The sequence below is a fragment of the Paenibacillus sp. J53TS2 genome, assembly GCF_018403305.1.
In the GTDB taxonomy this organism is placed as follows: Bacteria; Bacillota; Bacilli; order Paenibacillales; family Paenibacillaceae; genus Fontibacillus; species Fontibacillus rhizolycopersici.
In genome coordinates, this window is sequence record NZ_BOSK01000006.1 from 1 (window position 1) to 115343 (window position 115343).

Annotated in this window: 105 protein-coding genes, 16 tRNA genes, 1 rRNA gene, 1 riboswitch and 1 other annotated feature (1 of these 124 running past the window's edge); of the genes, 91 read left to right on the forward strand and 31 right to left on the reverse strand. The window is 52.6% G+C overall.

All coding sequences use genetic code 11. The features are described from left to right. The 17 genes from KJS42_RS14045 to KJS42_RS14125 all read left to right on the forward strand — a co-directional run. Positions 1 to 126: ribosomal RNA gene (locus KJS42_RS14045) — 23S ribosomal RNA — on the forward strand; the annotation flags it as partial. Between the two features lie 118 nt (positions 127 to 244). After that, a tRNA-Asn gene (locus KJS42_RS14050) sits at positions 245 to 320 on the forward strand. Between the two features lie 6 nt (positions 321 to 326). Further along, a tRNA-Ser gene (locus tag KJS42_RS14055) sits at positions 327 to 418 on the forward strand. Positions 419 to 440: 22 nt separating this feature from the next. After that, positions 441 to 512, forward strand: a tRNA-Glu gene (locus KJS42_RS14060). 83 nt (positions 513 to 595) lie between these two features. Further along, positions 596 to 671: transfer RNA gene (locus KJS42_RS14065), tRNA-Val, on the forward strand. Between the two features lie 19 nt (positions 672 to 690). Further along, positions 691 to 764 (forward strand) — tRNA-Met (locus tag KJS42_RS14070). Positions 765 to 798: 34 nt separating this feature from the next. After that, a tRNA-Asp gene (locus KJS42_RS14075) sits at positions 799 to 875 on the forward strand. Positions 876 to 892: 17 nt separating this feature from the next. Then, a tRNA-Phe gene (locus KJS42_RS14080) sits at positions 893 to 968 on the forward strand. Between the two features lie 19 nt (positions 969 to 987). Next, positions 988 to 1063, forward strand: a tRNA-Thr gene (locus KJS42_RS14085). A gap of 3 nt (positions 1064 to 1066) precedes the next feature. Continuing rightward, positions 1067 to 1152, forward strand: a tRNA-Tyr gene (locus KJS42_RS14090). Between the two features lie 7 nt (positions 1153 to 1159). Next, positions 1160 to 1233, forward strand: a tRNA-Trp gene (locus tag KJS42_RS14095). A gap of 32 nt (positions 1234 to 1265) precedes the next feature. Beyond that, positions 1266 to 1341, forward strand: a tRNA-His gene (locus tag KJS42_RS14100). 23 nt (positions 1342 to 1364) lie between these two features. After that, positions 1365 to 1436, forward strand: a tRNA-Gln gene (locus tag KJS42_RS14105). A 5-nt stretch (positions 1437 to 1441) separates the two neighbouring features. Next, positions 1442 to 1516 (forward strand) — tRNA-Gly (locus KJS42_RS14110). A gap of 11 nt (positions 1517 to 1527) precedes the next feature. Continuing rightward, positions 1528 to 1601 (forward strand) — tRNA-Cys (locus KJS42_RS14115). 10 nt (positions 1602 to 1611) lie between these two features. After that, positions 1612 to 1697: transfer RNA gene (locus KJS42_RS14120), tRNA-Leu, on the forward strand. A 21-nt stretch (positions 1698 to 1718) separates the two neighbouring features. Then, positions 1719 to 1798, forward strand: a tRNA-Leu gene (locus tag KJS42_RS14125). Positions 1799 to 1895: 97 nt separating this feature from the next. Here KJS42_RS14125 and KJS42_RS14130 read toward each other — a convergent pair. Then, the gene (locus KJS42_RS14130; RefSeq protein WP_244868489.1) at positions 1896 to 3845 is read right to left on the reverse strand and encodes a GxGYxYP domain-containing protein; all 1950 of its coding nucleotides are present in this window, start codon (positions 3843 to 3845) and stop codon (positions 1896 to 1898) included. 399 nt (positions 3846 to 4244) lie between these two features. On the opposite strand from KJS42_RS14130, the gene KJS42_RS14135 reads away from it, so the two are divergent. From KJS42_RS14135 to KJS42_RS14175, 9 genes are all read left to right on the forward strand, one after another. Beyond that, the gene (locus KJS42_RS14135; protein WP_193417322.1) at positions 4245 to 5498 is read left to right on the forward strand and encodes a GntR family transcriptional regulator; all 1254 of its coding nucleotides are present in this window, start codon (positions 4245 to 4247) and stop codon (positions 5496 to 5498) included. 194 nt (positions 5499 to 5692) lie between these two features. Next, positions 5693 to 6691, forward strand: a complete 999-nt coding sequence (locus KJS42_RS14140; RefSeq protein ID WP_213623235.1) for a carbohydrate ABC transporter permease — start codon at positions 5693 to 5695, stop codon at positions 6689 to 6691. After that, the gene (locus KJS42_RS14145; protein ID WP_213623236.1) at positions 6663 to 7586 is read left to right on the forward strand and encodes a carbohydrate ABC transporter permease; all 924 of its coding nucleotides are present in this window, start codon (positions 6663 to 6665) and stop codon (positions 7584 to 7586) included. The genes KJS42_RS14140 and KJS42_RS14145 overlap by 29 nt, the downstream gene beginning before the upstream one ends. Before the next feature lie 140 nt (positions 7587 to 7726). Then, positions 7727 to 9196 (forward strand): extracellular solute-binding protein, encoded by a 1470-nt coding sequence (locus tag KJS42_RS14150; protein ID WP_213623237.1) that lies wholly within the window; start codon positions 7727 to 7729, stop codon positions 9194 to 9196. Positions 9197 to 9220: 24 nt separating this feature from the next. Beyond that, positions 9221 to 12253 (forward strand): alpha-mannosidase, encoded by a 3033-nt coding sequence (locus tag KJS42_RS14155; RefSeq protein WP_213623238.1) that lies wholly within the window; start codon positions 9221 to 9223, stop codon positions 12251 to 12253. A gap of 54 nt (positions 12254 to 12307) precedes the next feature. Continuing rightward, positions 12308 to 14617, forward strand: a complete 2310-nt coding sequence (locus tag KJS42_RS14160; RefSeq protein WP_213623239.1) for a hypothetical protein — start codon at positions 12308 to 12310, stop codon at positions 14615 to 14617. Positions 14618 to 14671: 54 nt separating this feature from the next. Continuing rightward, positions 14672 to 16708, forward strand: coding sequence for a glutaminase family protein (locus KJS42_RS14165; protein ID WP_213623240.1), 2037 nt, complete (start codon positions 14672 to 14674; stop codon positions 16706 to 16708). A gap of 294 nt (positions 16709 to 17002) precedes the next feature. Further along, on the forward strand, positions 17003 to 17845 hold the full coding sequence (locus tag KJS42_RS14170; protein WP_213623241.1) for an aldo/keto reductase: 843 nt from the start codon (positions 17003 to 17005) through the stop codon (positions 17843 to 17845). After that, positions 17832 to 18032: a LysR substrate-binding domain-containing protein gene (locus KJS42_RS14175; RefSeq protein ID WP_193417330.1), complete on the forward strand. Its 201-nt coding sequence runs from the start codon at positions 17832 to 17834 to the stop codon at positions 18030 to 18032. The genes KJS42_RS14170 and KJS42_RS14175 overlap by 14 nt, the downstream gene beginning before the upstream one ends. Positions 18033 to 18100: 68 nt before the next feature. On the opposite strand, the gene KJS42_RS14180 is transcribed toward KJS42_RS14175, so the two are convergent. The 5 genes from KJS42_RS14180 to KJS42_RS14200 form a co-directional block, all read right to left on the reverse strand. After that, positions 18101 to 18958 carry a YitT family protein gene (locus tag KJS42_RS14180; protein ID WP_213623242.1) on the reverse strand — a complete coding sequence of 286 codons (858 nt, stop codon included), beginning with the start codon at positions 18956 to 18958 and terminating at the stop codon, positions 18101 to 18103. A gap of 74 nt (positions 18959 to 19032) precedes the next feature. Next, positions 19033 to 20280 (reverse strand): cation:proton antiporter, encoded by a 1248-nt coding sequence (locus KJS42_RS14185; RefSeq protein ID WP_193417332.1) that lies wholly within the window; start codon positions 20278 to 20280, stop codon positions 19033 to 19035. Position 20281: 1 nt separating this feature from the next. Next, positions 20282 to 20776, reverse strand: a complete 495-nt coding sequence (locus KJS42_RS14190; protein WP_155606119.1) for a cation:proton antiporter regulatory subunit — start codon at positions 20774 to 20776, stop codon at positions 20282 to 20284. 132 nt (positions 20777 to 20908) lie between these two features. After that, positions 20909 to 21262, reverse strand: a complete 354-nt coding sequence (locus tag KJS42_RS14195; RefSeq protein WP_193417333.1) for a hypothetical protein — start codon at positions 21260 to 21262, stop codon at positions 20909 to 20911. Between the two features lie 65 nt (positions 21263 to 21327). Further along, positions 21328 to 22608, reverse strand: a complete 1281-nt coding sequence (locus KJS42_RS14200; RefSeq protein WP_193417334.1) for an ArsB/NhaD family transporter — start codon at positions 22606 to 22608, stop codon at positions 21328 to 21330. A gap of 354 nt (positions 22609 to 22962) precedes the next feature. Between KJS42_RS14200 and KJS42_RS14205 the strand changes: the two genes are divergently transcribed. From KJS42_RS14205 to KJS42_RS14235, 7 genes are all read left to right on the forward strand, one after another. Continuing rightward, the gene (locus KJS42_RS14205) at positions 22963 to 23259 is read left to right on the forward strand and encodes a hypothetical protein (RefSeq protein WP_059041158.1); all 297 of its coding nucleotides are present in this window, start codon (positions 22963 to 22965) and stop codon (positions 23257 to 23259) included. 64 nt (positions 23260 to 23323) lie between these two features. After that, positions 23324 to 23998 (forward strand): PspA/IM30 family protein, encoded by a 675-nt coding sequence (locus KJS42_RS14210; RefSeq protein WP_155606122.1) that lies wholly within the window; start codon positions 23324 to 23326, stop codon positions 23996 to 23998. 5 nt (positions 23999 to 24003) lie between these two features. Beyond that, on the forward strand, positions 24004 to 24504 hold the full coding sequence (locus KJS42_RS14215) for a PspC domain-containing protein (protein ID WP_155606123.1): 501 nt from the start codon (positions 24004 to 24006) through the stop codon (positions 24502 to 24504). Between the two features lie 3 nt (positions 24505 to 24507). Continuing rightward, on the forward strand, positions 24508 to 25209 hold the full coding sequence (locus KJS42_RS14220) for a PspA/IM30 family protein (RefSeq protein ID WP_155606124.1): 702 nt from the start codon (positions 24508 to 24510) through the stop codon (positions 25207 to 25209). 114 nt (positions 25210 to 25323) lie between these two features. Beyond that, positions 25324 to 25974 (forward strand): cell wall-active antibiotics response protein LiaF, encoded by a 651-nt coding sequence (gene liaF / locus KJS42_RS14225; protein ID WP_213623243.1) that lies wholly within the window; start codon positions 25324 to 25326, stop codon positions 25972 to 25974. Positions 25975 to 25993: 19 nt separating this feature from the next. Further along, a complete protein-coding gene (locus tag KJS42_RS14230; RefSeq protein WP_193417335.1) occupies positions 25994 to 27076 on the forward strand; it encodes a sensor histidine kinase in 1083 nt (360 codons plus the stop codon). Beyond that, positions 27051 to 27704 carry a response regulator gene (locus tag KJS42_RS14235; protein WP_155606127.1) on the forward strand — a complete coding sequence of 218 codons (654 nt, stop codon included), beginning with the start codon at positions 27051 to 27053 and terminating at the stop codon, positions 27702 to 27704. Before KJS42_RS14230 ends, KJS42_RS14235 begins: the two co-directional genes overlap by 26 nt. A 22-nt stretch (positions 27705 to 27726) precedes the next feature. Here the strand turns inward: KJS42_RS14235 and KJS42_RS14240 are convergent, their stop codons facing one another. The 3 genes from KJS42_RS14240 to KJS42_RS14250 are packed head-to-tail and all read right to left on the reverse strand — an operon-like array spanning position 27727 to position 31447. Next, on the reverse strand, positions 27727 to 28872 hold the full coding sequence (locus tag KJS42_RS14240; protein ID WP_213623244.1) for a Ger(x)C family spore germination protein: 1146 nt from the start codon (positions 28870 to 28872) through the stop codon (positions 27727 to 27729). Then, complete coding sequence (locus KJS42_RS14245; protein ID WP_213623245.1) at positions 28869 to 30359, reverse strand: spore germination protein; 1491 nt, start codon at positions 30357 to 30359, stop codon at positions 28869 to 28871. Before KJS42_RS14245 ends, KJS42_RS14240 begins: the two co-directional genes overlap by 4 nt. Then, positions 30356 to 31447, reverse strand: coding sequence for a GerAB/ArcD/ProY family transporter (locus KJS42_RS14250; protein ID WP_213623246.1), 1092 nt, complete (start codon positions 31445 to 31447; stop codon positions 30356 to 30358). The genes KJS42_RS14245 and KJS42_RS14250 overlap by 4 nt, the downstream gene beginning before the upstream one ends. Positions 31448 to 31516: 69 nt before the next feature. On the opposite strand from KJS42_RS14250, the gene KJS42_RS14255 reads away from it, so the two are divergent. The 4 genes from KJS42_RS14255 to KJS42_RS14270 all read left to right on the forward strand — a co-directional run bounded on the left by KJS42_RS14255 (position 31517) and on the right by KJS42_RS14270 (position 36571). Then, a complete protein-coding gene (locus KJS42_RS14255; RefSeq protein WP_213623247.1) occupies positions 31517 to 32329 on the forward strand; it encodes a YwmB family TATA-box binding protein in 813 nt (270 codons plus the stop codon). Positions 32330 to 32354: 25 nt separating this feature from the next. Beyond that, positions 32355 to 33104 (forward strand): spermidine synthase, encoded by a 750-nt coding sequence (locus KJS42_RS14260; protein WP_213623248.1) that lies wholly within the window; start codon positions 32355 to 32357, stop codon positions 33102 to 33104. Positions 33105 to 33276: 172 nt separating this feature from the next. Then, positions 33277 to 34827, forward strand: coding sequence for a glucose-6-phosphate dehydrogenase (zwf, locus tag KJS42_RS14265; protein ID WP_213623249.1), 1551 nt, complete (start codon positions 33277 to 33279; stop codon positions 34825 to 34827). Between the two features lie 160 nt (positions 34828 to 34987). After that, a complete protein-coding gene (locus tag KJS42_RS14270; RefSeq protein ID WP_155606133.1) occupies positions 34988 to 36571 on the forward strand; it encodes a peptide chain release factor 3 in 1584 nt (527 codons plus the stop codon). A gap of 68 nt (positions 36572 to 36639) precedes the next feature. On the opposite strand, the gene sspI is transcribed toward KJS42_RS14270, so the two are convergent. Then, positions 36640 to 36876 (reverse strand): small acid-soluble spore protein SspI, encoded by a 237-nt coding sequence (gene sspI / locus KJS42_RS14275; protein ID WP_193417338.1) that lies wholly within the window; start codon positions 36874 to 36876, stop codon positions 36640 to 36642. 145 nt (positions 36877 to 37021) lie between these two features. Between sspI and KJS42_RS14280 the strand changes: the two genes are divergently transcribed. The 6 genes from KJS42_RS14280 to KJS42_RS14305 all read left to right on the forward strand — a co-directional run bounded on the left by KJS42_RS14280 (position 37022) and on the right by KJS42_RS14305 (position 41158). Next, positions 37022 to 37696, forward strand: coding sequence for a potassium channel family protein (locus KJS42_RS14280; protein WP_155606134.1), 675 nt, complete (start codon positions 37022 to 37024; stop codon positions 37694 to 37696). 41 nt (positions 37697 to 37737) lie between these two features. Beyond that, on the forward strand, positions 37738 to 38529 hold the full coding sequence (locus KJS42_RS14285) for a TrmH family RNA methyltransferase (RefSeq protein WP_213623250.1): 792 nt from the start codon (positions 37738 to 37740) through the stop codon (positions 38527 to 38529). A 48-nt stretch (positions 38530 to 38577) separates the two neighbouring features. Continuing rightward, complete coding sequence (locus tag KJS42_RS14290) at positions 38578 to 39204, forward strand: CGNR zinc finger domain-containing protein (RefSeq protein WP_193417339.1); 627 nt, start codon at positions 38578 to 38580, stop codon at positions 39202 to 39204. Between the two features lie 118 nt (positions 39205 to 39322). Further along, the gene (locus KJS42_RS14295) at positions 39323 to 40231 is read left to right on the forward strand and encodes a pyridoxamine 5'-phosphate oxidase family protein (RefSeq protein WP_213623251.1); all 909 of its coding nucleotides are present in this window, start codon (positions 39323 to 39325) and stop codon (positions 40229 to 40231) included. A gap of 31 nt (positions 40232 to 40262) precedes the next feature. Next, positions 40263 to 40631, forward strand: coding sequence for a hypothetical protein (locus tag KJS42_RS14300; RefSeq protein WP_213623252.1), 369 nt, complete (start codon positions 40263 to 40265; stop codon positions 40629 to 40631). A gap of 14 nt (positions 40632 to 40645) precedes the next feature. After that, positions 40646 to 41158: an HPP family protein gene (locus KJS42_RS14305; protein ID WP_193417342.1), complete on the forward strand. Its 513-nt coding sequence runs from the start codon at positions 40646 to 40648 to the stop codon at positions 41156 to 41158. 73 nt (positions 41159 to 41231) lie between these two features. Here the strand turns inward: KJS42_RS14305 and KJS42_RS14310 are convergent, their stop codons facing one another. Further along, entirely contained in the window at positions 41232 to 42755 is a 1524-nt protein-coding gene (locus tag KJS42_RS14310; RefSeq protein WP_213623253.1) for a response regulator, read from the reverse strand. Further along, positions 42752 to 44491 (reverse strand): sensor histidine kinase, encoded by a 1740-nt coding sequence (locus KJS42_RS14315; protein WP_213623254.1) that lies wholly within the window; start codon positions 44489 to 44491, stop codon positions 42752 to 42754. Before KJS42_RS14315 ends, KJS42_RS14310 begins: the two co-directional genes overlap by 4 nt. 172 nt (positions 44492 to 44663) lie before the next feature. Between KJS42_RS14315 and KJS42_RS14320 the strand changes: the two genes are divergently transcribed. The 4 genes from KJS42_RS14320 (at position 44664) to KJS42_RS14335 (ending at position 50042) form a co-directional block, all read left to right on the forward strand. Then, positions 44664 to 45968 carry an ABC transporter substrate-binding protein gene (locus tag KJS42_RS14320; protein WP_193417345.1) on the forward strand — a complete coding sequence of 435 codons (1305 nt, stop codon included), beginning with the start codon at positions 44664 to 44666 and terminating at the stop codon, positions 45966 to 45968. Between the two features lie 213 nt (positions 45969 to 46181). Beyond that, a complete protein-coding gene (locus KJS42_RS14325; protein WP_213623382.1) occupies positions 46182 to 47021 on the forward strand; it encodes a carbohydrate ABC transporter permease in 840 nt (279 codons plus the stop codon). Then, positions 47021 to 47827, forward strand: a complete 807-nt coding sequence (locus KJS42_RS14330) for a carbohydrate ABC transporter permease (RefSeq protein ID WP_193417346.1) — start codon at positions 47021 to 47023, stop codon at positions 47825 to 47827. The genes KJS42_RS14325 and KJS42_RS14330 overlap by 1 nt, the downstream gene beginning before the upstream one ends. Positions 47828 to 47882: 55 nt before the next feature. Continuing rightward, positions 47883 to 50042: an alpha-galactosidase gene (locus KJS42_RS14335; RefSeq protein WP_213623255.1), complete on the forward strand. Its 2160-nt coding sequence runs from the start codon at positions 47883 to 47885 to the stop codon at positions 50040 to 50042. A 60-nt stretch (positions 50043 to 50102) separates the two neighbouring features. On the opposite strand, the gene KJS42_RS14340 is transcribed toward KJS42_RS14335, so the two are convergent. Next, entirely contained in the window at positions 50103 to 50459 is a 357-nt protein-coding gene (locus KJS42_RS14340) for a hypothetical protein (RefSeq protein ID WP_213623256.1), read from the reverse strand. A 269-nt stretch (positions 50460 to 50728) separates the two neighbouring features. On the opposite strand from KJS42_RS14340, the gene yunB reads away from it, so the two are divergent. Then, entirely contained in the window at positions 50729 to 51604 is an 876-nt protein-coding gene (gene yunB / locus KJS42_RS14345; RefSeq protein WP_155606137.1) for a sporulation protein YunB, read from the forward strand. A gap of 10 nt (positions 51605 to 51614) precedes the next feature. Here the strand turns inward: yunB and KJS42_RS14350 are convergent, their stop codons facing one another. Beyond that, positions 51615 to 52673: a M23 family metallopeptidase gene (locus tag KJS42_RS14350; RefSeq protein ID WP_193417349.1), complete on the reverse strand. Its 1059-nt coding sequence runs from the start codon at positions 52671 to 52673 to the stop codon at positions 51615 to 51617. A gap of 167 nt (positions 52674 to 52840) precedes the next feature. Here KJS42_RS14350 and lipA point away from each other — a divergent pair, with 167 nt between their 5' ends. Continuing rightward, positions 52841 to 53737 (forward strand): lipoyl synthase, encoded by an 897-nt coding sequence (gene lipA / locus KJS42_RS14355; protein WP_213623257.1) that lies wholly within the window; start codon positions 52841 to 52843, stop codon positions 53735 to 53737. A gap of 12 nt (positions 53738 to 53749) precedes the next feature. Continuing rightward, on the forward strand, positions 53750 to 54121 hold the full coding sequence (locus KJS42_RS14360) for a YutD family protein (RefSeq protein WP_244868490.1): 372 nt from the start codon (positions 53750 to 53752) through the stop codon (positions 54119 to 54121). Positions 54122 to 54151: 30 nt separating this feature from the next. On the opposite strand, the gene KJS42_RS14365 is transcribed toward KJS42_RS14360, so the two are convergent. From KJS42_RS14365 to ylbJ, 3 genes are all read right to left on the reverse strand, one after another. Next, a complete protein-coding gene (locus tag KJS42_RS14365) occupies positions 54152 to 55645 on the reverse strand; it encodes a S41 family peptidase (RefSeq protein WP_213623258.1) in 1494 nt (497 codons plus the stop codon). 57 nt (positions 55646 to 55702) lie between these two features. Beyond that, entirely contained in the window at positions 55703 to 56506 is an 804-nt protein-coding gene (locus KJS42_RS14370) for an NAD kinase (protein ID WP_155606140.1), read from the reverse strand. A 109-nt stretch (positions 56507 to 56615) separates the two neighbouring features. After that, complete coding sequence (gene ylbJ, locus KJS42_RS14375; protein ID WP_213623259.1) at positions 56616 to 57839, reverse strand: sporulation integral membrane protein YlbJ; 1224 nt, start codon at positions 57837 to 57839, stop codon at positions 56616 to 56618. A gap of 397 nt (positions 57840 to 58236) precedes the next feature. Here ylbJ and KJS42_RS14380 point away from each other — a divergent pair, with 397 nt between their 5' ends. Together KJS42_RS14380 and KJS42_RS14385 are read left to right on the forward strand one after the other, a co-directional pair. Then, positions 58237 to 58614 carry a globin domain-containing protein gene (locus KJS42_RS14380; RefSeq protein ID WP_193417353.1) on the forward strand — a complete coding sequence of 126 codons (378 nt, stop codon included), beginning with the start codon at positions 58237 to 58239 and terminating at the stop codon, positions 58612 to 58614. Positions 58615 to 58664: 50 nt separating this feature from the next. Beyond that, positions 58665 to 59363, forward strand: a complete 699-nt coding sequence (locus tag KJS42_RS14385) for a DUF2225 domain-containing protein (RefSeq protein WP_155606143.1) — start codon at positions 58665 to 58667, stop codon at positions 59361 to 59363. Between the two features lie 107 nt (positions 59364 to 59470). Here KJS42_RS14385 and KJS42_RS14390 read toward each other — a convergent pair whose 3' ends face one another. Further along, entirely contained in the window at positions 59471 to 59701 is a 231-nt protein-coding gene (locus tag KJS42_RS14390; protein ID WP_059041126.1) for a hypothetical protein, read from the reverse strand. Continuing rightward, positions 59698 to 59859 (reverse strand): YycC family protein, encoded by a 162-nt coding sequence (locus tag KJS42_RS14395; protein ID WP_155606144.1) that lies wholly within the window; start codon positions 59857 to 59859, stop codon positions 59698 to 59700. The genes KJS42_RS14390 and KJS42_RS14395 overlap by 4 nt, the downstream gene beginning before the upstream one ends. Positions 59860 to 59968: 109 nt before the next feature. On the opposite strand from KJS42_RS14395, the gene KJS42_RS14400 reads away from it, so the two are divergent. Continuing rightward, positions 59969 to 61771, forward strand: a complete 1803-nt coding sequence (locus KJS42_RS14400; protein ID WP_213623260.1) for a M3 family oligoendopeptidase — start codon at positions 59969 to 59971, stop codon at positions 61769 to 61771. A 203-nt stretch (positions 61772 to 61974) separates the two neighbouring features. Further along, on the forward strand, positions 61975 to 62391 hold the full coding sequence (locus KJS42_RS14405) for an O-methyltransferase (protein WP_155606146.1): 417 nt from the start codon (positions 61975 to 61977) through the stop codon (positions 62389 to 62391). Positions 62392 to 62471: 80 nt separating this feature from the next. Here the strand turns inward: KJS42_RS14405 and KJS42_RS14410 are convergent, their stop codons facing one another. Continuing rightward, positions 62472 to 62699, reverse strand: a complete 228-nt coding sequence (locus KJS42_RS14410; RefSeq protein WP_155606147.1) for an alpha/beta-type small acid-soluble spore protein — start codon at positions 62697 to 62699, stop codon at positions 62472 to 62474. Positions 62700 to 62870: 171 nt separating this feature from the next. Next, positions 62871 to 63845 carry an aldose 1-epimerase gene (locus KJS42_RS14415; RefSeq protein ID WP_213623261.1) on the reverse strand — a complete coding sequence of 325 codons (975 nt, stop codon included), beginning with the start codon at positions 63843 to 63845 and terminating at the stop codon, positions 62871 to 62873. 123 nt (positions 63846 to 63968) lie between these two features. Then, positions 63969 to 64234: a binding site (T-box leader), on the forward strand. Between the two features lie 87 nt (positions 64235 to 64321). Here KJS42_RS14415 and trpS point away from each other — a divergent pair. From trpS to KJS42_RS14470, 11 genes are all read left to right on the forward strand, one after another. Next, the gene (gene trpS / locus KJS42_RS14420) at positions 64322 to 65305 is read left to right on the forward strand and encodes a tryptophan--tRNA ligase (RefSeq protein ID WP_193417356.1); all 984 of its coding nucleotides are present in this window, start codon (positions 64322 to 64324) and stop codon (positions 65303 to 65305) included. A 233-nt stretch (positions 65306 to 65538) separates the two neighbouring features. Then, positions 65539 to 67281 carry a sensor histidine kinase gene (locus tag KJS42_RS14425; RefSeq protein WP_213623262.1) on the forward strand — a complete coding sequence of 581 codons (1743 nt, stop codon included), beginning with the start codon at positions 65539 to 65541 and terminating at the stop codon, positions 67279 to 67281. Beyond that, complete coding sequence (locus KJS42_RS14430) at positions 67268 to 68920, forward strand: response regulator (RefSeq protein WP_213623263.1); 1653 nt, start codon at positions 67268 to 67270, stop codon at positions 68918 to 68920. The genes KJS42_RS14425 and KJS42_RS14430 overlap by 14 nt, the downstream gene beginning before the upstream one ends. Positions 68921 to 69025: 105 nt before the next feature. Further along, entirely contained in the window at positions 69026 to 70420 is a 1395-nt protein-coding gene (locus tag KJS42_RS14435; RefSeq protein ID WP_213623264.1) for an ABC transporter substrate-binding protein, read from the forward strand. Between the two features lie 88 nt (positions 70421 to 70508). Next, the gene (locus tag KJS42_RS14440; protein ID WP_155606153.1) at positions 70509 to 71405 is read left to right on the forward strand and encodes a carbohydrate ABC transporter permease; all 897 of its coding nucleotides are present in this window, start codon (positions 70509 to 70511) and stop codon (positions 71403 to 71405) included. A gap of 15 nt (positions 71406 to 71420) precedes the next feature. Continuing rightward, positions 71421 to 72293 carry a carbohydrate ABC transporter permease gene (locus KJS42_RS14445; RefSeq protein ID WP_155606154.1) on the forward strand — a complete coding sequence of 291 codons (873 nt, stop codon included), beginning with the start codon at positions 71421 to 71423 and terminating at the stop codon, positions 72291 to 72293. A 26-nt stretch (positions 72294 to 72319) separates the two neighbouring features. Continuing rightward, positions 72320 to 73684, forward strand: a complete 1365-nt coding sequence (locus KJS42_RS14450; protein ID WP_213623265.1) for an FAD-dependent oxidoreductase — start codon at positions 72320 to 72322, stop codon at positions 73682 to 73684. Then, complete coding sequence (locus KJS42_RS14455; protein WP_213623266.1) at positions 73684 to 74703, forward strand: SGNH/GDSL hydrolase family protein; 1020 nt, start codon at positions 73684 to 73686, stop codon at positions 74701 to 74703. Before KJS42_RS14450 ends, KJS42_RS14455 begins: the two co-directional genes overlap by 1 nt. Before the next feature lie 29 nt (positions 74704 to 74732). Further along, on the forward strand, positions 74733 to 75734 hold the full coding sequence (locus KJS42_RS14460) for a glycoside hydrolase family 130 protein (RefSeq protein WP_193417362.1): 1002 nt from the start codon (positions 74733 to 74735) through the stop codon (positions 75732 to 75734). A 219-nt stretch (positions 75735 to 75953) separates the two neighbouring features. Next, positions 75954 to 76892 (forward strand): heme o synthase, encoded by a 939-nt coding sequence (cyoE, locus tag KJS42_RS14465; protein ID WP_213623267.1) that lies wholly within the window; start codon positions 75954 to 75956, stop codon positions 76890 to 76892. A gap of 12 nt (positions 76893 to 76904) precedes the next feature. Then, positions 76905 to 77504, forward strand: coding sequence for an SCO family protein (locus KJS42_RS14470; protein WP_193417364.1), 600 nt, complete (start codon positions 76905 to 76907; stop codon positions 77502 to 77504). 54 nt (positions 77505 to 77558) lie between these two features. Here KJS42_RS14470 and KJS42_RS14475 read toward each other — a convergent pair whose 3' ends face one another. The 3 genes from KJS42_RS14475 to KJS42_RS14485 form a co-directional block, all read right to left on the reverse strand. Beyond that, entirely contained in the window at positions 77559 to 77918 is a 360-nt protein-coding gene (locus KJS42_RS14475) for a toprim domain-containing protein (protein WP_155606159.1), read from the reverse strand. 121 nt (positions 77919 to 78039) lie between these two features. Continuing rightward, positions 78040 to 80115 carry a serine hydrolase domain-containing protein gene (locus KJS42_RS14480; protein ID WP_430150020.1) on the reverse strand — a complete coding sequence of 692 codons (2076 nt, stop codon included), beginning with the start codon at positions 80113 to 80115 and terminating at the stop codon, positions 78040 to 78042. Between the two features lie 412 nt (positions 80116 to 80527). Beyond that, positions 80528 to 81697 carry an MFS transporter gene (locus tag KJS42_RS14485; RefSeq protein ID WP_213623268.1) on the reverse strand — a complete coding sequence of 390 codons (1170 nt, stop codon included), beginning with the start codon at positions 81695 to 81697 and terminating at the stop codon, positions 80528 to 80530. Between the two features lie 334 nt (positions 81698 to 82031). On the opposite strand from KJS42_RS14485, the gene KJS42_RS14490 reads away from it, so the two are divergent. The 12 genes from KJS42_RS14490 to KJS42_RS14545 all read left to right on the forward strand — a co-directional run bounded on the left by KJS42_RS14490 (position 82032) and on the right by KJS42_RS14545 (position 95926). Beyond that, entirely contained in the window at positions 82032 to 82475 is a 444-nt protein-coding gene (locus KJS42_RS14490) for a hypothetical protein (protein WP_155606161.1), read from the forward strand. Positions 82476 to 82513: 38 nt separating this feature from the next. After that, positions 82514 to 83674, forward strand: a complete 1161-nt coding sequence (locus tag KJS42_RS14495; RefSeq protein WP_193417366.1) for a transglutaminase domain-containing protein — start codon at positions 82514 to 82516, stop codon at positions 83672 to 83674. A gap of 195 nt (positions 83675 to 83869) precedes the next feature. After that, complete coding sequence (locus tag KJS42_RS14500) at positions 83870 to 85906, forward strand: peptidoglycan D,D-transpeptidase FtsI family protein (protein ID WP_483311279.1); 2037 nt, start codon at positions 83870 to 83872, stop codon at positions 85904 to 85906. A gap of 120 nt (positions 85907 to 86026) precedes the next feature. Then, positions 86027 to 88027, forward strand: a complete 2001-nt coding sequence (locus tag KJS42_RS14505; protein ID WP_213623270.1) for a peptidoglycan D,D-transpeptidase FtsI family protein — start codon at positions 86027 to 86029, stop codon at positions 88025 to 88027. 209 nt (positions 88028 to 88236) lie between these two features. Further along, entirely contained in the window at positions 88237 to 89211 is a 975-nt protein-coding gene (locus KJS42_RS14510; protein WP_272491433.1) for a metal ABC transporter solute-binding protein, Zn/Mn family, read from the forward strand. A gap of 21 nt (positions 89212 to 89232) precedes the next feature. Continuing rightward, entirely contained in the window at positions 89233 to 89991 is a 759-nt protein-coding gene (locus KJS42_RS14515) for a metal ABC transporter ATP-binding protein (protein WP_193417369.1), read from the forward strand. Positions 89992 to 89997: 6 nt separating this feature from the next. After that, on the forward strand, positions 89998 to 90951 hold the full coding sequence (locus KJS42_RS14520) for a metal ABC transporter permease (protein WP_213623271.1): 954 nt from the start codon (positions 89998 to 90000) through the stop codon (positions 90949 to 90951). Further along, a complete protein-coding gene (locus KJS42_RS14525; protein WP_239483757.1) occupies positions 90951 to 91832 on the forward strand; it encodes a metal ABC transporter permease in 882 nt (293 codons plus the stop codon). Before KJS42_RS14520 ends, KJS42_RS14525 begins: the two co-directional genes overlap by 1 nt. Before the next feature lie 155 nt (positions 91833 to 91987). Beyond that, positions 91988 to 92836, forward strand: coding sequence for a prohibitin family protein (locus tag KJS42_RS14530; protein WP_155606169.1), 849 nt, complete (start codon positions 91988 to 91990; stop codon positions 92834 to 92836). Between the two features lie 169 nt (positions 92837 to 93005). Continuing rightward, a complete protein-coding gene (locus tag KJS42_RS14535; protein WP_213623385.1) occupies positions 93006 to 93749 on the forward strand; it encodes a Cof-type HAD-IIB family hydrolase in 744 nt (247 codons plus the stop codon). 10 nt (positions 93750 to 93759) lie between these two features. After that, a complete protein-coding gene (locus KJS42_RS14540) occupies positions 93760 to 94245 on the forward strand; it encodes a DUF456 domain-containing protein (RefSeq protein ID WP_213623386.1) in 486 nt (161 codons plus the stop codon). A gap of 52 nt (positions 94246 to 94297) precedes the next feature. Beyond that, a complete protein-coding gene (locus tag KJS42_RS14545; protein ID WP_213623272.1) occupies positions 94298 to 95926 on the forward strand; it encodes a putative polysaccharide biosynthesis protein in 1629 nt (542 codons plus the stop codon). A gap of 315 nt (positions 95927 to 96241) precedes the next feature. On the opposite strand, the gene KJS42_RS14550 is transcribed toward KJS42_RS14545, so the two are convergent. Further along, on the reverse strand, positions 96242 to 97537 hold the full coding sequence (locus tag KJS42_RS14550; protein WP_213623273.1) for a DUF2515 family protein: 1296 nt from the start codon (positions 97535 to 97537) through the stop codon (positions 96242 to 96244). A gap of 152 nt (positions 97538 to 97689) precedes the next feature. Between KJS42_RS14550 and KJS42_RS14555 the strand changes: the two genes are divergently transcribed. From KJS42_RS14555 to KJS42_RS14590, 8 genes are all read left to right on the forward strand, one after another. Then, on the forward strand, positions 97690 to 98058 hold the full coding sequence (locus tag KJS42_RS14555) for a thioredoxin family protein (RefSeq protein WP_155606173.1): 369 nt from the start codon (positions 97690 to 97692) through the stop codon (positions 98056 to 98058). 137 nt (positions 98059 to 98195) lie between these two features. Next, a complete protein-coding gene (locus KJS42_RS14560) occupies positions 98196 to 99164 on the forward strand; it encodes a COX15/CtaA family protein (protein WP_213623274.1) in 969 nt (322 codons plus the stop codon). Between the two features lie 132 nt (positions 99165 to 99296). After that, on the forward strand, positions 99297 to 101063 hold the full coding sequence (locus KJS42_RS14565; RefSeq protein WP_213623275.1) for a UbiD family decarboxylase: 1767 nt from the start codon (positions 99297 to 99299) through the stop codon (positions 101061 to 101063). 14 nt (positions 101064 to 101077) lie between these two features. Next, positions 101078 to 101794 carry a Cthe_2314 family HEPN domain-containing protein gene (locus KJS42_RS14570; protein WP_155606176.1) on the forward strand — a complete coding sequence of 239 codons (717 nt, stop codon included), beginning with the start codon at positions 101078 to 101080 and terminating at the stop codon, positions 101792 to 101794. 95 nt (positions 101795 to 101889) lie between these two features. Further along, a riboswitch (SAM riboswitch) is annotated at positions 101890 to 102051 on the forward strand. 106 nt (positions 102052 to 102157) lie between these two features. Further along, complete coding sequence (locus KJS42_RS14575) at positions 102158 to 103174, forward strand: methionine ABC transporter ATP-binding protein (RefSeq protein ID WP_213623276.1); 1017 nt, start codon at positions 102158 to 102160, stop codon at positions 103172 to 103174. After that, a complete protein-coding gene (locus tag KJS42_RS14580) occupies positions 103174 to 103842 on the forward strand; it encodes a methionine ABC transporter permease (protein WP_213623277.1) in 669 nt (222 codons plus the stop codon). The genes KJS42_RS14575 and KJS42_RS14580 overlap by 1 nt, the downstream gene beginning before the upstream one ends. Before the next feature lie 63 nt (positions 103843 to 103905). Next, positions 103906 to 104787 (forward strand): MetQ/NlpA family ABC transporter substrate-binding protein, encoded by an 882-nt coding sequence (locus KJS42_RS14585; RefSeq protein WP_155606179.1) that lies wholly within the window; start codon positions 103906 to 103908, stop codon positions 104785 to 104787. A 363-nt stretch (positions 104788 to 105150) separates the two neighbouring features. After that, a complete protein-coding gene (locus tag KJS42_RS14590) occupies positions 105151 to 105924 on the forward strand; it encodes an SDR family oxidoreductase (protein ID WP_213623278.1) in 774 nt (257 codons plus the stop codon). Positions 105925 to 106017: 93 nt separating this feature from the next. Here KJS42_RS14590 and KJS42_RS14595 read toward each other — a convergent pair whose 3' ends face one another. Beyond that, the gene (locus KJS42_RS14595) at positions 106018 to 106263 is read right to left on the reverse strand and encodes a NifU family protein (RefSeq protein WP_155606181.1); all 246 of its coding nucleotides are present in this window, start codon (positions 106261 to 106263) and stop codon (positions 106018 to 106020) included. Between the two features lie 78 nt (positions 106264 to 106341). Between KJS42_RS14595 and KJS42_RS14600 the strand changes: the two genes are divergently transcribed. Continuing rightward, positions 106342 to 106584 carry a YuzB family protein gene (locus KJS42_RS14600; RefSeq protein WP_155606182.1) on the forward strand — a complete coding sequence of 81 codons (243 nt, stop codon included), beginning with the start codon at positions 106342 to 106344 and terminating at the stop codon, positions 106582 to 106584. Positions 106585 to 106611: 27 nt separating this feature from the next. Here the strand turns inward: KJS42_RS14600 and KJS42_RS14605 are convergent, their stop codons facing one another. Both KJS42_RS14605 and mqnE read right to left on the reverse strand, forming a co-directional pair. Further along, the gene (locus KJS42_RS14605) at positions 106612 to 107673 is read right to left on the reverse strand and encodes an NAD(P)/FAD-dependent oxidoreductase (protein ID WP_213623279.1); all 1062 of its coding nucleotides are present in this window, start codon (positions 107671 to 107673) and stop codon (positions 106612 to 106614) included. 56 nt (positions 107674 to 107729) lie between these two features. Further along, entirely contained in the window at positions 107730 to 108836 is a 1107-nt protein-coding gene (gene mqnE / locus KJS42_RS14610) for an aminofutalosine synthase MqnE (protein ID WP_155606184.1), read from the reverse strand. 211 nt (positions 108837 to 109047) lie between these two features. On the opposite strand from mqnE, the gene KJS42_RS14615 reads away from it, so the two are divergent. Next, entirely contained in the window at positions 109048 to 109404 is a 357-nt protein-coding gene (locus KJS42_RS14615) for a HesB/IscA family protein (RefSeq protein WP_193417378.1), read from the forward strand. 51 nt (positions 109405 to 109455) lie between these two features. On the opposite strand, the gene KJS42_RS14620 is transcribed toward KJS42_RS14615, so the two are convergent. Further along, positions 109456 to 110649: an AI-2E family transporter gene (locus KJS42_RS14620; protein WP_244868491.1), complete on the reverse strand. Its 1194-nt coding sequence runs from the start codon at positions 110647 to 110649 to the stop codon at positions 109456 to 109458. Between the two features lie 172 nt (positions 110650 to 110821). Then, complete coding sequence (locus KJS42_RS14625) at positions 110822 to 111046, reverse strand: hypothetical protein (protein WP_213623280.1); 225 nt, start codon at positions 111044 to 111046, stop codon at positions 110822 to 110824. Between the two features lie 195 nt (positions 111047 to 111241). Here KJS42_RS14625 and KJS42_RS14630 point away from each other — a divergent pair, with 195 nt between their 5' ends. Together KJS42_RS14630 and sda are read left to right on the forward strand one after the other, a co-directional pair. Further along, the gene (locus tag KJS42_RS14630) at positions 111242 to 111904 is read left to right on the forward strand and encodes a YheC/YheD family protein (protein ID WP_213623281.1); all 663 of its coding nucleotides are present in this window, start codon (positions 111242 to 111244) and stop codon (positions 111902 to 111904) included. A 225-nt stretch (positions 111905 to 112129) separates the two neighbouring features. Next, positions 112130 to 112273 (forward strand): sporulation histidine kinase inhibitor Sda, encoded by a 144-nt coding sequence (gene sda / locus KJS42_RS14635; RefSeq protein ID WP_155606188.1) that lies wholly within the window; start codon positions 112130 to 112132, stop codon positions 112271 to 112273. Between the two features lie 394 nt (positions 112274 to 112667). On the opposite strand, the gene KJS42_RS14640 is transcribed toward sda, so the two are convergent. Further along, positions 112668 to 113666 carry an NAD(P)/FAD-dependent oxidoreductase gene (locus KJS42_RS14640; protein ID WP_213623282.1) on the reverse strand — a complete coding sequence of 333 codons (999 nt, stop codon included), beginning with the start codon at positions 113664 to 113666 and terminating at the stop codon, positions 112668 to 112670. Positions 113667 to 114086: 420 nt separating this feature from the next. Here KJS42_RS14640 and KJS42_RS14645 point away from each other — a divergent pair, with 420 nt between their 5' ends. Further along, positions 114087 to 115280: an NAD(P)/FAD-dependent oxidoreductase gene (locus KJS42_RS14645; protein WP_155606190.1), complete on the forward strand. Its 1194-nt coding sequence runs from the start codon at positions 114087 to 114089 to the stop codon at positions 115278 to 115280. 1 nt (position 115281) lies between these two features. Next, positions 115282 to 115343, forward strand: partial view of a hypothetical protein gene (locus KJS42_RS14650; RefSeq protein ID WP_155606191.1) — the 5' portion only. The gene runs 190 nt beyond the window's last position; 62 of the gene's 252 nt are visible here — the first part of the coding sequence; it begins with the start codon at positions 115282 to 115284; its stop codon lies off the right edge, out of view.

Here is a 115343-nt window from a genome sequence, read left to right on the forward strand (position 1 = left end):
GCCCCCCTCAAGATGAGATTTCCCAATTAGTAAGACCCCTTGAAGACGACGAGGTTGATAGGCCTGAGGTGGAAGTGCAGCAATGTATGGAGCTGACAGGTACTAATCGGTCGAGGGCTTATCCAAACAACTCCGAAAAGTGGCGTCAGGCTGAACAAGCCGATCCGAGCACTTGAGGAGACTAACACGCAAATTCGTTTCGTATCCAGTTTTCAAGGATTAAACCTTGATAAGTTCATAATGTTCCCTGATAGCTCAGTTGGTAGAGCACTCGACTGTTAATCGAGTTGTCACAGGTTCGAGTCCTGTTCGGGGAGCCACTATATGGAGAGGTGTCCGAGTTGGCCGAAGGAGCACGATTGGAAATCGTGTAGGCGTCACAAGCGTCTCGAGGGTTCGAATCCCTCTCTCTCCGCCATAATCTTTCAGCTCTACTGCATGGCCCGTTGGTCAAGGGGTTAAGACACCTCCCTTTCACGGAGGTAACAGGGGTTCGAATCCCCTACGGGTCATTTTATTCCTTTGACAGCTACTTCATTGATTCACTTGATTTATAGTGGAGTTATCTGGTACAATAAAACTTGTCTTTTCCCATGGAGGCTTAGCTCAGCTGGGAGAGCATCTGCCTTACAAGCAGAGGGTCGGGGGTTCGATCCCCTCAGCCTCCACCATATAACATCTTATTACTGACGCGGGGTGGAGCAGCCCGGTAGCTCGTCGGGCTCATAACCCGAAGGCCGCAGGTTCAAATCCTGCCCCCGCAATTATCCTCGCAAGAGGATGGCATCATCCAAGTGTGGAGCCGTGGTGTAGAGGCCTAACATGCCTGCCTGTCACGCAGGAGACCGCGGGTTCGAATCCCGTCGGCTCCGCCATTTAACTTTATATGTAAGGCTCGGTAGCTCAGTCGGTAGAGCAGAGGACTGAAAATCCTCGTGTCGGCGGTTCGATTCCGTCCCGAGCCACCATTCAACTTTTCGTTGAAGAGCCGGTGTAGCTCAACTGGTAGAGCAACTGACTTGTAATCAGTAGGTTGGGGGTTCAAGTCCTCTCGCCGGCACCACGTGGAGGCTTAGCGAAGTGGCCAAACGCAGCAGACTGTAAATCTGTTCTCTGACGAGTTCGGTGGTTCGAATCCATCAGCCTCCACCAGTTTTATAGGGGCATAGTTTAAAGGTAGAACAAAGGTCTCCAAAACCTTTGGTGTGGGTTCAATTCCTGCTGCCCCTGCCACATTTTTTAGAAGTAGTGAATTTCATATTATGGCGGTCGTGGCGAAGGGGTTAACGCACCGGATTGTGGCTCCGGCATTCGTGGGTTCAAGTCCCATCGATCGCCCCATTTACTTTAACAATCAAATATAGTGGGGATTAGCCAAGCGGTAAGGCAACGGACTTTGACTCCGTCATGCATAGGTTCGAATCCTATATCCCCAGTATAAGCGGACGTGGCTCAGCGGTAGAGCATCGCCTTGCCAAGGCGAGGGTCGCGGGTTCGATTCCCGTCGTCCGCTCCATTTTTATATATGGCGCCATAGCCAAGTGGTAAGGCACAGCTCTGCAAAAGCTTTATCCCCAGTTCGAGTCTGGGTGGCGCCTCCATTCATGTTTCGCGGGAGTGGCGGAATCGGCAGACGCACAGGACTTAAAATCCTGCGGTAGGTGACTACCGTACCAGTTCAAGTCTGGTCTTCCGCACTTTTGAACAATTTTATATATGCCGGTGTGGCGGAATTGGCAGACGCGCGCGACTCAAAATCGTGAGGGAAACCGTGGGGGTTCGAGTCCCTTCACCGGCATCACTATTACAATAAAAGGCCTCAAGGACGAACGTCCTTGAGGCCTTTTATTTTTATTTATTAGGTCGATTCAATGAAGTTTGGTAAAAGCGTTGCGTTACTGGTTTTCCTGAAGATCCTCGTTAGTATCTAAAGAATGTGGCTTCACAGATAATCCGTTGGCCTCACGGATAAGAGAGAAGTAATGATCGCCACGTACGACTTCAAACTCCGATCCAAGTGCTTCGCTCATCGTGGCAACATCTGACGGCGTCAAGCTCCACGCTAGCAAGCCCAGTGAGACGAACAAGGGGGATTGACCATCCCAGTTGGCTTTGGCTTCCTCGAGGATGCGCAAACCGTCCTGAACGGTACTGATGCCCTGAATCGTTGATACCGGCAGAGAATCATTTACGATCTCCACCCCGTGGCGGTCCTCCCAGCTGAGGAACAGTCCAGGCGCTTTGTAATAACGCTCATAAGCTTCCGCATAAGCTGAGCCAAGCGGTACATTTTCCCCGTCGATTCGATTCAGTACATACGTGAGATTCATTCCACTCTTTTGCAAGTATTTATAAGATTTCTTGAGATAGTCCGCAAATGAGGCTTCTGGCCAAGCCTCAGGGTAGAAATAACCGGCGCCGGACGGTCCGGCGATAATCAGATCGTTAGCAGTTGCCGTCTGCCGGAAATAATTAAGCATGGCCGGCGCGGCATTGTACAACAGCGGGCTGGATGTCCAGTTGATCGGCACCTGACCGCGGGCGGGGTCATCCCACAAAATCCGCATGCGATGCTGATTATATTGGAAGTTATCGCCTTCGCTGAAGGTGTACGTGACATAGATTTTGTTCTCTAATGGAGGCGCAGCGGGTGCTTTGGTCTTGACCTGCTTCGCTTGGGTACCGGAGAAAACGGTCAAGTTGCTAAACCAGTCGGCAGCCAAGACGTAGACGCCATGGTTGGAGGTGACTTCCACGGAGCTGAACTCACCTGCTACGTCGTTGCTGAACCATCCGAGGTAAGGCGTACCCGGCTCGACGTCAGCCATGATTTTCTCGAACAAAGCTCTTTGCTCCGGATCATTCACTTCCAGCCAGAACACCATGGCTTTGTTGGCGACCGCATAATCGCGGAGATAACCGTACGGTTCTTTCTGCTCGGAGGAAGGGGGTTGAATGCTGCCGGCAGAAACTTTGTACTGGTTCCACATGTTGACGGAGGCCGTTAGCTCCTGGGTGCCTGCAGGCGGAACAAAGCGATAAACGAAGTATCGTCCGTTATCGGCGAAACGATGTCCGCCATCTCCGGCTGAAACCTGGGAGTCCTGCCGATCGTAAAGGAACGGCTCCTCCTCTGGTGTTCCCGGAATAAACTGGGCGATCGTTTGTCCGTCGGCCTGGATCACGATTTCATGCACGGCAGAACCCCAGCCGTCCTGCGTAAATGCATCGTCAAAACGCAAATAGACGGCATCCCCGCCCATAAACGGAGTCAGGTCCAGATCGTAAGTGTCTTTGTTACTGGCATCGCGAATCTGTTCGGTTTCCTCCGCAATCACCTCAAATGATTCAGGGAGTCCCGGAGGGAGTTTTACGGAGACGTTTGGACTGAGACCGACAAGCATGCGATGCGTCGTTTGTTTCCACAGATGCTCGTATTGCCAGGTATAGGCGTCCATGCGGTCCTGGAAACGGCCGCGCAGATCGTCAAGTACCTTCAGGCGATAGGGAGAGACCTTGAGTTGTTGAGCTAATTCAGGGCTCGCGACAACGGCGTTTTTGAGTCCGGCTAAGGTCGTCGCGACGTTAATCGAGTCCGGAACCTCCGGATCGTAGATGATGATGCCTTTCACTTCATTTTTGTATTTCTTCACGAGATCCAATGCTTCATCGTTCAGCTGATATGGAACCTTGAGATCGTTCAGCCAGGTTAACTTGCCCTCTTCTTCGTTTTCCAGCAAGTAGATGCGGGGTTCGGAACGGTTGATGACGCCTTGCAGTGTTGCCAGCAAGATCTTGATATCGCCAGGGGATTTTACCACATCGACTACATCAAGCCGTTTCACCTTCCCAAAGCTTGGAAGCGCTTGCGATTTAGGCCAGCTAATCGTGTTCTTGGATGCAGTCTCCGTTGAGGATTGAGCTGTTGCTGAGGTGGTGCCAAGGGTTAGAGACATTGTGCAGAATAAAACGAAACAAGTCATCGTTATTTTGCGAAACAAATGCGTTCACCTCGTATCCTCATATTTAGGGCCATCGTTCGTTCAGGTTCTTCTTGAAAGCCGGATCCTCGAATTCCCTCCTTTATCGGCCGATTGTGCAAAAGTTAACGATAGCACCTGTATAATATGTTTAATATATCCAATAGTGATTGTCAAGCAAGAGTGCGACATTTAATGGATTGACGAAATGCTATAAATGATATAATGTGAATATATGGAGAGTAAGAAGATAGGAGAAGTCTTATGCAAAACGAACGTAAACCGTTATATATGCAGATTCAACAGCACTTCAAAGATATGATCTTGCAGGGCGTGCTGCGAGAGAACGATAAGATCCCATCGGAGAAGGAATTGATGGAGCAGTTTGACGTCAGCCGGATTACGGTAGCCAATGCGCTGATGCAGTTGGCGAAGGACGGTTGGATCTACCGGATCCCCGGCAGGGGCAGTTTCGTGAGCGAAGGGATCAGCGAGCTGCTCCAACGCCACCAAGGTTCGGCGGCACCGGACGGCGGGCCTTGGACGGTACTTGATGGAAACTTTGGGGCGTTGACGCATAACGTTACCTCATTTGGCGGTGCTTTAACCGATGCTCAACAGGGAGGAAGCGAAGCTGGGATCCAGGCTACGGGTCGAAAGACGATCGGGCTGGTCATGCCGATGCTGGTCGACTATTTTGCCATTCGGCTGCTACAGGGGATTAATAACATCATTGCCGACAGTCCCTACAGCCTGCAGATTGTGTTGACGTACAATTCCATCGATCGAGAGAAGGAAGCGATCAACGACTTGATTCGTAAAGGGGCGGCCGGGCTCATTATTTTCCCTTGCGACGCGGAGACATACAACGAGGAAATCTTGTCCCTCAAGATGCGGGGCTACCCATTCGTTTTGATTGATCGTTATTTGCCTGGCGTGGCCACGAATTTGTCGCGCAGCGACGGGTTAATCGGTGGACAGCTTGCTATCGATTATTTGTGGGGCTTAGGGCATCGGGATATCGCCATCTGCTCCGATTCGCCACTGCCCACGATCACGGTGGAGGAGCGGATTAACGGGTATATGGAGGCGCTCAAACAGAAGGAAGCGATGATTAATCCGGCGCTGATCCTAACCGATTTCAATGTGGATTATCGCGAGATCGACAAGAAACACCCGTTGTACCGGTTCATCAAGAACCAGATAGCCACCGCCTATATTACGCTAAACGGGCGGCTTGGCCTGCACATCTACTCGATTTGCAAGGAACTGGGACTCAAGGTGCCGGAAGACGTCTCGATCCTCACGTTTGACGATCCCTCGCCGGGGCTGCATGAATGGGGGTACTTCTCACATATCTCACAATCCGAGATTGAAATGGGGGAGGCGGCAGCCCGTATTCTACTGGACATTTTCCAGAAGCCTGATGCCAAGGATTCGGGATACACGAAAGTGATCCTAGAGCCGAAATTAATCGAAAGCCAATCGACCGGACCGCTCCGGAAACGGACAACGTAAAAAAGGAACGATTGACAGGACATCTGCTTGCTAACAAGCAGGTGTCTTTTTTTGCGAAAAATTAGCGATAAATGATATATCTAATAACTTGACATAAATGACATAGTGAAATATAGTTAATAATACAAATAGATAAACAACTAACAACCGATGCTTAATCAGTGCACTTCACAGTAAGGAGGGTTGCTTGGACGATGGAAAATGCGGGATTACGGGAGCGGAAAATACCGCTGCAGCGCAGGTTAGGGAGACATAAGGATGCTTTGATTGCCGCCGTTATCCTAGTGCCGATGTTCTTGGTATGGCTTGTGGTTTCGGGTTTCCCCACTTTATTCGGGTTCGTATTAGGTTTCTTTGAATGGGTGGGGTTGGCGGATACGCCTAATTTTATCTGGTTCGATAACTTTGTCAGCTTCTTCAATAATCCGGTGTATACGGATGCCTTGTGGAGATCGATTTGGTTGGGCGGACTGGTGACAGTCATTACGCTTGGGGCAGGGTTCTTTGCCGCACTGCTGATGAATATGCCGTTGTTCGGCAAGGGATTTTACCGTTCGATCTGGTATATCCCCGCCATCACAGCAACAGTTGCGACCACGCAGGTCTTCAACATTTTTCTGGATTCAAACAATGGGGTCATTAACAACATTTTAAAAGCCATGGGCAAGGAACCCATCGTCTGGCAGTACTCTGTCGGATGGGGCATTTTCTGGATCGTGGTTTACTCCGTCTGGAAAGGGGTAGGCGGGGCGGCATTAATCTGGCTGGCCGGTTTGCAATCTGTGGATTTGTCCTTATACGAGGCGGCGGAAATCGACGGTGCGGGACGATGGAATAAGCTGCGGTACGTAACGCTGCCAGGGCTTAAGCCGATCGCGACGTATATCATCATTACGAACTTGATCGGGGCGATCCAGATTTACGAGCAGGTGCTGTTTATCACCAACGGCGGGCCTTATGGGCAAACCGAAGTGCTGGTGTTCCGTATCTACCGGGACGGCTTCTGGGATTTCAATTTAGGAATGGCAGGTGCTTCTTCACTCATTATGGCATTCATCGTCATCGTCGTGACCGTGCTGTACTACAATTGGTCTACAAAATCCGACAAACGGACGACCATTCCGCTGAAGCCTATCAAACCGGGGAGAAAGGAGGAACATCCGCATGCCCAGTCAGCCAAACGCCAAGGTTAGCAGACAGTTCAAGCCCGTTTATTTGCTGGGCCATCTCATCCTGCTTGGTGTCGGGATCATCCTGCTGTATCCGCTCATTTTTATGGTGCTTGCCGGCTTTTTTACCAAGACAGAATTCTCCTCGACCGTGTTAGGCATTTTCCCGATTCCGAAAGCACCGACGCTGGAGAACTTTAAAGCGCTGATCGCTGGATCCACAGACGCGGCCGTAGCCACCTATATGAAAAACTCGCTTATTCGTACGGTATACAATACGTTTTGGGCGATTTTGACCTCGTTCCTGGCCGGATACGTATTCGCACGACTTCGGTTCAAGGGACGGGACGCGATCTTTCTGATCTTGCTCGCCACGCAAATGATTCCCGGTACACTGGCCATCATTCCGACCTACCTTGAATTTGCTCGGTTTCCGTTTGCCGGGGGCAACGATGTGTTCACCGGGGGGACCGGGATTCTGAACTCTTGGTGGGTTTACTTCATCGGCGGACCCAGCATCAACATCATGGGAACGTTTCTGGTGAAGCAGTCGCTGGAAAAGGTGCCGCTGGAAATTGACGAAGCCGCTATCGTAGATGGGGCCGGGACGTTCCGGTTGATCTTCCAGATCCTGTTCCCGCTGCAACTGCCGATCATGGCGTTTATCGCGATCACAACGGCGCTCGGAACGTGGAATGACTTTATTACCCCGTTCTTCTATACGACCAGCGATGGTTTGCAAACGCTTCCGGCGGCGATCACGCGGATATCCTCCGTTGGAGCTAGCCCGGGTGCGGTGATCAACTACCCGATGATCATTACTTTAAGCTTGGGCATTACGGTTCCGGCACTGCTGATCTTTGCCTTCTTCCAGAAGTACATCGTGCAGGGCTTAGCCAATACGGGCATCAAAGGGTAAGGGTAACCGTCAACACGCTTTGAGAAAGAACAAATAAGGTCATTACGGTCCGTTACGGGTCGAATGGATAAACACCCGAGTTGAAACTTGACTTACTGGATACTCACAATGAATAAAATAAAATTTGGAGGGGTTTAAGTATGTTGTGGAAAAAAATGCACGTCATGTTTCTATCGCTGTTAATCATCACCTTGTTAGCGGCTTGCGGATCCGGGGGAGGCAATACAGGCGGCAACAAGGCCGCGAACGAACCGGGAACCAACCAGAACCAGCCATCCGGCAATGACGGCAAGTCATCGGAGGGAGGCGCAACCATTACGGTGCTGAACGAAGGGGCCGTTGGGGTAGGGGTAGGGGTGCTCGCTGACCTGCTGGAGAAGAATAAGCAAAAGACCATTGCCGACGAGACGCTGAACCCGCGGATATTAGAAGAGGATTACAACTATACTCCCGGTCAGCGGTTGCAAAAAGCCGGCCTCTTCCCGTACTATTATCAATCGTTTATAAACGAGAAAATGCAAAGCAAAAACATTACGGTTAAAACTGAGGACTGGGGTTGGGGCGAGCCGCTGATCCAGAAGCAAACAGCGGGATTCCTGGCCAAGAACATGCCGGACATCATCGTTGGGGAAACGCAAATGCCTGGGTTTGCCCAACAGGGCTTGCTTGAGCCGTTCCCGGATGAAATGGCGCAGGAAATTCGCGACAATGTCGCGCCTGCTGCCTGGAAGCCGATGGAGTATGATGGTAAGATTTATGGCTTTGCCTCGCAGCCTGGCGTAAGCAGCTTGTTCTGGAACAAGGATTTGGTGAAGCAAGCGGGCTTGGATCCGGATAAAGCACCGGCAACATGGGACGAATTATTGGCCAATGTGCAAAAGGTAACCGAAGCCGGCAAGGGCAAATTCTATGGCGGCGGGGTATACGCCGGTCCAAACGCCGGGGGATATTTACGGTATGGTACACTACTAGTAATCAATGGCGGGGGATTCGCCGATGATCAAGGCCAACCTGTTTTTAACTCCGACGCCAACGTGGAAACGGTGAAGTTCCTGAAAGAGCTTAACGCAAACCATCCTGCGGGATTGATGGCAAACACGAATGAAGGAACCTATTTCGATGCGTTCAAAAAAGGACAAATCGCTTATCTGATCGACGGACCGTGGCGGGCGATCGAAAGCTCGCAAATCGGCATCGAATACGGCATGTCGCAAATTCCGCTGTCCCCAGACGGTCAAGCCGGTAATATCACGATCGGCGCTGCGTTCCATGCCGTGCCGAAGGATGCCAAAAACAAGGAAGCCGCATTTGAGTACATTCGCGCGATGTACAGCGAAGAAATCCAGCAACTGATCGCCGATACCGGCGTCCGTTCGCCGGTCTTGAAGTCGATCGCCGAAACCGATGCCTACAAAGCTGGTTATCCGGAAATGTATCAGCATTATCTGGCGATGTCCGGTAACGTGCAAGGGCTGCCGACGTTTGCCAAGGAAGATTCGAAGATTTGGCAAATCTTTGGCGAAGCCGTCACTAAAGCGTTGATGACTAAAGAGGATATCCAAACCATCATGGACGAGGCGCAGAAGAAAGCGGAGGCCATTACGAAGTAAACTACATTGAAAGAGTGATGCAGCATGCCTTATGAATCAAATCACATCATGACCCAAAAGGCGAAGCAAAGGCTTGCCAAATTACAAGCGTACATTTACCGCCCGATCGCCGGGCTTGAGGTTGAAGCTTGGGTGACGAAAGAGCCGGTTCCTTTTGCCGAGCGGATGAGCGGCCGACACGTCAGGCTTCAACCCGGAGATAAATGGGGAGAGTTGTGGGATTGCGCCTGGTTTCATTTTCAAGGTGCCGTTCCGAAAACGGCCGCAGGCCAAAAAATCGTTCTATTGATCGACATTAACGGCGAGCTATGCCTCGTGGACGAAGCCGGAACCCCGCGCCAAGGCTTAACCAACGTGAGTTCCGAGTTCGACTACAGCCTGGGGCGGCCTGGCAAACGGGTGGTGGACGTAAGTGCCGCCGCCCGGGGCGAGGAGGCCATTGACCTCTGGGGAGATGGCGGCTGCAATGACCTGTTCGGCCATTATCGCAGCGGGACGCTGAAGGAAGCGGTAATTGCCGTTTGCCACGAGGAAGCCCGACAATTGGCTTACGATCTGGAGGTACTGATCGAGCTGGTTGAACAACTGCCGGATTCCAGCGCAAGGAAAGCCCAAGTGCTGCAGTCCGTCTACGAGGCGGCACATCTTCTGGCGGAGATCAATGAGAAGACGGTGCATTCGGCGAAGGAACGAGTGGCCCGCGAACTGGTGAAAAAAGGCGGCGATCCCGTGCTGACGGTCAGCGCCATCGGCCATGCGCATATCGATTTGGCTTGGCTCTGGCCGATCCGCGAGACGATTCGCAAAGGGGCACGGACCTTCTCGACTGTGCTGCGCAACATGGAGAAGTATCCGAGTTATGTGTTTGGCGCAAGCCAGCCGCAGCTGTACCAATGGATGAAAGAGTATTATCCGCAGCTTTACGCGGAAGTGAAGGAGCGAATCCGCGAGGGCCGCTGGGAGGCGCAAGGCGCGATGTGGGTCGAGCCGGATGCGAACATTTCCGGCGGCGAGGCGCTGGTGCGTCAGATCCTGTACGGCAAACGGTTCTTCCGGGAGGAGTTCGGCAAGGACATGAAGGTGTTGTGGCTGCCGGACGTCTTCGGTTATACGGGCAGTCTGCCGCAGCTGCTCAAGAAATCCGGCGTCGACTACATGATGACGCAGAAGCTCTCTTGGAGCACCTACAACACCCATCCGCATCACAGCTTCTTCTGGGAAGGCATCGACGGGACGAAGGTGCTGACGCATCTCCCGCCAGAGGATACTTACAACAGCCCGGCGGCCCCGCGGTCGCTGGCCAAAATTGAGCAATCTTACTTAGACCGGAACGTCTCGGAACACGCCTTGATGTTGTTTGGAATCGGCGACGGTGGCGGCGGACCTGGGGAGGAGCATCTGGAGCGGCTTGAACGCGAGCATAACTTACTGGGACTTCCGCCGGTCGTCCAAGAGCCCTCGCTTGCATTCTTTGAGCGATTGGAGCAGGAAGCTTCCCGTTTCCAAACTTACCGGGGCGAACTGTATCTCGAGAAGCATCAGGGGACTTTGACGACGCAGGCGCGCAACAAGTGGTATAACCGCAAACTGGAAAAAGCGCTGCGCGAGCTGGAATTTGCCGCTTCGCTGCAGCTCGTGCTTGGCGAAAGCCCGGGGGCGTACCCGACCGCTCGGCTGGAGGAGATTTGGAAGGAAATGCTGTTATACCAATTCCATGATATCTTGCCGGGTTCGTCGATCACGCGCGTGTACGACGAGTCGCTAGAGCGCTACGCCAAATTGCTGGGCGAAGTCCGGGCGATGACTGCGGAAGCCTATGGGCGCGCGGCTAGCCGATCCGGCGTTGCTGCCGGCGAGACCGTCCTGTTCAATTCCTTGCCGTGGGAGCGGCGGGAGTGGATAGAGATCGGCGGCAGCTGGCAGTATGTACAAGTGCCGGCGATGGGCTGGCGTGAGTTGAAGCAGGCTGCTGCGGAAGCGCCGGCAACGGGGCTGATTGCCGAGGAGCTCCGTCTGGAGAACGAGCGCCTTGAGGTTCGTTTCGCCGAGAACGGCAGCATCGTGTCGTTATACGACAAAGCTGCCGGGCGGGAAGCGGTTCAGCCGGGTACGGAAGCAAACCTCTTTACGGTCTACCATGACGATGGCGATGCCTGGGACTTCCCGCGCGACTACCGCGAGACCATCGCCGGGACGATGACGCTGGAAAGCCGTCGTGCTTACGTCTCTGGGCCGCAAGCGATCATTGAACAGGTATACCGCTTTGGAGAATCAACGTTAAAACAAACGATCCGCCTGCTTCAAGGCGATGATCTGCTGCGATTTGACACGGAGGCGGATTGGCAAGAACACGGGAAAATGCTGCGGGTTGCTTTTCCAGTGGCGGTGGTTAGCGATCAGGTAAACTGTGAAATCCAATTTGGGGTCTTGAAACGGCCAACGACGCGGAACAACGCGATCGAGTTTGCCCGCGACGAAATCTGTGCCCATCACTATCTGGATCTGTCGCAGCCGGATTACGGCGTAGCGCTGCTGAACGACAGCAAATACGGGCATCGCGCGGAAGGCGGCGTCTTGGACCTGAACCTGCTGCGCAGTCCAGGCTACCCGGACCCGCAAGCCGATCGGGCGGAGCACCGCTTCACGTACGCTTTGTATCCACATGCGGGCGATTTCATCCAAGCAGGCGTATATCGCAAAGGGTATGAGTTGAATATTCCGCTCACTCCGGCGGAAGCGATCCCGGTGACGGTGGATGGCAGCCGGGCTGCTGATATCCATGCATCGCGGCCGATGCCGCTCATTTCGATCGATCATCCGAACGTGATGGTGGAAGCCGTCAAGAAAGCCGAGGACAGCGATCATCTCATCTTCCGGTTGTACGAAACGGCGGGAGCCGGGGCAAATGGTGGGCTGAGCTTCGGGATGACTTGCCGAACCATTGAAGAGACGAACCTGCTGGAGGAGCCCATTTCGCTATTGGCAGAAGATACAAATCAAATTCGCTTACCGTTTACACCGTTTGAGATTAAGACGATTCGCGTTCAGTTGGCGTAACTATAGAGTAGGAGGCTTCTAACGAACTTCTAAGTTGCGAAGGAGGGGCATGGCGTGACGGGAAGAGCACGGGCAGAGGAACGGACCGGGTTCCAGGAAGGCAGCAGTTATGGTGCTTCGTATGACCTGCAGGCGGATTTCGTGATGGTGTATGGCATAGGGGAAACGATGCCCCAGCGTATCCGAGAGTGGGCGGCGCGGGGGTATCGGGTACATCTTATGACCGGGGTGTCCTGGGGAGGTTACCAAGACTACCTGAACGGCAAGACGGACGGTCGCCCCCATTGGGATGAAGCCCAGAAATATCAGGACGGCGAGATGATTATCCACGGAACTTCGGTAGATATTCCTTACATGGTGCCAACGATCAGCTATGCCGACTTTCTCGTGGAACGGATTCGACCGGCTGTTGACGCCGGTGTGGAAGCCATCCATTTGGAGGAGCCGGAATTTTGGGTAGAAGGCGGTTACTCCGAGGCGTTCCAACGCGAATGGCAAAATTATTACAACGAACCCTGGCAACCGCCCCATTCCTCGGAGGATGCGCAATATCGTGCCTCCAAGCTGAAGGCTTATCTGTACACGCGATGCCTGGATCGTATCTGCTCGGCGCTAAAGGAGTATTCGTTGGTCCGGTATAACCGGCCGCTGCGTTTTTTTGTGCCGACGCACAGCTTGATTAACTACACCCAGTGGCGGATCGTCAGCCCGGAATCGCGGCTGCTCGACGTGCCGACGATCGACGGCTACATCGCTCAGATTTGGACGGGGACGTCGCGGACGGCTAACGTATACGAAGGGAACCGCGCGGAGCGGACATTCGAGACGGCGTTCCTGGAATACGGAATTATGCAGGAATTGGTGCGCGGGACGCATCGTCGCATGTGGTTCCTGCATGATCCAATTGAGGACGATCCGACGCGGACCTGGGCGGATTACCGCGAGAACTACGTCAAGACTTTAATCGCCTCGCTGTTGCATCCGGCCGTTTCCCGCTATGAGGTGGCACCTTGGCCTCGGCGGATATTTAAGGGAAGTTATCCGTCCGCCGATGGCAACGGTAAAGAGGGGATTCCGGCAGAATACGCGACGATTCTGCTGAACGTGATGCATACACTGGGGAACATGGAACAGGAGGAGGTTCGGGTGTTTGGTAATGCCGCCGTCACCGGCGTGCTCCTGGCTGACTCGGCTATGTTCCAGCGAAAACGGATCGGAACGGAATCGTCTGGTTTCATGATGAAATACGACGGGACCAACGAAGTGAAGTTAACGGAAGAATCCGCGGTGGAGCTGCTCAATTTCTCGGCTTTTTACGGGCTGACGTTGCCGCTTGTCAAACATGGGCTGCCGGTCCGACCGGTGCAGCTCGATAACGTTCGGCGGTTTCCCGGATATTTGGACGACTACCGCGTGCTGGTATTAAGCTATGAGTTTATGAAGCCGGAATCTCCGGATTTGCATGGGGTATTGGCCCAATGGGTGCGGGAAGGCGGCGCACTCCTTTACGTCGGGGATGATAGCGATCCGTATCATGGAGTCCGAGAATGGTGGAATCAGGGAAGGCGACATTACGTTTCGCCCCGGGCCCACTTATTCGAATCGCTTGGGTTACCATGTGAGGCCGAGGCAAATGTGGAGGGGATCACAAGGGTTGGCGCTGGACTGGTCAGCTATTTGCCGATGCGGCCGGACCGGATCGCGGAAAGTGAAGAAGCGGCTACGCGGTTCCGTACTGCGGTAAGGGAAGCGATGGAGGCGTTGGGCAGCATGCAGGGAATGGCAGATACGGCTCACTCCTCGCAGCACGAAGTCTCTGGCGGCTCTTCGGGAGAGCCGTCTTTGCCGGACGCGCTCAGCTGGGAACCGGCGAACTTTTTCCATCTCCGCCGCGGTCCTTACGTCATTGCCTCCGTTATGAACGAATCGATTAGCGAAACGCCGCTTGAACTTGAAGGTCTCTTCGTCGACCTTCTTGAGGCCAATTTGCCTGTCAAAGAACGGGCCACGGTCGAGCCGGGCCGCCAAGCCTTACTTTATGATTTGGCGTACACCGGGCCGGGTAGCCTTAGTTCCGGATCCGGCGTGATCGCTGCCTCCTCCCGGATCGAAGATTTCCGCGAGGATGAGCGCGGCATGACGTTTACGGCCAAGGGACCTCGCCCGCTGCAAGCCGTGGCGCGGATCCGTTGCGATTCAAGTCCTGCGGCCGTTTCTGCAGAGGAGCTTGATCTTGGACAGGGTGATGGTCTTGCAACAGCGTCTACCGTATCGCCGCAATTCGAATGGGATGCGAAGTCGCGTACATTGCTCATCCATTACGAGCATGGGGACGAAGGAACTCGCATCACGGTGAAGAAATAGGAAACGAAGGAACAACGACAGAATCTCGATATCCGCATGGGAGGCAGATAACCTATGAATACGAAATTGCGTCCGCCGGCAGTACCTTTGGTAACCATCGATCCTTATTTCAGCGTTTGGTCGATGGCGGATCGTCTGACAGACGATTTCACTCGCCACTGGACCGGGCGCCGTCAGGCGTTTACCGGCTTGATTCATATCGACGGCGTGGCCTGGCGGTTTGCCGGGCGCGTCGAGTCCAATCCGGAGCGGTATTATACGGAGCCGGAGGCGATGAACCAAACCGGTCTTGAAGTCACGCCGCTCTCCACCCGCTACCAGTTTGAAGCGGGAGGGGTCGGGCTGGACGTGACCTTTACCAGTCCACTGCTGCCGGACGATCTGGAGCTGTTGTCGCGGCCGGCTTCCTATGTTTCTTTCCGCGTACGTTCTCTTGATGGGTCGCCTCATCAGGTGCGTCTGTACGTTGACGTAACCGGGGAATGGTGCGTTAACGAAACCGATCAGGCGATCACTTGGCAGCAAGAGGAGCAAGGTGTTCTAACCGTATTGCAGGTCAGCCATTCCGAGCAGAAGGCGCTCCATGTTTCGGGCGATGACCAGCGCATCGATTGGGGGACTTTCATGCTGGCCGTCAAACAAGCTCCGGATGTTCGGACCTATCTGGACAAGGCGCAGATCCGGAAGCAGTTCGTCCGGGATGGTGAAATTCGGTCCAATGAAGGCGCGGCACCGCTCGCTCAACCTCAGCCGGTTCGGGATGCCGAGTTGGTTATGGCCTCCGTGTGGGAGATCGGCGAGGTGGCCGGAACGGACGAGAAGTCCCGATTGATGGTTCTCGCCTACGACGATGTGTATGCGATCGAGTATTTTGGCCAGCCGCTGGAGGCTTATTGGAAAAAGGACGGAAAGACAATCACGAACCTATTGGATGAAGCGTTCCGAGATTACCCGGATCTGATGGCACGTTGCGATACGTTTGATGTCAAGCTGCGCGAGGATGCGATCCGTTCCGGCGGGGAGAAGTACGCCGATATCCTGTCCCTAGCCTACCGGCAGGCGATTGCGGCGCATAAACTGGTCCTTGATCCTGAGGGGCAAGTGTTGTTCATGTCGAAGGAATGCTTCAGCAACGGCTGTATTGCGACGGTGGATGTGAGCTATCCGTCGATCCCGCTGTTCTTGCTGTACCAGCCCGAGCTGGTCCGCGGCATGATGCGGCCGATCTTCAAATACGCTGCCAGCGACGCCTGGACGTTCGACTTTGCGCCGCATGACGTTGGCCAATACCCGCTTGCTAACGGCCAGGTGTATGGGGAGAATGCGCTGGAGGCGCAAATGCCGGTCGAGGAATGTGGCAACATGCTTGTCATGGCTGCTGCAGTCACGTTGGCAGATGGGAACACGGACTTCGTGCTGGAGCATCGTGAGCTGCTCGCTCAGTGGGCCGACTATTTGGCGGAGCATGGGCTTGATCCGGAGCATCAGCTGTGCACTGACGATTTCGCCGGACATTTGGCGCGCAACGCCAACCTGTCGGCCAAAGCGGTGATGGGTGTAGCCAGCTACGGCTTGTTGTGCGGGCTGCTAGGCGAAGAAGAAACGGCAGAACGTTACCGCCGGGCGGCCTCGGATATGGCCCGCAAATGGGAAGGGCTTGCTGCCGATCCGAGCGCCGACAGCCATACGATGCTGGCCTTCGGCCAGCCGGGGACCTGGAGTCTGAAATATAACCTCGTTTGGGACGGCATCTTCGGGACCGACTTGTTCGGGGAAGACATGATCCGTCGCGAGGTTGCCTGGTATGTAGAGAAGCAGGAACGGTATGGAACACCGTTGGACAATCGGGCGGCCTATACGAAAGCCGATTGGTTGGTATGGGCCGGAACTTTGGCGGAAGGTCGCGAGGATTTTGAACGGATCGTATCGCCGCTCTGGACTTTCCTGAATGAGACGCGGGACCGCGTCCCGTTTACGGATTGGTACGATACCAAGACGTCGGCGCAAATCGGCTTCCAGCACCGGACCGTGGTTGGCGGATTGTACATCAAGCTGCTTAAGGATCGCGGGTTGGGGCCGAGCCGGGCCTAACACGGCAAGTGCAGTATAGTATCATCAAATCGTTCCATCCTGGGTTGCCCAGGCTAGGCAGACATCGGATTCTATTCGATTTTTCGAATAGAAATTGTCGTTACTCCCGTGAAAAGAGGATTCTATTCGATATTTCATATAGAATCGCTCTCTTGGGCCTGCTTGGTGGGAAATCTGTACGAAATTTCATACACATTCCTCAGAAATCGTCGGTATCGGCGATTTCTGTTCGTTTTTTCGCATACATCGGATATGATATCCTGAGAGTACATCTTCAAAAGGAGTGTTCATACTATGGAGCAAATCATTCCGGAAATTACGTTAAATGACGGTTTAAAGCTGCCAGTGGTCGGTTTAGGCACCTACACGCTTCGCGGCAGCGAAGGCGTGCAGTCGATCGTAAATGCGATCCGGTCCGGCTACCGCTTGCTGGATTCCGCTTATAACTATGAGAACGAAGGAACCGTCGGCGAAGCCGTAAGGCGCTCTGTGGTACCGAGAGAAGAGCTTATCATCGCGTCCAAGCTCCCCGGCCGCTACCATACGTACGATAAAGCGGTGAAGGCAATTCAAGAATCGTTGTACCGCGCTCAATTGGATTACTACGATTTGTATTTGATCCACTGGCCCAATCCGATTCAAGGCCACTATGTGGAAGCATGGCAAGCTTTGATCGATGCGAAAAAGTGGGGGCTGATCCGCTCCATCGGAGTCAGCAATTTCCTGCCCGACCACCTGGACCGCCTGGTGGAGGAAACCGGCGTGACGCCAAGCGTAAACCAAATTGAGCTGCATCCGTTCTTTAATCAGGCCGAGCAACGCAAGTACCACGAAGAGCACGGGATCATCACGGAATCGTGGAGCCCGCTGGCTCATGGCAACGAGGTGTTGAATCACGAGTTGCTCCGGCAAATCGCCGAACGCCACGGGAAGTCGGTATCCCAAATTATTCTGCGTTGGCATTATCAGTTGGGGGCCGTATCCATTCCAAAATCGGCTTCCGCCGCTCGTCAACTGGAGAACCTCTTCCTCTTCGACTTCGCGCTGGATGAAGGAGAAATGGACCGGATCTCCGGCTTAACCCGTCCGGATGGACGGCTAAGAAATCAAGACCCGGCGGTATATGAGGAGTTTTAATATCGGCATCGCGGTCTTACCTCGGCGCAGCATCGCGCGGGAGACCTTGACCGGTGAGCTTCGACAACTTGAACTTCCCGGATACTTGAACCGACGACGGATTTGTCTGGTTTATCGGGAGGAGAAGACCTTGTCCGCCGCCGCTCGAAAATTCAATCAATATATGTCGAGTCAAGTTTTCGGTTAGCGCCCGTGAAATAGATGTATCCGTAAACAAAGCGTGCCGCAGAGAGATAACCTCTGCGGCTCGCTTTTCTAATCCTTCGGATCAAACGTGATTTCACTTTCACGGTCACATTGATGGACGACGGAGATGAATCGAGATCTCTCCAGCCGGTGGCATTGGCACTCCAATATGCCAATCCCGTTCTCGTTCCCGGTCCCTGTCGGCTCCTGCCGGTAAACTGCCACGCGATTTAGGTACCGCAGCAGCTCCTCCTGGATGACGGCGCAATGCCGACTCTTGATATGCACGGTTTGGGCCAAGCGCGTACCTTGTACCGGAAGCTTGATTGCTTCAAAGGCAGACAGGTAGGCGATGATTGAATAAAGGGCTTGAAGGAAGCCGAAGTGAAAGCCGGCCCCAATTAAGATCAGGCAGTTCAGCAATAGCAAGATCCGTTCCGGGGACAACCTTCCATAGCGGAACTGGTTTACAGCTTTCTCGGCGATGTCCAAAGCCCCTCCAAAACGTAAGGATAAACCGAGCCCAAGTCCCAGAGCCACCCCGCCAATTAGCGCCGCCAGCAGCGGTTCGGCAATCAAGGAGGGGTAGGGATGGAGTACGAGGGTCCCGAGTGAGAATACCAATACTCCCATCACTGTGAAGATCCCGTAGGACCAATGGATGTTGCTGCGATGGAACAGAAGCAGCGGCAGATTTAGCAAAAACAAGAATAATCCGAGCCGCAACTCCGTCTTTAATGCCAGTAATGCGGATAAACCTGTCATCCCTCCAACGACGATGCCGTGGGGCATCAGGAACAGCTCTAAGCCGACGGAGGCAAGCATTGCCCCGGCAATGACGCCAACGGCACGGGGAAACGCCGGAAATACATGCTTCATGCCACCGCGAATCTTCCCGGAGGAATGTACTCTCATCTGGTGTTTCAAACCGACCCCTCCTTACGGGATGAAACCATCTTCAAGGGTAGGCGGTTCATAAACCTGGTAACCGGATCAGGCCGTTATTGCGGCGAAGTTTCCTCTTGAAGCTGTTGTTGCTGCTCCTTCCGTTTCACATGCCGCGCTTCGAAATGGAACACTTTATCCAGCAGCTTAAAGACATGCTTGCTCTCCTTCGCGAGCAGCGGGCCCAGGATCGCCAGGACCAGCACGTACAATGCGGCAAACGGCTGCAAAATGGACGCCAGCCCTCCGGCTTTCCCCAGATTAACTAATATGATGGAAAATTCCCCGCGGCCCATGATCGTGAGGCCGATATTCATCGATGACTTCGGAGACAATCCGGCTTTTCGCCCGGCGATCATTCCGGCGGTAATGTTGCCGATCAAGGTAATGGCTACGGCAGCCAGTGAATACCAGACGGCACCGCCAAGCTCCGTCGGGTCGATCGATAAACCGAAGCTGAAGAAGAAAATCGCTCCGAAGAAATCGCGGAATGGGATCACGAATTTCTCGATTTGCTTTACATGCTCCGTCTCCGCGAGCACGAGGCCAAGCAGCAAGGCACCGATCGCTTCGGCAACGTGCAGCGTTTCGGAGAATCCGGCAATCAGGAAGAGAACCGCGAACACGACTAAGATAAACAACTCATTCGAACGGATATTTAGTGCGCGGTTGAGCAAGGGAACAATTTTTCTGCCGACAAGCAACAGAACAAGCATATAGCCAAAAGAAATGGCGGTCGATAACAGGATGCCGCCAATCGTTGACGAACCGCTTAAGATTAAACCCGACAGGACGGAAATGTAGAGAGCAAGGACAACATCCTCGAACATAGTAATACCTAGGACCATCTCCGTTTCGGGGTTGGCGGTCCGTTTCAAATCGACGAGTACTTTAGCCACGATGGCACTGGAGGAGAAGGTGGTGATACCGGCAATCAGGAGGACCTCCGCGAATTGGAAGCCGGCTACCCAGCCGAAAATGATGCCCAAGGCAAAATTAATGGAGATATATATGCTTCCGCCAAGCACGATCGATTTGCCGGATTTGATGAGCCGGCTGACGGAGAACTCGAGACCTAAATAAAAGAGCAGGAACAAGACGCCGATCCGACCGAGGAACTCGATGAGCTCCGCGCTTTCAATGAAGCGGAAATCCAAATGTCCGAGTTCCATCGCGTGCGGACCAACGGCCATCCCGATGAGAATGTAGAACGGGATGACGGATAAACGAAGTTTAGCGGAGAGCAGTCCGGCCGCCGCAATCAGGGCGATGGCCAGACCGATCTCAAGCACGAGATGATCCAATTCAACCACTTCCATTCAATAGGATCTGTCTAATTTGTTGTTGGTGGAGCCGTTCGCCTAACACGACGACCATCGCGTCGGCCGTTAGCATGAGATCGGGTCCAGGATTGATGTGTTTTTTATGATTTTTCTCAATAACGGCGATGATGGTCGCTCCGGAACGTTGACGGATCTTAAGCTCGCCAATCGTATGACCGATGGCCTTGTAATTAGGCTCTAATTTATACCATTCAATGATCAGATCGCCTAAAGCGACTTCAATGTTCTCCAAAGCCGTAGGCTTGTAAGTCACGCCGCCGACGATGGCCGAGACGTATCTCGCTTCATCGTCGTCCAAGGTTACCATGGAGACGCTGTCGTCCGGATCGTCGTGATCGAAATGATATAGCTCGCGTCTGCCGTCATCATGAATAATAATCGTCAGTTTGTCGCCGCTGCGAGCCTGGATCACGAATTTTTTTCCGATTCCCGGCAGATCTGTTTCTTTGAGATTCATTTGAGTCAAGCCTCCAGTTTTTAGAGTCATCATTCCCATTTTGGGTATTGCAAAATAAGCCTCATGCGTTTTTCGTTTTTTGAAAACGTGAAAGCAAGGCAGAAGGCTAGTTTCAAAACATGTCAACTTGGGTTAAGCCACGAACATACTCGTAAATTTGATGGGCATAAGCAGGAGCCGCTTTAACAGCAGGCAATATAAAGGGCGGAAACGCACCCCTGGCGCCAGCAGCAAAAAGCTGATCAGGGCCGGGACGGTATCCAGTTGATGCGGGGTTCTGTCGATAAACAGTTTACCTTTGGACATTGCATTGTTGAGGCGCAGCGGTACTTTGTGGTGGACAGTGTGATAGTCCGTTTCTAACGTTTCTTCCCCGCTGGCTTCCGCCTGAAGTGGGGTTGAAAGGAAGGAAGGCAGGGAAAAAGCCATAAACAACGACAAAATCACAGCAACCAACCAGCGAAGACTTGAGTTTTGCGTGTTCATGCTTAATCCCTCCCCTTGGACATCGAATTACTTATCTTAAGGATAGCATACCGACATCTTCCTTTTCAAAGGAAATACCGGATAAGGATATACGCGCTCGAGAGCGCGATCGATAGGAGCATTAGTGGGAAGCCGTATTTAAGGAAGCGCATAAACGAAATCGGCTCTCCTTCCTTAGCGGACATGCCTGCGGCAATCAAATTGGCACTGGCTCCAATCAGCGATCCATTACCACCGAGACAAGCGCCAAGCGCTAGACTCCACCAAAGCGGCTCCAGGTTGCTGATTCCCATGGCCCCCATATCCTGAATCATCGGGATCATCGTTGCGACGAACGGGATATTATCAAGGAAAGAAGAGGCAATCGCGCTTAGCCAAAGAATGAGCATGGAAGACGTTAATGGGTCGCCTCCGGTCAGGTCGATGGCCCACTCGGCCAACCGCTTAATGGTCCCGGTTTCGATCAATCCGCCGACCAAGACGAACAATCCGATAAAGAAGAAGATAGTTGGCCATTCGACGTTGCGAAACGCTCTTTCCATCACATGCTCTCCGGTGAGTAATAGCAACAGGAAAGCCCCAGCCAAAGCCACGGTGGCTGATTCCAGATGGAATGTCTGGTGTAGGAAGAAGCCCAGCAACGTCAGGCCTAAGATGATGAGGCATTTCGTGAGAAGGCTCCGATCCGTGATCAAGCCATTCAAGCTAATGTTCATGATATTCTTCTGATTTTCCGGCGTCGATTGGATGCTCTTGCGGAACATCATCACCAGAAGCGGCAAAGTGGCCGCCAGAATCACGATGACGATAGGCGCCAGGTTTTGCAGGAAAGCGACAAAGGTCAGTTCCTTTACGGCGCTGCCGATCATGATATTCGGCGGATCCCCGATCAAGGTTGCCGTACCCCCGATATTCGAGGCGACGACCAGTGAGAAAATGAACGGGAAGGCCTTGACCTTGAGTTGACGGGTAATGCTGAAGGCGACAGGCACCATCAGAATGATTGTTGTCACATTGTCCAAGAAGGCGGAACCCACTGCCGTGATTAGCGCGAGCAGCCAGAGGATCGTTACAGGGTTACCCTTGGCCTTCCGGGCCGTCCAAATTCCGATATATTTGAACAATCCCGTTTCCGCTGTAGTATTTACGATAATCATCATGCCGATCAAGAGACCTAGCGTATTAAAATCGATGTGATGGATCGCCGATTCCTGGTCAATGATGCCGAAGATGATCATCAGGACGGCGCCGACCATGGCCAGAAGTGTACGATGGATTTTCTCCGAAATGATCAGTGCATACGTTAATAAAAAGATGATAATAGCCCAGATTGCTTGTTGCTCCAAATGAATTCTCCTCTCCAAGGTTGCCGTAATTCGAGGTATCTTTAGATTGCCATGCAGGGACAGAATTATGCCATTTTGGTTGAAAAAAAGGCAAAAAGAGCCCGCTACTTGGCAGGCTCCTCCGATAACTCTCATTTTCTATTGTTTGTAAATACCTACATCATTATATTATTAGTCATTTTAAAAGTAAAGAACTTACTGCTAGGGTTACCGTCAGTGGTTTGTACCCTTGGGCTGAGCACATCCTCGACTTAGGTCTAGGTTGAAAAACCGTCCGTAGTCCGTTTTGGAAAACCTATAATCCACCTAGAATAAAGACATAAGGTTGATCAAATGAGAGGCGGTGATAAATCGATGAAAACAAATCGACCGAATGTATTCGCTATTGTACTAATTGCCCTGGGCGCTCTGATTCTGCTCGGCAAGTTGACTCCCTTCCTGGGCAGCCTGTTCGGCCTGGTGATCGCGATCGTGATGATCGGTCTCGGCTATTACGGGATTCGCCGGGGGAACGCCTTCTTCGGATGGCTGGTGCTGATTTTCGGGGTCATTTCCCTGATCTCCAAGCTGGCCTGGTTGATCGTTCCGCTCTTGGGTATCGGATTAATCGTATACGGTATCTCTTCCCTTAGAGGAAGACGGAGCTACTGATTTAAATAGCATACACGCAAAACAACTTGAAATGAGGACCGAAAGGTTAGGAGGGAAGGGTGTCATGAGTGTATTTCGTCGGGTACGAGATATTACGGTAGCTACTTTGAATGAAAAGTTGGAGCAATCCCAAGACCCGGTCAGATTGATCGACCAGTTCCTGATCGAGACGCGGCAGGAAATCGCCGAAGCCGAGAAGCTGCATTACCAATACAGCGGTCATGCTAAGCAAATGAAGCAGCAGGTGGATCAAGCCAAGGTCATGCGCGACAAACGCGAGGAACAAGCGCTGCTCGCTTTGAAAGCAGGCGAGGAGCACTTGGCTAAGCTGGCCTTGCAGGAGAAGATGCTGTATGAGGAAAAGGTGGAGCAATACACCGAATTGTACTCGCAAAGCTTGGAATCGCTGCAGGAATTGGAAGCTCAGCTGAATGAATTGAAGACCGAATATCAGGTCGTCTATAGCAAACGTCAATATTATTACGCAAGAATGGAGACGCTTCGTTTACAGCAGCGGATGAACCAGCGGATGAGCGGTTACGGCGTGCAGGATGTGCCGAAGATGTTCCATCGCTTGGAGGATCGGGTGTCCGATATGGAATGGGAAGCCCGCAGCCTGCGTGAATTGCGGAGAGCGGGTACGGATTTCGTAAACCAAGCCGGTTCCGCCATTCAATCGACTCTGGAACAGGAGCTCTCCCGCTTGAAGCAGAAGCTGAATAACAAGGGAGAGGAGTAAGATCGATGGGAAGACCTTTGTATCGTTCCCGACGGGATCGCTGGATCAGCGGTTTGATCGGCGGGTTGGGCGAATATTTCGGCATTAACGTCGGCGTGCTCCGGCTGATCGCCTTTCTAAGCATATTCTTCACCGGCGGGACAACGATTTTCATCTACTTTATCGCCACCTTGGTCATCTCCAAGGAGCCGTATCCGCCTCACGATCCGTACTATAACGGCGGATGGCCGGGCGGAGGCCCGCAGCCGGGTTACGGCCCCAAACGCCGGGACTTCTACGAGGATCCCCGTTTCGGTGCCCGCCCGCCGTTCGGAAATCCCAACGGAAATACTTACGGAACCCAGCCGCCGCAATACGGCGCGGGCGCTCAGGGAACCGGCTTCCATGCCGCCCCGGGAGCTTCTAATCTGGATTCCATGATGGAAGATATCGAGAAGAAAGCGATGAAAAAAGAACTGGATGAGCTGCGTAAGAAGCTCTCCGACTACGAGAAGGGAGAAGTGTAAAACATGGGAGTATTCAAAAGAATTAAAGATATTACGAAAGCATCTGTTAACGACTTGCTGGATAAGGTGGAAGACCCGATTGTCATGCTCAATCAGTATCTGCGCGATATGGAGGCTGAAATTCGCGACGCCGAAGTGACGGTGGCCAAGCAAATGGCCAATGAACGCCGGATGAAGCAACGCTTGGACGAAGCGGCTCGCATCTCCACGCAACGGGAAGCTCAAGCTGAAATTGCTCTCCGCAACGGGCAAGAAGAAGTGGCCCGCAAAATGCTGGAAGAGAAAATTCATTACGATCAAAAGCAAACGGAATTCGCCGAGCTGCATGCTCAATCCGAGGCCCAGGCGGCTGAACTCAAGCAACAGCTGCATGAGATGAAGGACGAATTCTATAAACTGCGCAACAAACGGAACGAGCTGGTGAGCCGTGCGCAAATGGCGAAAGCTAGAAAGCAAATGTCGCAAATCAGCAGCCTGCATACGATCGAAAGCGGCAACGCTTCGCTCGGATTCCACCGGATGGAAGAGAAAATCATGCAGTTGGAAGCCGAAGCCGAAGTGGCCGGCGTTGTCTATCGGGGCACATCGCCTTCCACGTACGTCAGCCCAGCAGATGCCGAGAAGCAGTTGAAGGTGGATGCGCAGCTTGAAGCGCTGAAAGCAAAATTGAACCCGACCGCGGAACGCGAAGAAGACAAGGAATAACTACACGTCCGTTGGACATTGTGATATTCTAAATACTGGTGAAGCCATGCGGTATGGGGTCCCATACCGTTATGGCTTTTTACAACTCTATGAACCTGCAGGGAGGTGCGGCATATGGATACACGGAAAAGGTTCTTAGCCATCGCTTTGATTGGATTTGGGGTACTGTTGATTTTCGGGAAGTGGCTGAGTTTCTTCACCATTGTCGCCCTCTTGTTTCTTGCGTTCGGCATTTATAAGATCCGGCAGGGAGAGCAGGTCAAAACCGGCTATATCTTTCTTGCGATCGGCGGAGGGATGATCCTGCTTGACCACTTTATGTTGGTCCTGGCGATTCTGATGATCTCACTTGGTTATTACTACGCGAAAATTCGCAAAACGCAGACCCAGGGCAATTATGTACAGAAGCAAAACATCACCTCCAGTATCCGATGGGACCGCGATCCGTGGAGCTTGCGGAATACGAGCATGTGGCATGTGCTCGGGGAGCTGGACATCGATTTGTCGCTGGCGATGGTGGAAGGGGGACATAACGTCCTTATGTTTCAAGGGATCGTCGGGGATGTCGATCTGGTGATTCCGGAGGATTACGGCGTGGAGATCGAAGCGTTCGTTCTGTTCGGGCAAATCGATTTCAGCCAAGATAAAGAAACGGGCATGCTCAATCGGCTGTATTGGAAGTCGCCGAATTATGAGATCCGTGAACAAAAAGTGAAAATCATCATTTCCTATCTTGTAGGGGATGTCGATATACGTTTAACTTAAGACAGGAGGAACGTCCCGCATGAAATCGAAAAAGCCAAGCAATATGGTATCCCGCAGCATGCGCGGAGGAATTCTCCTGTCTGTCATTATGATGGCGGCCACCTTTTACGTGCTGTATACATACGGGTATTTTCACCCCCAAACGTCCTGGAGGACGGGGATTAAGGCCGGCGTCACGCTACTATCGCTGCTGATCATCATCGGTGCGGCTTACGGCTTAATTCAGGGATATCGTCCCAAACGCCAAATTGACGGACTACGCGAAGCGCTCCTGCAATGGGAGAAAGGCAACCAAACCGGGAGCGTTCCAAAGCTCGGCGAAGATGAACTCGGCCGACTGGCCGAGCAACTGGAGCGGATCGGTAAACGCTGGGAGGAGCAAGTGTCTTCCCTTCAGCGATTGTCGACGCATAATGCCCAATTAGCCGAGCAGGCTCGAGTTTCAGCCATTGTGGAGGAGAGGCAACGGCTCGCTCGTGAGCTGCATGATGCCGTGTCCCAGCAGCTGTTCGCCATCTCGATGACGGCCACGGCCGTAGGGAGAACGCTGGAGAAGGACTTCGACAGGGCACAGCGCCAGGTGGAATTGATCGAGGAAATGGCTTCGGTCGCCCAGTCGGAAATGCGAGCGTTATTACTTCATTTGCGGCCGGTTTACCTGGAAGGCAAGGAGTTGTCCCAAGGCTTGCGCGATTTGGTCAAGGAATTGAAAACCAAGGTCCCGATGGATTTAACGCTCGAGATGGACGAGGATTTGAGCTTAGGCAAGGGCATCGAGAACCATTTGTTCCGCATCATTCAGGAGGCGATGTCCAATACGCTGCGACATGCCAAGGCGGACAAGATGGAGATCCGGATCCACCGCCGGGGCGAAGCGGTCAAGGTGACGCTGCGCGACAACGGCATCGGCTTCGAGCTGGATGATAAGAAGCAGGCCTCCTACGGTCTGTCCACCATGCAGGAACGCATCCATGAAATCGGCGGATCGATTCAGTTTATTACCGCGCCCGGCAAAGGGACGCGCATTGAGATTACCGTTCCACTAATCAATGAAGAAAGCGGGGAAGAGATCAGCCATGGAGATGGAAGACAAGGAGATTAAAGTACTGCTTGTGGATGATCATGAAATGGTGAGAATCGGCCTGGCGGCGGTGCTGGGCACCGAAGACGGCATCGAGGTCGTCGGAGAGGCCAGCAGCGGGGAAGAAGGAATTCGCTTGGCGCAGGAATACCGGCCGGATGTCGTGCTGATGGATCTCGTCATGGAGGGGATGGACGGAATCGAAGCTACCCGGCAACTGCTCGCGCAGCATCCGGACTGCAAGGTGATCGTGCTTACCAGTTATCTGGACGACGAGAAGATGTACCCTGTTATCGAAGCCGGAGCTTTCAGTTATCTGCTCAAAACGTCGCGAGCATCCGAAATCGCTGAGGCGATCCGTGCTGCGGCCCGGGGCCAATCGGTCCTGGAATCGCAGGTCGCTTCCAAGATGATGAACCGGTTTCGTCAGCCGAAGGTGGAGGCTCCGGCTCATGAGGAGCTAACTGAACGCGAAATGGATGTTCTGCGTTTGCTGGCCCAAGGCAAATCCAATCAAGACATCGCCGATGATCTGATTATCGGGATCAAAACGGTTAAGTTCCATGTCACCAATATATTGGCAAAGCTGGGGGTTGAGGATCGCACCCAGGCGGCTATTTACGCTTATAAAAACGGTTTGGCGGAGTAATCATCTCCGACAAACCGTTTTTTTACCGGTTCAGCAATTTATAGGAGGAGGAATGAACGAGGGTCACTTCGGCTTGGATCTTGTCCAATTCCATCAAGGAGATTAGCGGCTTACCGCGGGAACTTAGCTCTTTCCAACGCGCCTGGTCATGGCGGTACAGCTTCTCCTCCAGGTTGTAAAGATCGATCTTTTTTGCTTTCGCTGCCGTGAAGGAACGCTGGATTTCTTGTTCAATTTTCTTCTCCGCCAGCTCATCGATGGCGGCGGCGGTGACCCTCGTGGCCGTGCCCGCCTCCGTGATATAGGCTTTGATCCGTACCCGAATGCGAACCTTAGGGTTCTCGTCTCCTTCGCTGAGACCGATGTCCGAATGGCTATGGATGATGCTAAGCGTCACCGGTGTACCATCTTCCAAGGTCAGAGTCAACGGGAATTTGACCATTCTATTGAAAGCGACATACCTCGCGCCCTGAAGCATTGTTGGATCAACGAGTCCGCGGTTCGAACCCTGCGCGATGGCATAAGCGCCGGTAAGCTTCACTTGGGAAACGGGTTTGCCCTCCCCCTTCCAGACCTCGTTCGTACAGCTTATCTGAGGCAATAACGCCGTAACCGCCGGTTCCTTAATGCCGTTCATCAGTTTAATGATCTGAATGGGCTCAACGAAGGAATACTGCCTGAATATTTCCTCGGGATCAAGCAGTTCCGAATTCAAGACCGATTCGTTTAGAAGGGAAATGCTCGAAAATATTTCGGGAATCTTCTGATGGGTCCCGAATACCCAAGGTGTATACCGAAGATCGCGGGTTTGGATCAACCCGTTGACGGCGTCAGGTAACTGCTTGTCGAGCAACGCACGGGAGAGGACAACTGCCCGGACATGGGTCCAAAACGTTCGTTGCTGGGAGGCGGAATAGAGGGAGCTCAACGCCTCGTCGATCGTCCTCCCCTCGCCTTTACCGATCCACACTTTACCGGCTCCCGTTTTAACGGTGCCTTCTTGTTTTGCAATTTCCGCAAAGTCCAGCAATTGGGTATAGATGATAAAACGGCCTTCAACGTAATCGATTCCCAGCGCGGTGATGAAATTGATGTTTTGCGCTTCTTTCATATCCCAACAACCCGTCAGCAATAGGATAAGGGCGAGGATCGCCAGTGCGGCTCTCAAGGATCATCCCTCCTTGCGATTTTGTCGAGCGGATGAAGGATACGCGGCCTTTTATGGATCGAGTCCGAAGGTTTCTTCAGCACGGCTTCGACAAAGTCGCTTTTGACAAACGGGGAGTACGGGGAGAGATAAGGCACGCCGTAGGACTCCAGGGAGGAGAGGTATAGGGCCAATCCGATAAAGCTGATTAAGAATCCGAACATACCGAATATGGAGGACAAGAGTAGGACAGCAATTCGGAGATGGGCAGCCGTCCCGCTTAATGTCTGATTCTCCAATGTCGAGCTGGCCACGATCGAGATAGCTGCGGCAACGATGATGGTCGGCGAAGTGATCCCTGCGCGTATCGCAGCATCGCCGATAATCAAACCGCCTACGACGGTAATCGTTTGTCCCATGGCCTGGGGCAAGCGTTTACCTGCCTCGTTGAAAATTTCAAACAGAAATAACATGATGAAGGCCTCAAAAGGGACGGGAAACGGCAAGCCGTGCCGGGAATTGCTAATGGTCGCCAACAGAGGGACGGGAATTTGCTCCAAATTGAAGCTGGTCAGTGCCACATAAAAGCCCGGCAGAAATAATCCGATCGTAAGTCCGAAAATTCGCAACGCTTTTTGCACCGATACGATATAAAATGGAGTACTGGCATCTTCCGGAGAGATCAGCAGGTTCATGAGCGTAACAGGTGCGACGATGGCGATCGGGTTCCCGTCGACCAATACGGCGAAACGGCCCGCCAACAGGGCATCGCAAACGTAGTCCGGTCTTCCCGAGTAGTCGGTTAGCGGGAAAATCGCTCTTTTATTTGCCCCTTTCACGATAGATTCTATAAACGAGGTGCCGATGATCGCGTCGGTCTGGATCCCGTTCAATTGACTCCGTGCTTCCTCGAGAATTTCCGGGTTGATGATATCCTGAATATAGAACAGCGCGATTCGCGTTTCTCCCCGCGTCCCTTTGAGGATCTCTTCCACGCCTAGCGAGGGGGTGCGCAACCGTTTTCGGATCAAACCGATATTGGTCGTCAGATTTTCAGTGAATCCATCACGGGCTCCTTTGACGGCCGCTTCGGTACTGGCCTCTTCCGGGGAGCGACCCGGCGGGTTGGAGATATTCAAGGTGAAGAAGGCTTGCTTCTCTTCAAAATAAATGACCAGCATACCGGAGTAGACCTGTTGCGAAAGATGATTCAGCAGGTCCGGTCCTTCGATCGAGTTCAGCGGCAAATAATGATTGTGACTTATCGCCTCGACTCCGGGGTCGGACTGTTCGCGAAACAGGTCGGCCAGACGCGGAAAGACGGTATCGTTCAGTTGTTTGATGTCCGTCATCGGTTCGCAGTAGATGAGGGTGATCGGATGGTTATGATCCGAATCGGCATCGAACCGGCGGATCTTGACGTCGGCCGAATGCTGGAAGTATTTTTTTAGAAACGGAATGTCAATAGGGTCTTCATGCTGGCCGGAGGGCCGGTCGCTGGGGTTCATGCAGTTCGTCCTTTCTTGCGTGATCTAAACATGGCGGCAACGGCAATGATTAACGTCAGGCATAAGATGAGGTAGGCGTTCGCGGGGAAGACGTACCGGATCATCAGATGCTGAAACGCGATGTCGGACAAGGTATAACAGCTTAACGGGACGAGAATGACGGCAAGGATGGCGAGCAAAGACGGTCTCCATCGGGTGGAGCGTTGCTTCCACATGTCGGCGATGACGATGAGAGCAAACGAAATGCGGATGCAGCTTCCCGACAACCATTGATAGATGGAAAAAAAGTCGGTTTGCGATACGTATTTGCCGAAACCGGCTATTCTCCATTCCTCGTAAGCCGGATATCGTTGGATCGCTGCCTCAAACGGATTGAATTCGGCAATCGCCCCGGTTAAGGGTCCCAGCGTTAATCCAAAGAGAATGAACGCAAACACGATAAACCGTTTCTTGTCCAACGGCGCCGGCAAATAAGGATGAAGAAAGAAGATAAAGAACACTTCGAACAATCCGGAACAGGCGTACAACACGCCCTTGAAGACCGGATTCCACCCTTGTTCGAATAGGGGGAATAGCAGACTGTAATCTTTATATTCGATGTTGACGATGGCGACGTAAAAGCCGAGAAGCACGACGAGCGGCAGAAGGATTCCGGAGGCGATGGCGATCGTCTTCATCCCCTTTAAAGCGCCGGAGAAACATAATAGCATCAGAATCAACGAGGTTGCGAGTACTGGGGTATACGGTAGGAACGTTACTTTCATCCACATGACGGTATCGAATAAACTAGACCACGCCGTTGCAAAGAAATAAACAGTGATGATGCATTGAAACAAAAAAGCAGGAATTCGCCCGAGTTGTTGGCGAATCCATTCGGGAAGGGGCTGAGTGCCGATCTGAGACGAAGCGAACCCAATCAAGCACACCATAATCGCAAAAGGTACAGCAGCAAGGAGCACGGAGAACCAGGCATCGCGTTTGGCCATTTGCAGCAACGCGGGTATGATGAAGACATGGTTGGTGATCCCGATGGTGAGCATCAAGGTCATGATGGCATGAAGTTTCGTTGGCTTCGGTGAGCGGATCATAGACTACTCCCATCTGAAATGTTCTGGCTCTTTATTCATGGTTTATTATTCGCAGAGGAGGTTCGTAGCATGCAAAACCGTAAGTTATGGAATATCGGTTTGTTGATCCTCATTTGCGCCATGCTGCTAGTTGGTTTGCAGCGCATAAAAGAAACGGGGCGGGAAGCCACCGCCCCGGGCCCGCTAGAAGCGGCGGAGTTGCAACTGGCCGCCTTGTATTCTATGGGCCAAGCGGTGACGTCAAATCCCTTTCAACTGACGTTGAAATGGCAGGGAGAATGGAGCTCGCTGCTTTCTCCGGAAGAAGCTGCCGGTGTGTTAGCCAGCCGGTTAGGATTGCCGAGCCCGAAAGCAGGATCCGTTCAGGGGCGCGCGGTTTATGAGGCCAAGGGTCATATCGAAGGTTTTCCGGCGGAGTTGGAGCTGACAAACCTTGCGGAAGGCACGTACTACGCGATGCTTCGATTGGAAGCGGTAGGTGGGAAAGAAGCGGCATTGGAGCGTCTACAGGAAGCGCAGCGGATCGCAGGGGAATCCCTGGCGGATGAAGGGGTCCAAACCGATTGGAACGCAGCCGTTCAGGGCGTGGCTTGGCCTGCGGTTGCAGCCAATGGGGAGACGAATTCCGGGGAGGCCAAGCTCACGGTCACGTTCGACAAACTGGAAGCTAAAATCAATCAAATACCCAAACTTAAATTAAAGCAGGCAGAAGAGTTTGCAGACGAGCAAACGGCTAGCCGCACCTACGTGGTTGACGCCTTCCCGATTGCTGTCCAAAGCGGCGGGCGTCGCGTGGCGCTGCAATTAGCGGTCCACCGAAACAGCGGCATCGGAATGGATGAGATCACGATCGGCACACCGTTATTGACCGTGGAATATTAGTGAAAATCAAGGAGGCGAGAAGCTGGTGCGACGTCTGCTGCTGCATGAACGAAGCCGCTACTCGGAAATCTCCGTCTATGAAACGGACGAGCTGTATGGAGAGCGTGGTTTGTTTCGCGTCCTGCAATTCGCTAGCGAAGCGGTGCAGGGCGCTATGGATATGAACCAGCCCACACGGATCATACTAGAATATCCGCGCGCGATGCTGTATCTACTTCGGCAACACGTTCCGGCGCTAGGACGGGTGTTCATGATCGGCCAGGGAGCGGGGACGTTGGCCAGTCATTTGAAGGATGTTCGTGTCATGGTGGCGGAAATTGATCCGCTTGTGGCGGAAATTAGCCGAACGTATTTCGGTTATTCGGGAGATTCGGTGCGAATCGGGGACGGCCGCTACCTGCTGGAACAGGAGAACCCGGGAATCTTCGACGGAATTATTGTCGATGCTTTTTCCGAACAGGGTACGCCGTCCCATTTGACGTCGTTAGGTTTCTTTCAAATTGCCGCGGAGAGGTTGAGTCCGGAAGGTTTATTACTTCTGAACGTGTTCGGCCGGGGAGCCGACGACACGTGGGTTGCTGCACTGACCTCGACATTGAGGGAAGTGATGACCTGTGTTCGGGTGTTTACACTGCCGACGGATCAACCTCATGATCAGCGAAATATGATGATTGTGGGTAGCCACAAGCCGATCACCTATCAAACCCACCACATGGCAGGTTTTGAAGAGATCAAGCCTCGAGCGGGGTATCTTATTCATGACAGGACTTCGTAGAAAGGTTTGCATAAGTTTCTGAAAAGCGATTGTTTTCTGAAATTTATATGATGGCATCCAAGTAGCGAATATGCTAAAATGGCATCACATCCCGTGATGCCATGTAAAGACATGTACTTGATCGGGAATTAAATGAACCATCACTAATCTTACATAGAAAGAATGAGGAGCCATGGCTGAAAATCTAACTCAGGAAACTGTTCGGCCCCCAGGGGCGGTATTTTTCATTTTTGGTGCCACCGGAGACTTGGCGCGCCGCAAGCTCTTCCCGGCCATCTATTCCTTATATCGTGAAGGCAAATTGGCCGAGGATTTCGCCGTGGTTGGCGTGGCCCGGCGTCCGCGTTCAGACGAGGAATTCAAGGACGATCTCTATCGTTCTATCGAAGAATTTTGCCGATATAAGATCAGTGACAAGGAACAATGGGTTCGGTTTGCCGAACATTTCTCCTATAAGTCGCTGGACATCAATAACGTTGATGGCTATCGCGAGCTCAGAGAATTGACCGAATCCGTGGAAACGCGATTTGGCATTCCCGGAAACCGTTTGTTTTATCTGGCGCTGGCGCCGGAGCTGTTCGGCAGCGTATCCTTTAACCTGCAGAAGGGCGGCATGCTGAGCACCAGCGGTTGGCATCGGTTGGTGATTGAGAAGCCGTTTGGCTATGACCTGCAATCGGCTCAGAAGCTGAACGAAGAATTGAGCCAGGTGTTTAAGGAAGAGGAAATCTACCGGATCGACCACTATCTCGGCAAGGAAATGGTCCAGAACATTGAAGTGATTCGCTTTGCGAATGCCTTTTTTGAACCGCTATGGAACAATAAGCATATTGCCAATGTGCAAATTACGCTGAGCGAAACGGTCGGCGTAGAGGAACGCGGCGGGTATTATGATCATGCCGGTGCGCTGCGCGATATGGGGCAGAACCATATGTTGCAAATGCTCACGATGATCGCCATGGAGCCGCCAAGCCGTTTGTTCCCTGAGGACATCCGTGACGAGAAGGTGAAGGTACTGCGATCGCTGCGGCCTTACGATTCGGCTCAGGAAGTCAAGGAATACGTGGTGCGTGGGCAATATACCGAAGGCGAAACTAGAGGCAAGAAGCTGCCGGGCTATCGTCAGGAGGACAAGGTTGACCCGAACTCGAACACGGAAACGTATTTTGCGGCCAAAGTGTTCGTGGACAATTTCCGCTGGGCGGGCGTACCGTTTTATATCCGCACCGGGAAGCGGCTCCCCGTCAAGACAACGGAAGTTGTCGTGGAATTCAAGCAGATGCCAACCAATGTTTATCTCGGTCAAAAACATACATTAGAGCCGAATCTGCTGGTCATTCGCGTGAACCCGATGGAAGGCATCTACGTGAAAATCAATGCCAAAAAGCCGGGTTCGGAATCGCAAATTGAACCGTTGGCGATGGAATTCTGCCAAAGCTGCCTGGTGGGCATCAACTCGCCAGAGGCTTATGAACGCCTGATTCATGACGCAGCGCAAGGGGATTCGACCTACTTCACCCGCTGGGACGAAGTAGCGACGGCATGGGCCTTCGTTGATCGGATCGCTGCAGCCTGGGCGCAAAATCCGTCCGACATCAGCACGTATCCTGCCGGTTCTTGGGGACCGAAGGAAGCCGATGAGCTGCTTGCGAAGGATGGCTTCCACTGGTGGCCGGTGAACGGTCAGGAGGAAGACAACGTCATTTGGATCAGTCCGAATTAATGGATCTCCCCGTCACCCGAAAGGGTGGCGGGCGAATAGAATAGGGGTAGCTGGAAACACCTTTATGTCCCGGCGAGGACATAAGGTGTTTTTGCTTAACGGAAGGACAAAATATGTTACAATAGAGAACGTGAATTTGTGGAACGAGAGGAAAGTGAGCATGAGCAAAGCATTGGACCAAGTGCTGCAGCAGGAAGTGGACAAACGGCGCACGTTTGCGATCATTTCCCACCCGGACGCCGGGAAAACGACGCTAACCGAAAAACTGCTGCTGTTCGGCGGCGCGATTCGCCTCGCCGGATCGGTCAAGGCGCGTAAAGCGAGTAAACACGCGACAAGTGACTGGATGGAAATTGAGAAGCAGCGGGGGATTTCCGTCACTTCTTCCGTCATGCAGTTTGATTATAACGGCCATCGGGTGAACATTTTGGATACACCGGGTCACCAGGATTTCTCGGAGGATACCTACCGTACGCTGACCGCGGCGGACAGCGCTGTCATGCTGATCGACGTGGCTAAAGGCGTCGAGGCGCAGACGATCAAGCTGTTCCAGGTGTGCGCCAAACGGGGCATTCCGATCTTTACCTTCATTAACAAGCTGGACCGGGAGGGTCGGAGCCCGTTTGAGCTGATGGAGGAAATCGAGCAGGTGCTGGGTATCCGCTCGGTACCGATGAATTGGCCGATCGGGATGGGCCGCGAACTATCCGGTGTTTATGACCGAATGAAGAATCAGGTAGAGCTGTTCCAGGGCGACGACCATTCCACGATCCAGGTGAAGAAGGTAGAGAGCTATAACGATCCTGTGATCCGTGAAATGGCAGGCGACTATCTTCATGATCAACTGTGCCAGGACCTCGAGTTGCTGGATGTCGCAGGCGATCCCTTTGATTTGGAGAAGGTTCTTCGCGGGCAGTTGACGCCGGTATTCTTCGGCAGCGCGGTCAACAATTTCGGCGTGCAGACGTTCCTGGACAATTTCCTGCAGCTAGCGCCTAAGCCGGAACCACGCCGCAGCACGCAAGGCATGATCGAACCGACAAACGAGAAGTTCTCGGGATATGTATTCAAAATCCAGGCGAACATGAACCCGGCCCACCGCGACCGGATCGCCTTCCTGCGCATCGTGTCGGGCAAGTTCGAACGCGGCATGTCCGTGAAGCATGTGCGTGCGGGCAAGGAAATCAAATTGTCCCAGCCGCAGCAATTCCTGGCACAGGACCGGGATATCGTCAGTGAGGCTTACCCGGGGGATATCATCGGGTTATTTGACCCAGGGATTTTCCGGATCGGCGACTCGCTTAGCCAAGGCAGCGAAATCGTGTTTGACGAGCTGCCGACGTTCTCGCCGGAGATCTTCGCCAAGGTGACGGTGAAGAACGCGCTGAAGCATAAGCAATACCAGAAGGGTATCGACCAGTTGACCGAAGAAGGTACGATCCAGGTATTCACGACGGTCGGCTTCGAAGACACGTTGCTTGGCGTGGTCGGGCAGCTTCAGTTCGAGGTGTTCGAGTACCGGATGAAAGGCGAATACGGGGTGGATGTGCAGCTGCAGCGGATGCCGTTTCAGTTCGCGCGCTGGATCGTAAGCGACAAGATCGATCCGTCCAAGTTCCGGATCAATTCGACGCTGGTGAAGGACAAGAAAGGCAATTACGTTGCATTGTTCGAAAACGAATATGCGATGCGGACGGCCATGGAGAAGAATCCGGATGCCAAGTTCCTGGAAACTGCGCCTTAATCGGCGATACGCATTAGTTAAAACAAAGACCGCCCTTGAACAGGCGGTCTTTGTTTTAGCGGGCAGTTCTATTTCAACGGTTTGAGGCTGGCCTGATCCACTTGCTGCTTGAGCACGGATACCAGTTCATTTTGTTCTGACGTATCGATATGCTTCCAGATCGTTTCGAAAACGACACCTAAGCCAGGCAACGCGGCTTCCTGAGCATCAATCGAGCCTTCGATCATCTCCCGCAGCCCCTGCTCGTCTTGGCCGTGGATTTTGTGCATAACCGCTTGACGCAGGTCGAGTGTAATGGATGGCACGTTTTTTCCCTCCTTGAAATATGTGATTGCCCGGTGTTAATTTGCCCGATCGGTTTCATGAACATGCAAGCTTGTAAATAAGCGGCTCTTTGCGGGATTGTGGTATACTAATTCGGATGAGAATTATGTTATGGGTGGTGAGAGTATGGCAAATGCAGCCAAAAAACAGTTTGCCGTCATCGGGATGGGCCGGTTTGGATTAAGTGTGGCAACTGCACTCAGCAACATGGGATTTGATGTACTGGCCATCGATGCCGACGAGCATCATACGCAAGCTGTGGCGAATCTAGTGACACACGCGGTTTCCGCAGATTCCACCGATGAAGATGCGCTTCGTGCACTCGGGATTCGCAACTTTGATGTCGTCGTTGTGGCCATCGGCGAGGATATCCAGGCCAGCATTTTAACGACGCTGATTCTGAAGGATATGGGCGGGCCGCTTATCGTCGTAAAAGCGCAGAACGAATTGCATGGCAAGGTACTGCAAAAAATTGGGGCCGATAAGGTCATTTTTCCGGAACGGGATATGGGGCTTCGGGTGGCACATCATCTTACATCCCCGAACATATTGGATTACATCGAATTATCGGACGAGTACAGCATCGTGGAAATGCGAGTTAGCTCGCAGATGATCGGGAAGAACCTCAAGGAGCTGGATATCCGCGCACGGTTTGGTTGCAACGTGATGGCGATCAAGCAGGGCAGCAAAATGAATATTTCTCCGGCAGCAACAGACCGGCTGACGGAAGAAGATGTGCTTGTTATCGTCGGCGAGAAAAACGATTTGACGAAGCTGGAGCTGGCTTACGCGGAGTCCTAGGACAAACGGTCGGAAAAACATTGGTTGAGGATGGAGTAGGTATGGAAATATTGTCTCCGCAGAACCCCCGCGTCAAGGAATGGGCGGGGCTGCTCGAGAAGAAAAACCGGGACAAGCAAGGCAAATATTTAATCGAAGGCCTACATCTGGTGCAGGAGGCCCTACAGGCGCGGGCGGACGTGGAATGCGTCTGCTACGACACCCTCGGCGGCATACCAGCCGAGCTGCAGACAGCGGCGTCCGCAGGGCTGGACGTCGATTGGATCGGCGTGTCCGCCGCCGTGATCGCCAAGTGCAGCGATACGAAGTCGCCGCAGCCGGTGTTCGCGGTCGTGCGTAAGGACCGCGGGACGATCGCTCCGCTCCTGGACCTCGAGCGGAGCTTGGTGGTGGTCCTGGACGGCGTGCAGGATCCCGGCAACGTCGGCACCATCATCCGCAGCGCCGACGCGGTCGGGGCGGACGGGGTGATTGTCGGCGCAGGCTGCGCCGACATTTACGGGCCCAAGGTGCTGCGCGCCACCATGGGCTCGCTGTTCCACCTGCCGGTCGTGCACGGCGACCTGGCAGAGGTGCTGCCACGGGCGAAGCAGCGGGGCATCCGCCTGGCCGGCACAAGCCTGCAGGCGGCCGCGAACTGCTTCGCTTACGATTTCACGCAGCCGGTGTGGCTGCTGTTCGGCAGCGAGGGCAGCGGCCTCAGCCCGGAAGTCCGCGGGCTGATGGACGACGGGCTGCTCATCCCGATGCGCGGCCAGGCCGAATCGCTGAACGTGGCGATGGCCGCGTCCGTCCTGCTGTATGAGGCGATGCGGCAGCGGCATTATCGTTAAGGCAAGCCTTTGGTCAGCAAATAAAATGCAAATAAGGAGCGCGGTAGGATGCCGAAAAAGATAGCTCCGTCCTTTTGCTTTATAGGGAACCACCTTGCTTTGGATTTTATGAATACGAAGGTAGTTGCCGACGGGAAACTCGTGGATCTGCTGCAAACGTCAGACGATGTATGGAACTGGTTGAATCAAACCGATTTACTCGTCGATCAACCAACGGATTCCGTAACCCAATGGAGGGCAGGAAGTTCATTGGTCGAGGAAGCCATCGAACTGCGGACGGCCCTACATGCCATCCTCCTACAGGGGATGCAAGGGGCGGAAGCAGCCTTCGAAGAGGTAGAGCGAGTTAACCGATTCCTTAGGAGCAAGGTCATCACAACAACATTGCTCCAACAGGGTGGCCAATTCTTTTCGGTTCGGCACATTGAAGCCCAGAGACCGGCCGACCTGCTTCTACCCGTCGCGGAAGCTGCGGTGGATTTATTAACGAAGTATGATTTGAGATTGGTAAAAAAGTGCGAAAATCCCCAATGCGTGTTGCATTTTTACGATAACAGCAAGAATAGCACCAGAAGGTGGTGCAGCCAGAAGACGTGCGGGAACCGAATGAAGGTGGCTGCCTATTTGGAAAGACGAAAACGAGCGGAGAATGAAGAAACCAAGAACCCCGGATGAGGAGCCGGGGTTTTTTTTGTTTATTTTTATTAATATCCAAAACGATTATTTACAGGTTAATAAAAACGATATATAATACCCATTAGTAAGATAAGGAGGTTAAAAATGAGGTGTGACGATGAGTGACGTGTACCATGCCGGGGAATTGGCGGTTCAGGCGTTGGCCGGAGAACAAATCGTTGCGGAACGGAACGGCGCGAGCGTCAAGTCTGTTGTCGTTAAAGGTGCTGGTTCATTTTTGCGAACCCAATCGCTGACCGTTTGTTCCACCATGGCAAATGACGGGAAAGTATGGTGTTCGTTTTTGACGGGTGAACCGGGGTTCATCCACGTGGTCTCGGAGAAGGAACTTACCGTGACCTCTCAACCGGCAACGAGCGACCCCATCTGGCGTGACTTGCAGGACCGTCCCGATATTGGTCTTTTAGCGATCGACTTCTTCCGGAGAATTCGGATGAGAATCAATGGAAAGGGTGTATATGACGGGGAGCAGCTTCGGGTAACGGTCGAACAGGCATACGGCAACTGCCCCAAATATATACAGAAGCGTTCGCTGCAACCAAGCAGCGGATCCTACCGGAGGGAACGATTGTCCCATCTCGGGGATGCCCTCAATGCGGAACAACAGGATTGGATCCGACAGGCTGATACTTTCTTCATCGGCAGTGCCAGTTCGGAAAGGAAAATGGATGCCTCGCATCGCGGGGGGCAGCCGGGATTTGTGAAGATTGAGGATGATCGAACATTGCTTTTTCCGGATTATTTCGGCAACTCCATGTATAACACGCTCGGCAATTTGTACAGCAATCCGGCTGCCGGGCTGCTGTTTATCGATTTTAACGGCGGGCATTCGCTACAACTGAGCGGACGTGCCGAGACGATCTGGGACAAGGCGAAGATTTCCCGGGTTCCAGGGGCGGAAAGGCTTGTCAGGTACACGATCGACGAAGTGATACACATCGAGAACGATACGCCGATCATGTGGGAATTTCACGAGTTTTCCCCGGCAAGTCCATCATTATCGTAATTACTAATTGATAATCAGGAGGTTGGCTTCAATGACAATACCCAATAAATTTGTGATCATTATTCAAGCGAATCAACAGGATGTAGGGAAGGCTGTTCACGGCTTGCTGTATGGATATGAACTTCACGAGGAAGGTTTTGAAGTGGATATCCTCTTCGACAGTGCAGGGACGGCGTGGCCGAATGAGTTCAGTAAGGCGGAACACCCGTTCAACGCTGTGTATAAGCAAGCGATGAAGTCGGGGATCGTCAAAGGCGGCTGCCAAGCATGTTCCGGATTCTTCGATACCGCGGATGAAATGCAGGAAGCTGGCGTGCCGCTTGTCGGAAATGAAAACACGGGAGGACATCTTCCGTTCGCCCAATATATAAAAGATGGGTATTTTCCAATTGTACTGTAAGGGGATGTTGCGGGATGATCCGAACCTATTTACATAAAATGAAGGGGGCTGGAAGCAGCCCGCTAAAAGTGGTGCCGGGAAACGCAGGGATGGGTTTTGTAGGCGGCCTGGTCACGATTTCCTTGCTTTCCCTCTTAACCGATATGACTTCTGCCGTATGGATCATGGCTCCTTTCGGAGCGAGTTGTGTACTTGCTTTTGGGATCTGGGACGCCCCGCTATCGCAGCCACGGAACATCATAGGAGGACATCTCGTCTCTACGTTTGTTGGTTTAGTCTATTTTCATCTTTTCGGCGACGGTGTATGGGTTGTAGGTTTGGCAGTCGGCAGCGCCATTGCAGCCATGATGTTGACGAAAACAACGCATCCGCCCGCGGGGGCTGATCCGATAGTGGTTATCCTTGCAGGCAGCGGGTGGTCGTTTCTAGTTACACCCGTACTTGTGGGTTCTGTTCTTATCGTGGTTATCGCGATAATTATCAATAACCTGCATCGTCATCGCAAGTACCCTACCTTTTGGTATTAGTTGAGGCGGAAAACAAAGAATCAAAAACGAAAAGCCGGAAGGATCTGCTTGAAAAGATCTCTTCCGGTCTTTTTTAGGTATCCCCCAACTTCTTGCGGATTTCGGAAGGATAACAGCCATAGTAATCGACAAACAGCTTGGTAAAGTGGCGGGAGCTGAAATAGCCTACGCGTTGGGCAACATCCTGAACTTTAGCGTCCGGCTCGGTCAGGAGCAATTCCTTGGCCTTCAGCATACGGATGCTAGTGACATATTTGACGAAGGTGATGCCTTGTTTTTTATGGAATAATGAGCTCAAATAATTGGGGGTCACCTGAAGCTCCTCCGCCAAAGAGCCGATGGAAATATCTTCTTGATAATGCTCGTCTACGTAGTCCATCGCCCGCTTCACAAGGTCACCGCTTGCGGCAGCGGCACCTTTCCCCTCTTGGATCAATAGGAGGTCCCCTTGATGCTGGAGGGCTTCGATCCATTCTGCAGGCGGAAGTTCCACCTGAAGGGCAGGACAGATCGCTTCTCTCAAAAAGACGGTGATCCGTTCAAAACGCACGGGATCCCCTTGCAACCCAGGCAAATGCTGCTTACCGAACGCAGATAATTTGTTGAGATAACCGACATAATCTCGGTCCTGATATAAGCCGATGAGTTGATGAATCGACCTGCCGAGGGCGGCAACATCTTCCCTGGATGTCTCAGCACGTAGCTCGGCCAAGGGATATAGCTTGTTTAACGGCAGGGTAGCTCTAAGCGTAGAAGCAGCATGCAGTTCCTCCAGCTGTCCTAACAGTTCGCGCACCGAGAGACAGTTCTCGCTTGGCAGGACCGTCACTGGGAAGAAGAGCATCTCCCCATGGCGACCTTGCCCAAGGGCCATCATAATCTGGCGCTGCAGGGCTTGGTGAACCTCGTCGTTCGATCCAGCGCCCGAAGTCGGCCAAGCCCAGACGGAGGTTAGATTATCCTCGCTCAATTGCAGATGTCCGCAACGAATTCCTTTTGCCAGGGCATGCTTTTGCGCAGCCTGTTGAATGGTCAAGGCCAGATCGTTTAACCGGGAAGCGGACGGCTTACTCCGGTGAACTCCATAGAAAAGCACGCCGAAAAAGCAATAACCTTCATAAGCGGGGTCTAGCGGCTGCGTCCCCGTCCCCGTTTGGAACTCCCGATAACGGTTCGATAACCAGTGCTCGAATTCATAATCAAGGAATTGGGTATCCCGTTCGCGTCCTTCCATCGCTTCCCGGACACATCTCTCCAGCTGCTCCGGCTCGGCCGGCTTCAGCAAGTAATCGCTGGCTCCCAGCCGGAGCGCCTGCTGCGCGTAATCAAATTCCATAAACCCGCTAAGAATGACCCAGCTCGCCTGCGGAGCGAGCGTCTTGCCGATCCGAATAGCCTCGATGCCGTCAAGCTTCGGCATTTTGATATCCACGAATACGAGATCCGGTGTATCTTTACGCAATAACTCTAGCAATTCCTCGCCATTTCGGGCTTCTCCGATCAGCTGGCATGGCAAGTTCTTAAGCTCCAGTTCCTGCAACATACTTCTTAAGGTAGAGCGAATTAGCTTCTCGTCATCCGCGATGATGATTTTCATAGGGAGTACTCCTTCGTCGGAATATAAATCGAGATGGTGGTTCCGGCACCCGGCCGGCTCTCCACCTCCATCACGGCATCCGGGTAACTCATGGTCAGACGGGTTCGGACATTGGACAATCCAATTTGGTCCTCGGAATTAGAGGCAGAAGGGTCAAACCCAACGCCGTCGTCCTTGACCACGATCTCAATGTAGTCCTGCGAATCCCTTTCCCTTCTTCGAGCCCGTACCGATACGGATACCATTTCCTTGTCGGCCGGTTCTACGCCATGAATGATGCAGTTTTCGACCAATGGCTGCAGCAGCAGCTTCGGGATCGTGAATGAAGCGGCGTCCGGGTCGCAGTCGATCTGGAATGCCAACCGATCATCAAACCGTAATTGCTGCAGCATGCAATATTTACGCAGGATGTCCAGCTCTTTCTCAAGGGTTGTCTCATGGACCGGCTCCAAACTGTAGCGCATCATATAACTCAAGGAGATAATCGCCGTTTCCAGTTCCTTCGCGCGGCCCTCCCGGTTCAAGCCGATAAATCCGTTCAGCGTGTTATACAAAAAGTGAGGCTGAATTTGCGATTGCAGCGCCCGGTATTCGGCATCCTGTTGGGCGAGCTTCGCTAAATACTCCTGGTTGATGAGCTCATCCAGGCGGGAAACCATGCTGTTGAGAGAATGACCGAGTTGCGCAATCTCATCGTTGCCGGGTAACGTGTACCGCTCGGACAAGTCGCCTCTCTTTACTTTGTGCATGACATGATTCATCCGTTTGAAGGGTTTCACAATCCAGCGGGTAAAATAAATCAATACGCCGAAGGTGACTAATAGGGCAGCCGCCGTGAGCAGGAGCGCGACGATATAAATCCACCGAACTTGGTCCTTCTTCTCCTGGTTGGACAGAAACACGACGATTCGCCAGTCCGCGGGACTGATTTTTTTGGAAATGCCTAAATAGTTGTTACTTTCGTACTGATCTTTCTGGCGAAAAGAGGATAATTGCTCTTTCAGCTCTTCGGGCACGGTTTGGTTGGCGTATAGGGTGTTCCCGCTTTGGTCCAGGATCACGACGATGGAAGAGACGTTAAAGTCAACGTCACTGGCGATTTTCTCCAGCACCTTCTTATCCGCATCCGCCATGATCACCGCCAGTGGGCGTCTCGTGTCCGGGTCCTTAATCAAACGGGCCACCGAGAAGGCTTGCGGTACGGATTCCAAGTTTAGGTAGTCCTGGGGATGCGAGCTGATGAAAACCGCTTGTCCATCGCCGTTGTATGCCTGTTGGTACCAATCTTGCGTGTGAAAGATGAAGTCAGGCTTCAGGGAAATCGAACCCTTCGACGTCAAATAAGCTTGCCCCTTGACCGGTACAATCAACGTGCTCAAGATATCCGGGCGGGTATTCGTCAGGTATTGCGGCAGCGTTCCTTTAAGAGCTCGGTCTGTGGTTAATTTGATATAATCGTTAGCGGTTTCGTAGGTATTGTTCGCTTTGATTTTCAATGCAGACATCAAATCATCGTTTAGATAAGGCATTGTGGATAAACGGACTAGGTCGTCCAGATAGGTTTCGATGTTCTTTGAGACGGCATTCATCGTGGATATCGTTAATTTCTGCGTCTCTCGCATCAGCATCCCTTTAATGTAAGAAGGAAGGGCAAAGGCGGAGATGACAAAGGGAACGACGATAAACAGCAAGTAGAGAATCGTAAGTTTAAACCGAAGCGTTTGAAAAAAGCGCATGCTCCTCCCCCTTCCCTTTAACCTTAGCTTCCTTTCTGCCCAAACGTCAATTAGAAACGGTGGGAGTGTAGAAAAGAGCGCTTTCATTGGAGAATGGTGTCGTACAAAAAAAGGGGGTTTACCTTTATGATGGATTCGTAAGGCAATCTTACAAAATATAAGGGGGATACTCATGAAAAGAACAAGAGGGTTACAGCTCGGGATTGTGTTAGCGCTTTCCCTGTCGCTCGCGGCCTGCGGTTCGAGCAACAACAGCAATAACTCAGCTGCGCCGGCTGATTCGACCGGTGACAAGCCAAGCGACAAGAAAATTACGCTTACCGTCATGTCCAGCACCCCTGCCGGGGAGCAAGGTGCGGTAATCGAAGCGATTGCCAGAGAGTTTGAAGCGGAAAATCCTTCAATTAAGGTCGATTTCAGTGCACCTGGCGCAGACTATGAGAACATTATGAAAGTCAAAATGGCTTCCAATGAAATGCCAGATGTATTCGGAACGCATGGCTGGGCCAAGGTCCGTTACGGCGAATATTTGGCGGATCTTCAAGGCGAAGAGTGGGCTTCCCAGCTCCACGATGCGATCAAACCAGCGGTGACGGATGAATCCGGCAAAGTGTATGTCTTGCCGATGGATCAAGATAAATCGAGTTTGGTATATAACAAGGCTGTCCTGGAGCAGTATGGCATCGCCGTCCCGCAAACCTGGGATGAGGTGATGAAAGCTGCTGAGGAAATCAAGACGAAAAGCGAGGGGAAAGTGACGGCGTTCCATGTAGGCGGCGCGGATTCCTGGCCGCTCGGACAGTTCTTCGATTACTTCGCGACTCCGGCTTTCATTAGCGCGGAACAAAACTATGCGGCACAGTTTCTCGATGGCACCTTTGATTGGACTCAATTCGATAAACTGCCTCAGATGTTGCTGGATCTGCAAAAGAACGGATACTTGAACAAAGACGTGCTTACCGCAAAATACATGGATTCTGCGAAAGCGTTTGCGGAAGGGAAAGCCGCTTTCTTCGCTTACGGTCCATACATTATAGAAGAAGCGAAGAAGACCAACCCAGACGTAAAAGGCGGTTTGCTGCCGATTCCTTCGATCGAGCCAGGGGATACACCAACCTTTGCCGGCGGGGAGAAGACAACTTGGGGCGTTTGGAAAGATTCTCCGAATATTGAAGCAGCCAAGAAGTTCGTAAGCTTCTATGCGAAACCGGAGAATGTCGCTAGAGTAGCGGGTGCGATGGTCTTGCCAGCCGGCCTGAAGGGTGTCGACGTAAACTTGGGCGATCTTACCGAGGATTTCAAAACGTATGAAAACCTGCGCGTCATCCCATTCTTTGACCGCGAGTATCTGCCAAACGGCATGTGGGACGTCTTGTGCAAGAACGGTCAAGACTTGTTGGCCGGCGGGATTACCGTTCAAGAGTTCTCTACGAATATGAAAAACGAATATGAACGCTTGCGCGCGGCGGATAAATAAGTTCTACCCGCACTAAAGATCGATAGCCCGGCGGCATGAACTGCACGGGCTATCCCTTTAGTGAGGGACAAACAGACATAAAGCGCAACAACCAAGAGGAGGGGAGAAACCGTGCAAGCAGAACCCATCAAACCCGCAAGCCCATCTCGGTCAAATCTCAGCAAGCCGGGGGTTCTTCGAACATTTTTCCAATCAACAACCGCATTAAACTTCATGTATTTGCCGGCGCTACTGTTATTCGGCGTCTTTATCCTTTACCCCTTAATCAAGGGGATTCAAATCTCCTTCACCAACTGGGACGGATATTCCCAGGATTATAGCTGGGTTGGCTTCGAGAAATACGCCCGGATGTTTCATGACAAAAATATCGGCACAACGATGAAAAATACGCTCATCTACGGTGTTGGCAGCACCCTGCTGCAAAACCTGATCGGGCTTGCATATGCCCTGTTCCTGGACAGCAAGATCCGGGGCAAAGGATTGGCACGGACGATCGTTTATATGCCGGTCATTATTAGCCCGCTCATTATGGGTTATATTTTCTACTTTATTTTTCAATATGACGGCGGGGCATTTAACGATATCATGCTTCTGCTCGGGATGGAACCGACAGACTGGTTAGCCAATGGTTCGCGAGCGGTTTGGATCATTACCTTCGTTAATACTTATCAATATTTGGGGATCGCCATGATCATCTACCTGGGGGGACTGCAGTCGATTCCGAAAGAATATTACGAGGCCGCGCAAATCGACGGTGCCCGCTGGTGGGGGCGTTTCGCCAATGTGACCTGGCCTTTGCTAGCGCCAGCCATTACTGTGAACGTCGTCATTAATCTGATCGGCGGACTGAAGTTGTTTGACGTTATCGTCGCTTTGACCAACGGGGGGCCGGGTTATGCTTCCCAATCCTTGTCCACGATGATGTATAACCTGTATTTCGCCAGACAGGATGCCGGTTATGCCGCAGCCATGGGGAACGTGATGTTCCTGCTCATCTGCGTCCTCAGCTTGACCGTACTGCATTTCCTGCGTAGAAAGGAAGTGCGGGCGTAATGAAAACGGCGAGACGAGTTGTCTTTAGCTTGATCTGTCTGATTCATCTGATTCCGTTCTACTTGCTTATCAACTTGAGCTTCAAGCCGCCGGAGGATACCAGCAGCAAATGGCAGCCGGCATCGACGTTATACTGGGATAACTTCGTGAATGCTTGGACGCGGGCTCATATCGATAAAGCGATCATGACGAACTTGACCGTCACGGTCTTCTCGGTGCTCCTCGTCATTCTCGTCGGCGCGTTTGCCTCCTATCCGCTGGCCCGCAACCGGACGAAATGGAACAGCTTTATCTATTCCTTGTGCATTTCGTGTCTGGTGGTACCGAGCTTGACCATTTTGGTTCCTTTGTACAAGTTCGTCGTGGATATCGGAGGATTGAACCAATACTGGTCGATCATCCTGCTGCAAGTGACGTTTGCTTTGCCGCTCACGATTTTCTTGCTTACGGGATTTATGGGGAATGTGCCAAAAGAGCTGGATGAAGCCGCATTGATTGACGGTTGCAGTCGGTACTCGATTTTCTTCCGGATCATCTTACCGCTGCTGAAGCCGATCGTAGCAACGATCATTATTGTCGTTGGCGTGCAAATCTGGAACGACTATCAGTTCTCCGTGTTCTTCCTGCAGAAATCGGGAAGACAAACCATTCCTGTGGCCTTATCGATGTTTATCAGTCAGCACCAGAGCAATATTAATTGGGTCGCGGCCGGTTGTTTGATGGGCATGATGCCTTTGACGGTGGTCTACCTGTTCTTGCAGAAGTATTTCATTAAAGGGATGGCAGACGGAGCGGTGAAGGGTTAATGGGCTGAGAGAATAAGAGAATAAGCGAATGCTTATCGGGAAAAGGAGAAGAAACATGGCGATACGCGTATATGAGGAGCAGGGGATCTTTCACTTGCAGTCCAAAGGAACAAGCTACATCATGCAAATCGTTAACGGTTATCCTGCGCATGTTTACTGGGGGAAGCAACTGGCGTTTGAGGAACAGCCGCACAGCTTTGTGGATCTACCCGAAGGCCCGTTGTTTTTGTTGGACCGGCTGCCGCAGGAGTATCCGCAATACGGCACCGGCGATTTCCGCAGCCCGGCGTATCAAGTTCGTCTGGGCGATGGCAGCCGGATCACCGAGCTGGTTTACAGCGCTTATCGAATCCTGAAAGGGAAGCCCCAGCTGGAAGGGCTGCCGGCCGTCTATTGCGAGACGGAGAACGAAGGCGAGACGCTGGAGCTGGAGCTGCGCGACGCTTACAGCGGGTTGATCGTTACTCTGAGCTACAGCGTGTTTGAGGACAGCGCGGCCATCGCCAGATCCGTTCGGATTGACAATCAAGGCGAGCAGCCGCTGCAACTGCTGCGTGCGCTCAGCGCCAGCATCGATATGCCGCGCTCCGATCTGGACGCGGTGTATCTGGCTGGCACCTGGAACCGGGAGGCGCATGTTCAGCGCCGTCCGCTCGGTCCGGGCGGCACGACGATCGAAAGTCGCAGAGGCGCCAGCGGGCATCTGCTGAATCCATTCCTCGCGTTAGCTGCTCCGGATGCGGACGAGGATCATGGCGACGTGTTCGGCTTCAGCTTTGTTTACAGCGGAAACTTCTTCATCTCCGCCGAGGTGGAGCCATTCCGCACAACCCGGGTGGGGATCGGTATCAATCCGTTTGATTTCAGCTGGCAACTCGCACCGGGCGAAGCCTTCCAAACGCCGGAGGCGGTAATGGTCTATTCGGGCGCCGGGTTTGGCGAGATGTCGCGGACGTATCACCGATTGTACCGGACGCGGTTGTGCCGCGGCGTGCACCGCGACCGTGTGCGGCCGATTCTGGTCAACAACTGGGAAGCAACCTACTTCAGCTTCACGGAGGAGAAGATCGAGGAAATCGCCAAAGCCGGGGCGGAACTGGGGATCGAGTTATTCGTTCTGGATGACGGATGGTTTGGGCGCCGCGAGGATGATCACTCCTCGTTGGGGGACTGGACGCCTAACCCGAGCAAACTGCCTGGTGGCTTAACGAATTTGGCCAAGCGGGTCAACGACCTTGGAGTACAGTTCGGGTTGTGGTTCGAGCCGGAAATGATCTCCCCGGACAGCGATTTGTACCGAAGTCATCCCGACTGGTGTTTGCACGTGGAAGGCCGGCGCCGCACGGAATTCCGTTGGCAGCTGATCCTGGATTACTCTCGGCAGGACGTTCGTGACTACATCTACGATAAGCTAAGCGAGATCTTCAGCACCGTGCCGATCTCGTACGTCAAATGGGATATGAACCGCAACATGACGGAGATCGGGTCGGCCACGGCGGGTCCAGAGCAACAGGCAGAAATCGCGCACCGCTATATGTTAGGTTTATACGAGCTGCTGGAGCGCCTCACGACTCGCTTCCCGAACATTTTGTTCGAAAGCTGCGCCAGCGGCGGCGGAAGATTTGATCCAGGCATGCTGTATTACATGCCGCAAACCTGGACAAGTGACGATACGGATGCCGTTGAACGGCTGAAGATTCAGTATGGGACCAGCTTCGTTTATCCGGTAAGCGCTATGGGAGCCCATGTATCGGCGGTGCCGAACCATCAAGTGGGCCGGGTCACCTCGCTCCAAATGCGCGGCGATGTAGCGATGTCAGGCAATTTCGGGTATGAGATGGATCTGACCCGCTTCAGCGACGAGGAGAAGGATTTGGCCAAAGCGCAAATCAAGCGGTATAAAGAGATCCGTTCACTGGTTCAGCAGGGCGATATGTATCGTCTGGTCAGCCCGTTTGCCGGGCACGAAGCGGCCTGGATGTTCGTCTCCGAAGATCGCAGCGAAGCCTTGGCGTACTATTTCAAAGTATTGGCGGAGCCCAATGCGCCGCAACGTAAGTTGCGGTTAAAAGGACTGGATCCTGATAAGCTCTATAAGGTCGAGGAGAGCGGACTTGTCATGAGAGGGGATCGGCTGATGGCAATCGGAATTGGGATCCCTGCGGAGCTAAAAGACTACTATAGTTATTCGGTTCGTTTGAAGATCATCGACTAATCGAGCTCTAAGCTTTATCCCGAATCATAAAACCCCGAAACTATGGTTTCGGGGTTTACTTTAGGTAAAGCTGTTGATGGCTAGTTTCGAGCAAAGCGCTTTTTTGTTCAATTCTAGATCCTTTAAATAATTATTGATTTTAGCATCCAATTGTTCAATGAGATGCGAACGAATATCCTCAATATGCTCCTCCTGGCAGAAGGCGGAAATGGCCAGGATGCCGTCGGAGTAATGTTTCGTTTCCTGGATGGCGGTGTTGAGCTTCTCTTTATACAGCCGTTTGACCGATCCAGTGATCGATTTGATCTCGTAATAACGATTCGTCTCGACGAGCAATCTCCACGGTGTTATGCGGGATGCAAGCTGATCTTTCCTTAACTCTACGGTGATTTGATACAATGTTTTTGGGCTGTTCATGATGTTGATCCCCTCGTATATTTATACGCTATATTGAATACTATATCACAAATCATGAGAGCTTTTGAAACCGATTTCTAGAACTTTACGACTAAAAAAGTGATACTAGAGAACTATAAGCAATTGATTATGAAAAATCAAGAGACAAATCATACAAGTTTCCGTTTCCACCTGCGCGTCCTTCTTTTTTCCTCCTGTCCCGCATAACTTTTAGAGATGGAAATATAGAACATGCTTTAGAAGTTTTCCCGCTGCAGGGGGGGTGAAACATGCGGATACGACGCCGCGGATGGCGGAGCCGGACAAGGCGGCCGAAGCGCAGACGGAAAGTCTGGATCGCTGTCGTGATCATTACCATCATTGGTATGGTTCAATTTGTTCAGTATGTGGAGCGACGGATGACAGGACCGATCGTTCACTTGGCTCAGATTCGGGTCAAACAGATCGCCACCGAATCCATCAACGATGCGATTACCGCTCAGGTGGCGAATCAAGAACAAGTTGGGCAATTGATCGATTGGAAGACGGACGATAACGGAAAAATCACCGGATTTATGCTGAACTACTCCGCGCACATGAAGGTGACCTCCGAGACGATTCAAACGGTTCGGCACACGCTGGACGAAGTGGCCCGGTTATCGGAAACCATCCCGCTGGGGCAAGCCTTGGGTAGTCCGCTCCTGGCTTCCTTTGGTCCGAGTATTCCGATCAAGATCGAGCCGAAAGGGGACGTGAAGGTCGACTTGAACACCCGACGCCAGGATGCCGGCATTAATATGATTCTTGTGGAAGTATACCTTCGGGTGAAAACGGAACTGGCCGTGGTTGTCCCCTTTGATATGGAATCACAGGCGGTGGAAACGGAAATCCCGGTCTCTTACCTGCTCGTGGTCGGGGATGTACCCATGTATTATTATGACAGTAAGGGCAATCCGGTCGGCGAGGGCCAAGCAGATGCACCGAACATTGCTCTTCCCGCGTTGCCGGGTGGCACTGATACGGCCGAACCGCCGACAACTAAGGAGGAGACGGTTACGCCGGACGGGGCCGACGGAGCGGGAGACGCTGGTGGGAATGCAGAGTCAGGGAATACGGGCACGGAGATACCTTCCAATTCAGAAACAAATGCAGGGGGACATAATTAAAGGGCGCCGGTTATTTGGACGCCCTTTTATTTTTTTTGGAACGTTCGGCTTGCTCCCATTTTTTCAGCAGTGGATAAGGATCAAACGCCCATTCCGTGCTTCCGGTATCCCGGTAGATCCCGTAATGCAGGTGCGGCGGGAATTTTCCCGATGTCCCCGGCGGGCCGTAACCGCTGCTGCCAACCCATCCGATGGTTTGACCTGGTTCGACGAAATGGCCGACTTCAATGCCTTTTTCATAACCTTGCAGATGCGCATAATAGTGGTATCGGTTGTTGATATCCCGAATTCCCATGCGCCAGCCGCCGTAGGGGTTCCACCCTTTTGTTTCCACCACCCCGTAGCAAACGCTGCGCACGGTTACGCCCATCGGGGCGAACAGGTCGGTTCCCTCATGGATACGTAGTCCACCCCAGCCGCGCCGATCACCCCAAGTATCGCGAAACGTATAGATGCTGCGTAACGGAAGCGGGAATGCGCTGTCGCTCAAATCCAGCCGTCCCCAGTTCCTGTACATTTTCGCGAATTGACGGATTCGCTCTACGGCAGAGTCGTTTTGATAGTAACGCCATAAGGCAATGCGGAAGTCCTCTTCCTTATAGCCGAAACCGGTTAAATAAGAAGCCAATGTAAACAAGGCGTCGCGATCGTTCTTCGGATCGGCTGCGCCATCGGCGGTGGCGTCTTTCCCGCTGCCGCCAAATAACTCGATCGTGGCCGGGTTCCGGTCCTCAGGATCCGGATTAAGCGGGCCGGTCCAAAAGGCTTCCTTGAAACGGAATCCGGTTATACGCTGTTCCAGCTGCTGTTGCTCCTTCCGCGGCGTGATGGTACGTTCGTACTGATCCACTGCGGCAAGCCAATACCAGGGAACTTTAGTCAACAGCTCCATTTCCTCGTATAACGTGCGCCTTTGATCGTAAACGCTGGTTACCGCTTCTGCCGATGTCCCCGGGGCGGCATCGGCATCGAGAGCGCCAATCCCTGTTCCCGGCCATAACGAGGTGAGAAGCGACACGCTGACGATACACCAAACCGCTTTGCCGCGGGCAAATCGATGAGACTTCAAGGCAAGTATTCCTCCTTCGCCTTTATTTTGCACGCGATTCGTGACCTCTCTTAGATTGAGGCAAATGTTGTGTTTTTATTCCATTTTGCGAAGTAGGTTTTTCCAGCGGTTTCATGATATAATAAATGGCGCTACGGCTTAAATCACAAGAAGGAAGGTCTTGCGCTTTGGCAAAACAAATCCAGGAACCGAAACCGGATTGGATTCGTATCAAGCTAACAACAGGGGATAATTACCAAGATATCAAGCAAATGATGCGCTCCAAAACCTTACATACCGTTTGTGAAGAAGCGCGCTGTCCGAATATATATGAGTGCTGGGCGAACCGCACCGCAACGTTTATGATTTTGGGCGATATTTGTACACGGGCCTGCCGCTTCTGTGCGGTAAATACCGGTCTGCCGACTGAGCTTGACTTGCAGGAACCTCAGCGTGTTGCTGAAGCGGCGGAGCAAATGAGCTTGCAGCATTGCGTCGTTACCAGCGTGGCCAGGGACGATCTGAAGGATGGCGGGGCCAGTATTTTCGCTGGGACGATCAAGGCGCTACGCGAACGGTTGCCCCTCTGCAACGTAGAGGTGCTTATCCCGGACTTTCAGGGCGACGAAGAAGCGCTGCGTATCGTAATGGAAGCGAAGCCGGATATTTTGAACCACAACATCGAAACGGTGGAACGGATGTCCGACCGTGTCCGGGCGAAAGCGAAATACCGCCGCTCCCTGGAACTGCTGCAGCGGGCGAAAACGATGAAGCCGAATATTCCGACGAAATCCAGCATCATGCTGGGTGTCGGCGAGGAGTGGGACGAGATTTTGCAGGCGATGGACGATTTGCGGGCCGTGGACTGCGATATTTTGACAATTGGACAATATTTGCAGCCCACGCCACAGCACCTGCGCGTAGAGAAGTACTACAAGCCCGAGCAGTTTGCGGAGTTGAAAGAAGAAGGGATGAAACGGGGCTTCAGCCACGTGGAATCCGGTCCGCTCGTGCGTAGCTCGTATCACGCCCATGAACAGGTCAATTCGGCCAAGAAACAAGCAGGCGTTCCCGCTTCGTCGTAAACCAGAAGGAGGATGGATCCTTTGATTCAAATCGGCGGCAGAACCTACGAACTGATTCAGAATTATCGGGAGGCTTGGGATCCCGAGGCTTTTAAGCAGCGGTACAGCGAGGTCCTTGACCGCTACGATTATATTATTGGCGATTGGGGTTACGAGAAGCTCCGCCTTAAGGGCTTTCTGCGGGACAATCATCCCAAGGCGAATCGAGATACGGCTTATTCCGGGATCACGGATTATATCAATGAATACTGCAATTTCGGCTGCGCTTATTTCGTCCTGCAGAAGGTGAAGGACAACCATAAGGACAAGGACAACCCTAAGGACAAAGACGCGGGAAACAGAAAAGTCGAACAGCTGCAGGAAACAGAAGCGGCCTCCGAATAATCGGAGGCCGTTTTATTTCGTCTTATGAAATTAGTTTATGGATAAGTTCAGAAGGCCTTGTTTATAGCTCCAAGTCAGCTTCGGAAATTTCTTCTGGAACTCGTGCAGTTCCAGATAGGATTCGCCATCCACGATTTTGGCCGTTTTGGCGGCCAACGTGAAGCCGGTTTGCTTACCGAGGTGATCCGTAATGGTTAATTTCCCGTTACTTGGAGTCCAGGCTGGGGTGGCTTGAATCAGCGAGGACAACAAGCGGGAAGGAGCGTACACTTGCTTACCGCTCTGAAGGACATCGATATAACCCGGGAAAGCCGTTCCGTTAATGTTCAACGAAGCAGGTCCTCCGCTTACGCTGACATGCCGTACGCCGGCTTCATACATTCCGGTAATCAACTGCGCCGCCGCGTTGTTCTTTACCTCCAAGTCCGGCTTCAAACCAACGTGGTTGAAATCCAGTTTCTTTGGTGTTAGGTAAGCTTGAACCGTCAGCTTCAGGGAGCTGCCATTGGATAACGGGAACACGTTCTGGATCCGAGCTTTCCCGTAAGTTTGTGCACCCACAACCTTGGCGATCCCGTTGTCGCGCAGTGCCCCTGTCAGTATTTCCGAAGCGCTGGCGGAGAGCCCATTGGTTAGCACTACTACCGGCATCCCGATGTCTTCGCCGCCTGTGATCTCTACGGGCTGCAGTTCGCCGCTTTGATCGGTGGTATACATCAGGACCCCATTTTTCATAAACTGCTTAGCGATATTAGCGGCCGACTCCACGTAACCCCCAAGATTGTCGCGCAGGTCTAAGACGAGTGCGCCGATCCCAGCTTGACGCAGGGAGGTTAGCTTTTGTACGAATTCCTCGTCCGCCGTATCGGAGAAGGAGGAGACCGCGATGTAACCGACCTTACTCGAAGGAATGATCGATCCGGTAACCGAAGGCAGCGAGAAATGGGCTCGCGTAATCGGATAAACCAAAGCTTGTCCGGTCCGGTTAACCGTGATCTTGACCTGGGTGTGCTCCTCCCCCTGAATCCGCGCCACGTCCTCACTGCTGGTTACCGATTGCCCGTCCACCTTGGTGATGATATCGCCCGCTTGAAGACCTGCTTTGGATGCGGGGGAATTCGGCAACACATCGGTGATGTACAGCTTGTCGTTATAGAAGCGAAGAGTAACTCCGATGCCCACGAATTCCTGATTAACGCCATTCTCGAAATCCTGTAGATCCTCTTTCGAGAAATAATCGCTATATGGGTCATCCAGCGAATAAACCATGCCGCGGATCGCATTATCCAGGAACTCTTGGCGCTCCACCCCTTCAATATTGTAAGCTTCCAAATAATCCAATACTTCCTGGAGCGCTTGGAGATCGGAAGAGGTTTCCGTCGAACCTAGTTGAATGATCGTTCCGGCCTCGGCGGTACTTGCTGTTCCAACCGCCTTCACCGCTCCGGCTGCTTGCGGCAAGCCCAGCAGCGCGAGGGATAACATCGGGATTAATGCATACTTGCGGAATGAAGTTAAGATCATATTCAGTTCTTCCTTTACATAAATTTCGATATTCAGGAGCTTGTCTTCCCCGTCCAATTAATCCAGGAACGCGTTACGCACCCGATTCCAAAACGGAAACGGCCGGTAGCGGACAAAGCTGATCTTCCGCTCGGAGACCTGGCAGCGGACGGAGACCAGATCATTCATCGGCAGATTGACGTGGTCAATCGTCAGCAATAAATTTTGTTCCTTACGCGAGTAAATATCGCAGTGATGATGCTTGGGCAGCACTAGCGGGGAACCCAACGTCCGGAACACGCGATTGTTGATGGAAGCAATCTCCGTGATCTGCAGCGCCTCAATCGTGGGGTGGATCATGGCTCCCCCCAAGCTTTTGTTGTAAGCGGTGCTGCCGGAAGGGGTGGATACGCAAATGCCGTCGCCGCGGAACATTTCAAACATCTGGTCGTTGATATCCACTTGGGCAACAACGGTCCCGTCGACGCCCTTCAGCGTAAACTCGTTCAGGCAGATGTGAGAGGATGTCCCCGATTTCTTCTGGATTTCCAGCTCGATCAAGGGGTAACGGACAATGCGGGGCCTAAGCAATCCGGGATCCGAATGTCCGCTCATCATCTGTACCAGTTCGGGTATTTCGTCCGCTTTCCAGTCGGCGTAAAAACCCAGATGGCCGGTGTGAATCCCGACGAAGGCGATGGAAGAAATTTGATCGATAAATGTATGGAAGGCATGAAGCATCGTGCCGTCTCCACCGATGGAGACGACGATATCCGGGGATTTCGCATCCAGCTCAAGCCCTTGCTCTGCCGCGAGCTTATGGAAGGTTTGGCTTAATTCGACGGATAGTTGGTCCCCACGGTCAAGTACATAGTATCTCAAGTTGACAAGCTCCTTTGAAAGAGGCTGTTCAAAAAAACGCCGTTTTGAACACGCGCTTGAATATCCTTTTGTAAAGATCATAATCAATTCACCAGCAGAACACAACGTTTCATTTTCGCTGCCGCATGCGATGAATGAATCCGGACAGGAATGACAAAATAAGCAGGATGGCCATCGTCACCAGAAAGAATCGGAACGCTCCCGGAAGGGCCTGCCAACCGTAAAGGACCTCTTCTCGGCCAAACTTAGGCGAAGCGATAGCCCAAGCCGGTGCGGCCCCCATGAGAGGATTCCAGATGAGCAGTAACAGCCCAGCGGATAACACGGCGTGAAGGAAACGAGCCACGAGGAATGGGAAATAACGCAGGTCAGCGCCATTTAAGATACTGGCTACCTGAGCATGTACCGATAGGCCGCCCCAAGAGAGGATGAATGCGGCTGCTGCGGCTTTGAACATGAGGGGGATTCCTTCCGGCGCCGCGGCCGACTTGGCGCCCAGGGTCACTTCGAACAGACCGCCCATCAAGGGTTCGGCCAACTGGTTGGGCAGCCCTAAGAGCGGCAGTAGATGGCGAAACCCGGCATATAAAGAGTTCATGAAGCCCGAAGCGGTGAGCACTTCAAGAATGACGGAAAAAAATACAACGAGGCCGCCGACGACGGTCATCAGTTGCAGGGAAGAGGCGACCGCTTGCCTCAGCAGTTCCCCGAGGCTGCGGCCGTCCTGAATCCGTGCCTCGTGCATCGCCTTCAGCGCCAGCTTCAGGCTGAAGCGACCGGATTCGCCACCTTCATCGAGACTTGCCGGTTCGTTGCGGTCAGGGTGGTAGAACCGCATGACCAGCCCGATCAAGAGTGCCCCTCCGTAATGGGATAACGCGAGCGCGCCGGCCAGCTTCGGGTTACCGAAGAAGCCAACCGAAACCGCCCCGATCAGAAAGATCGGATCAGACGACGTGGTAAAGGAGACAAGACGTTCTCCTTCTACTCGGGAAACGAGACGCTGCTCGCGCAGCTTGGTAGCCAGCTTGGCGCTCACGGGGTAGCCGGAAGCAAATCCCATGGCCAGCACAAAACCGCCGCTGCCCGGGATCCGAAACACCGGTTTCATCAACGGATCAAGCAGCTTGCCGAGAAAATGGACAATTCCAAAGCCAAGCAGGACTTCGGAGATCACAAAGAACGGAAATAGGGACGGAAACAGCACGTCCCACCAAATGGCCAGACCGCGGACCCCGGCTTGCCAGGAGGCTTCCGGGTAGCTGATCATCAGTACGGCTAGCAAAAGTGCGGCAAAGAGGAATAGAAAAGCCGTCAAGCGTTTGAATACCATGGGGTACGCCTCCACATCAAATCATAGTGAAGTGTATGTTTTGGCTGGGACAAACAGCACAAAAAAATAAAGGAAGCGGTTTCAAGAAGGGCTGATATTTCTGAACTTCTATGTTAAAATGATTCTAGAAGACCAATTTGGATCTTTTGAACCAGCTATGATCCGATCCTAAACGTGGCAGCAGCCAAATTTTGTGGATGGAGTGATGTTCATGAGCATTGTCGCAGGGATCCTTGTCTGTGCTTTTGTTTATGTTATCCGCGCCTCTCTCGTCCATTCCGGCGAAGAGGATTGGCGCAGCTACTGATAGATTCCAGACCCGCATATAAGTAGAAGCTCCGGTAGGAGCTTTTATTTTTTTTTGATATAATAAGGAAAAAACGGAGGCGGTGAACTGATGAATCAAGGCGCAAGCCTATACGACAATCTTGGCGGTGAAGAGACGATTCGGCGACTGGTGGAGGCCTTCTATCCCCGGGTTCAGCGTGAACCGTTGCTTGGCCCTTTATTCCCGGAAGACATTACCCCGGTGATGGAGAAGCAATTTATGTTCTTGTCGCAGTTTTTTGGCGGACCTTCGCTCTATTCCGACGCCGTTGGCCATCCGATGATGCGTGCTCGGCATCTGCCGTTTCCGGTAACCCAGGAACGCGCCGAGGCTTGGCTGGCCTGCATGAGTGCCGCGCTGGAAGAGATAGGGGTCGAGGAGCCGTTGCGAGAATTCGTGCTGGAGCGGTTGTCCGGTCCGGCTTTTCATTTTGTAAATACACCTTAGTCGATAACAGATCATCCGCCGAGCGGACTATTGAAAGGAAGTAGGACGATTTGGAACTTGAACCTCTGTATCAGATCAAAGTCACTTGTATCCATTGCCAAAATGAATTTTCAACCTCGCGCGTGCGTCCCAGCTTTAAACGGGCCATACGCACGGATACGGACTTTTGCGGATATTATCAGAAGGAGAACCCGGATTATTATGTGGTTCGGGTATGTCCCTCATGCGGATTTGCTTCGACGGAGAATTCGGTATCCCGCCTGACCGACCGGCAGAACGCTCTATTCGAGGACGCGATCGCCAGCCGATTCAACAAGAAGAGCTACGGCGGCCATCGCGATTGGGAAACGGCGCTGGAGACCTACAAGCTTGCGTTGATTTGCGCCCAGACCATCGGAGAAACCGACCGGATCATTGCCAGCTTGCTGCATCACATCGCTTGGCTGTACCGGTATCAAAGCAATGTCGAACAGGAGAAACGGTTTCTGGAGTTTGCGCTGGAGGCCTATATCCGCGTATACGAAAATGAAGGCGTTGGCGGCAGCGATGCCCGCTTGATGTATTTGATCGGCGAGTTGTACCGGCGGGTTGGCAATTACAACGATGCGGTCAAATGGTTTGGACGCGTCATCAACGACAAGCGAATTGTGGATGCGGCGATGATCCGGGCTTCCCGCGAACAGTGGGCGCTGCTTCGCGAGGAAATGCTTAGCGGCGGGCACGAGCTGCCTGAAGAAATGCGCGGTTGACGGACAAGCCTTCACGGGAGTTAAGCATCAAGAAGGGCCGTCTCGGAAGAAACGGCCCTTCGTTGCGTATCGATTTTCCTAGGCGTCTTGGAATTCAGCGGCTGGATTTACCGAACAACCGTATCGGTTAACAGGTAATCGTTGTCGCAGTCCAGGACATGAAGCTTGTTCCCGCAGCAGGGAAAGACAAGCAGCTTCTTCTTCCCTTCATGGATCGTCTTCAGCTCGCGGGGCTTCAGCGGCAGCAGCACGTTGCTGCTGGAGCAAAACGGGCATTCATGTACATAAACGTCCCCCATGACGACGTCATAGGGCCACGACTGATTAAAAGGGATCATTCCGAATCGGCAGGCGGGTTGCCCGCCTCTTCTTTGGCTAATTCAGCGATTTTTTGCAATAGAATGTGCTGCGGCATATGCATAAGGTGCTCAATCGGCACTTTGAGTTTTGCGGCTAATTTCACGGCGGTATCCGCCGAAATTTGCAACGGTTTCATCGAATATCCCTCCTATATTCTGTCGGCTAGTTAATAGTGCAACCACTATTAGCATACACTGTTACCCCATAAGCCATCAATAATAACGATACGGAAAGGAAGCGAATCTATGTCACGATTTGCCGAAAACATTCAACCCACTTGGGAACTAGAAAGCATTTTTCCGGGAGGCTCCGCGTCCGCGGCACTGCGCGATCATCTAGAAGCTTTGGAACGGGATATTACCGGGTACCAGGCCATGCTGAAAGAACTGGAGGCCCCATCCACACTGGAGGAGACGAAGGCGCTGGATGGCTTGATTGCGGACCTGCAATCAGCCGCAGCCCGACTGTATGAGGCGAACAGCTTTGTCGGCTGTCTGACGGCGCAGGACCAACATGATAAGAAAGCCGTTCAGCTGGACGCGAAAATCACTTCTCTAGGCGCTTCCTTTAGCAATGTCATGACATTATTCTGGAACGTTCTTCGGATGACGAACGACGAGGTCTGGGAAGCGTGGATGAAACGGGAAGAAATCGCGCCAATCTCCTTCGTGCTCTCCGAGAAACGGGACCTGGCCCGGGAGAAGCTGGCGCCGGAGCTGGAGAATCTGGTCTCCGATTTGGCGGTGGACGGCTACCATGGATGGGGCCAGCATTATGATACGATCGTCGCCAAAGTAGGCGTGCCTTTTGAAGAGGCGAATGGTGAGATCAAGACGTTATCGGTAGGCCAGGCGGCCAATAAGCTGGATGATCCGGACCGGAATGTACGGGAGCGCGTGTTTGCCAGCTGGGAAGAAGCATGGACAAAGTCGGAGGATTACTGTGCCGATACGCTAAATCGTCTGGCAGGGTTTCGGCTGAAATTGTACGAGAAACGCGGCTGGGACGATGTGCTGAAGGAACCGTTGGCCATCAACCGGATGTCTAAGGCTACATTGGACGCGATGTGGCAGGTGATCGTCGAAAATAAACCGAAGTTCGTCGCTTATCTGGAACGCAAAGCCAAGCTGCTTGGCGTGGATAAGCTGAGCTGGACCGACGTGGATTCCCCATTGGGGCAAGCAACCGGTAAAATAACGTATGAACAGGCAGCAGAAGACATCGTTAAGCAATTCGGTAATTTTAGTCCCAAGCTGGCTGAGTTCGCCACGATGGCGTTTAACAAACGCTGGATCGAGGCGGAGGACCGTCCTGGCAAACGCCCCGGCGGATTTTGTACTTCCCTGCCGAAGAGCAAACAGACGCGTATTTTCATGACGTTCGGCGGCACGGTTTCCAATGTCTACACGCTGGCGCATGAGCTTGGGCACGCGTATCATCAATCCGTAATGGAAGAATTGCCGATGTTTAATCAGGATTATGCGATGAACGTAGCGGAGACCGCTTCGACCTTTGCCGAGATGATCCTGGCCGATGCCTTCGTGAAAAATGCGGCGAATGATCAGGAGAAGATCGTCCTGCTTGCCGACAAGGTACAAAATTCGGTGGCCTTCTTCATGAATATTCATGCCCGCTTCTTGTTCGAAACCCGGTTCTACGAGAAACGCCAGCAGGGCGTGCTGGATGCTGCCGAGTTGTCCGAGCTGATGGAGGAAGCGCAGCGCGAAGCGTTCCAGGAGGCGCTGGGCAGTTATCACCCCCATTTCTGGGCCTCCAAGCTGCATTTCTATATCACGGACGTGCCTTTTTATAATTTCCCGTACACCTTTGGATATATGTTCAGTACCGGGCTCTATGCCCTGGCGCAGCGGGAAGGCCAAAGCTTTGCGGCCAAGTATGATGCGCTCTTGCGGGATACCGGCCGGATGACGGTGGAAGAACTTGCCACCAAGCATCTTGGGGTTGATTTAACAAAGCCGGATTTCTGGCGTGAAGCGATGGCGGTGAATGTGGCCGACGTCGACGCTTTCTTGGAACTGACCAAGTAACTGTACGGATACTCTTTGGGCCCCTCGAGTGGGGGCCTATTTTCTTTGGAGCTTTTTGTCGGAAAGGGGAGAAAGATCCATCCTAAATAGGTATAAATAACCATTTATGTTGCATATTGTTGATAGAAAGGAAATATTATCCTATAATGTGACATAAGCCCTATATCATAGGTTGCAATCTTTTGGGGGAAAGGTGGGAGGATATGCTGAAAGCTGAGCAAATTTCACTCGTTAGGCAGATCGACATGGTTTTTAAGGAGCTGGAGGAGGAACTGGCGGGGTTATCTTCGGGAACCGTATTTCTGCAGATCCGGAATAATACCGTCGGTAAGTTTGGCATCCGCCACAATCCGATTGCCGGCAGAAACGGGCAGCTTAGTGAAGATGCTCGTGGGTTAAATGCGGAACAGATCCATTCTTTTCGGATGATGGCGATTCAAGCGCTACAGTTCAAACGGTACTGGACGCATGGCGAGATCAGCTACGAATTTGCATTACGTCAGGGTGCCGTAGTTATCGACGCAGTCATGGAATCGAATTATAACATGGCCAATTTACTGATCCAACGGTATCCACATAAAGATCACGGTACAAATACATATGGGAACCTGTCTTCCTGAGGTTTCAACCGGGCAAAGGGAAACAGGCGATCTGCTAAGCAGACCGCCTGTTTCTATAGAGGGTAATAGGAGTATGCAAGTTACAGGTTCGAACGACCCGACAATTGCTGCTCCGCCAGTTGAACCAAACGTTTTGTGATATAACCTCCAAGAGATCCGGTTTCACGGGAAGTATAGTTCCCATAGTAACCGTCTTGCGGGATTTGTACGCCCAATTCCTGCGCTGCTTCCATTTTCATTTGTTGCAACGCAGCGGTCGCTTGAGGAACAACAAGGTTATTACGGCTTCCGCGGCTTTGACCTGCCATGTTTGTCACCTCCTTTGGCGTTAGTGATGTTAGTATGGTTCGTAGGGTGCAAAATATGCGGGAAGATCCAAAGCTAGGGCAGTGGTAATTATTTCATTCGGCTCGAAAACCGCGTCACAACGCAAAAAAACCGCCTTCTAGGAAGGCGGAAATTTTGAAAATAGGATGGGATCATCCGTGATCCGGATAGATCATCTCCAGGGAAAGATTTAATTCCAGCGTCTGCTGAGGGGTTAACTCGATGAGTCCGGTCTCATTGGCCGGGAGGGCCAAATTTGGAGCGTCCGGCAGCCAGGTATAAGGCTCGATACAGAAAAATTGATCTGCTTCCCCCTTAGAATAGATGACCCAAAACTTAAAATGTTCCGGATCGGCCGAATAGCGCAGTCCATAGCCATCCTCTCGCATCATCAGGGCTTCAACCGGTTTGTTGCCGATGCGCAGCATCGTGTCGCAATTGACACCTTGCAGATTCATCCCCGGATTCAGTGCTTCCCAATCCCCTAACGGAGCCGTCTCCCCGGTAGGGATATTTTCCTCATCCGAAACGAACAGATTCGACACCGGCAGCTGCAGATTCCAGCGCTGGGGTTCTCCATCAATCATAAACCAGGTGTGCAGCCCCAAACCGAAAGGAGCGGGCTGATGACCCAGGTGGGTAATCTTAAAGGTTTGCTTTAAGCTTGCCCCCTGCAGCCGGAGCGTCATCTCTAGCTTCAAAGGCTCGGGATACTGACGGATCCAGCCGGGATCGTCAGAGGTTACGAATTCCGTCGTAATGGCGCAGCCATCATCATCTTCTTCAATATCGCTTACACACCAGCTTTGCGTCCGGTGTAAACCATGGATGTGGTTGTCGTTCGCCGTGTTGCGGTCGAACTGGTATTCTTGCCCGGCATACGTGAAGTGCCCTCTACGAATACGCCCAGGAGGGGTTAAGAGCGGGATGCCGAAATGATAGGGCTTTTGCAAATAGAAATCAAGTTCATTTTCTTCCGGATGACGCAGCACATCGCGCTGCTGGACATTGTCCCATATACGAATGACGTTATTTCCGAGGCGGGGTAGCAGCGTGACTTCAAGTTCGCGGCTATGTAAGATGTACGTATCGTAACCGTTCCATTGCCCTTTGGTCACCTTTTTCATATCGTTGCTCCTTTTCCCACATAATCAAGATCCTTAAGGCTAGACTAATCATAACACTTTTTCCGTTGGACGAAAAATGGATTTGACACCACCTTCCGGGCAAATTATGATAAATACAATACGAAAACAGCGGAGATGAGGGGAAGTAAGCAAAGGATTCGTCCTACAGAAAGCCGGTGGTTGATGCGAACCGGTGGAGGAGCTTTTGCCGAATGGGCCTCGGAGCGCCGTGCTGAACATGAAAGGGTGAAGAGCCTTTTCTCAGTAGGCCGGACGGGTGATCCACGTTACGGATTGATAAGGCCGATTTTCTAGGGGCAGTGTTCATGTGATACCTGCAAATCCCAAATCGGCGAATAAGGGTGGCACCACGGTCTCACGTCCCTTTGCGGACGTGGGGCCTTTTTGCGTTTCAACGGTCACACTCGCATCAGAACTTTGTTATCGTGAAATCTTATGTAGGAGGGTTTTCTATCATGAAAAAAGTACTATCCGGCATCCAACCCAGCGGCAAACTGACGCTAGGCAATTACATCGGGGCCATCAAAAATTTCGTTACGCTGCAGCACGATCACGCCTGCAACTTTATGGTCGTGGATTTGCACGCGATCACCGTTCCGCAGGAGCCTGCCGCACTGACGGAGCAATCCGAAGCGGTGGCTGCGCTGTACATCGCCGCCGGCATCGATCCGAACAAAGCGAACGTATACCTGCAATCCCACGTGATGCAGCATGCGCAGCTCGGATGGCTGTTGACGACGCTCACTTCGATGGGCGAACTGGAACGGATGACGCAATTCAAAGACAAGTCTGCCGGCAAAGAGTCCGTCGGGGCCGGGCTATTCGTGTATCCCGCCTTAATGGCGGCCGACATTCTGATTTATAACGCGGACCTGGTGCCGGTTGGCGAAGACCAGAAGCAGCACTTGGAATTGACCCGCGATTTGGCCGGCCGGTTCAATCACCGGTTCGGCGACTACTTTACGTTGCCGGAGCCGTATATTCCGGAGGTTGGCGCGCGAATCATGTCCCTGGACGATGCCTCCAAAAAAATGAGCAAAAGCAATCCGAATCCGGGCAGCTATATTGCTCTGCTGGATTCGCCGGACGAGATTCGTAAGAAGATCAGCCGGGCGACGACCGATTCGGGCCGTGAGGTGAAATTTGATCCGACAGGCAAGCCGGAGGTCAGCAATTTGATCACGATTTACAGCCAGTGCTCGGGGCTGTCCATCGCCGAGGTGGAGCAGCGTTACGAAGGACAAATGTACGGGCCGTTCAAGAAGGACCTGGCCGAAGTCGTTGTCAGTGTGCTGGAACCGCTTCAGCAGCGGTACCGCGAAATCCGTGAGTCGGGCGAGCTGCGCAGCATCTTGCGCCAAGGCGCGGAAAGAGCATCCGAAATGGCCGAGAAAACGTTGCAGGACGTACAGCGCCTGATGGGGTTTGTCGGCAAATAAACACAGGTGTAGAACGGGAAAGGGTGTGCTTGGGGCAATTTATTGCCTCGGGCCCATCCTTTTTTTCGTTCGTGCGGCCTCCCCATTTATCGGAGGGGGACAAAATGATGATTCAGGTACGGCAAATCGACTGCCCCTGCCTAAAGTTCTTGTTGAAGGTGGAGCATAATGACATAATCAAAGGACAGAGAAGGGTTTGCGACTTCTCCATTTTATGATTAAGGCGGGGTTCTATGAACTTCTTAAGAAGCCGCACGTTCCGCAGCAAACTGAAATCGGCATTTCTCATCGTCATCATTCTTTCCGTACTGATCACCGGCGGCTTTTCCTACTCCATATCGGCTCGCATTGTAGAGAAAAATGCGCTAAATCTTACGCAGGATACGGTGACGAAATCAGCTCAAATCGTCGATGAGAAGTTGAATAAGCTCATGATTATCATGATGACTTTTATGTTAAGCCAGCCTTTTCGCAGCATGTTGAAGGATGCTTCAACCGGAGAGGCGGACCGGTATTATACGCATTTGGCGAATATGGACAACGTATTTTCACAGGCCCGAATCGCTGAACCGTTGATTCACTCCATCTATATCTCCACGCCGATCGGCGAGTTTTACCCGCTGACGATCAACCGGAATCGCCATACTCGTTTACAGGACACGTTTCTGTACGAAAGGGTTAGGCTGGAGAACAAGAACGTTTGGGTCGAAGGTCATGAGGATATGTTATTTTCAGGTAAAGACCGAGTGATCTCTCTCATCCTGGAACCGATCTTCGATGCGCCGGTCAAGGACGTATATATCGTGGTTAATATCCGAGAGGAAGGTTTTCGGAATTTGGTCGAAGCCGGGGTTGGGCAGGATGCGGTACGTTTTTTGCTTAATGCCGAGGGGGTCCCGGTGTATTCGAAAAATAACGACTTGGTCCAGAAGGCGGTCAACACGGGTCCTCTTCTGAACGAATTGCAGCATCATGCAGCGACAACCGGAAGCGCTTCCTATCGTATTGATCACCGCGATTATTTGCTGAATTATGCCCGACTGGGGATAGCCGACTGGACGATGGTCACGATGCAATCGAAGGACGATGTTCTTCGGGACTTGATCTACGTGAAGTGGATGATTGTCGGCATCACCCTGGGAGCCTTTCTGATTACTGCGCTCATTTCCGGCGGATTGACCCGTTATCTGCTCTCCCCGTTGCAGGGACTGCAGAAGGTGATGAAGCGCGTAGAGGCCAATGATCTCACCGCAAGATTCAATGGAGAAGGGAACGACGAGCTGGCCCAGGTAGGGTTCCGGTTCAATCGGATGTTAGAGCAGGTGGTGGTCTTAATCGATGAGGTCAAGCAGGCGGAAACCAATAAACGCACCGCCGAGATCAAGGCTTTGTCCGCTCAGATGGACCCGCATTTTTTATACAATACGCTGAACACCGTTTATTGGAAGCTGAAGCTTGGGCAAGTCGAAGAATCCCAACGGATGGTTGTTTCATTGTCGCGATTGTTCCAACTGGGTCTCAATAAAGGAAACGAGATAACGACCCTGCAGAAGGAATTGGAGCACGTCAAGCAATATTTGGAGATCCAGAAGCTGTGTTACCCAAACTTATTCCATTATGAAATTCGAGGAGAGATATCGCCAATCGATTCGTGGCCGATTCCCAGACTCATGCTTCAGCCGCTTGTTGAGAACAGCATTCTGCACGGCTTCAAGGATATGGAGACCGGCGGCCAAATTACGATTGAGATTGGTTATGATCCGGATCAGGATCTGGGGGAGATGAAGGTTACAGACAATGGGCGTGGAATGGAAGAGCATTTACCGGAGAACGGCTATGCCATTCGAAACCTGATGAGCCGGCTGCAACTGTTTTATGGAGACCGCGCAAAGCTGACATTGGATAGCAAACCGGGCCGGGGAACAACGGTGACTGTAACCATACCGCGGGGAGGAGTGCAGCATGTTGAAGGATGAGGTGCAGGGCCCAATTAGCTTATGCGTTATTGATGACATTCGAAGTGTCGTGGAGGGCTTGACGGCGATCTCTTGGACGGATTATGGAATTTCGCTCCAAGGGACTTCCTCCAACGGTAGCGATGGGCTGGAACTCGTGGCTCGAGTGAAACCGGACTTGGTGATCACCGACATTCGGATGCCGAAGATGGATGGTTTGACGATGCTCCGGCATTTGCTCGAAACGGACCATCACTGCAAAGTGATCTTGATCAGCGGGTATGCGGACTTCGAGTATGCCCAACAAGCGGTTCATCTGGGCGCTTACGAATTTGTCGTCAAACCGTTTACGGAGGAAGAACTTCTGGGCGTCGTGCTGCGAGCGAAGGCACAGATCCTGGAGGAACGATCCAGGCTGCAGAACCATCATTTAATGGAAACTAAACTGCGAGAAAGTATGCCCGTGCTTCGACAGGAATATTTAAGCATGCTGGTCCACCATCGGACCCCCTGGGAGCATGCCTCCGAACGGTGGGATTTTCTTGGGATCGACCTGGAGCGGCAGGGCTTTACCGTCATGTTGATCGAGATCGATAAATTTCGGGAGCAGGTTGCCGAGTTATCGATCCGAGAGATTGAGCTGATCCGGTTCTCCCTGCAAAATATCGTGGAAGAAACGATCCGTCCCTACAGCAAATGCGTTGTGATTCGAGCCAAAAACAATCGTTTCCTTGCTCTCCTGAATGAATCCGATATAGGGGACGCTACGTTGATTGCCGAATCTTGTTGCCGGAATATCGAGAAATATACCAAGTATACCGTCTCCATAGGCGTCTCCGGAACAGTCGGGCAGATCCATCAGCTTCCCGATGCCTATCGGGAGGCGGAGCGGGCGCTCGCTTATCATATCTTCAGTGAAGGGAATGCCGCCATCGGGATCGGAGATCTACCGGAGACCGGAAGTCAATCTCCGCTGTCTCTGGAACGCAAAGATGAACTTCTCCTCGCGCTTCGAACCGGCAACGGGGATCGGGCTGTTGAACTCTTAGGCTCCATCTCCTCGCAGTTGCAAGGGCTGGCATCGCCGCCACACCCGGATTATTTGCTCAGCCTATACGATGAGTTGGCGGCTTCCGTCATCCGGGCTTTATACGAATTGGCGCCATTCGCCGAGATACAGCCGCTAATCGCCCGATATCAATCGATGCGAGGCACCACGGGGATGCCGTTAAGCCGCTTAGAGCAGCAGCTTTCGCAGTTGTGCCGTGAAGGGGCCTGTGTGGTAGGCAGCAACACGTTGTCGGAAAGCCAGAAGATCATTTATCGATCGTTGGAGTTCATTCAAAGCCGGTTAGGAGAAGAAGTGACGTTAACCGAGTGCGCGGCTCACGTGCATCTTAGCGTGAGTTATTACTCCAGCCTGTTCAAGAAAGTTACTGGAATGACCGTCACGCAGTACGTTAATCAGGAACGAATTCGATTGGCCAAGACCTTACTGGTGGAAGGCAGGTCGGTGCAGGAAGTTTCTGTCGCGGTGGGCTATGAAGAGCGGCGTTATTTTAGCGAAATGTTCAAGCGTATTACCGGTATGACCCCTACGGAGTTCAGATCAGACTATTATCCCGATTCGACGGAAGAGGCGGAATCGACAAAATCATGAAATCGCTACCCTAAAGAGTGGGTTTGCCCCACTCCTTTTTTATGCCCGTGATTTTATAGTGAAGAGGAAGACAAAGTAGTTTCAATTCAGAAGGGGGAAATGTCTATGATCAAAAAAGCGATGCTGCTCGGAATGAACCTGATGCTGATTTTGGCTTTGGTGGCGTGCGGCGGGGGTGGCTCTAAAACCTCCAATGAGCCGAAAGAGTCGACGACCAACGACAAGAACGAAGGTAAGACGACCGCGGCTCCCGTTCAACTGCAGTATTGGACCGATGACCGCCATGACCAGGAATACATTAAAGAGATGGTTACCCGATTTAATGAGACAAATGAAGACAACATTCAAGTTGAATTGACCGTCATGTCCGAAAACTACACGCAAAGTGTGGACATCGCGTTCTCCAGCAATCAAGCACCGGATATTCTACGGTTGAAAAGCGCCAATACCGAAGCCTTCTTCAAAAAGGGATACCTGCAGCCGATTGATAGCTACCTGACGGATGACATGAAGGCGAAGTTCTCCTCGGTCATTATCGATGGGGTAAACCGGTTCGACGGGCAAATTTATTCGCTCCCCAACACAGGGCTGACGCTGCGGTTGGTTTATAACAAGGACTTGTTCGATAAAGCGGGTATTACCAATCCGCCGGCTACGCTTCAGGAAATGGTCGATGCCGCCAAGAAGATTACGGAAGTCGGCAAATCGGAAGGGATTTACGGCTTCGCATTGAACTTCAAGAACCCGAAGCAGGCGTTTGACCGTTCCGTTCGAGAGATTTTGTCGCTTAGCGGGTATCAGGGTTTAGGGTTTGATTTGAAAACAGGGCAGTTCGACTTCGCTCCTTACGCGCAAGTGATTGAGTATTTCAAACAAATGCACGAGGACGGCAGTATTCTTCCAGGAGCCGAATCGCTGGATATTGACCCGCTGCGCGCTCAATTCGCAGCCGGTAAAATCGGGATGTACTTGAGCTTCTCCACGGAACCGGGCGTCTACCAAGATCAATTTCCAACGGAAATGAACTGGGCCGGTGCGCTGGCACCAACGCTGGATGGACAGAAGGGCACCTCCGAGATCGTATCGGCCGGCACATGGCTTGGCATGAGCAAAACCTCGCAGCACCAGGATGCCGCTTGGAAGTTCATGCAATTCATGTATGCGGATGATGTGCTGACCGCGTATCACGAGAAGGGATTTGGAATTTCCGTCGTGCCAAGCATTGCCGAAACGGCAAAAACCCCGGATGTCAAAGGGATGGAGGGTTTCTTGATCGGGGAGAAGGATTCCTTGTGGCCGGTCGCGCCTAACGTAACGCCGGAAGGGGCGAACTATGCGGATGCCTTCTTCAAATACATGCTGGACGGCGGGGATGTACAGAAAACCGTCGAAGATCTAAATCAACGCTATAACGACGCTTTGGCGAAAGCGGTGGAAAAGGGAGAGGTCAAAGTCACTCCGAATCCTTCCTTTGATCCCGCTAACCCGCAAGGAAAATAGTGCTTTACTCGGGACAGGAGCTTTTGTGAGCTGGTGACAAGGCTCCTTTCCTGTCTCCTGACACACAAACAAAAGGGGAGGAACCGAAATGGCGAAGCTGAAGCGGCTTCAGGAGAACGGCCTGTTTCTGTTGCCCAGCGTCATCCTAACGTTGGTTTTAGGGATTTATCCATTGATTTGGATGCTGCGCTATATGTTTTACGATTACGTTGGATACGGAGAGGCTTTATTTGTAGGTTTGGATAATTTCAGCAGGTTATTTCGCGATGAGCAGTTTTGGGCATCGGTCGGAAATACGTTTGTGTTTGCCGGAGGCAAGCTGTTGTTGACGATTCCATTGTCCTTGCTGTTGGCAGTGCTGCTCAACGGCAAGCTGCGAGGCAGGAATTTGCTGCGGGGGATTTATTTTATGCCGACGGTCATCAGTACCGCAGTGATCTCGGTCGTTTTTTACAACATTTTCAACTCCTATAACGGGATGATCAACCAATTGCTAATGAAGTACCACCTCATCGGGCAACCGATCGATTGGCTGGGGCCCAAACACGCGATGTTAACCGTCATCATTGTGGCTGTATGGGGGGCGGTCGGCAACTATATGCTCTTGTTTCTGGCTGGGCTGCAGAGCATTCCCCAGGATTTATACGAAAGCGCCGCGATCGACGGGGCTCATGCCGGACAACGTTTCTGGCACATCACGATCCCGATGCTCGGCCCGGTGATGCAAATGATTATTATGCTGGCGATCATCGCCTCGCTCAAAGGCTACGAAAGCATCATGGTCATTACTGAGGGGGGGCCGATCGGCAAGACCGAAGTGATGTACCTGTACTTATACAAGTTGCTCTTCCCGGTATCAACCGGATCTCCGGTGACGCAGCAGTTCGGTTACGGCAGCGCCGTCGGATTTGCCACGGCGATCATCGTCGGAGCGATTACGGCGGGGTACTATTTCTTAAGCAAGAGAATGAACAAGGTATTCTAAAGGGGGCTAGGAGAGATGAATCAACCATCAATTGCGGATAAAAAGCCGGCCACGCAAGCCGCAAAATGGATTGCGCGCCCAATCATGTGGCTGTTTCTGCTGGTCACGGTCCTGCTGACCTTGTTTCCGATCTTGATGACGATCCTCGGTTCCTTGAAGACCGGGGCCGAGATGATGAGCGGCGGGGACTTGCTGCCGAAGGCATGGCAGTTCCACAACTATGCGGAGGCTTGGCAGCAAACCAATTTTGCCAGGTTTACGTGGAACAGCGTGTTCTTAAGCGTGATGAGTACGGTCGGAACGTTGCTGGTGGCCGCGATGGCAGCCTATGTCGTCGATCGGCGGGATTTTCCAGGTAAAGCGTTATATGTGGGGGTTCAGGCCTCAACCATGTTTATTTCCGTCGGGGCGATCGTGCTGCGACCGCAATTTGACCTGATGGTCAAATTGAACCTGAATTCGTCGCTATGGGGCGTTATTCTGATCTTAATCAGCGCCCATTCCAGTACGTTCTTTATATTACAGGGGTTTTATAAATCGATTCCACGCGAGTTGGATGAGGCGGCTATGGTAGATGGATCGGGCTTTATACGAACGTTTTTCAAAATCATTCTGCCGCTGTTGACTCCAGGGCTAGGGGTGGCGGGGTTATTCGCTTTCCGTCATGCCTGGAACGAATACATTCTGCCGCTCGTCTTCACGATGACGAGCCCGCATCTGCAGACGTTGACCGTCGGGTTGGCCAATCTTCGTTACGGCTCTTCCGCGGCCATGCAAATCCACCTGATGATGGCGGGGGCTTGCTTGTCGATCCTGCCGATGCTGCTTGTTTACATTTTAGCGAACAAAACCTTCATCCAAGTGACGGCGGGCTCCGTGAAGGGATAATCAAGTTACATGTGAGGAGGTTCATCATGAACGAGAAGCAAATTACTTTGCCGGTTCAGACGATTCCGGTGTCCTATGACGTGGACGTCTTGGTTGTCGGCGGCGGCGCTTCGGGGATCGCGGCGGCCATCAGCGCGGCTGAAGGTGGAGCGAACACGCTGCTGATCGAGCAGAGAGGATTCCTGGGTGGAATGGGAACGGTGGCTTTAGTTCCGGCGTTTTGCCCGTTTACAGACAAGGAAAAGCCGATCATTCGCGGCATCGGGATGAAGTTGATGGAGCGGATGAAACAAGCCTGCAACGCCGATTATCGGGCCGAATACCAGGAAACGCTCGATTGGGTTCCGATTGACCCGGAAGTACTGAAACGGGTTTACGATGATGCCTTGCTCGAAAGCGGCGTCTCGCTACTTTATCATACGTTTGTTTTTGACGTCCTGTTGTCGGACGATCGGAGCAAGGTGGAGGGCGTTGTCATCGCGAACAAATCGGGCCGGTCCTTCATCCGTTGCCGTTATTTGATCGATGCGACGGGAGATGGCGACTTGGCCGCCCTGGCGGGTGTGCCTTTTCAGAAGGGTGGCGACCAAGGCGAATTGCAGCCGGGGAGCATGTGTTATCTGTTGGCTAACGTAAACCGGGTGAAGTTTCAACAATATATACAGGAGACCGGGGATACCGGTCAGCTGCACCAAACGGTGGAGCGGGCGATTGCGGAAGGGGCCTTGCCGGAGGGACGCAAGTCGATCTCCGGTCTGGCTTGGGTGAACGACTATCTGGTTGGCGTGAATTTTGGTCATGTGTTTGGCATCGATGGGACGAAAGCCGAAGATTTGACGCGAGGTGCGATCGAAGGCCGTAAATTGGCCGAACGTCAGGTCGAGTTCTTTCGCAAGTATGTTCCCGGGTTTGATATGGCACACATGGTCGCGAGCGGCGAGCAGGTCGGCATTCGGGAAACGCGGCGAATTCAAGGGGATTACGTCTTGACGGTAGATGATTTCATCTCGGCGCGGTCTTTCCCGGATGACATTGCCCGCAACGCCTATTACATCGACATTCATCTGGCCAATCACAAGAGCGAGATGACTTTTAACCACCTTCCTCCCGGGCAATCGCATGGTGTCCCATACCGGATTTTGCTGCCTGTCGGCATCGAGAATGTGTGGGTAGCGGGTCGCTCTGCTTCTTCGGACCGGGCGGTTCAAGGCTCGCTAAGGGTGATGCCGAACTGCTTTGCGATGGGGCAAGCGGCGGGTACGGCAGCTGCGCTGGCAGCGAGCACGGGAGCAACCTCGCGGAAGATCTCCGTAACGCAGTTACAGAAGTTATTGCTGGAGCAGGACGTCTGGCTCGGAGAGAAATTCCCCCCAACTGAAGGTGAACGGTGATGTCCCCTCTGACGTTACATGATTTGCCGCTTGAGGAATATTGGTTTCACGGCGCCGTTACGCTTGAACGGAAACCTGAAGGAATCAAACCTTGGCGTATCCCTTACGAGGACTATGAACTGTTTCCTCCGGATGGGATCGGGATGAAAGCAGAGATTTGTGCGGGGGTTCGTATACGGTTTAACACCGATTCATCAGTGATCGGCGTAGGGTTCACGCCTTTGGCAGAAGAGGCGACCTTGGACTGTCTTTGCGATGGAGAGCTGCAGGCTCGGCTGAAGCTCCCCCCGGGAGCAACAGAGGCAAGATTCCAGGGACTAAAGCGGGAACGGAAGATCGTGGAGATTTACCTTCCCCAGAATGTAGGCATGACGGTGACACGCCTTTCGGTAGAAGTCGATGCCGTTTGCGAGCGTGCAGCGGATTTGCGGCCAAAATGGGTGGCTTATGGCAGCTCCATCACCCAATGCGTGGCGGCCGAGGGCCCTTCGTCAACCTGGCCGGTTATCGCCGCACGGGAGTGTGATTTTCAGTTAACCTGCCTGGGATTTTCGGGCAACTGCCATTTGGAACCGAGAGTCGGGCGAATGATCGCGAATTTACCGGCGGACTTTATTTCGCTTTGCGTCGGGATCAATGTGTACGGGGCGGTGTCGCTAAGTCCGAGAAGCTTCAAGCCGGCCTTGATTGGCCTTATTGAGTTAATTCGAGATCAACATCCCGATACGCCGTTGCTTGTGATCTCGCCCATTTACGCCACCGATCGGGAAACAAACGAAAACGCCTTAGGCTTTACGCTGACGGCAATGCGCGAAGAGATTCGAGAAACGGTGGGTCTGTTTCAGCGGCGTGGCGATAGTCGGATTTATTATGGCCATGGCTTGAACTGGTTCGGAGCGTCTGACCAAGAGTGGTTATCCGACGGGCTGCATCCAAACGCCGAGGGGTATCAGCTTATGGGAGAACGGTTTAAGGAACGGATGCTGAGCGTACTCGATCCTAGCATTAGCTTTTTATGATGAAGATCAAAAAGTAGGAGGATAATCTTATGGTCCATCAAGTTCCCTCAATATTAACCTCAAGTCCGGTCATCCGCCGGTATGAGCTGAATCCGATATTGGATGCGGCACGAGTACCTTACGATACGGCTTTGGTGTTTAATGCAGGGGTCACCAAATTCAATGGCAAGTACGTCATGATTTTTCGCAACGATTATGGTTCGCTGGAACATCAGACCATTGAGCCGCATCATACCACCGATCTCGGCATCGCGTACAGTGATGACGGGTTGCATTGGCAGGCCGGACCGAAGCCGGTGTTTAAGCTGCATGACGGAGAGATCATAAGGGCGTACGACCCCCGGTTGACCGTGCTAGACGGCCGCTGCTACATGTGCTTCGCCGTGGACACGCAGCATGGAATCCGCGGCGGGATCGCCGTCACGGACGATCTGGAGCATTTCGAAATTCTCAGCTTATCAACGCCGGATCTGCGTAATATGGTGTTATTCCCGGAGAAAATCGCCGGCAACTATGTCCGCCTGGAACGGCCTTTTACCGTGTACGGCCGCGGCGGAGTAGATCGATTCGACACCTGGATCTCGCAGTCGCCCGATCTGGTATACTGGGGCCGATCCGAATTGTTGCTCGCGGTAGAACAGGTTCCATTCGCTAACGATAAGATCGGCCCGGCCGCACCGCCGGTGAAGACGGACAAGGGGTGGTTGACGACGTTCCACGCGGTTGACATCGATCCTTCGCGGGGGAAGAACGGCTGGGAGGCCACTTGGAAGAAACGTTATACTGCGGGAATTATGCTGCTTGATTTGGCCGATCCTCGCAAGATCGTCGGGATGAGCAGACAACCTTTGATGGCGCCGGAGGCCCCGTACGAAACGGATGGCGGATTTCGGAACGACGTGATTTTCCCCGGCGGGATGGTCCTTGAACCGGATGGAGAAGTCAAAATCTATTACGGCGCGGCGGATACCGTGGAATGCTTGGCTACCGCGCATGTAGATGATCTGATCAAGCTTTGTTTGGACAAATAAACCCATTACGAATGAAAGCCGTCGGACAGGTCCGACGGCTTTCGTGTCACTAAATTGTCATAGTTATCGCGCGATATTCCAACGATTGTCAAACACTTCTGCGTTTTGATATGATAAAGTTTATAGCGAGAGGGTTATTTTGTTGAAAATTTTATGAATGTTCGATATAGGTAATACCTAAACTCACCCTAATCTAAATGTAGGAGGATTGAATCGCGCGTGGACAAACCATTAAGTGTTCAGGCTTCTGCGGAATCCGCTGCGTTGTCCGTGAGACCTACTCCTCCGGGAGAGACGGCGACTTGGAAAGATTTCATCGCCTTGACGAAACCAGGCATTTTACGCTCCAACCTGATTGCCGCTTTTGCCGGGTTTTGGGTTGCTTCCCGCTGGGAGCTTGATTATATTCAATTAGTTGTCATGCTGCTGGGAACGGCGCTGGTGATGGCGTCGTCCTGTGTTTTTAACAACTATTTCGACCGGGAGATGGACACAAAAATGGCCCGGACGAAGAACCGTGCCCTTCCCACAGGGAAATTGTCTCCAAAGACGGTGCTGTGGTATGCGGTGACCTTAGGCGTTTTGGGCCTAACCGTATTATTTGCCTTTTGTGGTCCGCTAGCAGGATTGTTTGGCGTGGTAGGTATGTTGGTTTACGTGGTCGTCTACACGTTGTGGCTTAAACGCAGCTCTACCTGGAGTACCTCGATCGGCGCCATTTCCGGTGCTATGCCGCCTGTTATTGGTTATGTCGCCGCTTCGGGCCGCATCGATCTGGGCGCCTGGATGCTGTTCGCCTTGCTTTTCCTATGGCAACCGCCCCATTTCTGGGCGTTGGGCATCCGCCGCACCGAGGAATACCGGGCTGCGGGCTTCCCGCTGTTGCCTGTCGTCAAGGGCATTCCGCGGACGAAGCTACAGATGATTCCGTATCTCGTATTGCTTATTCCAGTTCCGATTTTGATGTACGCCTACGGTTATACAGGGGTCTGGTTCCTGGTGATTGGAAGCCTTCTGTCGGTTGCCTGGCTGCTCATGGCACTCCAGGGGTTCCGGGCGAAAGATAACGACGTTTGGGCGAAACGAGTCTTTCTATTTTCGGTCAATTATTTAACGATTGCCTTGATCGTGATGATATTGGATACGGTAAGGCTGTAATGGGGGATGGGCATGGCGGTTTTGAAGAAATACAAATGGACATGGATTCTTCTTGCGATTTGCGTGATTCTAGCCGGTTATCTGTTATGGGATACTTATGCGAAACCCAAGCTGCCGGTCATTCGTCCCGTCGCCGATTTCAGTATGGAGAACGTAGACGGCAAGACAGTGACCCTGCAGGACACGAACGGCAAAGTCCGGCTGTTCTATTTCTTCTTCGCCAATTGCCCTGACGTTTGCCCAATCACAACCTTCCGGTTGAGTCAGGTTCAGGATATTTTGAAGGATAAAGGGCTGTTCGGCAAAGATGCTTCTATTGTTTCCATTACGTTCGATCCGGAGCGAGACACGCTCGAGAACGTCAAGGCGTTTGGGGACAAATTTAAGGCGGATTATTCCGGTTGGTATTTCCTTCGCGGGGATCAACAGAAGACGATCGATCTAGCGATGGAATCGTTCAAAATTCTGATTAATCAGGACGAGGATGGGAATTTCGTGCATATGGACCTAATTGGCCTCGTGGACCGCGAAGGCCGGTTGCGTGAAATTTACCGGCCGGAGGCGACGCCGGACGAAATCGCCGCAGGAGTCGTGGATCTAGTTAAGGAGTAGCGGAGCGACTACGTGATCAAAAGCAATAAGGCTTTTCAGCGCCGAGAAGCGCGATCAAAAGCTGTCATAAGGAGCCGGTGTTGGAGGATAGTTTATAAATTCCTCCAGCCCGGCTTTTTCTAATTGAGCGATCAGGTATTCGTCGGGAGTTCCTTCCACACCGGCATACCCCCGTCTTGTATAGATTTGTACCGCGTCGGGAAAAGCATCGCGCAGCAAGCCTCGGATACGTTTCCCGGATGGATCGTTATCCAGGAACAGAAACAACTCGTCATCATTGACCTTTTTGCGCAAACTTTCCAACTTCTCGTTATTTAACGTGCCAAACGTACAATAGATCTGGACGGCCTCGTTCAGCAGGCGCCGCAGCTTGCTGCGGTCGTTCTTGCCTTCTACGATGATGCTGAGCGACAAAAAAATCCCCCCCGGGCTTTAAGCGTAATCAACCAAGCTGTGGTTACGCTTCTAGTTTATACCCGGCAGGGGATCTCATGCAAAACAGGATAGAATGATAAGGAAAAGGGCTGGAATCAAGTTATTTCAATTCAATATCGAAACGCGTTCCCGGATCTCCAATAAATACAAGGGTTCCATTCTCAGGTAGTTTCACTTGGTTGTTTCCGCTGACCACTGAGAAGTTCACGCAAGCCCCGGAGGCGTCGTAAACCGCAAAGGACGTTTTAACGGGCAGGTCGACGGTGATCGTTTTACCGGCCGCTTTGGCCGGAATGGAGAACCACCGAGCTTGTTCCGTCGGACGCAAGGTTACCGAGGACTTCTTGCCAGGGTACAGTTCCTTGATCTGATCCCCGCTCAAATACCGAGACCCGCCGGCTTCCAGGTACTCGCTTCCGGCTTGGGTAATGAAACGGAATTCCGCAGAGTCGCGGCTTCCCGTAGCTGGAACCGCATGTTTGCCCATCAAGGAATCGGGACCCGTGATTTGTTTGTCCATCACGTAGCCGGGCAAGCTGTCTGTGCGTGTGATTTGGTAAGTTGGCAGCGTCATGAAGTAAGCCATGGAGCTATACTTTTCTGATACCAGGAAATAAGACTTCCCTTCGCGCTGCTTCCAAGCGGCTTCAACTTCCGGCGATATCGCGTTCTCTTCAAGCTTCTCCGCAGAATAAAGATTTAAGGCCAGTTGACCCAATTCAGGGACGGTGGCGTATTGTCTTTCCCATAAATAAGTGCGTCCGTTCTTCTCCTTCACGAAGCTGACCTTAAGCGAGCCGTCCTCGCTGACAAAAGTGCCGTCCTTCGTGTACATCAGCTTGGGAAGACCCAAGGATTCGCCTGGCGCAAACGGAGACGATATGTTGATTTCGCCATTCGCTACATCAATTCGGAACAATTGGTTTGTCGCCCCATAGAAACCGCTGTACTTCGTCAATTCTTCCGGCATATCCGCTTTTTCGGGTGTACCGAAAGACTTGGCCGGTTTTGGTTCCTTAATCGTTCCTTTATCCTTTAAGGCCTGGAGCAGCAGTTCGTTCGCGAGCAGTTGATTCATCGAGCTGGAGCCGCCGGAGGAGAGAACGGCGGCCGCCATTTTCTGTTCCGGCAAAACGACGAGCTCCGCATGGTACATCAGAGTATCTCCGCCCTTCGCTAAGGCCTTAATGCCGTATTCGCTGAAGGGGAACAACCGCATGGTATCCCAACCCAGTCCGAAGTCGAAGCTGTTATCGGCGTCTTGAGGCCATACGCCTCTTTTGTATTCCGGCTGTGCCATGGCATTAACGGCCTTCTCGGACAGGATCCCCGCTTCACCCGTGAACAGGCTGGCGAATTTCACTAAGTCTTCGGCGGTCGAGTAAATGCCGCCCGTTCCAATCACGTTCACCGTTTCGTTCGGCAATTGTTCCGGAACTCCAGGCGTGTACAGTGCGGCGAGCTTGCTAGCTTCCAAGTCATCCTGTGAGGTCAGCGTATGCTTCATGCCAAGGGGCACGGTGAATTCTTGATGGATATAATCGGTAAAATCCTTGCCGCTGACACGTTCTACCAAAATTTCTGCCAGCGTAAAACCGTCGTTGCTGTAAACCGAATAGGCACCCGGGTCCGCTTTCAGGGATTGCCCGGCCAATTGATCAAGCAGCGTATCATGAGCGTAAGAGTCGTTATCATCAAACAAAAAAGCATTGGCGAGGCTGGACCCCTCGAACCCGGAGGAATGGTTAAGCAGCATGCGTGGCGTGATTAGCTTATACCGTTCATCTTTCATCTTAAACTCCGCTATGTAATTCACCAACGGCGAATCCAGGTTGATTTTACCTTCGTCAACCAGTTTCATGACAGCGGCAGTCGTAAACATTTTACTGGTTGAACCAATACCATACATCGTTTCAGAAGTCAGTGGGATCTTCCCGGCGGCATCGTTTTTACCCGATTCTCCGGAGGCGATAAGTTTACCGTTGTCCACCAAAGCGTACTGGACGCTGGTAGTTCCGTAGGTGCCGGTGAGCAGCGCGGCTTTCGCGGCGGCGATTTGCTCCAATCCTTGCGGCGTTTTGTCAGTTGGTGGCGCTTCGGCCGCCATAACACTAGCTGGCATCAGCAGCGTAAAAGCAAGGATCATGGCAAGAAACGCATTTCGTCTTTTCTTCAAACTAAAAACCCTCCCTTAAATTGGATATATCTTTAGTACGTTAACAAAGTAAGGGAGGGTTCATCTTTTTTGGAATAGGATGGATAATGACGCAAAACGGCCTGCCGAAGGGGCAGACCGAAGTGCAGGGACTATATTGATTGCAAAGAACTAGAGAAGAGGAGCACGAAGGATAATTACCAGCAAAATGTACAACACGAGGATCGTCCCCGTCGATGTCCAGAAACCGTATCCAGGACCCACCGGGCCCGGTCCGCAATTGTCAACGCCACCCATCTATGTTCACCCCGCTTTCAACAGGATCGGTTACTACACGATTATCTTATGAAGGAAGATTGCCTGCGCCCTGTGCGGCAGCCTAAGGCGGGGTGAAATATCCTGTGCGCTTGTCCCGGATACCGAATTCCTTGATTCAGGGATGTCCGGTGCCGGCGCCAACTGGAGGAGATAGGGCTCCGGCGTGTTTTTTTGGCGGTACGATGATAATGGCCAACATCAGCACGAAGAAGGCCAGAAAGTAAGGTGAATACGAACCGTGGATCGCTCCTGCGCTGATCGGCCCGATAAATGAACCGAGCGACATCGCGATCGATTGCAGCGAAAATACGGTGCCGAGCCGTTTCCCTCCGCTCAAATCGATAAATAGCGAAGCGATAGCGGGGAACACCACCCCTTTGGCCATCCCCAAGGCAAATAGCGTAACGGGGAGCGGGATGAAATCTAAGGCAGCCATGGCGAAGAAACATAAGGCGATGCCCAGAATGCCGAGGCTTGCTCTTAAATAGGGGGAATAATGGCTCAAAAATAACATCGACAGCGTCACGAGCGCCCCTAAGCTGATAATGGAAAAATATAAGCCCGTATGCATGATACCCTCGGTTCCGCCGGCCTGCAGCGGAAGCTCAAAAAACAAAATACCCTGGGAGCAGGCTACGGCGAGCGGCAGCAGATAATAACGTAGGGGGATCACGTTGATTCTGACCGGTACCTGTGCCTTGGCGGAGCCTGGTTTTGCCGGATCTGCCGCGAGCATCCGCGGAGGCTCCTTGATTGTGAAAATAGCGATGATCCCCGTCGAGATGAGCAGCCAGCCGAGCATCTGGAAGGTGATGGTGAAACCGGATTGGGCGACCAGGAAGGCGCCGGCGGCCGGCGACACGACCGAGGCAACGGTATGCATAACGCCATGTCCAGCCATCAGCTTGCCTTGCTGTACAGGACTCTTGGACAGCGAGGCGAGCATCGCCAGGCAGGCCGGAGACAAAAAGGCTAACACAAACCCGCTGATTGACCGCAGCGCGAGTAGCTGCCAGGGCTCGGTGACATGAGCCTGCAGCAACAGGATCACTCCGGCAGTCAGCAGGCTGAAGATCATATACCCTTTGCTGCCGTGACGGTCGACGCCTTGCCCCGCAAGCAGATTGCCCGGCAGATGGGTCAGCGCATAGATGCCCATCATCCAGCCGATAAACGTCGGCGCGGCTCCGAGCGATAAGGCAAAGGGGGTCAGGATCGGGTACTGGGCGTGCAGATCGAAGAAAGCCAGAAACATAAAGAAGTACAGCCAGAAGGCGATTTTCACGCGTCGCCCCTCCTTTTCGTAAAATGACTCATTGATATACTTGTACGCCCGCCGGGACGAACTTATTACCCACGGCTTTCCATCACGAAGCATTGGCCTAGTAGTCATTCGGCGTCGAATCTTGAATTCACCTAGGCTCTCCGTTGCTCACGTAGCCTCCAGCTACGCTCCGCTACTCGATCCTAACTTCATCCAACCTTCTCGGTGCTGTAAAGCCGTCCGGCTTTCCATCACGAAGCAGTGGCCGGTCCGGGGTTAAGCTGACATGGCATTGGGCCATCATGTATAATGGGATTGAATTAAAATTAAGGAAATCAAAGGTGGAGGTTTCATCATGTTTGATGTACAGGTATGGACCGAATTTCTACAGGAAAACTGGCTGGTGATCGTCGTTGCCCTGGTCATCCTTTTCCTCGTGTTGAACTTCGTAAGAACGGTTGTGAAATGGGCGCTGGTCCTGGTCATCGCCGCTTTTATCATCATTTACAGCGGTATCACGATGAAAGACATCGGCGATGCGGTAACGACGGTCAAAGAGCAAGCTCTCGACATCAGCAAAACCGAAGCGTTGAACATGATGAAAAATGAAGCGAAAGAAGCCGAATTGACGCAAAATTCGGACGGCACGTTTACAATTACGACCCCGAACCTGGAGGTTATCGGACAAGCGGGCAGCGATAAGGTAAAGGTATCGTTCCGTGGGGTCTCTCTTGGAGAATGGTCGATGAACGACACGCTGGAGGCATTTATCCAGGAAGCCAAACGTAATTCCCAATAAAGAAGATAAACAAACAACCAGAATGAACGGAGGAGCTCATGAAGCTGGACATGACGACATTGCTGCAAACCTTAAGCGAATATAACTGGATCACGGTGCTGCTGTTGGTCGTGTTGCTGGGTTCGGTGTTACAGGGATTGGTTCGCGGAGCTTCCCGCTCCGCCGGCCGTCTGTTCGCGCTGCTTAGTGGCGGCGTATTGTCGCTGGTCGGAATCGCAGTGGCCGTCCCACTTACGATGTGGGTGTCGCCGAAGGTACAGGTTTGGCTGTCGACCTTGCCGCTTCCGGAACGGGAGCTGGCGCGATGGGAGCAGGTTCTGTATACGCTGATCATGGCGGTACGTGATTTTCCACTGATGCGGTTTGCCGTCGTATTCCTCCTGCTGTATTGGCTGATACGCACCTTGGCAGGGTTTGCGATGCTGTTCTTCCGCGGGGGGAGCGGCCTGTTCGGCTGGCTATTCTCCGGTGGGGATCGTCCGGCTTCCTTGCTTAGCCGATTGACAGGCGCGGGGATCGGGGCCGTCATTGGAGCGGCACGCTGTTTGCTGCTGATTGCCTTGCTATTCATCGCCGTGACGGTGAACCCGAACAGCGGGTTCAGCCGTTACGTTGAAGCCTCGCCGGTTTACCAGCAAGGGGCGAAGACGGTGATCGAGCCGCTTACCGGCAATTTGATTAAGGAGAAGCTGCCGGTATTTACCCGAAGCGTAGAAGCAGAGCTTGGCAGCATCTTGCAGCAGAAATATGAAGTCATTGATGCCAACATCCCGGATTCCATCGAGCTAGCAGCGGCGGAAATTGCCAAAGGGGCCGATACGGACGAGGAGAAGGCGCGTCGGTTGTACGACTGGGTTGGGACGCGGGTGTCATATGATTACGATAAAGTGAAAGACTATGAGGAAAAAGGAATCTGGCACGAGCAAACGCCGCAAATGACGTTTGATACCAAACGTGGGGTTTGCATCGATTACTCCCGGCTTTACGCCGTAATGGCCAGATCCCAAGGGCTTCAGGTCAAGGTCGTGACCGGTCTGGGTTACGATGGACAAGGCGGATACGGGCCGCATGCCTGGAACGAGGTGTTTTTGCCTGAGAAAAATGCTTGGGTCCCGCTCGATTCTACCTGGGCCAAAAGCGGCGATTGGTTTAATCCGCCGGCTTTCAACGAAACCCACGTTCCTGATAAGATCATTTAAAGTGGCAGTAGGGATTCGCGGATTTGGCCCTACCGACGAAAATTACTGGAAACGGGGTGTAACTTCACCGCGCCTTATTTCGTTATGGTACTATAGAGTAGGTTGTCACAAACGATAATTGATTTAAGGGGAAGAAAGTAGGGAAACACCTTGAAAAGCGCTTATGTTAAAGATCCGCAAGAGCAGGAAATTGCAATGCAGCGCCATTTTAATATACGGTTAAACATGTTTTTCTTTAGTGCTTTTGCCATATTCACCGTTATCATTGTGCGTCTCGCTATATTACAGTTCGTGGAAGGGCCGACATTGTCCCAGCAGGAGAGCAATTTGCGGGTCAAAGACGTGCCGTTGTCGCCAACGCGTGGAACGATCTACGCAGCAGCGGGGGAGAAATTAGCCTACTCCACGCCGGTCCAATCGCTGTATATCACCCTCCAGAAGGATTATAGCAACGCAACTGACAAAGGGAAAACCAATCGTCCGGAAGCTTTGGCATTGGCCAAAAAGCTGAAGGAGGTTTTTGATAAATTCGGTACGCCGGACACGAAAATGACGGAAGAGGAAATCATCAAAGCGATGGACCTCGATTACCGGCAAAACAACGGGTTTACGCCGCGCCGCATCAAGATCGACCTGACCGCTGCGGAAGTAGCCTATTTTCTGGAACGGAAAAGCGACTTTCCGGGGATCGACATCGTGGAGGAAAGCATCCGCCATTACGACCCCGATACCGTAGCCGTTCAAACGATCGGATATATCAAGAAATATAAAGGCGCTTCCACATCGCTCGACAAGTACAAGCAGATTCGGGAATCGAAAAACGATGATCCTGCCATGCAATATACGGAAACCGAAGACGTCGGTTACGACGGTCTGGAATTATTTTACCAAGACGAGCTTCGCGGGAAGAACGGCTACAAGAGCGTGCCGATCGATCCGCGGAACATGGCCACAGGTATCGCGGAGATTACGCCGCCGGAAAAAGGCCATGATTTGCACACGACGATCAACAAGAACATCCAGATGATCGCCGAACAGGCAATTCTCGACCAAATCGATTGGGTGCATAGCCACCCGGTATCCGGCAAGGTTCATCCTAACGCAAAAACCGGGTATGCCGTCGCGATGGAAGTGGAGACCGGCAACGTCGTAGCCATGGCCAGCATGCCGGACTACGATACCAACGTATGGCAATCGGGCGGGGTATCCGCAGACAACTGGACGAGTATCTCCTCAAACTACCAGAACGGTACGATCACGCCAATTAGCTCCGGACGTTCAGGGCATAACATGGAATCCGTCATTTTGCTGGGATCCACCATTAAGCCATTATCGGTGTTGATCGGACTGAACGAAGGTTTGTTTACGACCAGCACCTACTACCATGACTCCGGGATTGCTTATTTCGGGAGAAACGATTCCGCCAGCGTTCGCAACTCACAGCGGCATGCGTACGGCTCGATTGATCCAGCTAGCGCAATCCGTCATTCCTCGAATACGTTTATGGTTGATATGGTTGGTGAGAAGCTGTACAACAGATACGGTTCCAGAGGGATCGAGATCTGGGATAATTACATGAAGCAGTTTGGCCTTGGCATTTCGACCGGCGTGGATCTTCCGAATGAATATTTAGGCAAGCTAGAGTATACAAATGAATCGGAGACCGCATTATCCCGACTCGCCTATGCTTCCTTCGGACAGCAAGGTAAATACACCGCGATGCAGCTCGCTCAATATACGACGACGTTGGCAACAAGAGGGAAACGGATGGAACCACATCTCGTCAGCAAAATCACCGATACCGAGGGCAATATTGTCAAGGAATTCAACCCGGTGATCCTTAATGAAGTCAAGTTTAACGACGCTTATTGGAAAGAGGTTATCGGCGGAATGGAGACCGAAGTTCCCTTTGCGTTCTCGGGTTTCCCTTACGATTTCGCACGGAAAACAGGGACCTCGGAGCAATGGGCTGACGGCGCCAATCGTGATAACGGCGTATTTATCGCTTTCGCGCCGCGGGAGAACCCGAAACTGGCGGTCGCGGTCGTTATTCCTGAAGGCGGCTTCGGTGCCTACAGTGCCGCACCCGTCGCTCGCAAAATTTTCGATGCGTACGACCAAGAATACGGCCTGGACGGCGTGCCGAAGAAAGCCAAAAATGAGCAGCAACAGCAATCTAGCAATAATCAAACTGGTCAAAACGGAAATCAAACCGGGCAAACCAATCCCTAACTGAATCTTTTGAACAGCAGCGACCTTTTCACATCATGTTGAGAAGGTCGTTTTTTTATTCCCGGCGGCTGAAATCCGGTTCCCAGATGTTCCAATGGAGAGAGGCGGGAAGGAACTACGATGAACAGATACGTTTCGGAGAATCCTCAAGAACAGCAGGCTTTCATGCGACGTCATTTCCATATTCGGTTGAACCTTTTTTTCTTCAGCGCGTTCGCCATATTTACGATCATCATCGTACGGCTTGCGATCATGCAGTTTGTGGAGGGGCCAACGCTCTCCAAGGAAGAAACGAGAATGAGGGTTCGGGAGGTGCCGATGCCTCCAGTCCGAGGTTCCATCCTAGCGGCGGGGGGAGAAATGCTGGCTTATTCCACGCCGGTGCAGTCCTTGTATTTGACGCTCCAGAAGAGCAACTACGACCCGGTATCCGAAGCGGGGCAAGCCAATTCGGCAGAAGCCAGGGCCTTGGCCCGAGAGCTAAAGAAAGCCTTCGATACATATGGCGATCCCGCGAATGAAATGACGGAGGAGGCCATTCTCGGGGCGATGGATCTGCAGTTCCGCTATGGCGGCGGATTTGTTCCCCGCAGGATCAAGAGCGAGTTGACCGAGAAAGAAGTCGCTTATTTTTTGGCTCAAAAAACCAAGTTTCCGGGTTTAGACATTATCGAAGATTCGGTGCGCCATTACGATCCCGACTTGGTAGCGGTACAAACAGTCGGTTATCTTAAAAAGTACCGGTCCACGTATGATTTGGAATGGTATAAACCGATCCGGGAGAGTCGGGATTCGGATCCGGCATTGCAGTACACGGAAGACGAATTTGTTGGCTTCGATGGGCTGGAGATGTATTATCAACGGGAGCTGCGCGGCAAGAACGGATACAAGCGGGTTCCGATCGATCCGCGTAATATGGCGAATGGCGTAGCTGACATCATTCCCCCGGTTAAGGGCTACGACCTGCATACCACGCTGAACAAAAAGGTGCAGTTGGCGGCGGAGCAAGCGATTCTGGACCAAATCGAGTGGGTCCGCAAGAATCCTGTATCCGGGAAAGTGCATCCTTTCGCCCAAACGGGTTACGCGGTGGCTATGGAGGTCGATACGGGCAACATCATCGCCATGGCCAGCATGCCGGATTACGATACGAACTTATGGCAAACCGGCAGCATGGACACCCGGGAATTTGAGAAGATCCGGGAGTATTACAAAAACGGGACGCTCACGCCATACAGCGCAGGATACTCGGGTCATGGATTCGAGTCGACCGTGTATCTCGGCTCCACCATTAAACCGCTGTCCGTTCTGATCGGGCTGAACGAAAAGCTGTTTACGACCCAAACGAAGTATACTGATCGAGGGGCTGCTTATTTCGGTCGAAACGATCAAGCGAGGGTGCGAAATTCCTCGAACCATATCTATGGTTCCATCGATCCCGGGCTGGCCATTCGCTACTCGTCTAATGCGTTTATGGTCGATATGGTCGGGGAAAAGCTCTATAACAAATACCGCGCGAAAGGCATCGATATTTGGGACGACTATATGAAGCAGTTTGGGTTAGGCACCTCTACGGGAATCGATTTACCGGGAGAGTATTTGGGGACATTGGAGTATAAGGACGAATCGGAAACGGCGTTATCCCGGTTGGCTTATGCCTCTTTCGGACAACAAGGCAAATATACAGCGATGCAGTTGGCGCAATATGCTGCCGCCCTGGCGAATCGGGGGAAACGCATGCAACCTAGGCTCGTGCAAAAAATGACCGATGGCTCGGGAAATACGGTGCTGGAACTCAAGCCCCGGGTGCTGAACGATATCAAAATGAACGAGGCCTACTGGGACGAAGTCATCGGAGGCATGCGGACAGACGTCAGCGCGTTTGACGGGTTTCCATACGATTTTGCCCGGAAGACGGGAACTTCGGAGCAAGCTTATAAAGGTGAACTGATGGAAAATGGTGTGTTTATTGCGTTTGCGCCGCGTGAAAAACCAAAGTTGGCGGTGGCGGTCGTCATCCCCGAAGGTGGATTTGGAGCCCACAGTGCCGCCCCGGTTGCCCGCAAAATCTTCGATGCGTATGACCGTGAATACGGTCTGGCCGGTCATCCCCAAAAATAATCGACTCGAGAAGAGGCCCTGCTCGCTGAGCGGGGCTATTTTTGCGAGTAAATTTTTGGGGTCCCAAGGAAATTTCGCTTGCTTTTTGGTAATCCTTTGCTTAAAATTTGCACAAGGGAAACATTTTTATATAACACTAAAAAATAAGGCCTGAGCAAACAAGTGTTTACTTGTACAACATTGAGCGATTAAGGGAGAGGAGAAACGAAATGGATGAGTTGAAGATGAAGAAAAGCCCGTTTGAAAGGGCAAAGATGACGTTAGGCGTATTGGCTTTGATCGTATTGGCGGCTTGTTCTAAAGCGGAGGGCCAGGCAGACCATATCCGTGACTCGGCGGACGAAACGCCGGTACAGGTAGTGGCCACGATCGGGATGATTACGGATGTCGTACGGGAAGTCGGCGGTGAGCAGGTCAAGGTGACCGGACTGATGGGACCGGGGGTAGACCCGCATTTATATAAGGCATCGCAAGGGGATATCGAGAAGCTGGACAACGCAGAGGTCGTGTTTTACGGGGGGCTGCACTTAGAAGGGAAAATGACGGAAGTTTTCGAGAAATTGGAGCAGCGGAAGCGGACCGTGGCGGTCTCGAAGGACATTGATCCGGGCGAACTGCGCTCTGGCGCGGATGCCGGCGGATCGCAATACGATCCGCATATCTGGTTTAACGTCCGGCACTGGATCACGGCGACGGAAACGATCCGAGACACGTTGTCAGCCTACGATCCGGACCAAGCGGACGTCTATCGGAAGAACGCCGAAGCGTATATCGCCGAATTGGAGAAGCTGGATGCGGAGGTGAAGCAACGTATTGCCGAAATCCCCGAGCAGGACCGGGTATTGGTAACGGCACATGATGCGTTTGGTTACTTTGGAGATGCCTACGGGATCCAGGTCATGGGCCTGCAAGGGATCAGTACGGCGGCCGAATACGGTTCAAAGGACGTCGCAAAGCTTCGGGACTTCTTGGTTGAGAACAAGATCAAGGCCGTGTTCGTGGAATCGAGTATCCCTACCAAATCGATGGAGGCGGTCATCGCCGGAGCCGCTGAGCTGGGGCATACCGTGGAAATTGGCGGCGAGCTGTATTCGGACTCGTTGGGAGAAGCCGGCTCCGAGGCGGACACGTACATTCATATGGTCCAACATAATGTGAACACGATCGTTGAAGCGTTGAAATAAGTCCAGAAGGGGAGAACAAGGATGAAGAGTTATCCGCTTGAAGTGAACCGATTAACGGTTGCTTATCAGAAAAAGCCGGTGTTGCGTTCGGTATCTTTTCAAATCCCGGAGGGGCAATTAATAGGAATTCTCGGTCCGAACGGGGCGGGCAAATCCACACTGTTAAAAGCGGTGCTAGGGCTGCTTCCGACTCTGGACGGAGAAGTACGCATCTATGGCCGCTCCTACCGGGAACAACGCAAGTTGATCGGATATGTGCCCCAGCGTGAATCGGTCGATTGGGATTTCCCAACCCATGCGTTGGATGTGGTGATGATGGGGCGTTATGGCCAGCTTGGTTGGTTCCGCCGCCCGGGGGCGAAAGAGCGGCAGATCGCCATGGAATGTCTGGCCAAGGTAGGAATGGCGGAGTATGCCGGTCGTCAGATCAGTCAACTGTCTGGCGGTCAGCAGCAACGGGTGTTTCTGGCCCGGGCGCTGGCGCAAAATGCGCAAGTCTATTTTATGGATGAACCCTTTGCCGGCGTGGACGCCACCACGGAAAAAGCGATCATCGCCCTATTGCACGAATTGAAGGAGCAGGGGAAAACGGTTCTGGTCGTGCATCACGATTTATCCACGGTTAAGGAGTATTTCGATCATGTGCTGCTGCTGAACGGTGAATTGATTGCCTCAGGACCCACCGAGGAGACGTTTACGCCGGATCATTTGCATCAGACGTATGGCGGAAGAATCGCCATGCTGGCGGATTTCGGTGCTGCTCCTGCTGGGAAGGTGTGACAAACGATGTTAACGACATTATGGCAATGGATTACCGATCCGAACTTGCAGTGGATTTTGATGGGGTCCTTGCTGCTGGGCTTAGGAAGCGGCGTTATCGGATCCTTCACCTATCTTCGCAAGCAAAGCTTGCTTGGAGATGCGCTTGCGCACGCTGCGTTGCCTGGGATCTGCATCGCGTTTATGTTAACCGGGGTCAAGTCCGTGGGCCTGTTTATGCTCGGCGCGATCCTCGCCGGGATGGCAGCGACGTTTGGGATCTCCGCAATTACTCGCTATACGCGGATCAAGCAAGACGCGGCGCTTGGTATTGTGCTTTCGGTGTTCTTTGGGATCGGGATCGTGATGCTGACGAAGATCCAACACAGCGGCAACGGGAACCAAAGCGGCCTCGATAAATACTTGTTTGGTCAGGCGGCCTCTATGATGCTCGCGGACGTCTATCTTATGGGCGCCGTATCCGTTCTGTTGATCGTAGTCTGCATTTGGCTCTTCAAAGAATTTAAGCTAGTAAGCTTCGATCCCGGCTTTGCGAGGGGAATGGGACTTAAGGTAGCCTTTCTGGAGCAATTGCTCTTGCTTATGACCGTAGTAGCGGTCGTCGTGGGGATTCAAGCAGTAGGAGTCGTACTGGTGGCTGCCTTGCTGATTACACCGGCGGTCGCCGCCCGGTACTGGACCGACGCTTTGGGTATCATGGTCGTGTTGGCCGGTGTATTCGGGGCGTTGTCGGGGGTCACCGGAACATTGATCAGTTCGACCTTATCGAATCTGCCGACCGGTCCGGTCACGGTATTAGCGGCAACCGCGTTGTTTGTCCTCTCCGCGTTGTTTGCACCAAATCGGGGGCTGCTAGCGAAATGGGTGCGCCGCTGGCGCGGCCGCAGCGAGATACAGCATCCCGCGGAGCTGGCGATGATCCGACAAGCCGGGAATGCGGTTGAAAGGGGGACGGAATAATGGCTGATTTTTGGATAATTTTGACCGGTACACTGGTGGCCGCAACATGTGGAGTTTTGGGCTGCTTTCTGGTTTTGCGGAAAATGGCCATGGTCGGGGATGCAATCAGCCACTCGGTCTTGCCGGGGATTGCCATCGCATTTCTAGTGAGCGGCTCTCGAGACTCCATGTTAATGCTCATCGGAGCGGCCGCGCTGGGATTGATCACGGTTTTCTTGATTCAGGCTTTACAGCAAAGCGGCCTGCAATCAGATGCCTCGATCGGTATCGTATTTACGGCATTGTTCGCCGTTGGCGTGATTCTAATCAGCCGGAACGCCTCTCACATTGATCTGGATCTGGATTGCGTGCTGTTTGGTGAAATTGCCTACGTGCAGTGGGACACCTGGATTTGGAACGGCTACGACATGGGGCCGGTCGCCGTCTGGATGCTGAGCGGAACGCTGCTCCTCGTGCTAGTGGCAATCCTGTTGTTCTACAAGCAGTTTAAATTGTGCGCCTTCGATCCTGCGCTGGCGGCTGCGGTTGGGATTCCGGTTGCCTTATTCCATTATTTACTGATGGGGTTGGTTTCGCTGTCAACGGTCGCTTCCTTTGAGAGCGTTGGCGCGATCCTGGTTGTTGGCATGTTGATCATTCCGGCATCGGCAGCTTACTTGCTGACCGATCGGCTGAGCGCCATGCTGGGGTACAGCGTGTTGATCGGGGTGCTTAGCGCAGCGGGCGGTTACTACGCGGCTAAATGGCTGGACGCCTCCATCGCCGGCTCGATGGTGACGGTAGCCGGCATCCTGTTCCTGCTGGCGCTTGTTTGTTCTCCGAAGCATGGCCTGATCGCCCGATTTGGCAAGCGAAATCGACCGAACGCTGCAGCGGTTTAAGGCCCCGAATCAAGCGAAAACAAACGCTATTTTTAGACCGAAAGTGACGCATTCTTGTCAAGTTGTTGCTACCAAGTTCCTTCTTCCCCGTATTACTTGATATAGTTAGCCGGCAAATGGTCCGGCTAGATCACAACTTAAGGAGAGGGATTCATATGGAGGCAGGTACACAGCAGCAGCAACATCCAAAGAAGAACACGCCCGTGGGGAAATGGATTTCAACGGCCATCATCGTCATCGTCGTGCTCATCGTTGGTTCTAACAGCTACGCGCAAGTGGAATACGGCCATGTCGGTTTATACAAAACGTTCGGGAAGTTGAATGATAATGTTTTATCTCCGGGAATGCATTTCAAAGTTCCGTTTATTCAAACCGTCATTCAGGTGAACACGCAGGTCACCAAGACGGAAACGGACACTACCGCTTCCTCCAAGGATTTACAGCCGGTTTCCACACATGTCGCCGTCAACTACTCGGTCAACAAGGATTCGGCCTACAATCTGATGAACAATATCGGCGGGAATTTCGATATGGTCATCATTAATCCGGCTGTGCAAGAGATCGTCAAAGAAGTAACGGCACGTTACCAGGCCGAAGATCTGATCGCCAAGCGCGACGTCGTAGCGGGGGAGATTAGCGAGCATTTGACCGCTCGGCTGGCGAAATACGATTTAATCGTTAACGAAATTAATATCGTCAATTTTAAATTTTCCGACGCGTTTAACCAATCGATCGAAGCGAAGCAGGTTGCTCAGCAACAAGCCTTGAAGGCCAGCAATGACCTGAAGCGGATCCAGATCGAAGCGCAGCAGAAGATCGCTCAAGCCCAAGCCGAAGCAGAGTCGCTTAAGCTGAAGAAGCAGGAGGTTACGCCGGAACTGGTACAGCTTAAACAAATCGAGGTACAGGAGAAAGCGCTGGAGAAATGGGACGGCAAGCTCCCGCAAGTGACGGGCGGCGCCACGCCATTCATCGACATCCAATCGCTGACGAACCAGCGTTAATTAAATCGAAGTTAACCCGAACCTAGCCGCCTTCCAGGGCGGTTTTTTCGGGTTTAACGGACAGCTAATCAACGGGTCTGCGCGCTTTGTCGGAACCCGGGATTATGGTAAAATGGCGGTATGCTGTCTAGAGATTAGAATCTATTGCGGATAGGGGAGCTGTCTGTTGTTGAAATACAAACTGTTGGCGCTCGATATGGATGGAACGCTGCTTAATGATGAGCATCGAATTACGCCCGAGACGGAACGCTGGATTCGGAAGGCCGCTGCCGCCGGGGTGCATGTCTGCTTGTCGACGGGACGCGGGTACCAGGAGGCGGTTCCGTACGGTGATCAATTAGGCCTGGGGACGCCGATGATAACGGTGAACGGAAGTGAGGTCTGGAAGTCGCCGCATGAGTTGTATCGCAGAGTGTTGCTTGATCGGTCATTGGTTTCGCGAATGTACGACATTTCCCGGGAAAAGATGGTCTGGTTTTGGGCATACGCCGTTGAGGGCAGCTATAACGAAACAAATTGGCAACCCGAATTATTGGAACAAAATCATTGGATGAAGTTTGGTTATTTTACCGAGGACGATGAGGTGAGAGGAGATATTTTACGGCAGCTGCAGGAAATGGGCGGCCTTGAAATTACGAATTCGTCCCCGCACAATCTGGAAATCAATCCGAAGGGAATCAGTAAAGCCAGTGGAATCGACACGGTTTGCGGGCTGCTGGGGCTGGAGATGTCCGAAGTCGTGGCGGTTGGGGACAGTCTGAATGACTTGGCCGCGATCGAGGCCGCGGGGCTCGGCGTAGCGATGGGCAACGCGCAGGAAGCCGTGAAGGAGAAGGCGGATGTCGTAACCACGTCGAATAATGAAGACGGAATTGCCTGGATAATTCGGGATTATATATTGACGGGAGAGTGAGAAAATGGCATTGACCGTACTTGGCTGGATTCTGGTAATTGTCCTATTTGCCGTGGGTATGGCCGGAGCGGTGTATCCCGTATTACCCGGGGTGCTCGCCGTTTATTTTGCCTTTTTCGTGTACGGTTGGTTTTTCTCGTTTGAACCTTTTGGGTGGTTCTTCTGGATCCTGCAAACGCTGATCGTCGTCGTTCTGATGGTGGCGGATTATGCGGTGGGAGCTTGGGGGGTCAAGAAATTCGGCGGCAGCAAGCTGTCAGTGTGGCTTAGCACGATCGGCATTATCATCGGCCCGTTTATTATTCCAGCCTTCGGGTTGGTGCTGGGTCCGCTCCTTGGTGCGATGATCGGGGAATTGATCAAAGGTGAATCGCTGTCCAAGTCGTTTAAAGTCGGTGTCGGCTCGGTTGTCGGCTTGTTTAGCAGCATGGTTGTTAAGGTGATCCTACAGTTGGTCATGATCGTCATCTTCATCATTTGGATTGTTGCATTTTAACCTATATCTCATCAGAGCACTCATCAGGATTGCGGGAAAGAAGGAATTGGTTTTGTCCAAGAAGGAATCGTTTGTTAAAGGTACGTTAATTTTGGCGGGGGCCGCGCTGATCGCGAGGGTGCTCGGCCTGTTCCAGCGCGTGCCGTTGGAGCACATTCTCGGAGATATCGGGAACGCGTCGTATTCACAAGCGAATGCGGCTTATTTCATGCTGTTAACTTTAGCGACGGCAGGCATTCCGAGTACGCTGAGCAAAATGGTGTCGGAGCGGCACGCGCTGAACCGGCCCGAGGAAGCGCGTCGCGTCTATCAGGCGGCATTGCTATTTGCAGGCGTGGCAGGCGTCGTTATGTTCGCGTTACTGTTTGTTCTTGCGCCTTATTATGCCGAGGCTTCCGGCGTTCCGGAATCGGTTGTTGCGATTCGTGCCCTGGCTCCAGCACTGCTGCTATTCCCGCTGATTGCGATCATTCGTGGCTACTTACAGGGTCGGAATATCATGATCGCGGGCGGGGTTTCGCAGGTGATTGAGCAAATCGTACGGGTGGCTACCGGCATTATTTTGGCTTTTGTGCTGTTCCATTGGGGATACTCGGGCGAGCAAATTGCAGCCGGCGCGACATTTGGCGCGGTGCTCGGCGGGGTGGCCGCGCTGGTCGTCATGTTGGTGTACAGCATGAAATTGTCGCGGAAGGACCAATCCGCTGGGCAAGAGAAGATGGAAAAGATCACCGGACGGATGTCCTTTAAACGGATCTATGCGGAGATTTTTAAGCTATCGATTCCGATCGTGCTCACCGCACTCGCGGTTCCGGCGGTGAACTTCATCGATAACTCGATCCTGAAGCCGCTGCTAACCGGACAAATCGGTTCCGGACAAGCTACGTATATCCTCGGCATTCTTGGGAATCGTGCGCAGATGATCGCCGGTATTCCGCCGATTTTGGCGATTGCGCTAAGCCAATCGCTGGTGCCTATTATCTCCGCTGCTTACGCGCGGAAGGATCAGGAGCATCTGCAGCGCCAGGTAACGTTAGCGATGCGGGTTGCGGTGCTGAGCGGGATGCCGATCATCCTTGCGCTGGGCACCGCGGCTTATTCCGTGAACGGGCTGCTGTTTAGCACCCGGGACGGCAGCAGCATTGTGGCTCTGCTGACGTTCGCGACGATTTTTCAAATCACGATGATGACCAGCAACTCGATTCTGCTTGGAGTAGGTAAAGCCAATTTATCGATGGTACACGTGGCAATCGGGATTCTTGTGAAGCTGGCGGCCAGCTATGTGCTTGCTCAGTTCTGGGGGATTTACGGCATCATTATCGCCACCGGTCTCTGCTTCCTCGTGATTACGCTGCTGAATGTACGGGCGATGAAGCAGATCGTTCCATTCTCGCTGATGGGCAGCCGTTGGGGCGGGTTCGTACTGACGATTGTCGCGTTGTCGGGTGTGGGATATGGCTTGAATCAAGCGGGGATCCAAATGGTGGATCTGATGCCGGCGCGCGTCGCTTTCTTCCTGACCTGCTGCATCGTTGGCGTGGCGGTTGTCGCGCTGTATCCGGTGCTTCTCATCCTGTTGCGCGTCATCCGGAAGGACGAGCTGGCCGGTTATCCGGCACCGCTTCGCAAAGTGCTGTCCCCGCTGATGCGGTTGCAGCGCGGAGGCCGACAGGTGGGATAAAACAAGATCGGCGGTCCGCCCGCCTTCATTCTATCGATTGGCGCCTTTGCTCGATTATCCCTTTGGTTCAGTTTGGGGAGTTGCGCTTGGCGCCTTTTTGCATGATTATCCCTTTGGTTCAGGTCGAGGAGTCGTATGTCACTTCTGCACCATTATCCCTTTGGCTCAGGCCAGGGAGGAGATGTTGCTGCTGGGATACTCCATTTCCCTTATAAATTCAGCTCCCTGACCATACGGGATAATGGTGAAAAGAGCCGACCAGAGGAGGTGGCCAAGGCGCCGAAGGCCGCCCAGGCAACCCAAGCTCCCCGCGGGTCAGCGGTCTTCCACCGCATCGTGCACCAATGCGGTCTCGAGGATGCCGTTCCTGTGCGACCGGCTGATGTCGCACAGGAACGGCGCCTTCGGCGCGCTGATGCCATCCAGCGCGCGGGTATCCTTGAGCCAATCCTCCCGGGAGATTGGCTCATAGGCGGTGTCGCCCCAAGCGCTCAGCAGCTTGGGGCTGTAGAGACGCTGGCCCGGCGGCAGCGTCTCCTGTTCCAGAAGCTCTGACCCCTGCACCTTGGCGGTCAGAGCTTCTTCCAAATTGGCCGTGAACAGTTCCGGCCAATAATCCGCCCGCGAGCCGCTATGCGGCACGCTCGCGGCGAACCGCTCCGCGCCGCTGCGCACGGCGCGGTAGCCCATAAGCATCGCGTATAGGCTTTTGCCTAACGCGATGCGGGCCGGCAGGCTGCCGAAGTCGGAGACGGTGCGCCCCGCAAGGCGGCGCGCCTCGCCCCCGGCAGCCTCGTCTTCCGCCTGTTCACTCAGCGGGAACACCACCTGGTTTAATCCGGCCAGGCTGAACAGGCGAAAGTTCATTTTACCCGTCACATGTTTCTGGAAGTAAGGATGGCGTACGACGCGTTTTTCGATATAATTCTGCTCATTGATGATCAGTCCCACGGTGAGCAAGGCACTGCCGCGGTCGATCCAAAACCGTTCCCAGAATGGGCGCATAAACCCGGATACGTGAAAATACGGCAGCAGGTGGAACCGACTAGCGCCAAGCTCCCGGCTCTTCATGTACAACCTTAGCTGCGGGTAGGCATCTTGGAAGATCAACGCGTTGCTGCGCTCTAGAAACCGATAGGTCAGCCGCTTCTCCTCAGCGTCGACCACATCGGCGATCCGGCTGCTGTGCAGGTCCGTCATGTTCCAGCCGGCATTCCGCGAGACCATGTGCGCGAGAAAAGCCCAATGCAGCTCCGGGCAGGCTTGATAGCAGGCAAGATAAGCCGCAGTTCGGCTGATATTGCTCGCCCCGGCTACGCGAGTTTCCTCTGCAATGGTTTCGGCAAGCCGTAAATCCTCGGCGCTGTACTCCTCTCCTGCTGGCGTAGGCCTAGACGACGTGTTGCGCCGTAGTTGTTCTTCGATATCGTTAATCACCGTGCGGGCAGCCGCTTCGTTCCAACCTAGAGAAACCGTCTCTTTCCGCATTCGGGACGAATCGGAGAGGGAAGCGGTTTTGCTTCTGAGCATAGACGAAAATGCGGCGGGCAGGCGGAACATCAATCGCCGCAAATTGATGGCTTTCCCCTTGGTCTGGCGAGAATCCTCCATTGTGCTTCCGCCCTCCCTTCTTCCCGAACTGCGAATATTTGGCGGCCAACAAGACATACTACGGTATTAGTAATTAGTATGTCCGAAACATTTGACTTCCACTCCCGCTTTTGGTTGACTAGAAGTACCTGAAGGAAAGGAAGGATGGCCTTATGAAAAAAATAACGTCTCCCGCGGAGTTTCAAGTCAGCATCCAATCCAGCAACCTGATCGTAGCGGTCTTCAAAGCGGACTGGTGTGGGGATTGCAAATTCATAGATCCGTTTATGCCAGATGTCGAGGAGAAATACGCAGGCCGGTTAACGTTGATCGAGGTGGATGTCGATCAGGTCGGCGATGTCAGCCAGGAGCAGAACATTCTGGGCATCCCGAGTTTCGTCGCCTATACTGACGGCCGCGAACTGGTTCGGTTCGTGAACAAGCTACGCAAATCCCGCGAGGAAATTGAAAATTTCCTGAACAAGGCGTTGGACGTGTACCATACGCTGCATGACACGCCGGAAACACGGGATACACTGTAAAAATCCATTATATTCCTCACACCGCCGTCAGGGTTTCCCTTGCGGCGGTGTCTATTTTTCAACATTTTCTATGAAAGAAGTTAGTTGATCGGTTATAATGAAAAGGATTTATCGATTAACTAAAAGGTGTGAACCGTTTGAATACGAAATATTTGAAATGGCTCAGTTACGCGTCCTGTTTTGTCATGTTTCTGGCCACATTAGGCGGCAGCGTCGTGACTAAGACGGAATCGGGATTGGGCTGCGGCAACGATTGGCCGCTTTGTCACGGGAAATTTGTTCCTGCTCATACACTTGCTTCGATGATTGAATATTCCCACCGTGCCGTCAGCGGGGCGGCTGGATTGGTCTCTTTGGCGGCGTTTGTCGCCTTTTGGTTGTATCGGAAGAACCGTAAAGACCTCCAGATCTATTCCCTGCTTGCGCTCATCTTCGTTATGGTACAGGCCGTTATGGGAGCGATGGCGGTGATCTATCCTACGTCGTCTGCCGTCATGGCGCTGCATTTTGGGTTCTCGTTGATCGCCTTCGCGAGCTCGATCATGCTGGTGCTGGGCGTTCGCCAGGAGGAGCGCGGACAAGTTAATGCACAGTCTTCTGACTATGCACCTTCGGCTCGGGTTTCTAAGGCGTTCCGTAATCTGACCTGGATAGCGACCGGCTACACCTATATCGTTGTCTATATCGGCGCGTATGTCAGCCATACGGACTCGGCCGGCGGTTGCAGCGGTTGGCCGCTGTGCAACGGGCAACTCGTTCCCGAACTGTCCGGGGGGGAAGGCATCGCCTTTCTGCACCGGGTTGCGGCCGCTTTGCTGCTGGTCGTAATAGCCACGGTAGGTCACTTTGCCTTCCGCAAGCATCCCGGTCTGCCGGAAATCCGCAAGCTGGGTGTCGCCGCAACGCTGCTGGTGATCGTCCAGGTGTTCACCGGGGCCACCATTGTGCTGACCTTAAACAACTACGATGTTTATTTGTTCGCTTCGCTCGCGCACATTATCGTATTGGCCGCTTTATTCGGAGTCCTTTGCTATTTAAGCGTCCGGACTTGGCAGTTGAGCCGAACACCCGAGGTACAGGCGACGTCGGCCGGCAAGGCGGTTTGACAACGCGATTGTCATGAATCTGTAGAATGACGGACGCTCAAGCGGCTGCACGGATAAGGTATACTTTTGTCTATAAGCGAACGTTATGTGAGGAACGGACGACAATTCCGTCTTTTATAGGAGGACAACAAGATGAGTTACAAGAACCTGCGACAATGGATCGATGCGCTGCAAAAAGAAAACGACCTCGCCATCATCGACGTGCCGGTCGATCCCTATCTGGAGTTGGCCGAAATTCACCGGCGGGTCATTGATGACGGCGGCCCCGCTTTGCTGTTTACCAATGTCAAAGGAACGCCGTTCCCGGTGGCAACCAACCTGTTTGGAACACCTCGCCGGGTGGAAATGGCTTTTGGCCCTCGGCCCGAGATGCTTGCTAACCAACTGGTCGAGGCGATACATAAATTGCTGCCGCCAACGCCCAAAGCGATTTGGAATGAGCGGGGGCTGATTCGCGACGTTTTGAAGGTCGGTATGAAAACCGTGTCCAAGAACGAAGCCCCGATCCTCGAAGTCTGCCGGACGGAAACGCCTTTGAAGGATTTACCGAAAGTGACGAGCTGGCAGAAGGACGGGGGCCCGTTTATCACGCTGCCGCTCGTGTATACGGAAAATCCGCTGCAGCCGAAAGAAAATAACCTGGGGATGTACCGGATTCAGCTGTACGACGATCAGACGACCGGAGTGCACTGGCAGATCCAGAAAGGCGGAGGGTTCCACTACCACGAAGCCGAGAAACGCGGGGAGCCTTTGCCGGTTTCCGTATTCCTGGGCGGCCCGCCGGCCATGGTGGCCTCGGCTATTTCGCCGGTTCCCGAGCATTTGTCCGAGTTGCTGGTCGCTTCTTTCATCCTGGGCGAAAAGCTCCCGATGGCAGAGAATCCGCTGGGCGGCCACCGGATTCCGGCCGAGTCGGAATTCGCAATATCTGGGCTCGTACCGCCGCACGAACGCCGACTTGAAGGTCCGTTCGGCGATCATTTCGGCTATTATTCCTTGCAACATGAATTCCCGGTGCTGCACGTGAACCATATGTGGCATCGGAAGAACGCGATCTATCCGGCAACAATCGTCGGCAAACCGCGGCAAGAGGATTACTACCTAGGTGATTTTCTGCAAAAGCTGCTATCGCCAGCGTTCCCGATCGTGATGCCTAATGTTCGCTCCCTTTGGACGTACGCGGAGAGCGGATTCCATGCCTTGAGCTCGGCCGTGGTTCGCGAGAGTTACTCCCGCGAAGCCCTCGTATCGGCGTTCCGCATCCTGGGGGAGGGCCAGCTGTCGCTAACGAAATTCCTCATGCTGACGGACAAGCTGATCGACTTGGCGGATTTCCGCCTGCTGCTCAAGACGGTGTTGGAGCGTTTCGATCCGCGTACGGATCTGTTTATTCTCAACAACACGTCGCATGACACGCTGGATTATACCGGCCATAAACTGAATCATGGCAGCAAGGCGATATTGATCGGCGTTGGGGATCCTGTACGTGAGTTGCCGCGTGCGTATGACGAAGGCGAGATCGCCGAAATCCGTTCAATCCAAGTTTTTCATGACGGATGTCTTGTCGTTTCCGGTGCATCCTATGAGGACGAGCCGGAGCTTGCCGAACGGTTGCTTGGCCGTCTTCGCGAACGCGGGACTGCCTGGCCGTTTGTGGTACTGGTGGATAACGCCGAGGCAGCGGCCCACGATCAGACGGCGTTTCTATGGACAGTGTTTACACGGTTTAATCCGGCCAGCGATATTTACGCTGATTCCGAAATACGCCAACATCACCTGTCCTACGGTCTGCCGCTGGTTATCGATGCCCGCATGAAGCCGGGTTATCCGGATGAGCTGTTCCCGCAAGAGGACATCGTCTCCTTGGTGGATCAACGTTGGAAATCCTACTTTCTGTGAAACGGGGTATGCCTATGCTGCGAAGCTTGCTTGGCGAGCCGCCTCGGCAAAACGAGGGTCGGCTAGCTGAAACGATCGACGCGATGGTGCAAACGATCAAGCTGCTGCAAAAGGAAATCAAAGAGCATCAGGATCCTTCACACGATTTCCGCAAGCTGGAGATTTGGGTACACGGCTTGATCTCTTCGTTGGATGAACTCGAACAATCTTTGTTTGCCGCCGCCTTTTTCCGCAAAAAGGTGCGGACGGAATCCGTCGAGGACATGGATCCGGTTGAGCGGTCCGATTATGCGAGGTACGTCTATTTTTACAAGGACGGCTTCATCCGCGTATTCTCGGCGCTGGACAAGCTGGGAACGGTGCTCAACGAATTGTTCGATTTGAAAACCTCGAAGATAAAGATGCATTTCTCTTATTTTACCGTGCTGCGCCAGTTCGCTTATCTGAAGACCCATACCGAGCTTGGGAACCAGTTGATCGCCATTAAAGAGACCTACCGGGAAGCCCTGGGTGTTCTGCGCCGGCGGAGAAACACGGAGATTCATTACATGAACTCGGAGATGAAGGACGATCTGTGGCAGCGTCATCAGGCGTTGTTCGGGAAAGTCGCCCTGGAGGATCTGGATCAGCATATCCGCGAACTGGAACAGGGATACCGTATGGTTTGCGACACGTATTTCACGGTGTTTGACTACATTAATCAACGTTGGAAAAAAATAGCGGCGGTCTGATCGATCCGCCGTTCCTATTTTTTCTCTTTACAAAATGGGCAAAACTCATTATACTCATCAATAGTTTCAATTAACGACTCTACAATTTCATATTTTTCTTATCGAGAGAGGCGGAGGGAAAGGCCCGATGAAGCCCAGCAACCGATTCACCCGTGATGCGGAAGTTTGATTCCGCTGAAGTCATGGGACCGAATGTCATGGTGCTAATTCCTTCAAAACCAATGCGTTTGTGAGCAGATGGTTTTGGCAGATGAGAAGGCATTGTCTTTACGTAAAGAGAGCCCTTTGAATCTGTAGGGCTCTTTTCTGTTTTTTCATACGCCGGTCGATAATTGTCTATGCTAGGAACAGGAGGTTAGCCGATTGATCGAACTTAAAAAGATTACCAAAATATATGGCACCAAAAAAACGGCGACCACCGCGCTGTCCGGGTTGAACCTTAGCGTTCGCAAAGGCGAAATCTTCGGCGTTATCGGTCACTCCGGCGCCGGCAAAAGCACCTTAATCCGTTGTATCAATTTGCTGGAACGTCCGACCGAAGGCGAGGTGTGGGTCGGCGGGGTTGAGCTCACGAAGCTTGGCAAGCGGGAGCTTCAGCAGCAGCGCCGCAAAATCGGCATGATTTTTCAACATTTCAACCTACTCTCCTCGGCGACCGTATACGATAATATCGCATTTCCGCTTGCGCTGATCGGAACGCCGAAGGCGGCGATTGCGGAGAAAGTAAACGAGCTGCTTACCTTGGTCGGATTGGAGGAGCATCGTCATAAGTTTCCGGCGCAGCTGTCCGGCGGTCAGAAGCAGCGGGTTGGAATCGCCCGAGCGCTGGCCAGCGACCCCGACGTATTGCTGTGCGACGAAGCCACCTCGGCGCTGGATCCGCAGACGACGGACTCCATCCTGAAGCTGCTGCTTGACATCAACAAGCGATTCCAATTGACGATTCTGCTGATCACGCATGAAATGCACGTCATCCAGAGCATCTGCGATCGGGTGGCGGTCATTCACGAAGGCGGCATCGTGGAGCAAGGTCCGGTAACGGAAGTGTTCCTGAAACCGAAGCACATGGTGACCCGGGAGTTCATTCACCGGGAGGCGGCGGGGGAAGAAGGCGTGAGACTGGCGGCTTCCGTACCGCATCCGGAGTGGTCCAGGCTGGTGAAAATCACGTTCCTGGGCGCGAAAACTTATGAATCGGTGTTGTCCCAGGTCGTGCGGGAAACTGGCGTCAACTTCGCCATCCTGCAAGGAACGATCTCCACGATCAAGGATACTCCGTATGGTCAACTGACCGTATCGTTCGAAGGCGAAGACGACCAGGTAGAGCGCACGCTGTCGCTCTTGCAGGAACGCGATCTTGACGTGGAGGTGATCGAGTAATGAGAGGACTGGACCTCGGAGCCATTGATTGGTCGGAGATGGGCACAGCTACGCTGGATACCTTGCAGATGATGGGGTATGCAACCTTGTTCACCTTCGTGATCGGGCTCCCGCTCGGGGTATTGCTGTTCACTTTCTCGCGTTCCCAATCCTTGGTATTAGGATGGGTTTACCGGTTGATTTCGCTGATCGTGAACGTTCTTCGCTCGGTACCGTTCATCATTCTGATCGTCGCCTTGATTCCGGTCACGCGGACCCTCATGGGCGTATCCACCGGCGTGGAAGGCACGATTCCGCCGCTGGTGATCGGGGCAGCCCCGTTCTTCGCGCGTCTGGTGGAAACGGCGCTGCGCGAGGTTGACCGCGGGGTAATTGAAGCTTCCCAGGCGATGGGGGCTTCCACCTTCCAGATCATCCGCAAGGTGCTGCTCCCGGAATCGCTGCCCGGCTTGATCGCAGGCATGACGATTACCGTGGTCACGCTGGTGTCGTATACCGCGATGTCAGGCATGGTAGGCGGAGGTGGACTCGGTGACCTGGCGATCCGTTACGGGTATTACCGGTACGAAACGGGCGTCATGATCGTTTCGGTGATCTTCATGGTGATTCTGGTGCAAGTACTGCAAATGCTGGGAGACCGGCTAGTGATCTTTTTTACGCGGAAATAAGGAAATCCTAAATAGATAGAAGTATCCTTATTCAAAAAACACTCTTAAGGGGGAGAACCTGCAATGAAAAAATGGACATTATCTTTACTTACACTCGTGTTGGTGTTGGTGTTGGCCGCTTGCGGCAGCAATAACGCCGCCAATAACGGAGCTGAAGGTAACACGGCTGGAAATACATCGGCTGCTGAGGGGAATGCAGCGAATGCTGGGAACCAAACGGCAGCAGAACCGGTGAAGCTGGTTGTAGGTGCTACCGTACCGCATGCCGATATTCTGAAGTTTATCGCGCCGAAGCTGAAGGAAGAAGGCGTGGAGCTGGAAGTGAAAGAGTTTACCGACTATGTGCAGCCGAACGTACAGCTGTATGAAAAAGAGCTGGACGCGAACTATTTCCAGCATCAGCCTTACCTGGACGAGCAAAATGCCCAAAACGGGTTTGACCTCGTTTCGGTCGTAGGCGTTCACGTTGAACCGTTTGGCGCTTACTCGAACAAATATAAATCCACGGAAGAAATTCCGGACGGCGCCAAAGTGGCGATCCCGAACGACCCGACCAATGGCGGTCGCGCGCTGCTGCTGCTGCAGAAGCAAGGGTTGATTAAGCTGAAGGACGAAGCTGGAATTACGGCAACGCAGAAGGACATCGTAGAAAATCCGAAAAACCTGAAAATCATCGAAACCGACGCAGCCATGTTGCCTCGCCAATTGGCCGAAGTCGATCTGGCGCTGATCAATACGAACTATGCGCTGGAAGCGAAACTGAATCCGACGAAGGATGCTTTGTTCATCGAAGATAAGGAATCGCCGTACACGAACATTCTGGTTGCCCGTCCTGATAATAAGGATTCCGAAGCAATCCAGAAGCTGGCGAAAGCTCTGACTTCCGATGAGGTTAGAACGTTCATCAACGACACTTACCAAGGCGCTTTGGTACCGGTATTCTAAGTAGTAAAGAAGCAGACATGTCCCGCTGCGTGTGCAGCGGTTTTTTTTTATCTTACTCTTTTACGGTCAGTTAGGCACGCCCACCTTCTCTCAACTGCAAAACTGCAGTTCATTTTCGGTAAATCTCCGATTATTGGCCAATGAAAGGTAAAAGTACATCTCGTTGGAGGTGAATCGGCCCCAAGAGACCGTTTTGACGTGAATTCAACTGCACTTTTGCATTTGAACACGATGGTTAGGGGATTTTGGGTGATATTCAACTGCACTTTTGCATTTGGGTGAGCGTTGGCAACTGCAGTTTGTGGGAATCCCTCAAATCTTTTATACTTAAGGGTAACTGCACCTGGGAGGAGGAGAACAACGTTGCACGGCAAAGTCGCCTTAATTACCGGAAGCGCGAAAGGCCTCGGGAAGAAAACTGCGCTGACCCTAGCAGAGCAAGGGTGCCATATTGCACTAAATTACGTACATAGCGAAGCGGAAGCGCTCTCTCTCCGATCGGACATCGAGCGACTTGGCGTACGTTGTATCGTAGTGCAAGCCGATGTATCGAGCCGGGAGCAAAGCGAGGAACTGGCTCGTCAGGTGAACGAGCAGCTGGGGACCATTGATATTCTGGTCAACAATGCCGGACCGTTTATTCGGGAACGCAAGCTGTTTGCCGATTACAGCCAGAGCGAAGTGTTGGGCATGATCGAGGGGAATTTGGTCGGCAGCCTGCTGCTGGATCATCTCGTGCTGCCGGGGATGCGGGAGAAGAGATGGGGGCGGATCATCCATTTCGGGTTTGGTCATGCCTCCGAGTCGCGCGCCTGGCCCCACCGGGCCGTTTATGCGGCAGCCAAAACCGGGCTTGTGTCCTTTACGAAGACGCTGGCCGTCGAGGAGGCGCCTTATGGCATCACGGTGAACATGGTTTGCCCGGGGGATATCCGCGGGGGCCACAAGGAGATGTCGATCCATGAAGTCCGCGGACTTCAGGATGGGGAGACGCCGCTGGGACGGCCGGGAAGCGGGGAGGATATCGCCCGCGTGATCGCATTTTTGTGCCATACGGACTCCGATTTTATCACTGGCAATATCATGGATATCTCTGGGGGGCTTGACCCGATCCGACCATGGATTAAACCCTCCTGAACTAACAAAAAACCCGGCCTTCCGGCAATTTGCCGGGGGCCGAGTTCGTTTAAACCCTCCTGCTGAAGAGCTAATCATTCATGGATTGCAAAGTTAGAATACTTGAACGACCTCTTCCACGCCTTCTACTTCTTCAAACAGGGCGCGTTCGATCCCGGCTTTGAGGGTGATGGTGGAGCTTGGGCAACTACCGCAGGCACCCATCAATTTCAGCTTCACGATGCCGTCTTCAACGTCGACGAGTTCAACGTCGCCACCGTCACGCTGCAGGAAAGGCCGCAGTTTGTCCAAAACTTCTAATACTTCATCATACAATTGATCTTGTACGCTTTCACTCATTGTATTCAACTCCTTTCTTGCCTTATTATATTACAAAAAGTCAAAAATTTAAATGCTTCTTCATGGGGAGGACGGAAGATGAAACCGATCCTTGAATTTTGTGCGAATAACGCCAGTTTAGGTACAGGGGAAGCGATCCGGCAAGTGAAGGAACAAGTGGATTGCGACGTATATGAATACGGCTGCCTAACCGCTTGCGGTACCTGTTATCTGTTCCCGTACGTGCTGGTTGACGGGGAGCAGGTAGAAGGGGAAGACGCTGAGCAGCTCGCGGAACGGATCCTGCAAAAAATCAGGGAGACACATCCGGAGGCCACTTGAGGCCTTGGCTACGCTCCCTTCCTTCGTTTATCCAATATGATGTTTGGACATCCATAGTACGCCGCTTTTGAGCAGACGCGGGACGCGGCCTGTAACCTGTGCTCGGCCCATCAGGCCGAACCCGGCTTTTTTGCCTAACGAGCCCAGCGTTCCCTTAAGCTTAATCTGCGATAACCGCGGCGTCTCTCCCCGCCATAAAGCCCCGGTAATTTGTCCGATCTGAGCGCCTTGGGCTTCGGCCGCCTGGGCGCTCGGCGAGAAGGGCAAGCTTGCGCAATCGCCGCAGACGAACACCTCAGGGTGTTCGGGAATCTGATAAAATTCATTCAATAGAACGCGTCCTTGCCGATCTTTGGTTACGTCCAGTGCTTGCACGATCGCTGCCGGTTGAATCCCGGCCGTCCACACGGTCACATCGGAGTCGATTTCCCCTTGCTCATGGTGAATCACGTCGCATTCCACGGCCTGAATCGAAATCATCGATCGCATCTCGACGTCATTCTCGTGGAACCATTTGGCGACATAATCGGACACCTTCGCCGGAAAAGCGGAAAGCAAGCGAGAGCCGCGGTCGATGATCGAAATGTTCAAATCCGGACGGCTTTCCCGCAACTCGGCGGCTAATTCCACGCCGCTTAGTCCTCCGCCAACGATGTTGATTTTCCCATAGGGTTTCGTATTGTTCAGCCGCATATAGGTTTCACGAGTCGAAGCAAACGACTGGATACTGCACGAAAACTCGGCAGCGCCGGGGACATGGTGATAGTTATCGGTACAACCTAATGCGATGACGAGCTGGTCATATTCCAGCGGATCCCCCTCCGCGAAATGAATCAACTGCCGGTCCATGTCGACGGCTTCAACTTCGCCGTATGTTAGAACCAGGCCGGGGTAAGCGGTAAAGGAGACGCGCAATTCATAATCGCTGGCCGTCCCGGCCGCCAGCGCATAATATTCGGTCTTCAGGCTCTGGTAAGGCATCCGGTCGACCAAGACGACTTGCACATCCGAAGGAATAGGAGCTTTATACAGCTCATGAATGACGGCCGTCCCCCCATATCCTCCTCCAAGCACAACGAATTGCCTCATACGTGACGATTCCCCTTTTTTGCCGTGAAATTGCCGCGGGCTCACTGCGGACGGAATTATTCGTATACCCGAAGCTCGTTGTAGAAGGTATCCCGTTCAACTGGGATGCGTCCAGCACCTTTAACTAGCCAGATCAATTCCTTTAACGTCAGCCCTTCCGGGGTTTGCGCGCCGGCCGCATGACTGATTTGCTCTTTCAGGATCGTGCCGTGTACGTCTGAAGCGCCAAAGGTCAACGCCACTTGCGTCAACTGAACGCCGATATTGATAAAGTAAGCTTTGATGTGCTGAATGTTGTCCAGCATCAACCGGCTGATGGCAATCGTCTTGAGATCCTCGTAAGCCGAGTTGCGGCGCATAATGCTGGCGTTCTTATTGCGCGGCTGCATGGACAGGGGGATAAAGACCTGGAACCCGCCCGTTTCGTCCTGCAGGTCGCGGATTTGAATCATATGGCGGATCCGGTCCTCATAGGATTCGATTGAGCCATATAGCATGGTGGTTGGCGTTCTCATTCCGAGCTGGTGCGCGGTCCGATGGACGTCCAGATATTGGTCGACGTTGGCTTTCTCGACCTTCATCTTCTCCCGGTACTGGTCGGACAAAATTTCCGCGCCACCGCCGGTTAATGATTCAAGGCCGGCTGCCTGCAATTGAAGCAGCACTTCCTTCGTGCTCAGGCCGCTGATCCGAGTGAAGAATTCGATCTCCGCCGCCGTATAGGCCTTGATCGTGACGTTTGGGAAATTCTCTTTCATCGCTTTAAGAGAATCGACGTAATATTGGAACGGAACATGGTTGTTATGTCCGCCTACGATATGAAACTCGCGGACGCCCGGGGTGATATGCTGCTTCACGTAAGCGACCATTTCCTCCCCGGAAAGCGTATAAGCCCCTTCTTCTCCTTGATCCTTGCGGAAGCTGCAAAATGCACAGTGGGATTCGCAGACGTTCGTGAAGTAGAGGCTCATATTTTCGATGAAATACACTTTCTTGCCGTTCTTGCGCAAATTCACTTCATTGGCTAATTGTCCAATGGTCAATATATCATCGCTTTCATATAAATAAACACCGTCTTCGAGGGTGAGACGTTCGCCTTGCCGGACTTTGTCCACAATTTCGGCCATTCTCTTATCGGTGTTTGGGGTGACTACAGTAAACATGACGTTCCCTCCGTTTCCAAATGCATGAAATGCCTCGTATTCTAACTGTATGAATTACCTACCTATTATAAACCTCACATCCCAAGCGGGCAATAAGACTTAGGAGAAGAAAAGGAATTGGCAACAAGAAATATCACCATTTGTTGAGCGGGAGGGGGAGAAGGAGTATAATTTATGTATAGTTGACGAACTTTTAAGGAGTGAGTACACGATGATTACCATTAGCGACAGCGCCATGGCGCGGATTAAAGATATGTTAGAAGAAGAAGAAACCCCAAACATGTTTCTGCGAGTCGGAGTAAATCCCGGTGGCTGCAGCGGCTTCTCCTATGGCATGGGTCTCGATGATCAGGAGAGTGAAGAGGATGTCTACCTGGACATCAAAGGGCTTAAGGTAGTTGTAGATAAGGAGAGCGTCCGCTTCTTGAACGGCCTGGAGATTGACTTCAAGGAATCCGGCATGAGCGGCGGGTTCACCATCCACAACCCGAACGCCATCGCCACCTGCGGCTGCGGCCAATCGTTCCGCTTTAAGGACGAGGAAGGTCAACCGCAAGCTTGCGATTGATACGAAGAACGCATATAGAGGGACTCTTCCATCTGGAAGAGTCCCTCTTGTTTATTGCGGCAATTTGTCCTCGGTCGCGGGATCTACATTTTGGTCAGTAACAGGACCATCTGTCTCCTCGTACAAATGGGAGCGCCGTTCGAACCATTGGAACAAATGGGTGAAGATGACCTTTAACACGGCGTAACCCGGCACGGCTAGGATGACGCCCAGCACGCCAAACAGATTGCCGGCGGTCAGGATGACGAAGATGATCGTAATCGGATGGATGCGCAGCGTCTTCCCCATGATTTGCGGCGAGATGAACTTGCCTTCGATCAGCTGGACGACTGTCCACACGACGATCAGCTTCAACAGCATGATCGGTGACGTGACGATGGCAACGATGATCGCCGGCGTAATCGCGATGGCCGGTCCGAGGTACGGTACGATGCTCGTGAATGAAGCGATGATGGCGAGTGTCAGGGAGTAATCCAGGCCGATGATCAGAAAGCCAACGTACATCAGCGCCCCAATACAGAAGCTGACGATGATTTGCCCGCGGATGTAGGAGCTGATTTGGCCATTCATCTCGGTCATCACGTGATGGGTTTGATCACGGAAGCGAACAGGCACATAACGCAGGATGAATTTCGGCAGTTTCTTGCCGTCCTTTAACAGATAAAATAAAATGAACGGCACGGTGACAATCGCCAGCACGACGTTCTTGATCGCGCCCAGAAAGCCACCGAGACCCGACCAGGCGTTGTTCAGTAGGGAATTTCCTTGCTCGGACAACGAGTTCGACAGGTCCTCGAGATTAAAACCGGTAGACTCTTGGACCTGATGGTAAAAGTTGCTGCCGATCAAGCTTTCGAACTGCCGCTGGACCTCTGCTATATATTTCGGCAAATTTTCGATTAAACTCGTGATCTGCTCCTGAACTAACGGGATAACGGTCATAATCAGCACCGTAAGGATCCCTGCGATAAACAGATACAAGCCGGTAATGGTGTAGACTCGGCGGACTCGCTTAGTCTCCAGCCAATCGACCAGCGGGTTCAGCAGATAATAGATCGCCCCGGTCAGCAGTATCGGCAGCAGTACGGTTTTTAACAGTACCGTAAGCGGTTTGAACACAAACGGGATTTTGGCGAATACCAGAATGTTTAAGCCAATCAGTAAAACGACGAGCAGAAATACCACGAATCGGTTATTTAGAAAAAACCTCTTAAATCGGTCTCCCCAGGGTTGCGTACTTCCCATGCCTTTTGACCCTCCTGTATCTTCCTTTGCTATCCAAGCTACGATGAATTCTATGTAGTAATACGTATAAAAGGGAGTTGGTTTCCACAATTTTATGGAAAAAGCCCGGCCCTCGCCCGCAGGCGCTGATCCGAGCCTTTTATCAGCGGTCAGGCGGTTGCCCCAACCCGTTTTAGAAAAATTGCCGGTTCACCATCATGACGACCAGGGAGGCGGCGGCCAGGGAAAAAACGATACATCCCATTCCGAGGCCTTTGCGCGTCGTCTTGGCCATTTTCAAGCCCATGAGGAACAAAGCGACGGTGATGCCTGCCAGCACCAGCGACATGGCGATCATGGCAAACCAGTACAGCACTTCAAACAGATTCGCCTCAAACGAAGAATTCCCCGTATTCAAAGCTTTTGATTTCCCCTTCCTTTGCTAGGTATAGACCAATGTCCCCCCTTAATATACGCGAAATCCCTCCTTTTGCATAGAAAGAGCCTGTGGACGGACGCTTCGGAGAAAGGGCTTACGCCTTGGACAATCATCCAAGAATATCAATCTACAAATGAGTAATATATCGTATAGTGCGAGAAAGGGGATGGTGTCATGGCGGGAAGACAATTGGCCAACAAATGGCTCAAGACCGAGGCGCTTCTAAGCAACGCGGACGTGGCCGCCCACATACCGCAAACCCGATTGTACGGTGCCGATTCGTTAAGGAGCATGCTGCATCAGTTCGGCATGGTCGTGATTAAGCCGCTCCGCGGCGGCGGGGGTTATGGCGTGATTAAAGTGACTTATGCTGGCGGCGTTTATGCTTTTACGTACATGTCCCGGAGGTATGGCTTTGGAAGCTTTGAGGCGATGTACCGGGCATTGAACCGAGTGAAGGTTGGGCGCAAGTACATGATCCAGCAAGGGATTCATTTGGCCCGGATCGCCGGACGACCGATCGACTACCGAGTGAAAGTCGTTAAAGAGAACGGAGCCTGGGTGTATCGTTCCATGGTCGGCCGTTTGGCTCGTCCCGGGCTGTTCGTAACCAATTTGTGTAAAGGCGGAACGATGCTCAGTGCAAGGGAAGGGCTCGGCCGCTCGTTAAGCCGCAGAGCTTCCGGACATAAACGGCGGGAGATGCGCTCGTTGACCAATACGTGCGTACAAATATTGGAGTCCCGGTTCCCGGGGATCGGTCAACTGGGGTTTGATTATGGCGTAGACCGGAGCGGGAAGATCTGGATTTTTGAAGTAAACACCCGGCCGCAATAAGCTGAGATAGACAACAGTCAAAAAAAAATTTTGGAGAATTATGGGAACAAATGTCCTGTGAATAACTTTTATCCACATTGTCCCATTAGTTTTTTCAACGCTTTTCGATAATTACTAACACGTTATTCACAGGATTTCCACAAGCGTTTGTGGATAACCGGAACACTTGTTCTACTAAACTTTTCCTGTTATGATGAGGAAAATACTAGAAAGGATGTGTTATCAATGGCGCTGTTAACGAATGAGCTGCTCCTGGAATCCTATCAGAAGGCGACCGAACTGCAATTGGATCGGGAGTTTATCGCACTGCTGTTAGCAGAAATCCGCAAACGCGAATTAGAGCTTGCCGCGCCGTCCGTTCTGCACTGAATTGTGGACAACCTGGCTATCTCCCAGTTTAATTATGAAGTTATCCCCAACCATCAAGGCGCCTGCCAGGCGTTGACATGATATATATAAGCTTCATGACAATGCGGACACTGCACGACATGTTCGCAGCCGGAAGGAATACGCACGGAGATAGCTGAAGTATATTGGTCAGCGGAGCCGTAAGGGCTATAAGGCCCGGCGTAGTCTTCTTTTTTTCCCGCATTCTCCAGAACGTATCCGCAATCGGGGCAGGTGGCGGTCATAGCAGCCAAGCCGTTGCATAACGGGCATATAAATGGCAAAGGGTATCTCTCCTTTACGGCATAATCTTCCGTAAAGTTAAGATACCCTTTTCTTTGTCAGAACATGTAAAACGCGAAGCGCCTCTATATAACTACAGCTTCATGTTGCTGCTGTGTCCCGGAGACAGCTTCGCTTCCGGATCGATGTAGACCTTGGCATTGTTGACCGCTGTCGGTGCTTCGCCAAATCCTACCGCAATGAGGTCCAATTTGCCGGGATATGTCGTAATGTCACCCGCGGCAAAGATGCCGGGAATCGAGCTTTCCATCCGAGAATCGACGACAATGGCGTTGCCTTCGATGTCGAGACCCCATTCAGCGATAGGTCCCAGGGAGGAGACGAACCCAAAATTGACGATAACGTCGTCCACGGCGATCTCTTGGGTTTCTTTCGTCTTTACGTCTGCCAGTGTGACGCGCTCGATTCGCTCGTCGCCATGCAGCTCCGCGATTTCCGTAGGCGTAATGACCTGCACCCGGGAAGCCATCAGCTTCTCAACGCTATGCTCATGCGCCCGGAATTTGTCGCGGCGGTGGATCAACGTGACCTGCTCGGCGATCGGCTCCAGCATCAGCGCCCAGTCGACAGCGGAATCACCGCCGCCGCTGATCAAAACTTTCCTTCCGCTGAACCGGTTCATGTCGCTGACGAAATAGTGCAGATTGGTTTTCTCAAAACGGGAGGCATTCTCCAGTTCAAGACGACGTGGTTCGAAGGCGCCAACTCCCGCGGTAATGATCAAAGCACGCGCATAGTGTACGTCCTTGTCGGTCGTCACCACAAAATGGCGATCCTCTTTCTTCTCGATCTGCAGCACCCGTTCCTCCAGACGAATGTCCGGCTCAAACAGCTTTAACTGCTCATTCAAGTTGTTGATCAGCTCCTGGCCCGTCACTTTAGGAAAGCCGGCCACGTCATAAATATATTTCTCAGGGTAGAGGGCAGCTACTTGCCCCCCAAGCTGAGGCATACTTTCGATCAGTTTGACGGAAGCTTTTCTCATTCCGCCGTAAAATGCGGCAAACATGCCCGCCGGTCCGCCCCCGATAATCAGGAGATCAGTGAATTCGGCGTTGTTTTGGGATGACACGGGCCAAACACCTCCAGATGGTTTCTTTTTCTTTAGCTATAATGTCAATTCTACTTTATTATAATCGTCACACCCCTACTTGCAAAGGTAAGATCAAAACTGTCGAAAATATGGAAAATAATCCGTTGAAAGTCCTATAGTTACAGGTAAAATAAGACTTGATCTTTTAGGCAAAAGTCGATATCATTCAAATGTATGCACTCATATTTGTGACGAAAAAAGTACATTTATGATTATACGACAGAAGGCTTTTGATCATCCTACAAATAAGGGTTAAACTAAGTTGTGACAAATGTCTCTGATTACATGAAACGGTGGAATATGGTACGAAAGAATGGTTTTTTATGTGTTAATTTTCACATTGCGTTTTTTGGTTTAATTCAAATATAGAGTGTGCAAAATTGGAAGGAGAACAAATACATGAGTACCATACCCAAAATTGTAATTCTTGGTGCGGGTTATGGCGGCATTCTTACCGCGCAGCGGCTGCAGAAAGAGTTGAATTACAATGAAGCGGACGTCACCCTGGTGAATCGGCACGACTATCATTATTTTACGACACATCTGCATATGCCGGCTGCCGGGACAGACTCCATCGAACATACCCGAGTGGCGATTTCCAAATTAATTGACGAATTCAAAATCGACCTTGTGAAATCGAACGTACAGGAAATTCGTCTGGCCGACAAGAAGGTCGTGCTGCAGGACGGAACGCTTTCTTACGATTATCTGATTATCGCGCTGGGCGGCGAGCCGGAATCTTTTGGCATTCCAGGGTTAACGGAATATGCGATGACGATCCGCAGCATCAATTCCGTTCGCCTGATCCGTCAGCATATCGAATATCAATTCGCAATGTACAAAATGGACGAAAGCCGGACCGACCGCCTGAACTTTGTGGTCGGCGGCGCAGGCTTCAGCGGCATCGAGTTCGTGGCCGAGTTGGCCGACCGGATCCCGCAGCTGTGCAAGGAATACGACGTGGATCCGAACTTCGTGAATGTGTACAATGTTGAAGCTGCGCCAACGGCTTTGCCGGGCTTTGATCCTGAACTGGTTGAGTACGCGATGGACGTGCTGAAGAAGAAGGGCGTTCAGTTCAAAATCGGCGTAGCGATCAAGGAATGCACGCCGGATGGTGTTATTTTGGCCACCGGTGAAGAAATTAAGTCGCAAACGGTCGTTTGGACCGGGGGAATCCGGGGCAACCGTCTGATCGAGGCGGCAGGCTTCGAGACCGCGCGCGGACGGGTGAAAATCGACGATTATTTGCGCGCACCCGGCCATGACAACGTGTTTATCATTGGAGATAACTCGCTGATGTTCAATCCGGAGGGTCGTCCGTACCCACCAACGGCGCAAATCGCGATGCAGCAAGGGGTAACTTGCGCACAAAACGTGGTGGCGTCGATCCGCGGCAAGGACCTCAAGAAATTTGTGTTCAGCAACAAAGGAACGGTGGCTTCGCTTGGCAAAGGGGAAGCTGTTGCCAGCGCATTTGGCAAGAAGTACAAAGGCTGGGTTGCAGCTCAATTGAAGAAGTTGGTCGATATGCGTTATCTCTTCATTATCGGCGGGATTCCGCTCGTACTGAAAAAAGGAAGATTCTTCTGAGATGCGTCATTGCAGCGTACAGGTTCGGGGACTGCTAACACGGGAGGAACTGGATCGCTATAA

Bases quoted from the DNA above. Each gene is read 5' to 3' on its own strand.
- KJS42_RS14205 (WP_059041158.1), top strand. From the start codon at position 22,963: ATGAAAACAAATCGACCGAATGTATTCGCTATTGTACTAATTGCCCTG.
- KJS42_RS14380 (WP_193417353.1), top strand. From the start codon at position 58,237: ATGAATCAAGGCGCAAGCCTATACGACAATCTTGGCGGTGAAGAGACG.
- KJS42_RS14215 (WP_155606123.1), top strand. From the start codon at position 24,004: ATGGGAAGACCTTTGTATCGTTCCCGACGGGATCGCTGGATCAGCGGT.
- KJS42_RS14505 (WP_213623270.1), top strand. From the start codon at position 86,027: ATGAACAGATACGTTTCGGAGAATCCTCAAGAACAGCAGGCTTTCATG.
- KJS42_RS14435 (WP_213623264.1), top strand. From the start codon at position 69,026: ATGATCAAAAAAGCGATGCTGCTCGGAATGAACCTGATGCTGATTTTG.
- liaF (WP_213623243.1), top strand. From the start codon at position 25,324: ATGGATACACGGAAAAGGTTCTTAGCCATCGCTTTGATTGGATTTGGG.
- trpS (WP_193417356.1), top strand. From the start codon at position 64,322: ATGAAAAAAGTACTATCCGGCATCCAACCCAGCGGCAAACTGACGCTA.
- KJS42_RS14615 (WP_193417378.1), top strand. From the start codon at position 109,048: ATGATTACCATTAGCGACAGCGCCATGGCGCGGATTAAAGATATGTTA.
- KJS42_RS14255 (WP_213623247.1), top strand. From the start codon at position 31,517: ATGCAAAACCGTAAGTTATGGAATATCGGTTTGTTGATCCTCATTTGC.
- KJS42_RS14390 (WP_059041126.1), bottom strand. From the start codon at position 59,701: ATGATCCCTTTTAATCAGTCGTGGCCCTATGACGTCGTCATGGGGGAC.
- KJS42_RS14285 (WP_213623250.1), top strand. From the start codon at position 37,738: ATGGAAATATTGTCTCCGCAGAACCCCCGCGTCAAGGAATGGGCGGGG.
- KJS42_RS14565 (WP_213623275.1), top strand. From the start codon at position 99,297: ATGAGTTACAAGAACCTGCGACAATGGATCGATGCGCTGCAAAAAGAA.
- KJS42_RS14170 (WP_213623241.1), top strand. From the start codon at position 17,003: ATGGAGCAAATCATTCCGGAAATTACGTTAAATGACGGTTTAAAGCTG.
- KJS42_RS14530 (WP_155606169.1), top strand. From the start codon at position 91,988: ATGGAGGCAGGTACACAGCAGCAGCAACATCCAAAGAAGAACACGCCC.
- KJS42_RS14360 (WP_244868490.1), top strand. From the start codon at position 53,750: ATGGATCCTTTGATTCAAATCGGCGGCAGAACCTACGAACTGATTCAG.
- KJS42_RS14135 (WP_193417322.1), top strand. From the start codon at position 4,245: ATGCAAAACGAACGTAAACCGTTATATATGCAGATTCAACAGCACTTC.
- KJS42_RS14365 (WP_213623258.1), bottom strand. From the start codon at position 55,645: ATGATCTTAACTTCATTCCGCAAGTATGCATTAATCCCGATGTTATCC.
- KJS42_RS14155 (WP_213623238.1), top strand. From the start codon at position 9,221: ATGCCTTATGAATCAAATCACATCATGACCCAAAAGGCGAAGCAAAGG.
- KJS42_RS14210 (WP_155606122.1), top strand. From the start codon at position 23,324: ATGAGTGTATTTCGTCGGGTACGAGATATTACGGTAGCTACTTTGAAT.
- KJS42_RS14150 (WP_213623237.1), top strand. From the start codon at position 7,727: ATGTTGTGGAAAAAAATGCACGTCATGTTTCTATCGCTGTTAATCATC.
- KJS42_RS14550 (WP_213623273.1), bottom strand. From the start codon at position 97,537: ATGGAGGATTCTCGCCAGACCAAGGGGAAAGCCATCAATTTGCGGCGA.
- KJS42_RS14270 (WP_155606133.1), top strand. From the start codon at position 34,988: ATGAGCAAAGCATTGGACCAAGTGCTGCAGCAGGAAGTGGACAAACGG.
- KJS42_RS14290 (WP_193417339.1), top strand. From the start codon at position 38,578: ATGCCGAAAAAGATAGCTCCGTCCTTTTGCTTTATAGGGAACCACCTT.
- KJS42_RS14250 (WP_213623246.1), bottom strand. From the start codon at position 31,447: ATGATCCGCTCACCGAAGCCAACGAAACTTCATGCCATCATGACCTTG.
- KJS42_RS14280 (WP_155606134.1), top strand. From the start codon at position 37,022: ATGGCAAATGCAGCCAAAAAACAGTTTGCCGTCATCGGGATGGGCCGG.
- KJS42_RS14235 (WP_155606127.1), top strand. From the start codon at position 27,051: ATGGAGATGGAAGACAAGGAGATTAAAGTACTGCTTGTGGATGATCAT.
- KJS42_RS14595 (WP_155606181.1), bottom strand. From the start codon at position 106,263: ATGAGTGAAAGCGTACAAGATCAATTGTATGATGAAGTATTAGAAGTT.
- KJS42_RS14570 (WP_155606176.1), top strand. From the start codon at position 101,078: ATGCTGCGAAGCTTGCTTGGCGAGCCGCCTCGGCAAAACGAGGGTCGG.
- KJS42_RS14455 (WP_213623266.1), top strand. From the start codon at position 73,684: ATGTCCCCTCTGACGTTACATGATTTGCCGCTTGAGGAATATTGGTTT.
- KJS42_RS14140 (WP_213623235.1), top strand. From the start codon at position 5,693: ATGGAAAATGCGGGATTACGGGAGCGGAAAATACCGCTGCAGCGCAGG.
- KJS42_RS14620 (WP_244868491.1), bottom strand. From the start codon at position 110,649: ATGGGAAGTACGCAACCCTGGGGAGACCGATTTAAGAGGTTTTTTCTA.
- KJS42_RS14410 (WP_155606147.1), bottom strand. From the start codon at position 62,699: ATGGCAGGTCAAAGCCGCGGAAGCCGTAATAACCTTGTTGTTCCTCAA.
- KJS42_RS14600 (WP_155606182.1), top strand. From the start codon at position 106,342: ATGAAACCGATCCTTGAATTTTGTGCGAATAACGCCAGTTTAGGTACA.
- KJS42_RS14495 (WP_193417366.1), top strand. From the start codon at position 82,514: ATGAAGCTGGACATGACGACATTGCTGCAAACCTTAAGCGAATATAAC.
- sda (WP_155606188.1), top strand. From the start codon at position 112,130: ATGGCGCTGTTAACGAATGAGCTGCTCCTGGAATCCTATCAGAAGGCG.
- KJS42_RS14510 (WP_272491433.1), top strand. From the start codon at position 88,237: ATGGATGAGTTGAAGATGAAGAAAAGCCCGTTTGAAAGGGCAAAGATG.
- KJS42_RS14555 (WP_155606173.1), top strand. From the start codon at position 97,690: ATGAAAAAAATAACGTCTCCCGCGGAGTTTCAAGTCAGCATCCAATCC.
- ylbJ (WP_213623259.1), bottom strand. From the start codon at position 57,839: ATGGTATTCAAACGCTTGACGGCTTTTCTATTCCTCTTTGCCGCACTT.
- KJS42_RS14165 (WP_213623240.1), top strand. From the start codon at position 14,672: ATGAATACGAAATTGCGTCCGCCGGCAGTACCTTTGGTAACCATCGAT.
- KJS42_RS14195 (WP_193417333.1), bottom strand. From the start codon at position 21,262: ATGAACACGCAAAACTCAAGTCTTCGCTGGTTGGTTGCTGTGATTTTG.
- KJS42_RS14295 (WP_213623251.1), top strand. From the start codon at position 39,323: ATGAGTGACGTGTACCATGCCGGGGAATTGGCGGTTCAGGCGTTGGCC.
- KJS42_RS14415 (WP_213623261.1), bottom strand. From the start codon at position 63,845: ATGAAAAAGGTGACCAAAGGGCAATGGAACGGTTACGATACGTACATC.
- KJS42_RS14425 (WP_213623262.1), top strand. From the start codon at position 65,539: ATGAACTTCTTAAGAAGCCGCACGTTCCGCAGCAAACTGAAATCGGCA.
- yunB (WP_155606137.1), top strand. From the start codon at position 50,729: ATGCGGATACGACGCCGCGGATGGCGGAGCCGGACAAGGCGGCCGAAG.
- KJS42_RS14580 (WP_213623277.1), top strand. From the start codon at position 103,174: ATGAGAGGACTGGACCTCGGAGCCATTGATTGGTCGGAGATGGGCACA.
- KJS42_RS14145 (WP_213623236.1), top strand. From the start codon at position 6,663: ATGCCCAGTCAGCCAAACGCCAAGGTTAGCAGACAGTTCAAGCCCGTT.
- KJS42_RS14320 (WP_193417345.1), top strand. From the start codon at position 44,664: ATGAAAAGAACAAGAGGGTTACAGCTCGGGATTGTGTTAGCGCTTTCC.
- KJS42_RS14400 (WP_213623260.1), top strand. From the start codon at position 59,969: ATGTCACGATTTGCCGAAAACATTCAACCCACTTGGGAACTAGAAAGC.
- zwf (WP_213623249.1), top strand. From the start codon at position 33,277: ATGGCTGAAAATCTAACTCAGGAAACTGTTCGGCCCCCAGGGGCGGTA.
- KJS42_RS14305 (WP_193417342.1), top strand. From the start codon at position 40,646: ATGATCCGAACCTATTTACATAAAATGAAGGGGGCTGGAAGCAGCCCG.
- KJS42_RS14445 (WP_155606154.1), top strand. From the start codon at position 71,421: ATGAATCAACCATCAATTGCGGATAAAAAGCCGGCCACGCAAGCCGCA.
- KJS42_RS14230 (WP_193417335.1), top strand. From the start codon at position 25,994: ATGAAATCGAAAAAGCCAAGCAATATGGTATCCCGCAGCATGCGCGGA.
- KJS42_RS14605 (WP_213623279.1), bottom strand. From the start codon at position 107,673: ATGAGGCAATTCGTTGTGCTTGGAGGAGGATATGGGGGGACGGCCGTC.
- KJS42_RS14325 (WP_213623382.1), top strand. From the start codon at position 46,182: ATGTATTTGCCGGCGCTACTGTTATTCGGCGTCTTTATCCTTTACCCC.
- KJS42_RS14450 (WP_213623265.1), top strand. From the start codon at position 72,320: ATGAACGAGAAGCAAATTACTTTGCCGGTTCAGACGATTCCGGTGTCC.
- mqnE (WP_155606184.1), bottom strand. From the start codon at position 108,836: ATGTTTACTGTAGTCACCCCAAACACCGATAAGAGAATGGCCGAAATT.
- KJS42_RS14430 (WP_213623263.1), top strand. From the start codon at position 67,268: ATGTTGAAGGATGAGGTGCAGGGCCCAATTAGCTTATGCGTTATTGAT.
- KJS42_RS14405 (WP_155606146.1), top strand. From the start codon at position 61,975: ATGCTGAAAGCTGAGCAAATTTCACTCGTTAGGCAGATCGACATGGTT.
- KJS42_RS14645 (WP_155606190.1), top strand. From the start codon at position 114,087: ATGAGTACCATACCCAAAATTGTAATTCTTGGTGCGGGTTATGGCGGC.
- KJS42_RS14190 (WP_155606119.1), bottom strand. From the start codon at position 20,776: ATGAATCTCAAAGAAACAGATCTGCCGGGAATCGGAAAAAAATTCGTG.
- KJS42_RS14395 (WP_155606144.1), bottom strand. From the start codon at position 59,859: ATGAAACCGTTGCAAATTTCGGCGGATACCGCCGTGAAATTAGCCGCA.
- KJS42_RS14460 (WP_193417362.1), top strand. From the start codon at position 74,733: ATGGTCCATCAAGTTCCCTCAATATTAACCTCAAGTCCGGTCATCCGC.
- KJS42_RS14500 (WP_483311279.1), top strand. From the start codon at position 83,870: ATGCAGCGCCATTTTAATATACGGTTAAACATGTTTTTCTTTAGTGCT.
- KJS42_RS14490 (WP_155606161.1), top strand. From the start codon at position 82,032: ATGTTTGATGTACAGGTATGGACCGAATTTCTACAGGAAAACTGGCTG.
- KJS42_RS14220 (WP_155606124.1), top strand. From the start codon at position 24,508: ATGGGAGTATTCAAAAGAATTAAAGATATTACGAAAGCATCTGTTAAC.
- KJS42_RS14340 (WP_213623256.1), bottom strand. From the start codon at position 50,459: ATGAACAGCCCAAAAACATTGTATCAAATCACCGTAGAGTTAAGGAAA.
- KJS42_RS14330 (WP_193417346.1), top strand. From the start codon at position 47,021: ATGAAAACGGCGAGACGAGTTGTCTTTAGCTTGATCTGTCTGATTCAT.
- KJS42_RS14315 (WP_213623254.1), bottom strand. From the start codon at position 44,491: ATGCGCTTTTTTCAAACGCTTCGGTTTAAACTTACGATTCTCTACTTG.
- KJS42_RS14300 (WP_213623252.1), top strand. From the start codon at position 40,263: ATGACAATACCCAATAAATTTGTGATCATTATTCAAGCGAATCAACAG.
- KJS42_RS14310 (WP_213623253.1), bottom strand. From the start codon at position 42,755: ATGAAAATCATCATCGCGGATGACGAGAAGCTAATTCGCTCTACCTTA.
- KJS42_RS14525 (WP_239483757.1), top strand. From the start codon at position 90,951: ATGGCTGATTTTTGGATAATTTTGACCGGTACACTGGTGGCCGCAACA.
- KJS42_RS14630 (WP_213623281.1), top strand. From the start codon at position 111,242: ATGGCGGGAAGACAATTGGCCAACAAATGGCTCAAGACCGAGGCGCTT.
- KJS42_RS14175 (WP_193417330.1), top strand. From the start codon at position 17,832: ATGAGGAGTTTTAATATCGGCATCGCGGTCTTACCTCGGCGCAGCATC.
- KJS42_RS14520 (WP_213623271.1), top strand. From the start codon at position 89,998: ATGTTAACGACATTATGGCAATGGATTACCGATCCGAACTTGCAGTGG.
- KJS42_RS14585 (WP_155606179.1), top strand. From the start codon at position 103,906: ATGAAAAAATGGACATTATCTTTACTTACACTCGTGTTGGTGTTGGTG.
- KJS42_RS14440 (WP_155606153.1), top strand. From the start codon at position 70,509: ATGGCGAAGCTGAAGCGGCTTCAGGAGAACGGCCTGTTTCTGTTGCCC.
- KJS42_RS14470 (WP_193417364.1), top strand. From the start codon at position 76,905: ATGGCGGTTTTGAAGAAATACAAATGGACATGGATTCTTCTTGCGATT.
- KJS42_RS14515 (WP_193417369.1), top strand. From the start codon at position 89,233: ATGAAGAGTTATCCGCTTGAAGTGAACCGATTAACGGTTGCTTATCAG.
- KJS42_RS14245 (WP_213623245.1), bottom strand. From the start codon at position 30,359: ATGAACCCCAGCGACCGGCCCTCCGGCCAGCATGAAGACCCTATTGAC.
- KJS42_RS14335 (WP_213623255.1), top strand. From the start codon at position 47,883: ATGGCGATACGCGTATATGAGGAGCAGGGGATCTTTCACTTGCAGTCC.